The following is a 115,343-nucleotide window of genomic DNA, read 5'->3' as shown; positions in this document are numbered from 1 at the left end:
GAGGTTTCGAAAACATGCTGGTTCGCAAAAATGAAATGAAACAAAGCCTCTATATGTATAAAGGCAGACATACGAAAAAAATTATTTGTGACCGTTTTGGGCTTACTTATCACGATATCAATCTTTTAATTTTCTAATGAAAAAACTGAAATTCTACTTAATTGGTCTCATTCCGGGGCTTGCCATTGTATTTTTTGTCTTAAATAAAAAAGGTGCAAGCTGCAGCGGTTATCTTCCAAACAGCCGTGTTATTGCAGAAACACTTTCTAAGGATTTTAAGTATTCTGAAACTTTCAAAGCAGAAATGAATACATTGAAAATAGATGAAAAATTTTTGAAAGACAGTATTATTACCAACGGAAAAGTAGATTTTGACAGGAGTCATGCACAAAAGAAACCTTGTCCTGACTACCTTTTAGTATATCCAAAAGAAAATCCGACGTACGAAATTACATTTGATAAATGTGAGGAAACTGCAACTTTAAATACCTTAAAAAAGCTTAAATAAGCATCTCATGGAAGGCAATTACTACATGATTCATGACTATCTGATATTCATTGGAGTATTTGCTATTTTCTTTTTCCTGACAGTAGGTATATATTTATTCAGCCAAAATCAAAAGTTTAAGATAAAAAATGCTAAGCTTTCTGAAGCCAACAAAATTATCGAACAGAGATTAAATGAAGTTCAGTTAGAACATATTGGAACCAAGCTGAATCCGCATTTATTTAAAAATATTTTAAACTCTGTTCAGTCGCACGCTTATCAGACCTATATGTCTTTGGATAAACTGGCAAATGTTCTGGATTATATTTTATATGAAAGCAACAATAAATTTGTAAGCCCGAAAGAAGAATTAAATTTTGCCTTGAGCCTAATTGAAATTAATAAAATTAAGATAAATCCACTTTTTGATTTTAGAATTAAATCAAAAATCAATAAATCTGATGCAGTTTATGAGGAAAAAGTTTTTGCACCGTTAATTTCTGTTGACTTGATTGAAAACGCTTTTAAACACACAGATTTTTTGGCACAAGATTCTTTTATTTCAATCCAAATGGAGCTTGAAAACGGAGTATTCACCATGAAAGTAAGCAATAAATCATCCCTGAAAAACATTCTTGAAAAAGAGAAAAGTGGATTTGGAAGCCAATCACTTGACCAAAGGCTGAAAATGATTTATAACAATTATTACTCTCTTCAAAAAAGCTCAAAAAATGGTATCTTCACGGCGGAATTAAAAATCAATTTAGGAGAATTCTATGATAAAATGCGTTATTCTTGATGACGAATTATTAGCAATCAGCTATTTAAAGCTTCTATGCGAACAAATTGACAACGTGGAAGTTGTAAAAGCATTCAACGACCCTAAAATATTTTTAAGTGAAATCGAGGCTATTGATTGTAATCTCTGTATTTTGGATATAGAAATGCCAGGAATGAACGGGCTGCAAGTTGCAGAGCTAATTTCAGGATCAAAAAAAATCATTTTTACTACCGCTTACAAAGAATATGCAGCCGAAGCTTTTGATTTGAATGTTATTGATTACGTAAGAAAACCTATCAAAAAAGAAAGACTAATCCAGGCTTTTGAAAAAGCAAAAGAATTGGTACAATCTCCCCAGAAAAAAGAATTTATCGAATGGAATACAAACATTGGTAAAACGGTTATTTTTACAGAACAAATTGCTTATATCAAAACTTCGGAAATCGACAGCCGTGACAAAGATATTATATTAAATGACGGAACGACCATCGTCTTAAAAAACCTCAGCTTCAAATCCCTTCTGGAAATGCTTCCTGCAAAAGATTTTGCACAGGTCAATAAAAAAGAAATTATCGCTTTATCTTCCATTAAAGTTTTCTCAACCAATGAAATTATTTCAACCATTTCAATAGATGGCGAGAATTTTTTAAAACTACAAATCGGAGAAGCATATAAACATTCATTAATGGAAATGTTTGGAAAATAGATTCTTCAAAAATTTTCTATTTCACTACAGAATATCGCCGTTTCATTACAACTCCCCGGTTAAAATATTTAGTCTACGTAATTTCGCGCTTGATTAAATGATTTATAATGAAAAAACTTCTGTATGCCGCTGGAATCCTCATATCCGGCCTTTGCTTTTCTCAGGAAACAGATTCCAAAATCACAGCATCTTTTTTTGACGGAATCGCAGTGGCTGGCTATGTGGATCATGGAGCTTTTATCAATTTTACAGGACCAAATGTAAGTTTAAGACATAAAGATTTTAAATTTATTTTAGGTATGCTTCCTTCCCTCAGGATAAAGGAAGATAAGTCGGAAGGAACTAAAAACAGTGCTGTCACACCAAACCTTGGAGCAGGCTTTACAGTAGTTTATAAAAAGATTGCATTGCAGGTCCCTATGTATTATAATCCTAAAACTTCATCCCAGGATGGAAAATGGAAAACGGGAATAGGTTTAGGATATTCATTCAAATAGATTTTTCATTACATTATTTATGACATTTATTACATTTAAAAAAGAATATTGGTTATTATAATTATATTCTCATCAACTTTGCATTAAAATATTGGAATTATGAATTTGGGGAAATACAGAAATATTATTTTTTACACCGTTACCATAGCTTTTTTTTCGTGTCTGATGTATTTTTTCATCATAGAAGGGCAAACATTGGAGGTAAAGGAAAATATTATTGTAAAAACAAATAATGGTTCGACATGGGAAAATTTTCTTGAGTCGTTTAAAACAAATCTGCATCATCCATTAGCATTATTACTCGCACAAATCGTAACTATCATTTTGGTAGCAAGATTTTTCGGATGGATTTGTATGAAAATAAAACAGCCAACGGTAATCGGAGAAATGATTGCAGGTATCGTTTTGGGGCCATCACTTTTGGGAATGTACTTTCCGGATTTTTCCGGATTCCTGTTTCCTAAGGAATCGTTGGGTAACTTACAATTTTTGAGCCAGATAGGTCTTATCTTATTCATGTACATTGTAGGTATGGAGCTGGATTTAAGTGTTTTAAGAAAAAAAGCTCATGATGCAGTGGTAATCAGCCACGCAAGTATTATTATCCCTTTTGCTCTGGGAATCGGGCTTTCATATTATATTTACCAGGAATTTTCACCTGATGGAATTCAGTTTACTTCCTTCGCATTATTTATTGCTATCTCAATGAGTATCACAGCATTCCCGGTGTTGGCAAGAATTGTTCAGGAGAGAAATCTTCAGAAAACTAAACTTGGAACAATTGTGATTACTTGTGCAGCAGCAGATGACATTACAGCCTGGTGTATCTTAGCAGCCGTAATTGCTATTGTAAAAGCGGGTTCTTTTGCAAGTTCTATTTACGTGATTATCATGGCGATAGCTTACGTATTTTTAATGATTAAAATAGTAAGGCCATTTTTAAAAAGAATCGGAGATTTACAGGCCGGAAAAAATACAATCAATAAACCGATGGTTGCTATTTTCTTCTTAACATTAATTCTTTCAGCTTATGCAACGGAAGTTATCGGTATTCACGCTTTATTCGGAGCATTCATGGCAGGAGCTATCATGCCGGAAAATGCAAAATTCCGTACCCTTTTCATTGATAAGGTAGAAGATGTCGCTTTGGTCCTTTTACTGCCATTATTCTTTGTATTTACAGGACTTCGTACACAAATCGGGCTATTAAATGACGGACATTTGTGGATGACCGCCGGATTCATCATTTTAACAGCTGTTTTAGGTAAGTTTGCAGGAAGTGCATTAGCGGCTAAATTTTTAGGAATAAACTGGAAAGACAGTTTAACAATTGGAGCTTTAATGAATACGAGAGGCCTGATGGAACTTATCGTTTTAAATATTGGATATGATTTAGGAGTCTTGGGTCCGGAAATCTTCGCTATGCTCGTAATTATGGCACTTTTCACCACTTTCATGACAGGACCGGCTTTAGATTTCATCAATTATATTTTTAAATCTAAAAAAAGCGATCTCGAACAGCCTCATGAGGATAATGATTCTAAATACAGGGTTTTACTTTCATTTGATAATCCTGAATCAGGAAGCACGTTGCTGAGACTTGCCCATGATTTCACCAATAAAATGAACGGAAATAAAAGCATTACAGCAATGAACATTGCTCCTGTTGATGAAATGCACGCGTATGAAATTAATGAGTATGAAAACGAACAGTTTAAAAACGTCATAGAAACTTCACATGATTTAAAATTGGAAGTGACAACTCTTTTCAAAGCATCAACAGATATTGAAAACGATCTGACAAGCATCTCAAATAAAGGCAATTACGATTTACTTCTAATTATGCTTGGAAAATCTATGTATGAAGGAAGTTTATTGGGAAGATTACTCGGATTTACTACAAAAATTATTAATCCTGAAAAACTTTTAAATACAGTAAAAGGCAAAAGCTATATTTTCAACAACTCCCCTTTTGACGATTTTACATTGCAGATTTTAGACAAGACGCATATTCCGGTCGGAGTACTGGTGGAAAAAGAATTTAAATCTGCCGATAAAGTTTTTGTTCCAATTTTTAATTTAGGTGATTTTTATTTATTGGAATATGCTAAAAGATTAATAAATAACAACAATTCTCAAATCATTATTCTTGATGTTGCAGGACAAATCAGAAATAATATCGAGGTGAAAGAATTGATCAGAAGCATCGAACAGGTTGCACCCAATCATATCACTTTATATAACGAGAAAAAGATTGAAAAGGAATTCCTGCAATCACAAGACTTAATGTTAATCAGCAGCAAAAGCTGGAAAGGATTGATTGATACAAAAAGTCTTTGGTTATCGGATATTCCGTCAACTTTAATCATCAGTAATCCATAAATTTATTTGTAGAATGTGAAAAGGTGAATTTTGTTAATACAAGTGAATGATAATTTCTGTAAAGAAATAATTGAATTTCATCAACAAAATTCACCCTTCACTTTTTAACTTTCAATTAAAAAAAATTTCTTACCTTCGCTTTGTGATTACAAATAACAGAACATATTATTACGGAATTTTTTACTCAAATTTGGGATAAGGATTCTTATATATAAATTAAAACCTCGTCCTGGGACGGGGTTTTTTATTTTTAAAAATGAAAAAATGAAAATAAGTATTATTGGAGTAGGGTTAATCGGAGGTTCAATTGCTTTAAAATTAAGAGAAAAAGGAATTGCTGACTTCATCTATGGTATTGATAACAATAATGAACATCTTAATGAAGCTTTGGATTTAAAAATCATCGATGCTAAAGTAGATTTGGAATACGGAATTAAAAATTCTGATTTGGTGATTATTGCTATTCCGGTAGATTCTGCAAGGAAAATTTTACCAAATGTTTTGAATTTAGTTGCTGAAAATCAAACTGTGATGGATGCCGGTTCTACAAAATCCGGAATTGTAGATTCAGTAAAAAACCATCCGAAACGCTCAAGATTTGTTGCTTTCCACCCGATGTGGGGAACGGAAAATAACGGTCCGAAATCTGCTATTTCAGAAAGTTTTTCAGGAAAAGCAGGTGTAATTTGCAATAAAGAAGAATCTGCGGAAGACGCCTTGGAATTAGTTGAAAAAATTGTGAAAAGCCTTGATATGCACCTGATATATATGAATGCGGAAGCTCATGATATTCATACTGCTTATATTTCACATATTTCGCACATTACGTCTTATGCTTTGGCCAATACTGTTTTGGAAAAAGAACGCGAAGAAGAAACCATTTTTCAGTTGGCAAGTTCAGGTTTTTCGAGTACCGTTCGTCTGGCGAAATCCCATCCTGAAATGTGGGTTCCAATCTTTAAACAAAACAAAGAAAACGTCCTTGATGTTCTGAATGAGCATATTACTCAGCTAAGAAAATTCAAATCTGCTTTAGAGAAGGAGAATTTTGAATATTTAGGAGAATTAATTTCCAATGCCAATAAGATTAGAGGAATTCTTGATAAGTAAATACTTTCCTTTGTCCTAACACGAAGAAAAAGTCAAGGTTGGAAGTGTCGGCTAACAATTAAAATTTAACCTGTTAAATCCTCTGTTTGGACACAGGACAAATACTAATTAGAAAACTAGATATTTTTAGGGGATTTAACAGGTTGAATTTTAATTCTTTAATATCTTCGCTTATAGTATTTAGAATTTCATTATCATCCCTACTCCATTTCCGTCATTGACAACGTAATAGTTTGGATTGAATTTTCCAGTATCAGCATTTTGATAATTGTTGATTGAATTTTTCATTTGAGAATGACCTGCAATCTTCATTACAACTCCGGCTCCGGCTGCAACCAAACCAATAATCAAAGGAGTTGATGAACCTTTTTTTGATTCTCCTCCATTATTTATTTCATTGGTCTTGGATAAATTTGATATTCCGCCAATCATAAAAGCAGCACCACCGCCAATTACAAAAACTGTTCCTACATCATTAAGGCTTTTTCCTCTTTTATATTTAACATCATTTTCTTTAAGATGGTTTTTAATATCTTTTATAGAAATAAGTTTATCAGGCTGTTGAGTGTTCAAAACTGAAGCTGAATTCTGAACAACTGTGGCATTTTCATTTTCTTCAATGCTTTTAACTGAATTATCATACAAAAACTCCTCTGCTTCTGTCTGAACATTTTTATATGTTACTTTTCCCTTCTCGTATCTCAGATCTTTATAAACGATTGTGTCGTTATTTTGAGTAACAATAACTCCTTTTGATGAAGTTGCAGGAATTGAAATCTGAGAATATGCAGCTATAGAAACTACTGTCAAAAACAATGTAAGGTTTTTTTTCATGTTTATTAAAAAGTTTGCGGCAAATTATTTATTTTTTATCAATACCACAAAATTATTTTTTTTAACATTCGGGAACGTTTACAGCAATTGCCAATCCCCCTTCAGAAGTTTCCTTGAACCTGTCATTCATAGAAAGGGCTGTTTCCCACATCGTTTGAATAACTTCATCTAAAGTTACCTTTGCTTTTGTAGGGTCACTTTCTAAAGCAATATTTGCAGCCGTGATAGCTTTTATGGCTCCCATCGTATTTCTTTCAATACACGGAATCTGTACTAAACCTTTAATGGGATCACAGGTAAGCCCCAGATGGTGTTCCATCGCTATTTCGGCAGCCATTAAAACCTGCCCAACACTTCCTCCAAGAATTTCCGTAAGACCCGCAGCAGCCATTGCGGATGAAACTCCAACCTCTGCTTGACAGCCTCCCATTGCAGCAGAAATTGTAGCATTTTTCTTAAATAAAGTTCCGATTTCACCTGCAACCAACAGGAATCTCACAATATCATCTTCACTTATAAAAGGGGTAAACGCCTGAGAATACATTAATACTGCCGGAATTACACCACTCGCTCCGTTTGTAGGAGCTGTAATAATTCTCCCGAAACTGGCGTTTTCTTCATTTACAGCTAACGCAAAACAAGCAATCCACTTATTGATATTGGTAAAGTTTTCTTCAGCATCTACAACTTGCTGAAACCATTCATCTTTATTTTTATAAATCTTATCACCCAACAGCTTTCTATTGATTCCCGCTGCTCTACGGGAAACATTCAGACCACCCGGAAGAATCCCTTCCTTATTGACTCCTTTATAAATACATTCTTTGATTTGCTGCCAGATATAAAGCGCTTCCGCTTTAGTTTCCTCTTGGCTTCTCCAGCTTTCTTCATTAATTAAAATTAAATCCGACATTTTGCTGAAACCAAGTTTCTGACAATATTTAGCAATATCTGAAGCTTTGTGACAAGGATACAGCGTACGAACACACTGCTTCTCAATAGAATTTTTTTCCTGGCTTTTGATAAAACCACCTCCTACAGAATAAAAATCCTGAACGAGCTCGGTCCCGTCTTCAAAAATGGCCTTGAAAATCATTCCGTTTGGATGAAAATCAAGAGATTTTTGCCTATTCAGAACCAAATGATAGCCATAAATAAAAGGAATTTCTTTCTCTCCACCCAGATTAAGGATCTGGGTATTTTTTATTTTATCTATTTTCTCATCAATTTTTGATGTATTAATAGTTTTAAAATCTTCGCCATTCAATCCAAGCATCCCGGCAATATCTGTTCCGTGCCCGATCCCCGTTTTGGCTAAAGAACCGAAGAATTCAAGAAAAACTTCCTTAACTTCTTCAATTGATCTTTCTCTTTTTATAATTCTGATAAATGCGGATGCCGCATTCCAAGGTCCCATTGTATGTGAACTGGACGGACCTATTCCTACTTTAATAATCTCAAAAACCGATATTGATTCCATATAAATGATTCACCTTTCCTCAAACACAAAGATACACGATAAATCGGATAAACAAATCCTCATCTCAAAAAGCCGGAGATGAAAAAATCACCTCCGGCTTTGAATTAAAACTATATGAACGAAATATGATAAATTAATAATTGTTACCTAACAAAGACTCTCTTCATGCTGAGAAATATCCAATCCTACTTCTTCAGATTCTTCCGAAACCCTTAATGTAATAATACTGTTTGTGATTTTATATAAAAGCAATGATCCAAAAAAAGCAAAAAGGGAAACCAAAATCAACGCTATCATGTGATGAGCAAAAACTTCAAAACCTCCATGAAGAAGACTTGCATTTTCACCATGTGCAAAAATTGCCGTTAAAATCATTCCCATAATCCCGCCAACACCATGACAGGCGAAAACATCCAAGGTATCATCGATTTTCTTTAAAGCTTTCCAATTCATCATTAAATTAGAAACAATTGCAGAAATAAACCCTATAAAAAGACTCTCCGAAATAGAAACGAAACCACATCCGGGAGTAATTGCCACCAAACCGACAACTGCACCAATACATGCTCCTAATGCCGAAACTTTTCTTCCGTTAATCCTATCAAAAAATATCCAGGTTATCATTGCAGAAGCAGAAGCAATTGTCGTGGTTCCGAAAGCTGTTGCAGCAGTTGCATTTGCACTCAAGGCTGAACCTGCATTAAAACCAAACCACCCAAACCAAAGCATTCCCGTTCCTAAAAGTACAAAAGGAATATTGGAAGGCTCGTGATGCGGATTTTTTCTGTTCCCGACTACCAATGCTCCGGCTAAAGCAGCGAAACCTGCACTCATGTGCACAACGGTACCGCCCGCAAAATCTTTCACTCCGAAATACTTATTTAAAAGCCCGTCCGGATGCCAAACCATGTGACAAAGAGGACTATAAATGAAGATACTGAAAAGCACCATGAATAAAAGATAAGAAATAAAACGCACCCGTTCAGCAAAAGACCCTGTGATCAAAGCGGGAGTAATGACAGCAAATTTCATCTGAAACAATGCAAAAAGTATAAAAGGAATGGTAGAAGCCATCATTTTATGAGGTAAAACCCCTACCCTACTGAAAAAAGGATAGCTTAATGGATTTCCGATAATTCCGTAATGTTCGCCATTCATAGTAATGCCTAGAGAGTCTCCGAATGACAAGGAAAAACCAATAACTACCCACAAAATAGAAATTACTCCCAGCGCAATAAAACTCTGAAGCATGGTGGAAATTATGTTTTTTTTACCCACCATTCCGCCATAGAAAAAAGACAGACCGGGAGTCATTAAAAGCACAAGTCCTGCTGCTGCCAAAATCCAGGCTACATCTGCCCCTACGATTTTATCTTCACTTAAAAATTCTCCGGTATTCGGGAAATCAGCAAGAGGACTCCAGAATAATCCTCCTACCGAAATAAGCGTGATGATTGTAAAAGAAACAATCCATTTTAATCCTACTGTCATGAAATTTAAGTTTAACCCCCTCAAAATTAAACATAAATTTTATAAAATCATATATTTTCATAAAATAACCCCTAATATTTTTATAAAATATTTTCAAAAACTATATTTATTCAAATATATCCCCCAAAATTTTAGATACTTCATTGTATTTTGTAGCAGGAAAAAGATGAGTTCCCCCTTTTACAATAAAATCAGGTTTTGAGTTTTTAATCGGAAAAACAATATCCCGATCACCTAAAACCTGAATAACATTTGGATTTTCATCAAATTTCCATTCAGAGATTTTTTCTATAGACCATTTTAGATAATAAGGATCTTTCACTCTGAAATATTGTAGAACTTTAGGGTTTTGGGTGTCAAACATCTTTCTCACCACTCCATAAACACGGGTAGTTTTATCATTGAAAAAGGTTACCGGTAAAAATTTAGGAATTTTTGTTATTTCTCCTGCTCTTATTAATTTAGATTTTTCCTTATCGGATTTTATACTTCCTAAAATCACAACTTTTTCGGCAGGTTTTATTTTATTGATTTCCTGAACCATTATTCCGCCAAAAGAATACCCTAATAAGCAAAAAGACTCATTACCATTAATTTTTGAAGCCATTCTTGACACATAAGACGAAAATTCTTCATTCTGCTCAGGGATTAACCAGTCTATAAATACAATTTCATATTTTTCAGGGAACTTTAATCTTTCTAACACCTTAAAATCTGCTCCCAACCCGCTTACTATATAGATTTTCATATTACTAAGATAAAAAATTAACGCCGATTTCTTTTTAAACAAATATTATACCTCAATGTTTGAAACAATGCATTGAATTTAAAACAAAAAAAATGAGCAATTTTTAATTGCTCATCTTAATATTTTTAATGAAAATAATTTATTTCTTTTTTACAGGAACTCTGTTTTCGTTATCCAGTTTTTCTGTGGAAATTTTAAACTGAATATCCATTTCATTCTTGATGAAATAATCTTTTAATGAAGACTGATAAAATACTTTGAAATCTCTCCTGTTTAATGAGAATTTAGCAGATTCTATTACTACCGTAAACTGAGTAATATAAACATTTGCAGGGAAAGAAATCGTTTTCCTTACCCCTTTGATTGTCACATCACCATAAACCGTAGAATTATACTCACTGTTTGCCAACGGTAAAATTTTAGTCAGGTGAAATATCGCAATTGGGAATTTTTTTACTTCAAAGAAATTTGTACTCTTAAGATCTTCAGTAAGTTTTACCTGATCTTCGTCTGAAACATCCCCGGCCATTAAACTTCTCATATCTATAATAAATTCACCATCAATCATAACCGTTTTATCAAAATTGAATTTACCACTTTTCAGTTTCACTGTTCCTGAATGGGATGAAGCCTGAGTTTTCACCACTTTATACCCCCACCATCTGATTTCTGATGAAGTAACTTTTACCACCTTATCTCCTTTCTTTTGAGCAAAAACAAATGACATGCATACACACATCATAGCAAACAATAGTAATCTTTTCATTCTTTTTTATTTACAATTCAACAAAAATAAAAAAAAGTGTAGAACTTCTACACTTTTAACAATCTTTTTTTGATTAAATTATTTAGCAGTTACTTTTACAAGCATATCAATATCATCTTTCACAAAAACATCTTGCATGGTAGATTTATAAGCAATATCAAATTTTTGTCTGTCAAAAGAGAATTTGTTTGAAACCAAACTTACCACTCCTTTACTATAAGAAATTTTAGCAGGGAAGGAAATAGGATTTGTTTTTCCTTTTACCGTCAGGTTTCCAGTTACTAAAGAATTATAGATTTTATCATTGTTTTTCTTTACCCCAGTAATTTTGAAAGTTGCAGTCGGGAATTTTTCAACTTCGAAAAAGTCTCCGTTTTTAAGGTGACCGTTTAGTTTACCTTGATATTCCCCAGTAAGATCAGTTGCGTTGATAGAAGTCATATCTAAAACGAAAGTACCACCTATTAATTGATCTCCTTTCATTACTAAATCACCGGATTTCACTTTCACAGTTCCCTCATGAGAGCTCGCCTCAGATTTTGCTACTTTGTATCCCCACCAGTGAACGTCAGATGCAACAACTTTTTTTGACTGACCGAAAGCTAGACCGCTAGCTAAAACTGCTAATAATAATATTTTTTTCATTTGAATAAAGTTATTTACCTTGTTAACGACGCAAATGTAACATACTTATTCGATAGATTTCGTTGATGTACATCAATAAAAGCAATTATTTTTATGAATAATATCATCCAATAAAAAACTCCGAATTTCTTCGGAGCTTATGTTTATTCTTGGTAATAAGCAGTATAAAGAGCTATCCCATTTAATCCTGTGTGATCCGTCTTGATAAGATAAATCGGGATGTTTCTCAACATATCTTCCATCTTATCACTTATCTTGAACTTCTCGTAAAATTTATCCTTATTAATATAATCTCTTATTAACTGGGGAATATCTCCGGCAATAAGCAATCCTCCCGTTGCTTTCAGCTTCAGCGTAAGGTTATTTGCTTCTCTTGCTAAAAATTCCAAGAAAGTATCAATAGCTATTTTACAGATTAAAATATCGTCTTCTACAGCCGCCTTGTATAGCTCCTGAGCAAAATTTCCATTTGAGAAACGCTCAGCCAGCCATTCCGGTTCCGGATGTCTTTTTACATCTCTCAGGAATCTGTAAATATTAAACAAACCTGTTTTGGATAAAACATTCTCCCAACTTACAATCCCGTAGATATTGTTTAAGAACTGGTAAAATTCAACTTCAACGTTTGTTCTTGGTGAAAATTCTGAATGACCTCCTTCCGTAGCGAAGGGTCTTAGGTATTTACCATCAAAGAAATATCCCGCTTCACCAAGACCATTTCCAGGTGCTAATATGGCTACATTTCCTTTTTCAAGGTGGCCGCTCGTGTAGACAGGCTCTAAATCACTATCTTCAATAAGGCCCATCCCGTAAGCAGAAGCCTCAAGGTCATTAAGCATTTCTACTCTTTCAAACCCGAAATCTTTTTTAATCTCTTCTACATCAAGATTCCAGCCAAGTCTTGCGGGAGCACTTCTTCCATCAAGCACAGGTCCTGGAACTGCCACTCCTAAACGCTGTACGTTTTCCAGATTATTTTCCTGAATAAACTTTCTCAAAATATCTGAAAAGGAAGAAAATTCTTTGGTAGGATAAGTGTTCTGGATTTTAACTTCAATCCCACCATTAGTAGAAAAGAAATAACCTAAAGTGGTAATATCTTCACGCAGGTTTGCTCCGACAATAGAAACATTATCATTATTACCGTTCTGTACTCCCGGTAAGTAAAGTGGAAATTTTGGATTCAAATTCATAACCTCAAATTTTATCAAATATAATAATACTTTTTGTAAATTCTTCAGGGAAAGAAAAAACCTTTTCAAAAAAACGAAAAGGTTTGGCTAATAATTGCTTATATTTAAATCTAACTACTTTCCTAAAGGAATATTATACGAAAATCCTACACCGATGTTTCCCACATTGTAGTCTTGACCGGCAAGATCTCCTTTACTTCCTGTAAATACCTTCTGATATTGTACAAAGAAATTCCAATCTTGGTTGTGGTAACCGATTTCCGGCTTAATATAAAAACCTCCGTCCGGTCTGTCAACGGTAGAATTAGAAGCTACTTTGTCATCACCGACAAGAAAACCATATCCTAAATCAGTCCCGAAATAGAAACCCGTTTGTTTCGGATAAATTCTGATTAAAGCACCTACAGGCACTAAACCGACATTATTATTGTTGTATCCGTTGTTGTCTTTACCAAAATACTGTGTATAACCCGTTGCAATACCCAATCCAAATCCAGGTGTGATCAAGTTCTGATAAGCCACGTCTACCCCTACAGCCATAGAAGTATTGTCTGCAGGAACTGCTAAACCAACATTCGCACCTACCTTAATCATATTGTTCATCTGTGCACTTTGAGCGCTTACTGCACCTGCTGTCAAAATTCCAGCCAGCAAGATTGCTTGTTTAAACATTTTCATAACTCTGATAATTAAATTTTACTAAGCTGTAAGATGTAAAAATCATGCCAAGGAAATAACTCTTTTCAACTTTAACACTCCTAAAACTCACAAAATAATGAATATCAACCAATTAAATTTTCTTCAAAACTAAATGCCTGTTTAATTTAAATTTCAAAAAAAACAACCTAAATTCTTACAATGTTTTCGGCTGAAAACGGAACTTATGACTTTATCTACAATAAAAAGAGACTGTTGTAAAATAAACAGTCTCTTTTTTATAATTCTAATTTTAACTACTTTTAATTTGATAAAGGAAGTTGTTTTTTTTCATCTTCCTGTTTGTCAAGTTTTTCTGATATTTTTTTAACGATAAATTCAATCACCAAAGGAGCTACAATGGCAAGTACAGCTTTTAATATTCTTGATTTCATACTATTTATTTTATAATTTGATTAATACAATTTCTAAGCCAGAAATCTTTACGAAAAATTTCAATTTTCATCAGAAATAATCAAATTATCATAGTTACGACTTCCTGATTTAAATTTTTCTTCCATTTTTAAACGTAATTTTCGGGGCTTACGAACAATTAAACAATCACCAAACCCCAATAAAAGACGCTCTAATTCAAAATTTATCTGAACACAAATTTTAAACATTGTCCCTTGCTTCGTCTCACTTACAATTTCCTGACTTTTATGCAAAGGTTTTGTTTTCACATAAGGTGCATTAGAAGAATCAACAAAAAATACAACATTTCTGGGGGCTATCGTTTCTGAAACTGTTACCCCTATAATATCTTTAAAATACTCGTCTCCGTCAAGATTTTTGTCAATATATTCAATCTTCTCTTCAGCTTCAATACTTTCCATTCTATCCAGCGCCAGGTTATACATTTTCCTTTTATAGAGACAGATCAGAAACCAGCGATTATTAAATTCTTTCAGTAATTGCGGATGGACTACATAATTACTTGATTCTCTTGCAGTAAAACTTTTATACAAAATATGTAAAACCTTTTTATGTAAAATTGCATCATAAAGAATATCAATATGCTCCAAACCTTTTAATTGTTCATTTTTATCCAAATGAATGATAGATTTTTGATTTGTTGACTGAATAGAATCTTCCAGTTTCTGAATAACTCCGTTCATTTCTTTAAACATAGAAAAATCCTTAAACTGCTTTAAAATCTGCACTGCATTGTTCATCGCCTTCAAATCACTTTCATTCACCGAAATATTATGAATACTGTAATCAGGATCGCTGTATCGGTAATATTTTCTTTCATAAACTTCAATCGGAGCTTCATACCCAAACTTTTCGCTGCGCATATTCTGCAAGTCTAGCTGTACTGTCCGTTTACTTACAAACGATTCTTTGCCCTCAAATTCAAATAATGCCTCGGAACATTCATTGATCAGATCTTCCAGGGTGTATTTCCTGTATTTGTTTTTAAGACATTTATCTAAGGTTTTGTAACGGATAAGAGCATTTTTATTAGACGACATTGTGTTTTTGTATTTATTCTATATCATTGCAAAGAGCAAAATAACAAAGCATCAGATAAGATTATTTTAATTTAGGTTCGCAATGACAAATTGAAATTAAGTTTAAAAATTATTTTTTCGTCAAAGCTTCACCTTCAAAAGAAATTCCGTCCCATCCAAACTCCATAAAGTTCCTGATATTCTGATGATCAGTTCCGTCAGGATTTTTCAACACGTCTTCTCTATAAAAGTTTCCAAAAAGGCTCAATACCTCATCTTTTGACAAATTATTCAGCTTTCCAAAACTGAAAACTTTACATGAACCGTTATTTTGATCTGCTTCATTTACTGTATTTCCATTAGTAAATTTTGTTGGTGTAAAGTTGTAATTTTCATCAATGTGAGCAATTACATCTTTAAATTGAATCGTATCCGGTGAATTTTTTACTTGTTCTAGCATATTATTTTTTTATTTATTTTTTGTAATTCTGATTCCAGATTTTGCCAACAGTTTTGGCTCCATATTCTTACATATTCAAATCCTGCATTTCGCACAACTTTTTCTTTATGCAAATCTTCCAGATAACCAAGATTACCGGAATATTTTTCTTTACTCATAGCTTCTACGACAATTGATCGTCCATCATTTTTTTCGATAAGAATATCAAATTCATAGCCGCCAAAATGATGATTTTTTAAAATATTTAGATTGGGTAGATTTTGCAGTAATTGATTATAAATTATGTCAATGAAGACATTCGAACTTCTATTTTTTTCAGAGTGATTTGCATACCCGGATTGATCTAAAACATTCAAAATTTCAATCCTTTGACTGTCATTTTTATCACTTACGGCTTTGCAGTAGGCCAGATAAGCATACAAAACCGCTTTTCTGTTATTAGAGCCTTCCTGTTGCAAAGCATCTTTATAGTTTGAAAAAATCTCTTCAGGAATAGAGTTACAAACGTAGATTTTTTCCTTCGCCCTGGTAATAATCACATTCAAAAGCTTATATCCTTTTGTATGATTTATCGGGCCGAAACTTTGGATAAATTTTCCGCCGGACTTCCTTCCGTATGTTGTTGAAATGATAATAATATCCCTTTCATCTCCTTGAATATTTTCAAGGTTTTTAATGAAAAGCCCCGCCGCTTCCAAACCTTGAATTTTATCTTTGAATTTTTCGTTTCCGGGAAGGCTGATTTGTTCGATAATTTTTCTTTTAATATAATTTCGTTGTGAAATATTAAAAGTCGCAATTCCTATAGACGGATAATGTCCATCTTTTAAGGGGTCAATATTTTGTAAAATTTCTAAAACTTTCTCCGCTTCTTCTTTATTGATATGCTCATTAAAACTTCCATCAACCTGAAAAAATTCGATAGGTTTATTTTTAGATTTTGTAGGAAGAGGTTTTAAACGTGAATTATAGAAAGCATGGTTCGAAAAATCAATCAGATAAGGATGTTTTGAACGGTAATGAAAATCCAAATGATTCTTTTCGAATTGACTTTCTGTTGCAAAATCCAATAGAGATTCAATATTAAGCATTGCATTTTTATAGGTAATGGCTTCATTTTCAGATTCCATATCGTCTTCATCTTCAATAATTCCGTCAAAAACTTTACTGAAATAACTTGAAGGCGGCATTTGATGCTCATCTCCCGCAATGATAACATTTTTTCCTTTCAGCATTGCCGGAAGATTATCTTCCAGCTTCAACTGGCTGGCTTCATCAAAAACCACATTATCAAAGTAGAAATTTTTGCCCTGAAAAAGATTGCTGCATGCATCAGGTGTTGTAAGAATGATCGGGAAAAAACTGGTGAATAAATCTATATCCTTCTGAACAATCCGTCTTAAAGTCAGCCTTTTATGATTCACACTGCTTCTTTTATTATAAAGATTGGCAACGGTAATATCTTTATTTGTTTGCTCAAATTGTTTTACTGAATCCTGCTGAGAGCTGTCCCAAAAATATTGAATAAAATTCTTTTGAGATGATTCGTACTGTTTTATCTGCTTAATGATTTCCTCGTAATTTTTTTCGTTAAAATTCAGCCCCGGATCAGAATAACGATTTAGCAATAGCGGAAAATATGCAGAATAAAAAGTAGCTTCCCAGTTTTTAACCGACAGAAGCTTTTCCACCAATTTTTTCTGAAAAACACTTAATGGCTGATAAAAAGAGAACCAATTATATTCAGCCAACAAAGGATTTTCAGGATTATTTCTATAAGTACGGTATTGATGTAAAATTGAAATTAAATACTGATCAAAATTCTGGTACGTATTCCCAAAATTAAGATCTTTGAGCCACTCATCGTTTGAAATACTTTTCTTTAACTGCTGAATACGTTGAACAATAGTCTCTGTTTCTTTTCCCGAAACAACAGGATCGAATACATTCAGGAAATCAATCATATTAAACTGCTCCTCCAGCTTAGAAGAAAATTCGGATTGAGTGTTTTGTATTTTCCTGCGGTAATTCAGAATTTCATTTTTATTATTCCAAAGATTATCAGAAAGCCCTATTGAAGGAAAAAAATTAGTAAGACTTATCTGTTTTATAGATGAACTTATCTCCAACAATCTTTTTTGATTGTTTATTTTCTTTTTCTTTGAAGATGAAAATATTGCAGTCAATTTATAAAAAAAGCTGTTGGTAATTTCAGGATGAAATTCATCAGAATTTTGGTTTAACACAGAAGTTATCACTTCTGTTTCATCAATTAGCGAAGATAATTTTTGAATATTTTGACTAAATTTTTGTTTTATTTTTTCTTCATAAACAGGTTTAAAATCAATAATTAGGGTTTGAATTCCATCCCACATTTTCTCATAATTCTGAAAAGAAAAGTCTAAATCCTGCAGACTATTATGAAAATTTTCACGGATTAGGGTTTTAGGGTTGATAAATGATGTATTTTGAAAAGGCTGATATTCCTGATATAAATCCTTCCCTTTTTCCAAAACTTTTCCAATTTCCTTATACTCATTTTCTGAAAAAGAAAACTGAATGTCCTGAATATTAATATTATCTTTTAAATTATTAAATACTAACAGCTTACCCACAATTTCCGTCCAGCTTTTTCCAGGAATTAATTGTGAATTTAAAATTTCGTGAACATTATTAATATTCGATTTGTGTTGTAAAATTTCCGATAACTGATTTTGCAGCGACTGAACAGAATAAGGCTGAACCTGCTTTTTGAAGTCTGCCTGATCAATTGTATTCCTCACAGAATCCACCACCAGTTTTCTATCGGAAGCACTGTCTTTAATCATGATGCAATAGCGTTCCAGCCCTAATTTATGAAGAGCATTGTAAAGAACTTCCAATGCAGTTTGTTTTTCGCAAACTACGATGGTTTTTTGTTTATTTTCTAACGCGTTGACCAAAACAGCAGTTAACGTTTGACTTTTTCCGGTCCCGGGAGGCCCTTGAATCAGAATTTTGGTTTGTGATTTTAATGATTCCAAAATTCCCTGTTGGGAAGGATCTGTTTCAATTGACGTTATAGATTGAAAATCTTCTTTAATATAGCTTTTTTCAAGAGGCTTAAATTCTCTTTTCAATGATTCATAATCGTTGATGATGTTTTGTTTCTGAACTTCAAAAATTGAGAAAACTCCGGATTTAATGATTATTGCATCTCCTTTATGGTGAAGCTGATCTTCATAGAATGCTTTAGATTTTATCAAAGGGATTTCCTCATAATTATTAAGGATAAAATCCAGGTTTTGCGAAATTTTAAGTTGATCCAATAAAGTTTGACAAATCTGCAAAAGTTCCGGTTTATCTATTTTACCATCTGCAAGCATTTCTTCAGAAATCTGTTCCAAAGTAATTCCCGAATCACTTTGCAAATGATTGATAAGAACTTCATTCACATAAACAGGATCATCTTCTGTCCTGCTGATTTCCCAGGTATTCAGTTCGTTTACGGATTTTATGCTGACAGACCAGATCAGAATTGGTGAGGCAGAAATCTGACCATCCATATCTTTTCTGATAAGAATAGGAAAACCGAATCCTAAAGAATTGATGCCTTTTTCAGATTGTATCACTTCATTTTGAAAGATCAAATTTTCCAGACTTGTGGAAAGTTTTTCCAGTCCAATTTCCCTCGTTTTATCTTTAGTAATAGCTATATCAACTGTATTTTCCCCAGATTCTTGCACGTCCTCGAGCAAATAAATAGTGTCTTTTACCGGTTTTTCAGAAATTCTGTCTAAGATTTTATCGTGAATGGAAAATTTAAAATTAACATTCTTCTGAGTCAAAAGGTTGACAATAAAATGCTCCGGAAGACTTTTATTAATCTCAGAAAGTCTGGCAAGATCGAATTTATATCTTGAGCTTCCGGGAATAGCATTTAAATGAACACCTCTCCTGTTACCTGTTTTCAGTTTGTTCTGAAATGCCTGAAATATTTCCGGATTTAAATTTTCCATCATGCCTAAAAAATAATTTTGAATAAAAATATAAAATTTTTATACAACGCAAAAACATTGCACACTTTAGTTATTATTTTGCATCAACAAAATGAGAGAACACATGAAATTTAATGGAAACAATTTAATAGAACTAGGATACAGACCATCAAAATGGTTCAAAGATGCTATCTCCTATATCAATGAAAATAATTTGGATGAAAATCAAATCAAAGAATATTTGGAACAATTCACGCAGCCGGATTTGATTCCGCTTCATGAAAACCCAAAAGATTTTATCATTAACATCAGAGTTGAACACGAAAGTGAGAATGATAACGTAGAAAAAGTAATCAATACAATGAAAGTTTTAATGAAAACTCCAACTTTGATTAATGGTGCGATTATGCCGGATGCCTGTCCGACAGGTCCGGAAGGGCAAATTCCCGTTGGCGGAGTTGTTGTGGCAAAAAATGCAATCCATCCAGGATTTCATAGCGCAGATATTTGCTGTTCGGTAATGTTGACAGACTTGGGAAAAGCTGATCCTAAAGAGGTTTTGGATACGGCTCATTCAGTGACACATTTCGGATATGGAGGGAGACCAAGAGGTGAGCAAATGAAAATGTCTCAGGAATTAATGGATTCTTTCAGAAAAAATAAGTTTTTGAATGATGAAAAATTGATCAGTATTGCCCGTTCACATATGGGGACCCAAGGCGATGGAAACCATTTTTTATTTGTAGGGATTTCAAAAAATACAGGAAATACCATGTTGGTGACTCATCACGGTTCAAGAGCTCCGGGAGCAGCCTTGTATGATAAAGGAATGAAAGTAGCCAATAAATACAGAATGGAAATTTCCCCTGAAACGTTGAGGGAAAATGCATGGATTCCTTATGAAACAGAAGAAGGAAAATCTTATTGGGAAGCTTTACAATTGATAAGAACATGGACAAAAGAAAATCATACTTCCATTCATGATGCGACTTTAAATAAGTTAGGAATCGAAAAAGAAGACAGATATTGGAACGAACATAATTTCGTTTTCAAAGACGGAGATTTATTTTATCATGCAAAGGGAGCAACCCCTTTAGATGATAAATTTATGCCTGATATCACGGGACCACGATTGATTCCGTTGAATATGGCAGAGCCCGTTTTGATTGTTCAGGGAAAAACGAATGAGAGAAATCTAGGTTTTGCGCCACATGGAGCAGGAAGAAATTTCAGCAGAAGTCAGCATAAAAAATCTTTGGCTCATAAAACAATTGAGGAAGTTTTTGAAGAAGAAACAAAAGGATTAGATATCCGCTTCTTCTCGAATGATATTGATATTTCTGAACTTCCGACAGCCTATAAAAGTGCTAAAAACGTGAGAGCGCAAATTGAAGAATATGGGCTTTGCGAGGTTTTGGATGAAGTGATGCCTTATGGATGTATTATGGCAGGCGATGTTCAGAAGAATGCGCCCTGGAAGAAAAAGAAGAAGTTTAGAAAAGCTTAATTATTGATCAACCGCAAAGGCGTAAAGCTTTTTCAGAAACTTCAAACTATAAGACTCAAGGGTTTTAACTTTGATTTTCTTGCGCCTTAAAACAGTTTATAATTTAAAAAAATTGTGCCTTTGCGTTTAACCAAAATAAAAAAACAATGACACCAAAAATATTAGAAAAACTAAAAGAAATCGAGGAAAGACGGGGTGTAGAAATACTTCTTGCCGTAGAATCAGGAAGCCGGGCTTGGGGGTTTGCTTCACCCGACAGCGATTACGACATACGTTTTATATACCGACACGAAAAAGACTGGTATCTTTCGCCGTGGGACAAGGATGAAACGATAGAATTTATGACCGAAGATGACTTGGACGGTTCCGGATGGGATTTGAGGAAAACTTTTCATTTACTTTTGAAGTCGAATGCTGCTTTATTGAGCTGGTTCTACTCTCCTATCGTTTATGTAAAAAATGAAAAATTTTATGAATTGTTCAAATCTTTGGCTGACGAATGCTTTTCTCCGATAGCGGTTTCTTACCATTATCTGAGCATGAGCAAAAAATATTTGGAAGCCTGCAGAGCTGACGAAGTAAAATTGAAATCTTATTTCTACTGCCTTCGAACAACTTTGACAGGAAAATGGATATTGGAAAAAGGAGCTGTTCCGCCAGTTTTATTTAGTGAATTGCTGGTTTTAGTGGATGATTTTACGAAAACTAAAATAGTAAATTTAATAGCTTTAAAAGCCACAAAAGGTGAATCTTACTATCATCCGAATGACTGGGAACTGTTTGGATTTTTGGAGAACATGATATTGGATAACGAGGAAAAAGCGAAGAGCTTGAAAGGAGGAAATTCAGATAAGAATGAGATGGAGAGGGTTTTTAGGGAGATATTAAATTATTAAATATAAATTTGAAAATATTATTCTTTATTATTTTTTTTCCATTCCGTTTTATATTCTGTAAAAATTTCAATCAATTTATCATCTGTAACTTTTAATTTGAAATATGACAAATTTATAGATTCAGCATTTGATTTGGTAGATAAAATCAGTTTAGATGTAAATACTGTACCATTTTCTGAAGATTCGTAAGAGTCATGAGATATAGACATTTTCATTGATTTTTCCCACGAATGAAACTTTCCTTTAAATTTAATTCCTTTGTCGTCAAAAACAATAGGTATATAAAGAGTATTGATTAAAGGAATAAAAAATAAAGTTTGTATAAAAAATCCTAAAAATGGAATTATTATTAAATCTTTATCATTTTTGACAAAACATATATAAGCAAAAATGAAATAAATTATATAAAATATTGAGTGAAAAACTGTATAAATAATTATAGAATCTTTCTCCATGCGGATAACTGTTTTCCCCATTTGTGTTTTGAATTAATTAATGTCAACCTTAAATCAACAAATAACCATAAGTATCTTATTACCAAATATAAAAAAATATTCTGACAATTGAATTTATTTAATTTTGGTAATAAGCGTAATGATTTATAAAAAATAAAATGAAAAATATAATCGCCCTGTCTCCCATGTACACGGAAGACAGCAACAATCTGAAAAAAGCATCAATCAATTCACCTTACGAATTGAATCGTTTCAATGCAAAATGGAATGTTCCTGAAGAATTTCGGGATGATGTAATTGCAGTTTATGGCGAAGATATTTATGCAGAAATCGTAGCTGACCAATGCAATCTTATATTGACAAAACCTGATGATAATTGGCTTTCAAAAATTTCGGAAGAATTTACAAAACGAAAAATTGCTTATGGTCAATTGAAAGAATTCGTTGATAAAGAAAATATTTTCATTAAATGTTCGGATTTTAAAAGTTTTAAAGCCGGAGTTTTCGATAAAGTAACGAATATCAAAGGCTTTGATACTTTGGATTTAGACATTACAGTTTTTACGTCAGAAGTTGTGGAATGGGAACTTGAGACGAGATGTTTTGTATTGAATAATGAAATAAAAACTCATTCTTCTTATTGGCGGAACAATACATTCGACACTAATTTGCTTTCTGAAATTGAGCAAAAAGATTTATTAGAATTTTTTAATAATTTTATTCAAAAATACTCGGAAACGCTTCCAAAAGCCATTGTTCTCGATTTTGGAATTATCAAAGGAAAAGGCTGGGCTTTGATTGAGGCAAATCCGGCCTGGTGTTCAGGGTTATATGCTTGTGATGGGGAAAAAGCTTTGGAGGTTATTGTGAAAAGTTGTATTAAAAACTAAATTATCTAAATTCTTTTTACAAGCAGCTTTTTTTAATTCGCACATCAGAATCAGTATAGATTTATTGAAAGATGTTGGCAGTATAAGTAAAGTTAGAATGAGTAAGCCACCAAATAAGTCAGAATTCCGAGTGGAAACCTATGAAGACGCACTTGAAATTATCGAACGATTAAAAAAATGCAAAAACGGTGATATTATTTATACTTAAATTATGACAATTAAAAATATAAAAGACAGAAACCTCATCCTCTTCGAAGCTATTTCCGGAAGCCGGGCTTTTGGGCTCGCTACAGAAAATTCCGACACAGATATTCGTGGAGTTTATTATTTACCTAAAGAAGATTTTTTTGGCTTAAACTATCTTCCGCAAATTTCTAATGAGACAAATGATATTACATATTACGAAATCGGGAGATTTGTAGAATTATTACAGAAAAATAACCCAAATATTCTGGAAATTCTGGCAAGCCCCGAAGAATGTGTTCAGCATAAAAATAGGCTAATGGATATATTAAAACCCGACGACTTTCTTTCCAAATTATGTAAAGATACCTTTGCAGGGTACGCTATTTCACAGATTAAAAAAGCAAGAGGACTCAATAAAAAAATCCTGAATCCGATTGATAAAGAAAGAAAATCTATCCTTGACTTCTGTTATATTTTAAAAAATCAAAGTTCGGTTCCATTAAAGAAATGGCTTTCAGAAAACGAAAAAGTTCAGGAAAAATGCGGATTGGTAAATATGAATAATACAAAGGGGATATTTGCTCTTTTTTACAATGAAACAGGAGATTTACACTATAAAGGAATTATTCAGAATGAAGATGCTAATCAGGTTTCTGTTTCGTCTGTTCCCAAAGAAGAAAAATCTATTGCGTTTTTGTTTTGCAATCTTGATGCTTATTCTGCTTACTGCAAAGATTACAGAGAATATTGGAAATGGGGTTCTGAGCGAAATGAAGACCGTTACAATGTCAATCAAACTCACGGACAAAACTATGACAGCAAAAACATGATGCATACCATTCGTCTGCTGCAGTCTTGCGAGCAGATTTTTAAAACAAATTCATTGCAGATTTGTGTAGAAAACAGAGACGAATTACTGGATATCAAAACAGGAAACTGATCTTATGAGAATGTTATGAAAAAAGCAGAAGACTTAATACAATCTATCGAGTACTATTATTCTGTTTCTACTCTTCCTGATTATCCTGATGTAGAAAAAACTACGAAAATTTTAATAGAAATACGAGAAAATCTTTATATGAATTAAACTAATAAAATTTTACCCGGAATAAAAAACAAAAGAGCTTCAAATGAAGCTCTTTTTTATCTAAATATTGATATATTATTTGACAACTTTGATATCTATCGCAGAAAAACCTTTTGGAGATCTTTCTTTTTCGAATGATACTTTGTTTCCTTTTTTTACAAGTTCTGTGCAGTTATTACTGTGGAAGAAAATATTCTCCTTAGACTTATCTTCAGTAATAAATCCATATCCTTTTTCGCTAAAGAATGTTACAATTCCTGTTTTTCTTACTTCCTCCTCTTCAATAGGAGCAGCACCCAACTGAATGTTGTTGATATCGATTTCAGCTTTCATATCACTATCAGGTGGTGTGGATGTCAATTGACCGTTTGCGTCTACATACATAAACATCTCGTCAAGACTTTTTCCTTTATTATTGCTCGTTTTACGTTCTTCACGTTTTTGAGCTTTTTCTTTTGCCTTTTGAACTTTTTTCTTGAAATTTTCTTTTTTAGAGAAAGAATCCGCCATATATTTTTATAAAATTTAATTGTTATTCTGAATGACACAACTTTCCGTTTTTCCCGGAAAGAAATAAAAAGTTATTTAATCCTTCTCGAAGTTACTCATAAAAATGATACAAAAACGAAAATTGTATTAAAAATTTGTCAGCTGTAAAGCAAAAACTGATAGAGAAAAATAGAAATTCTAAACTGTTACAGAGAAAGCAAAGGCAGAGACCTTTTTATTATTATTCCACAAATATACGAAAAATATTCGAATTTTACATTTTAAATAATTGAATCCCAATTGCTTTTTTAATTAAAAAAATAGATGATTCCTATGAATACATAAAACCAAGAGATATAGATAACAGCTATAAATAGGTTTTGGAACTCAAGCCTTCAACTATTTTAATCATATTGTACTCCGTAAAACTACTTCCGTATATTATTTTTCCCATAAAGCAGAAATACTGATAATTAATTTTAGTGTTTTATACGCTATAAATTTCCATTATTCTAAGGTTACTTTGCAGTGTTCATCAACAGAAGCTTCAATACCTAATGAACTATGGCGGATTCCGAAAAGCCTGATATTAAAAAGAGTAGGAAACAAAAAAACTAATACTATGTCACAAGTACAAGCAGCAATGCAAACTCTAACTCAACAATGGTATAATGCTTTAATTACAGGATTATCTTTAAGTCCTGATAATTTCCAGCTTTACCAGGGAACACAACCTGTAGGATCAACTTCAGATTGGCTTTGGAAAATTTTGGATGCAATTCCTCCAAAATCTGTAAACAACAGCTATGATCCTAGCCAGTCTAATAATTTTTCACAGGATTACCAGGCAGTAATAGCCAATTTAAAACCACTCTCTGACAATAGTTTCCAAAACTGTATGGGAGATTATTATACAAATTGGTTAAATTACATTCAATCAAGCAAATGTCCACCTAATATTTTCGATAGCCCGGACGCTATGCAAAGTGCATTCAAAAAATGGGCAATGATTTATGCTCCTTCTCAAATGGGTTGCAGCGCATCACTCATTCAGTCATTTTACAATGATATTGTAACCATTGCCAATACAATGTTTGCTTCCGCCCAGGTGGCAGGAAAAGGATATGCTTACAATACCACTATTGCAGATCTGAATAATGCTATTCAGTCTGCACCGGCAAAAAGTTTCACGATGGATAGCAAAACGCAATCTTCTGATGTATCTCATACCTGGGCAAATGGAAGTGCTTCTGTTTTCTTTGATTTATTTGATTTTGGAGGTGGTGCGAGCTATGACAATCTCACAGAAGAAGCAACTTCAGCAGGCATAAATATTAGTGCAAGTTTCAAACATGTATTAACATTGCCAGGGGCTCCTTTAGCAAAAACATCTACAGATCCTATTCTTAGTCAGTATACGCCTTGGTATAACAGTGCTGCATTATCACGTGCTTTCGGTACGCAAGACAATACCGTATGGAAAAACGGATTGCCATCTTGGGATACTACTTTTGGACCAAACGGTAATATGCAGCGTGCAGCCACTTCTTTAATCATTGTAGACGGAATTGATATCACAATGACTTCTGCTACAAGTTACTCTTCTAGTGATCAACAAGTTATTACAGCAAGAGCAAGTACAGGTTTTTGGCCATTCTTCAGTGCAAATGGATCTGGCGGTTCTGAAACTACAGTCACTTTTTCAGACAGTGGTCAAATGACCGTGAGAATTACTTCTCCTGCAGGAAATCCTCAATTATTAGGTTTGTTGGTATCAAATATGAAAGATCTTTTAGGATAAGATTTAGACACGCTTACATATTAAACCTCACTGAAATTCTGTGGGGTTTATTTATTTTTCTTTAAAATATAATAAATAGCCCTGTCCTTCTCATCATTTGTCGTGTAGGCAAATTGAAAATAATATCCATTGGCAGACATAAAATTAAGTGCATCCATCATGGAATTAAACTTCATATTCCTTCCTCTTTCATCTTTAATGCTTGTTCCGTTTTTGAATGAAATAGATTTTGTCTCCTGTCCGAAATCAATTTCTACATTTACTTTTGTGCTTAGCGATCTTCCTGTTCCGATAATCTGTACGTAGTCAACATCAATATCCTTGATAGGAACATCATTTACAGTTTGAGCAAATACAAAAGATGCAAAAGTAATAAGTGAAAATGTAAACAATTTCTTCATTCAATTTTTGTTTTAAAGATAAATAAAATTTTGAATTAGCATGAAATAAAAAAATCCCTCAAATTGAGGGATTTTTTTATCTAAGCTTCCGTTAGGGATTTTTAGTTTTCCTTCGGAGCCTGATCAGCCGGCCTTTTTTCGCCTTCCGGTCTATCTTGTCTTGGTTTAGATTCTGGTCTTGGAGGTCTTGGTAAAAGAACTTTACGAGAAAGTTTCATTTTCTTACGATCATCGTAACCCATGAATTTCACTTCTACCTCATCTCCTTCTGCGTAAGGAACTTTGTCTAAACGTGCCCATTCGATTTCAGAAATGTGAAGAAGCCCTTCCGTACCTTTAGCAATCGCTACGAAAGCACCAAAATCCATTACTTTCACTACTCTGCCTTTGTAAACTTCACCTACAACAGGTACGAAAGTAATTTCGTTGATCTTAGCAACAGCAGCGTTTATTTTCTCTCTGTCTGTTCCTGCAATCTCTATACGTCCGATTTCTCCAACTTCTTCGATTGCGATAACTGTATCTGTATCTTTTTGTAACTGCTGAATGATTTTTCCACCAGGTCCGATTACAGCACCGATGAAGTCTTTAGCAATCTCCATTACCACCATTTTCGGAGCGTGAGGTTTCACATCTGGTCTTGGTGCAGCAATAGTTTCTGTGATTTTATTAAGAATGTGTAACCTTCCGTCTTTAGCCTGCATCAAAGCTTTTTCCATGATATCCATAGAAAGTCCCTGAATTTTGATATCCATCTGACAAGCAGTGATACCGTCTGCAGTTCCTGTTACTTTAAAGTCCATATCACCAAGATGATCTTCATCTCCTAAGATATCAGAAAGTACTGTAAATTTACCTGATTTAGCATCAGTAATCAATCCCATTGCAATACCTGAAACCGGTTTTGTAATTTGTACTCCGGCATCCATTAATGCTAATGTTCCTGCACAAACTGTCGCCATTGAAGACGAACCGTTTGATTCCAAAATATCCGAAACAATTCTGATTGTATATGGATTTTCTTCCGGAATTACCGCCTGTAAAGCTCTTTGAGCCAAATTTCCGTGTCCCACTTCTCTTCTTGAGGTACCTCTTAAAGGTCTCGCTTCACCGGTTGAGAACGGAGGGAAGTTATAATGTAGGAAGAATTTTTCGTCATGTTGAGAAATAACGCTGTCTACCATGTTCGCATCCTTTACAGAGCCTAAAGTTACAGCCGTTAAAGACTGGGTCTCACCTCTTGTAAATACTGCAGAACCATGAGCTCCGGGAAGATAATCAATCTCTGACCAGATAGGACGGATCGTTTGAGGATCACGCCCATCAAGACGAATATTGTCTTCTAAAATCATCTGACGCATTGCTTCTTTCTCTACATCATGATAATATACTTTTACGAAAGGAGTTACTCTTTCTAACTCTTCTGCATTATCAACATATTGAGCAAGGAATTCTTCAAGAACAGCCTTGAATTTTTCTCCTCTTTCTTCTTTTCCTGAAGGTTGCTTTGCAACTTCATATACTTTATCGTAAGTTTCTTTCCAAACTTTTTCACGAATTGCTTCGTCGTGAATTTCGTGAGAATATTCTCTTTTAGGAAAAGCCTTACCCACCTTTTCAGCCAATCTTTCCTGAGCCTCAATCTGTTTTTTAATCTCTGCATGGCCGAAATTAATAGCTTCCAGCATTTCCTGCTCAGAAATCTCTTTCATCTCTCCTTCTACCATTACGATTGAATCTTTGGTAGCTCCAACCATAATATCCAATTCTGAATCTTTTAATGCTTCATAGCTTGGATTAATCGCAAGTTGTCCGTCAAATCTTACAACTCTTACTTCAGACATAGGTCCGTTGAAAGGAATATCTGTAATAGCAATTGCAGCAGAAGCCGCTAAACCAGCTAAATCATCAGGAATAGTTTTTCCGTCATAAGAAATTAAGGAAATCATTACCTGTACTTCAGCATGGAAATCCTCAGGGAAAAGCGGACGTAAAACTCTGTCTACCAAACGCATTGTTAAAATTTCCTGATCTGAAGGCCTTGCTTCTCTACGGAAAAAGTTTCCGGGAATTCTACCACCTGCATAGAATTTCTCTCTGTAATCTACTGTTAATGGTAAAAAATCTACACCAGGGTTAGCTTCTTTATTAGCTACAACTGTTGCTAAAAGCATTGTTCCGCCCATTTTTACTACCACAGATCCATCAGCCTGCTTTGCCAATTTTCCTGTTTCAATTGTGATTTCTCTGCCGTCTGCAAGAGTAATCGTTTCTGTAAACGCTTGAGGTATACTCATAAATTTTCGTCTCTTGTACTCCGTATTGAGTACGAATTAATATTTAAACTCTTTAAATTTCGTTCGCAAAGGTAATATATTATAATGATTTTTTAAATTTTTAGCACCAAAATATCAAGATTAGTCTCTAAATTTTATTAAAAATTATACTTTTTACAATTACTCATATTTTTTATTTTCTCATTTTGAGAAAAACAAACTATAGACAATTTAATTATTAAATTATATCTATAATTCAAATATTGAATATAATTTAGATAAATTAAAATAAAAAAAATTACGATATTAAAAAAACACTCAAATAAAATTTAACATTAAAAACGCTGCTAAGTTTGCATAAAAAGACGAGGTTCCACTATATTTGCCTGATTTCTTTTAAAGACCCTGTTTTTTATTGAAACTTTCAGATCAAAAAATTTTAAAGAGAAATTTTCATTGTGATAATTTGAATTAAAAAAGAGGCTTCACTCTTTTGCTAAATATATGTGTATATGACTAATAATGAAGTAAAATCGCAAGGCAGGAACTATACTGTTCCGCTTATTACCATTACTCTTTTATTTTTTATGTGGGGATTCATCACCTGTATGAACGATATTTTGATTCCTTACCTAAAACAGCTTTTTAAACTGACTTTCTTCGAATCGATGTTGGTACAGTTTTGTTTCTTTGGAGCTTATTTCATCGGTTCCCTAATTTATTTTTTGATTTCGATTTCCAAAGGTGATCCCATCAACAAAGTCGGATATAAAAAAGGAATTTTATTTGGGATTGGTCTTGCAGCTTTAGGCTGTATTTTATTTTATCCTGCTGCAACTTTCTCTTATTACCCATTATTTTTGGGAGCTTTATTCATTTTAGGCTTAGGGTTTACCGTTTTACAAATTACTGCAAATGCGTATGTTTCATTGCTGGGTTCAGAAGAATCAGCATCAAGCCGATTGAATATGACACAGGCATTCAATGCTTTCGGGACTACAATTGCACCGGTTTTGGGAGGACATTTGATATTTGAGTTTTTCTCCGCACCTGACGGTTCCTTTAGTGCGGTAGCCACCAGGATCCCTTATTTAATTTTTGCAGGAATCCTTCTGATGGTCGGGTTATTGATTTCCAGAGTAAAACTTCCTTCTTTTCAAATGAATGATGAAGAAGAAGTTGTGAAAGGTTGGGGAGCTTTAAAATACAACCACCTAAAATTCGGAGTTTTCTCGATGTTTTGCTATGTTGGAGGTGAAGTTGCAGTCGGAAGTTTCATTATCAGTTTTCTTGAACAGCCACAAATTATGGGTTTTGACGAAATTATCAGTAAAAATTACCTTTCATTATATTGGGGAGGTGCGATGATTGGGCGTTTCTTAGGAGCAATTTCATTAAATCAATCTATCAGTCAGGCTAAAAAGGCAGTTTTCATGTTAGGTGCTGCAAGTTTAGTTTTCTTGGTCATTTTCAGCATTGTAAATCTTAATTTTGCTCAAATCAGCTTCTTTTTAGTATTTATTTTATTAAATTTTATAGCATTTTTCATTGGAAAGGCGGCTCCGGCAAGAACACTTTCAATTTTCGCTGCAGTAAATGTTATTTTATTAATTTCAACAATGGTAAATCACGGCGAGATGGCCATGTACAGTGTTTTAGGAATAGGAATTTTCAACTCAATTATGTTCTCAAACATATATACGCTGGCAATTTCAGGATTAGGAAAATATACGAGCCAGGGCTCTTCTTTAGTTGTAATGGCAATCTTGGGAGGGGCAATTGTGCCGATTTTCCAGGGTTATCTGGCAGATCAAATCGGGGTTCAGCATTCGTTTATCATCCCTGTTTTCTGCTATTTAGTTATTTTGATTTTTGGAGCATATTGCACAAAATATCTTAATCATGTACAAAGTGCAGAAGCTAAGTCCGGACATTAATCTTGAATTAAATATAAATCAATGAGACGCTTTAAAAGCGTCTCATTTTTGTTTAAAGTATTCGATTATAGTTTTTCGTCTGCAATAGAAACGAATCATGCCTTAAATAATTAAGAAAGTACATATGAAAACCCAGTTAAAATTTGAATATATTGCCTTTCTGATTTTAGGAATTCTGGCTTTTGGAAACACCGGATATTCCTGGTGGTGGTTTGCAGGGTTATTCTTCGTGCCGGATATATCTATGTTGGGATATATTTTCAACAATAAAACCGGAGCTTTTTGTTACAATCTTCTACATCATTTCGGAATTGCTATCCTACTTTATATAATCGGAATTTCACTTTCACTCCCTTATTTAAATATAATCGGGACAATACTTTTTGCCCACTCCGCCTTTGACAGGATTTTAGGATACGGCTTAAAATATCCTGACAGTTTCCAGAATACGCATTTAGGAAAAATCGGGAAAAATAAAAACTAAGAACTTACTAAAACAAAAAGCAACCTCTTTCGAGATTGCTTTTATTTTGAAAATCTTTATAGATTATTTTCTTAAACCTAATTCAGCAATGATTGCTCTATATCTCGCGATATCTTTGTTTTTAAGGTAATCTAGTAAACTTTTTCTCTTACCTACTAGCTTTACCAACGATCTTTCTGTATTAAAATCGTGACGATTAGCTTTTAAGTGCTGAGATAAGTGGTTGATTCTGAAAGTAAAAAGTGCAATTTGTCCTTCAGCACTTCCTGTGTCTTGTGCAGATTTTCCGTGTTTTGAGAAAATTTCCTGCTTTTTTTCTGTTGTTAAGTACATTCCAATATTGTTTAATGATTATTATGTAACGGGTGCAAAATTACGACTATTTTTTGATTCCACAAACATTATTGATTTCATAAATCAAATTTAATAGAAAAAAATGTTAAAAATTTCTTAAAAAAATTATGCTATACCATTAAAAGGCAGTAATTTTGCATACGAATTACTGATGAAAAAAATTATCACTTTTGTTACGTTTGCCACTTTTTTATTTGTTGGAATAACTTCTGTAAAAGCTCAGAAAAGCACCGGCGACAAAATAAAAAAAATCCTATACTTCAATCCGGAAGTAGAGCCTGACATCGATGAAATAAAAGAACCGACCAACACCGCATTTTTCAGCGCAGTTTCTGATAACCTGAGCGAAAGAAAAAATAAAATGCTAAAAACTGAAACTCAGATTTCGTTTGACAGTATTGATAAAAAAACGATTACGGATTATTGTATTAACAACGATGCAGATTTTGCCGTGGTTCCTAAAGTAAAATATTTTAAAGTAGGACTGGGTAAATATGTTTTTTCTAATCAAGTTGTTGTAAGCATGAAACTTTTTGATGCTGAAGGCAACCTTTTAACAGAAACAGACTATGACACTTATCGTAAAAATATGCGTCTGCTAGGTTCCACCGTAAATTCTGTAAAAATCGGCACTAATGGTGCTATTAAAGATATCCTCAAAAAATTAAGAAAAATTAAACCCTCCACAGAGGAAGGATTTTAATTTACGATTCCATATAATAAATTCTTTTTATTCAAATTTCACCTTCAAAATTATTCATCGAAGGTTATAATCCAATCTTAAATTTCACATTCACCTGAATTTCATTAATTTAAATTCACTTAATATTGAATAATTTAAAATTTTTCGTTAATTTAGTCTTAACATTAAACTAAACAATATGAAAAATCTAAGAAAACTTACCCGAAAAGAACAGCAACAAATCAATGGAGGCACAATTTCTAAAAGATGCCAAACAAATAATGACTGTCTTGGGTTGTGGTGTTGTGATATGAGGTGTGTAAACATTGCCTGCGTACAATTTTAACGTAAAGACTAAATCCTATGAAAAAATCAAATCTAAAAAAACTAAGCAGGGAACAACAAAAACAAATTAACGGAAGCGGTAAAATCGTAAAATGTACTGCAGATTCACAATGCGGACCTTTTCAGTGTTGCAGTTTTGGAGTATGTATTTACTCAGATATCCCGATCTGTACTCTCCTCGAATAAATTTAGATGGAACTTTATTTTAAATTTAATTTTTTTCGAAAGCATCTGTATTATTACAGGTGCTTTTTCATGAATTTACATCTTTATGCTTTAATTAAATCTTAATTTTATGTCATTATTACTTAGTTTTAAAAATTTGGGCTATTTTTGCATATCCAAAAAATTGACGTTTTGAATTCTAAAGACGAACTTATATTCAACCCTGCTGATATTGCCGAAACTCTTAGCGAACTTCACGCTGATGAGAGGCTTTTGGCATTTCTGAAAGTTCCGAAAGAATATAAAGCAGAAGTTTTCTCTCATTTAGATCCGGATTTTCAGGAAGAAACTATCAGAAGTATTGGAAGCGATGAAGTTTCCGAGATTTTGAATGCCATGACACCGGATGACAGAACTTCCCTGTTTGAGGATTTTCCGGATGAGCTTATTAAATATTCTATCAATCATCTTAATCCGCAGGAAAGAAGAATTGCTCTGAAGCTTTTGGGTTACAATTCAGATTCTATTGCGCGTTTGATGACACCTTATTACATTCAAATCCGTAAGGAATGGACAGTAAAAAGATGCCTTCAGCAGATTAAAAAAGTCGGAAAAAGAGTGGAAACGATGAACCATCTTTACGTGGTAGATGAAAGAAACAGATTGATTGACGATATTGCGCTGGGAAGCTTATTGTTAGCTGAAGAAGATACATTAATATCAGAAATAACTGATAATCACTTCGTTGCAATTACAACAACAACTTCTAAAGAAGATGCCGTTACTTATTTCGAAAAATACGACAGAACCGCCCTTCCTATCATTACGGAAGCCGGTGTTTTGGTAGGAATTGTAACTATTGACGATATCCTAGACCAAATCGAACAACAAAACACGGAAGATATTCAGAAATTCGGTGGTTTGGAAGCGTTAGATCTGCCTTATACTCAGACTTCATTGATTGAGATGGTCAAAAAAAGAGGAACCTGGCTGGTTATCCTATTCTTTTCTGAAATGCTGACTGCTTCCGCGATGGGTTATTTTGAGGATGAAATTCAAAAAGCAGTTGTTCTTGCCTTATTTGTTCCGTTAATCATTTCCAGCGGGGGAAATTCAGGTTCACAGGCAGCAACGCTTATTATTAGAGCAATGGCACTTCAGGAGATTGGCTTGAAAGACTGGTGGTATGTCATGAAAAAAGAAATCTTCACAGGATTACTTCTCGGAGGAATTTTGGGAATCATCGGTTTTTTGAGAATTATGATTTGGCATGAAACAGGATTCTTTAATTATGGGGTTTATTGGCCGTTTGTAGGATTAAGTGTTGGAGTTTCTTTAGTAATGATAGTACTTTGGGGGACACTTTCCGGCTCGATGGTTCCGTTTATATTGAAGAAATTAAATCTTGACCCTGCAACTTCTTCTGCTCCATTCGTTGCAACATTGGTAGATGTTACAGGGCTTATCATTTATTTTTCCGTTGCCGGGCTTTTCCTAACAGGAAAGCTTTTGTAATCCCTTTGTATTATGACTGATTTGAATTTGCCCCATGATAAAAATATTTTGTGGAAGAGAATATTAATCGCTTTTTTTGGTTTAGCATTTATTATTTTACTGATTGTAAAACATGATTTGGTCATTGATGATTCATTTATAACATTTCAATATTCCAAAAATTTTGCAGAACATTTTAAACCTTGGTATAATCTCGATCCTGAATATCAGGGAAATGGCCAGACAAGTTTATTATGGATGTGGATTTTAGCTTTTTTTGCTTTTATACACATAAAACCGGAAGATTCATTTATCATTATTAACTCGTTATTAGGACTTTTCCTAATTTATAAACTTGTCAGTAATTTTGATTTTAAAGGAAATATCTTTTCAAAGATCTTTAATATTTCATTTGGCATTTTCTTTACATTCTGGCTTTATTTAAATTCTACTCATGGGCTTGAATCAGTTTTAGCGCTTGTTATCTTATATCAGTTCTTAACCAATTTTGATTCTGACAAAAACTATTACAGCATGCTTTTACCTTTGGTAAGACCTGAATTTGCGTTATTTCAAGTTTTTTATATTTTAAATTCAAAATTATTCAGTAGAGACTTCTTTAAAAAACTGGCAATTTCATCTCTCGGAATTATAGTTTTTGCCGGATTCTATTTAGCTTTTTTTGATTTTTATATTCCTTTACCCTTTTTATTAAAATCTCGTCTAAGCAATTATTCTTTTGCTGTCACAAAGGTTTTCATCGGATATTTAGTTTTATTTTCACCTGTCCTTATTCAATTTTTTGAGGAAAAAAAATATCTTAAACTTCTACCTTTAATCATTCTGCTTTATTATTATACTTTTCATGTAAACAGCTATTCTTCAGGAATTTATATCAGATATTTATTCCCGTTGATTGTTTATTTTTTATTCTTCAATTCGATTACATTTCAAAAGAGATGGACAGTAATAAAGAAAATACTTCTTATTGCTTCAGCCTTGAGAATGTTTGATTTAAGCACAAACTTTTATCAAAACATGAAACTGGATGTAAGAATGATAAAAGACGGATTTGACACAAGCTATAAAGAGTGGATGAAACACCTTACAAAATCTGATAAAGTCTCCATCATGGATGCCGGTTATATTGCTTATTATTCACCATCAATGACTTATGACGGGTATGGCTTAAACGATGCCAAATTTTTACTTGCTGTAAAAAACAGAGACCGTATTTCCTATAAAAGTTATTTCGACAAGAAAAATATCAATCAGATAGCTCTGGCTTCGACATCTCCGAAAAAATTCGTGGCGAGGAGTTCCGCCGAAGAATTTATTTATAAAACATTAACTTTAGAAAAACGCGAGATTTTGTATATTTATCCCATGGACCCCGGATATTATCTTTTTGTATATAAAACCCGCTAATGAAAGTTGTTTCCCTGGTTCCTTCCATCACAGAAGCTTTATTTGATTTGGGATTAACAGAAAATGAAGTCATTGGAAGGACAAAATTCTGCATTCACCCAAGAGAAAAGGTAAAAAATGTTGCCATAATTGGTGGCACAAAAAACATTAATATTGAAAAAATTAAAGCATTAAAACCAGATTTGATCCTTTCCAATAAAGAAGAAAACATCAAAGAGCAGGTGGAAGCCTTAATGAGTGATTATAAAGTAATGGTCACCAATGTAGAGAATATTGAAGATAATTATTATTTACTTAAAAACTTAGGAAAGCTTTTTAACCAGGAGGAAAGAGCACAATTATTCAATCTTAAAATATATGATATTTTAGATCAGGTAAAAATTAATTCTGAAATAAAAACTGCCTACCTCATCTGGAAAAACCCGTATATGACGGTAGGTTCAGACACTTTTATTCATAAAATTTTAACGGAAATTGGTTTTGAAAATATATTTAAAGATAAAACCCGTTATCCTGAAATTCAAACTGGAGATTTAGCCAAAGCTGATGTGATCATGCTTTCTTCTGAACCTTTTCCTTTTAAGGAAAAGCATATCGACGAATTGAAAGAATTTTATCCTGACAAAAAAATTATGATTGTGGATGGAGAAGCATTTTCATGGTACGGAACACATCTTGCAAAATGCGAAAATTATTTTAAAGAATTTTTATCTGAAATACATTCTTATAAATAAAAAACTCCGAAAAAATCTCGGAGTTTTTTATTTATAATTACAAAAGCCCAAAAAATTTGAAAAAGTTATTCAATCTTCAAGAACAGTCTATAATTACTTTCTAAATTTTTGGAGTTAGAAATTACAAAATCTTGGAAACTTCATTACAAAGCCATTCCAATAATTCCCTGTCTTCATCCGTAAAAGGATCAACTGTATGAGAATCGATATCAATCTGGCCGATATTTTGTCCATCTTTGAAAATAGGAACTACAATTTCAGCTTTTGTATCAATTGAACAGCTTAGATAATTGCTTTCTTCATTTACATCCGGAACTACAAAAGTTTCATTAGAAACTGCAACCTGACCACAAATCCCTTTTCCGTAGGGAATAATTGTATGATCCGTAGGAGCTCCAACGTAAGGACCTAATTTTAATTCATCTTTGTCTCCATTTTTAAAATAGAAGCCCGTCCAGTTGAAATAAGAAATTTCCTGATCCAATAAATGGCAAACTTTCTCAAGTTTTTCCTCCGTATTATGTTTAGGACTTTCAAGAATTGATGAAAGTCTTTTCTTTAATTCTGACATTTTTTTATTGTTTTTAAGAGAATTGTTTTAAAGAAAGTTCTTCTTTATATCCGAACATTCCGCGCTCTTTTATCATTTCTGCAACACCTTCCGGAACCTGGCTTTCCCATCCTTTGATATTGCATGCAATTTTTTTCAATATATCTCTTGAATAAATTTCCAAAAACTCGGGATTGTAGCTGGTAATATCTACAATACGATTGTTGTGTTTGAAATATTTATATAATTCCTTTAGATTTTCTTCAACTTTTAAAGTATCAGAATTCAATAATTCATGGGTTTCAGGATCTTTGTAAGGATAAAGATAAACCCTCATCCCATTTCTGAAGAATTTACCGAAAGCTTCCAGAATTCCGCCTGATAAGTTTTGGTAATATTTTTCATCAAATACCATCAAAAGATTATTTACTCCCATCGCAACGCCAATATTCCCATTAGTGTATGAAGCAAAATAATCTATCAAACGGTAATATTCCGAGAAATTTGAAATAATAACCGTGTATCCTAATTTTCCAAGAACATCTACCCTGTCAAGAAAATCTCTTTCATCAATATCACCATCTGCCCGCAGATTTGAGATTGTAATTTCAATCAAGATTTCAGTCTCTTCATGAGTACAAAGAGCATCTTTCAGGAACATATCCATACCATTTTTAAGCATATCAATATTCACTTTTGTTACAGGTCTGAAACTTCCCCTTACTGCAAAAATGTTTTTCTTATAAAGACTATCCGCAGGAAGCATATTATTTCCTTCGGAATTGAAAATAACAGCGTCAGTCATTCCGTTCTTTACCAATTGCAAAGACATCAATCTGTTATCAACATATGCAAAAGCCGGCCCGCTAAAATCGATCATATCAATTTCAAGGTTATCCGTTGCAACATCATCATAAAGAGATTCAATTAATCTTCTGGGATTATCGTAGTAAGTAAAAGCTCCAAAAATAAGGTTTACACCCAGGTTTCCTAAAGTTTCCTGTTGTAAAGTAGCATCATTTTCCTTGAATTTTACGTGAATTACAACTTCGTTGTAATCTTCATTTTCTTTTACCTGAAAGCGAATTCCCACCCATCCGTGACCTCTTACCGTTTTATCAAAATTAATCGTGGTAACTGTATTGGCGTAAGAAAAAAACTTTCTGTTAGGGTTATTCTCTCTTGAAATTCTTTCTTCGATTAATGCAACCTCATAACGAAGCATTTTACGAAGTCTGTTTTGGGTAACATACCTGTTCTTTACTTCTTTTCCATAAATGGCATCACTAAAATCTTTATCATAAGCAGACATTGCCTTAGCGATTGTACCCGAAGCCCCTCCTGCTCTAAAAAAATGTCGAACAGTCTCCTGCCCTGCTCCAATTTCCGCGAAAGTACCATAAATAGTAGGATCTAGATTAATTGTTAATGCTTTTTGTTTAGGAGTTAGTTTCTGATACATTAGGACATTAAATTTTTCGTAAATTTACCAAAATTAAACCAACCTCAAAAGAAAATGAAGTTGAAATTTTTAGGAACCGGAACTTCCCAAGGTGTACCCGTTATTGGCTGTACTTGTGAAGTGTGTACATCTGATAATCCCAAAGACAATCGTTTCCGCTCTTCAGTGATGGTGACGACGGATGAAAACAAAAAAATACTTATAGACTGTGGTCCAGACTTCAGGCAGCAAATGCTTATAAATCACGAAAGTAATGTAGATATCGCACTACTTACCCACGAACATAATGACCATGTAATTGGCCTTGATGACATGCGCCCGTTAATTTTCAAAAGCGGGAAAGATATGCCTATTTATTGCTATCAGAGAGTGGGGCATGAAATTAAAAACCGCTTTGCTTACGCATTTACAGATGTAAGATATCCCGGAGCACCTGCTTTTGATTTACATGAAATTGAAAATAAACCATTCACCATTTTAGATACTGAAATCACCCCGGTTGAAGTAATTCATTATAAAATTACGGTTTTTGGATATAAGTTTAAAAACCTGGCTTATATTACTGATGCCAGTTTTATTTCTGACACGGAAAAAGAAAAATTAAGAAATTTAGATGTTTTAATTTTAAACTGTATCAGAAAATTTGACCCTCATCCTGCACACTTTATCCTTCCGGATGTAATTCAATTGTTTGAAGAATTAAAACCCAAAAAATTATTTTTAACCCATATCAGCCATCATTTGGGGCTGCATGATATTGAAGATAAAGAACTTCCGCCCGGAATGCACCTTGCCTACGACGGTTTGGAAATAATTTTTTAAAAAAAATTCTTCAAAAAGCTTTTGAACATTTAAAAAAGTTACTATATTTGCACACCAATTTAAAACAAGCACAAGCCCAGTTGGCGGAATTGGTAGACGCGCTAGACTCAAACTCTAGTATCGAAAGATGTGCCGGTTCGATTCCGGCACTGGGTACTAAAAATCCTTGAAAATCAATTGATTTTCAAGGATTTTTTTATTATTATATTGTTTTTTTTATGTTAAAAATCTATTAGTCCATCAGCAAGGCATTTCCACTGGATTTTAGCAATTCCCAGCATTCCTCCAACGGCAGTGAAAATATTTCTTATAATATCCAAAAAATTAGCATTAAAGTTTGGTGTTTCATTCCTCCCGTAAATTGCCATTCTTATAAAATTCGCTTCTCTTAAAATCATAAAAGTAGATGATGCCTGTTTGGAATAAAAATGAGCAATATGCCTGTTTTTTTTATTTCCGGGTTCTTCCGAAGGATTACATATAAAAAATATTTTCTCCCAATCATCTCCCTTTTCATTAAAAAAACTATTGATTTTTACCCAATCATATCCTTTTGCTTCAGTTTCTCCGGGTCCGGGAATATCAATTCTTATAAAATCTCCAGTTTGTGGCTCTCGCTCAAGATAATTTCCGTAGTGATCGTACAATTTAAAATCGGCAGATTGCTCACCACAATAGTCTTTCCAGCTGTTTGTAGAAAGAAATCTCTTCTTTAAAACATCAAAATGTTCTGATGCAACCAATGAATTTTCAAACACTCTCTCACTTTCGGTATCATGAAAACCTCCTGTTTTTTGTGACGGAATACCGGTAACTTTTTTAGCTTTCATTTTCTGATTTTAGATAGTAAAGGTAAATTATAAATTTCAAAACGAAAGGTTTATGAGTGAAGTCATAAGATTCAATTAAAATGATTTAATATTGTTCATCAAATCCTTTTTATTTTCATTAAAACCTTTCTTCCAGAATTTTGAATCTATAGTTAAAAATATGTTCCAACTTCTTTTTCACAAAAAGACTGTGAGCGATTTCACCTAAAAATCCAAACGGCAATTCATAATCAACAGTATCTTTCATTAAAACTCCGTTTTCATTTTCGATAAATTCATGATGATGCTGCCACAATTGGTAAGGACCTTTTTGCTGAAAATCTATAAAGCTCTTTTGAAAATCTACATGAATAATTTGTGTCTGCCACTTCATTTTGACCCCAAACAAAGGTGAAACATAATAATCAATAAGCATGCCTTCATAAATAGTATCATCTTCAAGTTTTGTTAAAACAACAAAATCCATATCTTCCGGAGTAATTTCAGAGAGATTATCTGCTGAAGAAAAAAATTTCCATGCCGTTTCTATATCACAATTTAATTGCTGTTCACGAAAGAGCTTATGCTTCATGTTTTTGATTTTTCTAAATATTAATCTTAAATATTTGAGGCAAATAATTAAGATTTAAAATGTCCTGCTTGTTCAAAATATAAAACTCAGCCGCCTTATTTTCAACCGAAAGATTAAACAATCTGTAAATGAATGTATTTTCGTTGTTAAAAAGAAAATTCTTTTCATTAATACTAATATAAAAAGCGGTATCAAAATCGGCCGTTGTTGTTTTTACTTCTATATATTTTACATTCCCATCTGCATCAAATGAATGAATATCATATCCCATACCATCGCCAACCTCTTTGGCTATATTTTTTATTCTATCAAGCTTATCCTGATTATAAGAATGAGACTTTTCATGCTTGAGTACAATTTCTTCACCAATATCACCAATCAGTTTTTGTAAATTATAATTTCCTTCAAAATCAAAATTTTTAACAATACTGCCAGCACCTGCATTTGTGGATAGAGAAGGTCTTTGAATACTTTCCGGCTTATCAACTTCTAAAAGTCGGGTTTCATCACTATTCCGAACCGCATTAATTTGTTTAATTATACCAATAGCAGCTTCAAACCCCTTTTTAAATGCGCAGTTACAACATTTATGCCTTCCCGTGCCTCCTTGATTACCCCCTGTTGCCTCCAGATATTCTGTGGGGACACCTACTCCAGACGGACATGATTCAATATGGGAATCTACAGTATGTAAGAATTCGGCATAATTACCGTATTTTCCTAAAATTCCAATATTAAAACCCAGCTGATAAGCACAGTTTGGACACCTATGTCTGCCTGTTCCGCCTTGATTATGATGTAGGCCTGCTAAAATAGCAGTGCTGATAATAGAGCCATGGCTACAACTTTCTGTTTGCATACTTTCCCTATTTATTTGTAATGTAAAAATATTCCATAATCAGAAGGTGTCCAAAATGCAGCTTTCTGCCCTGCAGATTTCAGAGCATCATTTGCCCAAGTATTGCAGGTATTTAAGAAGCTGTATTTACCTTTTGCGTCGTAAAAAGCATCATTATTGCCATATACCGCGCTGGTAGGGATCAAAATAAAATCCCCGTTTTCATCTTTATCAAATTTTTCATCAACAAACTGCACAAGTTTTTGATACTGATTTCTGCTAATCATAATTTTTTTGCAATCAGCTCCTTCTTTCATTACTTTATAATAACTACAGTGCATGGCAGATTCACTTAACCAAAACGTAGCTTTGAAAGCGGTTGAAAATTTCAGATCCGCCCAAGTTGGGGTGTCAAGATAAAAACCTTTATCACCCCAACCAATTCCTATATAATTATAATCTGTTTTTTTTGAAAGTGTATTTGCAAAAGGGATCTTCGCACTCCAATCCTGTACATCATTTTTCACAGGCATCACAATATCCGTATGAACACCGTTTGTATAAATATAAATCGGGATTTCTTTCTTTTGTCCGTCATCTTTCGCAGAAACCTCAATAAAAGGCAATGCATATCCTAAAGCAACATACAAAAGGATAACTCCCAGAATAACACCTATTGCTTTTAATAAGAGGATGATCATTTTTTTCACGGTTATGTTTAATTTAGATTAATAAAATTTAATTGATATTTTTTCGTAAAAGTATCTGTTTTTATCGAAAAATTAACTATATTTAGTTACGAAATACTCACAAATATGCGTAAAAACATCAAATCTCAAAAAAGATTTAAAGTAAGAGTAAAAGTAGCTCCAAAAAGAGTACAAAAAAGACGTTGATTTTCGGCGAGAAATTTTTCTCCTGAAGGTCAATTTTTCTTTTTAGGAAAGGCTTTTACAGGTATTTTACTTAAACAAATTTTCACCTCCTTAAAACAAAAATTTAAGGAATGGCCGATTAACCGCTTTAGTTTTGGAATATAAAAATTTCCAACCGGGGATTTGTCTCCAAAAATCTGACTTATTTTTTACCCGCAGACTTATCTAAAAACTCAATATTTCGCTTCAGGCCTGCAAATTTGGTTCTTTTCACAGGTGATTTTCTAAAGATTTCGGAAAATAATTCCTGAGTAAGTTCTTTCCACTCTCCTTTTTTGAAATTTTTCAATGCTTCATTAGGCCTGAATCTGCTTTGTTTATTAGGTACAGAAAAGCGGTTCCATGGGCAAACGTCCTGACAAACGTCGCAGCCAAACATCCAGTCATCCATCTTATCCTGAAAATAATCAGGAATTTCATTTTTCAATTCAATTGTTGCATAAGAGATGCATTTACTTCCGTCTATAATTTTCTCTGAAATAATAGCATTGGTAGGACAGGCATCGATACATTTTCTGCAGGTTCCGCAATGGTCAGTCGTTTCATGGTCAGGAACCAACTCTAAATCACAGATAATTTCAGCCAAAAAATAAAATGACCCATTTTGTTTTGTAATCAAATTTGCATTTTTACCTACCCAGCCAATTCCTGATTTTCTAGCCCAGCTTCTTTCCAAAACCGGTGCGGAATCTACAAATACACGAAAGCCAAATTCTCCGATTTCCTGTTGTAATTCCAATATCATCTCCCTGAGAATCTCTTTAATTACTTCATGATAATCTTCTGCATAAGCATATTTTGAGATTTTAAAATTCTCCAAAGTCGAAATTTTTTCTTCCGGAAAATAATTATAAGAAAGTGAAATGACAGATTTTGAACCCTCAACCAGTAACCGGGGATCTAATCTTTTATCAAAATAATTTTCCATGTACTTCATTTCTCCATGAAAATTATTCTTGAGCCATTTTTCAAGATTCGGAGCGTCTTCTTCCAAAAAATCTGCTTTCGAAATACCACAATCCTGAAACCCAAAACTTTTTGCTTTGGTTTTAATAAGCTGTGAATATTTTTCGGCACTTGAATTCATACATTTCGCATTGCAAAACTAAGATTATTTTATAAATTTGTTTAGACTTTGGATTTATTGAGCAAAGGTATGTATCTTTCTAAAAAATCCATTTTATATTTTTAACTCTAAATCATAACAATTATGTCTTTATCAGAAGTAATAAAATCAGGAAATTATGAATTAATCGACGTTCGCGAACCTATGGAATTGGAAATGGACGGAAATATAGAAGGTGCTAAAAATATTCCGCTAGGTGAAGTAGAAGACAGAAAAGACGAAATTTTGTCTATCGAAAAACCCGTAATTTTATTCTGCAGAAGTGGAAACAGAAGTGGGAAAGCTTTAGAATACCTTAATTCACAAGGTTTGGAAGATGGCTACAACGGTGGTGGCTGGTCCGAATTGAAAGCAAATCTAGAAGCAAATCAAGGAACTTTTTAAAGTTCCTTTTTTTATCTAAAATATGTAATGATGAATTTGAAAGAAAGATTTCAACAAAACTGTTTACAATATATTCAAGATCAAAATCTTATTAAAAGTTTATGGCTTGAAATTGAAAACAAATACTCAGAAAAAAGCAGGCATTACCATAGTCTTGATCATCTTGAAAATATGTTTTCAGAACTTGATGAGGTAAAAGATCAAATTTTAAATTTTACAAATATTTCATTTTCTGTTTTTTATCATGATATAATTTATAATGCTTCTTCAAAATCTAATGAAGAAAAAAGTGCCCATTTTGTAAAAGAAATACTCCAAAAATTAAATTTCAATAGATCGGATATTGAAGAAATTTATACTCAAATTCTAGCAACAAAAACTCATCAGAAATCAGAAAACAATGATATCAATTATCTTTTAGATGCTGATTTATCTATTTTAGGAAAAGATAATCAAACGTACTTAGATTACACTAAAAAAATACGAAAGGAATATTCCATTTATCCTGATTTTCTTTACAAACCGGGGAGACGAAAAGTTCTCCAACATTTTCTAGAACTTGAAAGCATTTTTAAGACGGATTCTTTTAAAGAAAAATACGAAAAGCAGGCGAAGGAAAATATTAAATCAGAAATGTTACTGCTTTTATAAGAATAATTATAATTTCATATTTTCATCTAAAAATTTCTCTAATTCTTCAGGGGATATATCTTTTTTAATAATCCTGCCTTCCTTATCTAAAAGAAAGGTTGTCGGAAATTTATTAATATTATATTTTTGGGCTTCAACACTATTTTCATCTAAGAGATTCAACCACGGTAAGTCTTTTTCATTTATTACTTTCTTCCAATCATCAATATAATTGGTTCTGTCGGTAGATATTCCAATAATCTCAAAGTCATTATTTTTATATTTTTTGTATATAGATTTATACTTTGGCATTTCCTCAAGACAAGCTTTGCAATGAGAGAACCAAAAATCAATTAGTGTAAATTTTTTAGAAACCGTAATGTTTGTGTTGTTTATTTTAAATTTGAAAAGGTTTCCCTCGATATTTTCTTGTAATATTGTAAATTGATTATATAATATCTTTCCCGGAAAAGATTGTTTTATTTCTTTAGACAAATTATTAAAAATCAGCTCATATTTCTTATCATATCCATCCTTTTCTATGCGGTCAACAATTTCCCAAAATAATATTATTGAATTAGGATTTAATTTTGAGTAATTATATAATAAATCTTGTTCTTTTAGCTTTAGAATTTCATATTTACCTTTTAAGCTGTCTTTAATTTTTTCAAAACTATTATTTTTGTATGAAGCATATTTTACACTATCCAATTGTTTTTTTTGCATGATAGTGTTCTTCATATACTTTTCGTAAGAAAAAATTTGTTTCTTCAATTCTGTATTTTCATTATCATCAATAATTTTTCCATTTTCAGAATCAAAAATTATATTTTTAGATTTATTATCAAAATAAAAAGATTCTGTATACCTATAGATCTGTTTTCTTTGTAATTCTAAAATAAATTTATACGGCCTTGGGAAATTATCTGCTTGTTTTGACATACTGAACTCAAATTTACCATTGTTTAAAAACGCTGAATCCTCTTCTGTATTTTTATTATAGTACTTTTTATCAAATTTAGGAGAAAGGAAAAGTATTTTTTTATCGTATGCATTTTTTCTATCCAGAGTGGCAATTTTTATATTTTTATTTTGACAGAAAATAGAATTGCAAGAAATTGATAAAAGGATAAAAAATTTTATTGTAATGTGAAATTTGTTTCTCATAATAATATAAAGAATAATGTGAATATTTCAAAATTCACACATAAAATGATAATTTTAATCTATTTCTATCGGATTATTTGTTCTCCTTAGACGTTTTGCTAGCTCTTCATTAATGTTTTTATTTTTATTTAATTCATTAAAGTCAAAATGCCCCACATAACCATCTTTTAATTGAACTCCTAGTGTTCCAGCTTTTGGATTAGCATGAATGCTTTCTACATCTTCTGCTGAATTAAAAATTGAATTCTTCAATAATTTTTTATATTCATTAGCCTTTACTTGTTTAGTAACTTTAGGTAAAAGTTGAAATATTAAGTTTATCTTTTTTATTTGTACTAATTCAAACATATGATTATTCTCTGTATCCTTTAATCTAACAATAAGCCCAGGAAGCCCTAAGAATTTATATGGTCCGTCACTGATTGGATAATCTTTACTAAACCAAGCCTCCCAATTTCTGCCTTTATAATTTGTTGTTGCTTTTTGACAATTATTATTATTGATTTTCAAAAATTCATCTTCAATTTTCCATCTGGGAAATTCATTTTCAGATATTATTAGATTTACGCTTTTAAACTTATCATACAGATCAACTGTTTTTTTTTGATAATCTTTTTCAATGATATAATTTAAATTCCTATCATATTTTTTATATCTAATAAGAGCATTAAAATTTTTATCTACACTATAGGCCGAATCTCTTTCATATTTAGTAGCATTATAAAAATAAGATTTTTTACCATCTACGTCAAGATTCATATAATCTGTAATTAATGAATCTTTTATAATAAAATCAGGTTTCATTTTGTATTCATAAACAAAACGATAATTTTGCGCTGAAACAAAATTCATTATTAATAAAAAGAATATTCTAAACATCTGAAAATTTTAATCCTTACTGTTACTTACTAATAACAGTAAGGAATGTTAATTATTATATTTCAACATTTATTTTGGTTGACTGTCAAGACTTTTCGTACAAGCATAATAACAACCATCATAAGTCATATAACCCAAAAATGTTGATCCTTGTTCAGTTGTGCAATAACAAGGTTGTGCCTCACTAACAGGTACTTCCATGTACTTAGCTCCGCCTTCAATCTTTTTCAATTGATTTCTCGAAAGTTTTTTTAATTTTTTCATAAATAATTTTTTTTCTGTTTTTTGTCACTATTGACATTTCAAAACTAAAAATTTATACCTCACCTAAGTAAGAAATAACTTGCAATTTTTTGGTAATTTTTGTGCAGGTTTTGCGCAAAATTTGTACAAAATTTGCATACATTTGTAAAAACAGATGCACAATGATTCAAGAAAAATTAAGAAATGTAAGAAAACAAAAGGGCATATCTCAGGAAAAAATGGCAAAAATACTATCTACTGACACTTCCAATTACTCACGTAAAGAGCGTGGGGAAACGAGAATACATGATGAAGAATGGGAGAAACTGGCAAAAGCCTTAAATGTTCCCGTTGAAGAATTAAAAGAAGAAAACGGCTTAGGAATAGTGCATAATGACAATTCCACTTTTAATGATAATTCTGGAAATTATTATCATCAATACTTTAATATTCCAAATTCTATTATTGAAAATTTACAAGATTACATTCACCTATTAAAAGAAGAAAACAAAACATTAAAGTCAGAAATTCAGGAATTGAAATCAAAAAAGTAAAAAATTTAAAACTTCTATAACAATCAAGTGTGCCACAGCTTATTTTTCTGCCATAGAAATATATTCAATTATTTTCTAATTGCCGTTTAATAAATTCAACTGATTTATCTAAAACAATGTCAGGAATTTCTTTATGCGGAGTATGCCCAACATTCGGGATAATAAATTTTTCTGCACAGCCACTTACCTGACTGATTGTTTTTTCCACTTGATCTAAAGTTCCATACTCATCAGATTCTCCCTGAATAAATAATAACGGTGAAGTAATATTCTTTAACAAATATTCAATGTTCCAGGTTTTGAATCTTTCGCTTAACCAAATTTCTGTCCAGGCTTTTACAATCATTTTAACTTTATCACCGTGATACTTTTTCAAACGCTCAGGTAAATCTGTAGCTTGATAAGCTTCAAAAGCATCTTTTACGCCATTAACTGTAATATTTTCCACGAAAATATGTCCTGCTTCACAAATCAAAGCTTTTACCTTTTCGGGATATTTCGAAGCGATAATCAAAGCGATAGTTCCTCCATCAGAGTGACCAAATAAAATTGTTTCATTAATATTTAATTTCGTCAGCAAATCATTTAGTACATCCCCTTCCTGCTCCATATAATCATTCTCCCTTTCATGTGTAGGCATTGGATGAGATTTTCCATATCCTAAACGGTCGTATACCAAAAAGTTACATTCCGTCACTTCTGCTAATTTTAAAGGAAAGTCTCTCCAAAGCTGAACAGAACCTAAAGAATCGTGTAAAAAAACGATTGTTGGTTTATTTTTAAACGAATTGCTGTGTTCTATATAAAGTTTTTTACCATTTACATCTATTATCCTTCCCTCCATTACTCTAAACTTTAATTATAAAACAGGATTATTAGCTTCGTTAAATTCTTTCAATAAATTTTTAAAAACAGTTTCTACGGGAAGAACTTCATCAATCAAAGCAGAAACCTGACCGATTTCCAGTTCACCGTCTTCCATATCTCCTTCAAACATTCCGCGTTTGGCTCTTGCACGGCCTAAAGATGCTACCAAAGCCTCTTTATTTCGTCCAACATTATAAATATCTTCCAGCTCATTAAAGAACTTATTTTTAACCATTCTTACAGGCGCCAGCTCTTTCAATGTGAGATGAGTGTCGCCTTCCTGAAGCTCTGTGATCTTATTTTTCCAATTTTCATGGGCACTTGCTTCAACAGTTGCTGCGAAACGGGAGCCAATCTGAACTCCGTCGGCTCCTAAAATCATCGCGGCTTTTATTTGTGAGCCTAAAGCAATTCCACCAGCTGCAATTAATGGTTTTGAAATATGCTTTTTTACATTCGGAATCAGACAAAAAGTTGTTGTTTCATCTCTTCCGTTATGACCTCCGGCTTCAAAACCTTCAGCTACAACAGCATCTACACCTGCATCTTCACATTTCACTGCAAATTTTGTAGAGGAAACCACGTGAGCAACTTTTAAACCCTCTTTTTGTAAAGTTTCTGTATATGTTTTCGGATTTCCGGCTGATGTGAAAACAATTTTCACTCCTTCTTCCAAAATGATTTGAATAACTTCATCAAGGTTGGGATATAACATGGGTACATTCACTCCAAAAGGTTTATCCGTAGCGTGTTTACACTTTTGAATATTTTCCCTTAAAACGTCAGGATACATACTTCCTGCGCCGATTAAACCCAATCCTCCACAATTGGAAACCGCTGAAGCCAATCTCCAGCCGGAATGCCAAATCATCCCCGCCTGAATGATTGGATACTGAATATTAAAAAGTTGTGTAATTTTATTTTGATTGTGTTGCATCTCATGAAGTTTTTTAGCCGAATTGAAATCTATAAAGTTGCTCATGTCGTAAAAATACTAAAAACAGGTGTTTTGGAGAAGTATCTTTATGTCAAATTTCATGAATGTTTTCAACAAAAATCATTATTTATATTTAAAATTATTCAAAGCAGAATCAATAATAGGACTTACTTTTAAAAAGTTTTCAGACAATTTAATGATATCACTTTTTATGGTTTCTTTATTTAAATTAATCCAGCCTTCCATTAATGTTAATGGCCCAAGAGCAGTGTCTATATTTTCCCACTCTGTTTGAAAATTTGAAAATTTACTTCTAAATAGATCTGCAAAGTTTCTGCTTTGTATTTTATAACCTTTTAATTCTCTTAGCTTTAATGCATGAATATTGTAATACACACGGTTTTCAGTGATTGTTTTTTTATTAATCCAAATGGAGAAAAAAATTCTGCTTTTTGCATTCAATGGAGATTCTGGTTCACTCGTCCAGTTCGGATTATAAATTTTAAGTGCAATAGAATTCAATACAAATTCTACCGAAATTTCCAATCCCTGATTATGAAAATTCTGTTTCGGAATTTCTTTTAATGCTTCATTAAATTCTTTATTGTAAAAACTTAAATCCATTTTTTTGAATATGATTGAATATACAAAATGAATCTACATAAAAATAAAAAAACCTCCAGAAAATCTGAAGGCTCTTATTTATTTTTTGATTGAATCTTTCTTCCAGCTTCCTTTGAGCTGACAATCATCATAACGTCCGTCAATTGAAATAAAAGTAGTCGGTAATTTTGAGTTTACAAATTTTTCAACCATTTCGCCTTTCTTTTTATTGAGCGCCATTTGTTTGATTCTGTCATAATCAGTTTCAAGTTTAATCTGGTGTGCAGGAATCACATCTTCAATTTTAATGATTTTCACCACTTTTCTCTGCCTGTCATCTACATCGTCAAAAGCTGTTGTAATATCATTTTTATTTAAACCTGCCAATTCGTAGCTGATAGTTCCCGGAACACTTTCTCTTTCAATTTTGTTTGAACCGTCAGAACCAGGAATTACACCTCCATTGAATTTTGTTCTTTTATCATCTGAAAACTTAAATGCAGCATCTTTAAATGTCATTTTGCCATCAATGATAAGCCCTCTGATGCTGTCAAGTTTTGCTTTAGCGGTCTTAATCTCATCATCCGTAGGTGTTGCTTTCAACAGAATATGTCTTGCATCATATTGCTTACCCGATTTCTTAACCAGCTGGATAAGGTGATATCCGAATTCGGATTCTACAGGTTCAGACAATTCTCCTTCCTGAAGGTTCAGTGCAGTCGCTTCAAACGACTTTACCATCTGCCCTTTATTGATGTTTTTATATAAACCACCATTTGCTGTAGATCCCTCATCTTCAGAATAAATTCTTGCCTGGCTTTCAAAAGTTTCTCCCCCCTGAATATCTGCTTTAATTTTTTTTAGCCTATTGATAAGGTCCTGCTTGTGAGCTTCTGTAAGCTTAGGAGTCATCTCAATTTGTGCCAGAGAAATTTCATCCTTTATTTCAGGAAGCTGGCTTTTATACTGGTTATAAAAATCGGTAACCTCGTTTGGCGTAACGTCAGCTTTTTCAGTAACTCTCTGATACTTAGCCTGTCCGTAATACGTATCTGTATCGATTTTCTCGATAGCATTTTTCATTTCGTAACCATTTCTGAACTTATACGCTGTCAACATTGTTTTTTCATCAGGAAACTGAGAAAGCAACTGCTGATATTTGGCATTAGCCTGATCTTTAATGGCTGCAGAACGGTTTTCAATCAGTGTATCTTTTTTAGCTTCGTAAACAAGAAGTTTATTGTTAAGAAGATTTTCCAGAAAATCACACTTACTGACATTATTGGCAGCGCCCTGCTGTTTTGCATAATTCATCTGTTCATTTACATCAGACTCCAAAACAATTTCATCACCAATTACAGCAGCGATACCATCCACTAATTCTCCTTGTTTTAGCTGAGCCTTCATCATGTTTGAAGAGAAAATCATCATGAAAACTCCAAAAAGAAAAGTGATTTTTAGTTTATTTATCATTATACTATTTTAAACAAGTTGCAAATTTAGAATTCTTAACGAATTACACTAAATTTTTTATTATAAATATTTCTTAAAAAGACTTATTTATTGTAGTTCGACATCAAATGTCGTTAATTCTTTGAATTGTCTCAATCTCTGGAACATATCGGATTCGGTTACTTCCTGAATTCTTTCAGTACCAAATTTTTCAACAGTGAAAGATGCCATTGCAGAACCCACAATTAATGCCGATTTCATTGTTTCAAAGTCAATTTTACCTTTTTTAGCAAGATAGGCCGCAAAACCACCTGCAAAGGTATCACCTGCTCCGGTAGGGTCAAAGACCTCTTCCAAAGGAAGCGCAGGAATCGCAAATACTTTATTATCATGGAAAAGTAAAGCTCCGTGCTCACCTTTCTTAATGATAACATATTCCGGGCCCATTGTATGAATTTTTTTAGCTGCTTTTACCAAAGAATATTCTCCGGAAAGTTGTCTTGCTTCTTCGTCGTTGATAGTAATCACATCGGTTTTGGCGATCATATCCATCAGAATATCCCAGGCAGAATCCATCCAGAAATTCATTGTATCGAGAATAACCAGTTTAGGACGTTCGTTCATTTTTTCAAGAACAGACAGCTGTACACCAGGATGAAGGTTTCCCAACAATAAAATCTCCGCATCCTGCATAGAATCAGGAATTTTAGGATCGAAGTTTTCCAGGACGTTAACTTCTGTAGCCAAAGTATCTCTTGTATTTAAATCATTGTGATATTTCCCAGACCAGAAGAAAGTTTTTCCTTCTTTTACGATTTCGATTCCTTCGATATTTACATCCCTGTCTGTAAACATATCAAGATGTTCTTGCGGAAAATCTCCTCCTACTACAGAAACGATTCCAGATTTTACGCCCAAAACGGATGAAGTAATACCAATATAAGTAGCAGCACCTCCCAAGATTTTATCTGTTTTACCAAATGGCGTTTCGATTGCATCAAATGCAACACTTCCTACAACTAAAAGTTTCATATTTTTTTCAAAGTATATTAAAAGTAAATTAATTTTTCCATTCAAAAGTGTCTAGCAGATGCTTCATATCTTTTTTGATATAATCCACTGCCGGTGCCAAAGAATCAGGCTTTGGTCTTGAATTAAAGTATAAATATGCAGTCACAAAATGTTTTGTACTGTCTGTAATGTAAAATTGAAGGTTTGAAGCGCTCTGCCCTTTTAATTCATAAAAGTTTCCGTAAACCTTCTTTTCAGGATATTCGAAAGATTTTGTATCAATTGAGCTTGCTTTAATAGTGTGCTCATAAACCATTTTTTCGGCTTCTTTGATATGATCCGCAAAGTCATTCTGTATCGGATAATAGGTCACGAAGATCTTCGCTTTCATTTTAGGATAGTTCAGATAATACCAGCAAGGCTTTTTAGCATCTGTGATTTTAGCCATATCAGAAAATTCAAAAGTATAAGCACAATTGTTCTCAAACTTCTGATATTTAGGAGCCGGATATTCCAGACGAAGTTCTCCGTAAGGCTTGGGAACAGGATCTTTTCCACAAGACAACAAAAGTAACGACACGAAAATAAAAATGACTTTTTTAATCATTTTGCAAAAGTACAAATTAGATTTCAGATTTCAGAAGACAAATTTCAGCAATTCAATGAGTTTTGAACTCGAATCTTATTTAAAAAAATTTAGCCCTTGAAGTTTTATTTTCACATATAGCTGTCGTTTGAACGGAACAAGCTGTGATGACAGAACCTCAACTTAATTTTTAGAGATTGCTTCGTAGCTCTGTTTCCCGCAATGACATCACAGCATCCTGTAAGCCGTATTATAATTTTGGATATAATTCTCCAAAGGTTTTGGGAAAGATCTTCCATGAGAATCTTCAAAATCAGTAATAATAAAATGATTATCAGCAACAAATCCAGTCCAAACCTCTTCCGAATCTACCTCAACATTAAAAACTTCTATGCTTAAATTTTTATGCGTCAGTTTATGATTCATTGTTTTTACACTTTTAATAAAAGGAATTAATTCATCCGAAATCTCAGGCGGGAATTCAAATAATTTTTTCCAGATAAAATCATCTTTTCTTTGCTGAATTAAAAAACGCCCGTTTCTGTGAACAAAGTAATATTTTAAATGCAAATCCTCTGACTTTACTTTTTTAGTCTTAACAGGAAATTCAGATACTTTTCCTAATGAAAAAGCTAAACAATCATCATTGACAGGACATTTTTCACAAAGAGGATTCTTCGGCCTGCAGATTTCGGAGCCCAAATCCATCATCGCCTGATTAAAATCGCCCACATTTTCAGGTAAAATCAAATGTGCCAATTCTGAGAAATAATTGAAAGCTTTTGAATGTGAGATATCAAAATCATCGGCGAAAAGCCGGCTCAAAACACGATAAAAATTACCGTCAACAGCCGGGATTTTTCCGTTAAAACAAATACTGGAAACTGCAGCTGCCGTATATTTTCCGACTCCTTTTAATTTTAAAATTTCATCATATTCATGCGGAAAAGTTCCTCGATAATCATTCATGATTTGCTGAGCAGCTTTATGAATATTTATTGCCCTTGAATAATACCCCAACCCTTTCCAATACAGCAAAACTTCGTTTTCCTCAGCTTCGGCCAACGTTTTTACATCCGGAAATCTTCTAATGAAATTATTATAATGATTCAGTCCCTGATTGATTCTAGTCTGCTGAAAAACAATTTCACAAATCCATATTTTATAAGGATCTTTTGTTTGTCTGAAAGGTAAATCACGTGCGTTTTTGTTGTACCAAAGCAGGAGTTTATTTCCTACATGTTGAAAACTTGAATCTATTTTAATCTTTTCCAAAAGTTTATATCTTCTTCATTTATTTAGTAATTGCAAAGATAAACTATTTACTTTCTTTTTTTACAGGATAAACAGGCGCTGCACTTACCCATTGATATTTTATTTTCTTCTCTTCTGCAATAAAACGGAAACCTTTTAGCTTTTCAAGGAAAATATAGGATGAATCTTGTTTTAATTTTAATTTCTGAGTTGAAAGTATCTCAATCGGAAAGGCAACAACCGAATCACGAGTTGTTTTTCTGACGCTTCCTGAAGTAATTTTATATATAAAAAATGATTTTCCCCGACCTGAAGAGCTGTCAATCAGCTTTATATCTGAGCTTGAAAGCACCATATCACTCTTATCATAAGCTTCAGCTTCACTCATCACATAAGCTGTATTTTCCTGTCTTTCGTCTTTGAAAAGATCGACATTGTATTCATCAGGCCGTTGGTATTTTTTTTCACAACTGCATAAAAAAGCAACAAAAAATACAGTCAGAAAATATTTAAGCCTAATTTTCACATTCATTTTCATAAGATTTGGTAGAAAAAAACCGATGTAAAAATGCATCGGTTTTATAGTTAAAATTACTGGTTTATTATTCCTGAGTATATTGAGCATCCCATTCATTACCATCATCTCCTTTATGCCCGTCCAGTTTGATAACAAAACTTTTTGTAGGGAAATAAGGCGTCAAACGAATATCAAGCCATACTCTGTCCTTATTTACTTTATCCTGTTCGAAACGAACAATTTTGAATTTTTCAATCAATTTATCAGGACCTTTGATATCATCCAGAAAAGTGACGATTTGTCTTCTCAAATCATCTTCATTTCTTGCATTCCAGTTTTCGAAAGCTCTTCTGTTTAGGAAATCAAGTAAAACTTTAGTCACGTAGTCAAATACACGGACAACCGAATACGTCTGAAGTCCTATATTGTCTCCCGTAAACAGTGTTTTTGCGGAGAAAGCCATGATTTTTCCGTACTCATTTACCATAGGAACCAACCCCATTTTTTCCAACTGAGAAATTTCGCTCTTCTTCAATTCGAATTTTACGGCATCTACTTCATTAATATTCCCATGTTTTTTACCTGCGGCAACCTGGGACATCAACGTTTTATGAATTTTCCCGGCTAATGAAGTAGAGGGCGGAAGTTCTACGTTTTCTTCTTCACCTACTTCTTCAGCTTTTCCACGCCCCACAAGCCAGTTACACGTCATAATCACGTTACTTCTGTGAAGCTCGCCACCTGTAAGGTTTGCTGAATGGAATAAATCTACAACATCATCCGGCTTATCAAGATTGGCAAAATCCGTAACCATCATTACTTTATTTTCGTTACAGATTTTAGCCCATTTTTCAATCACTTTATTAGAGCCTAAATATCCCGGAATGGCAAGAATCGAATAATTATCCCTAAGATCTAATCTGTCATAATAATTTTTGAATTCTTCTGCAATTGCATCAATAAAAATTGGGTTATCTAGGTCCGAGACCTGATCAAGACTTGCATTCACAATACTTACATTGTCAACTTTGTCAAGCTCGGTGTTTTTATAGAACTGAGCTACCGTTCTGTAGTTGGTCTCTAATTGACGAACTGCATCCAGCGTATTTTTTAAATTTGTTTTTAAGCTTTGATCTGCCTGCTGTGCTTTCGTTTTGCAGGTTTCTGCCATTTTATCAGCAGTATCATTCTGCCCTAAAAGATCCACCCAAAGATTAATCTTTTGAAGCAGCTCTTTTCTTTCATCTGCTTTATTTGCATCATTAAGGAAAATTTCTTTCCTTGCTTTTCTTGTCGGGTTCATATTGGCAATGCCATCCACTACGGATTCTACAAAACCAAAACCTCCTATTTTATTAAGTTCGGCAAGCGGATTACCCTTCGGCTGTCCTGCATGTTGCTGCTGCCCTTGTTGTTGGCTTTCAGCTGCCTGTAATTTGCTATCCATGATTTAATGTAAAGTCTTTTAGATTATTTTTCAAGTTCTTGTGCCACTTCTTTCAATACTTCAACGAAAGCAGCTCTTGTCTGCTCGTTTTCCAGCATATTACGCAGAATTTTATTTGTTTTTAGCTGGCGGACAATCTTATTGTATTGATCTTGTTCCATGCTAAGTTTTTGTAAATAATTTGAATTCTGAGTAAGATTTTTAGGAGTGAAGTCCGCAAGATTTTGAAAACGGAATTCCTCTTCTACCACACTACCGTCTTCTGTCTCGTGCTGTACAGCCACAGAAGGTTGGAAATGTCTGAAGACGTCGTCCACATTCTTTAATCCTGTTACAATTTCAGGTACATAAGATTCGTCTGTTGTAAGCTGGCTTACAATCAGTGACTTATTTTCCTGTATGTCCTGAATAGCTTCATTAGCGTCTACTTTTACCTCGTTACCGCCAACGCCATAATTAAACATTGCCATATTATTATTATTTTGAAATTTGCTGTTTTGGTGTGAATTGGTTTTGTCTGAATCAAATAACTGACCAATCCAATGTTTAAATTTAAAAAAAAACTGTAACATACAAAATTTTGTTAAGATTTTTCTTGAAATATTTAATTTGTTCACTAAAATATCAACCAAAAATCAACATTTAATGATGTCACTAAACTAGGAAAAATAAATAAAAAAACGCATCATTTCTGATGCGTTTTTCTTTTCTAACAATTTTTGGCTGTTATTACCAAATTTTTATCCTGTCCTGAGGAGCTTTATACATTTTGTCTCCAGGCTTGATATCGAATGCTTTGATGAATGAGTCCTGGTTTACTAAAGGACCAAATGCTCTGAAAATTCCCGGAGAATGCGGGTCTGTTTTCACCTGATTGGTCATATACTGTTCCGTAGATTTGGTTCTCCAGACTGTTGCCCAACTCATGAAGAATCTCTGATCTTGTGTAAACCCACTGATTAATCCCGGATTTCCTTTATCTTTAAGATACATTTGCAGCGCATCGTAAGCAACAGCTACTCCGCCAAGATCACCAATATTTTCACCGCTTGTAAATTTACCGTTTACAAAGCTTCCTTTTACAGGTTCGTAAGCGCTGTACTGGGCTGCCAGCTGCCCCACTTTAGCATCGAAGTTTTTACGATCAGCATCTGTCCACCAGTTATTTAAGTTACCATCACCATCAAATCTTGAACCGCTATCATCGAATCCGTGAGAAATTTCGTGACCAATAACGGCTCCAATCCCACCAAAGTTAACTGCAGCATCAGCTTTTGGGTTGTAAAAAGGAGGCTGAAGAATGGCAGCAGGGAAAACAATTTCGTTGTTTGAACCGCTATAATAAGCATTTACCGTCTGCGGGGTCATTCCCCATTCAGTTTTGTCCACCGGTTTTCCTACTTTGTCTAAATTTTTCTGATATTGCCAAGCTGAGACATTCTGAAGATTTGAATATAAAGTTGCTCCTGCTTTTGGAGATTCTACTTTCAACTGAGTATAATCCTTCCACTTGTCCGGATAAGCGATTTTCACTGTGAATTTTGATAATTTTTCCTGAGCTTTTACTTTTGTTTCAGGAGACATCCAGTCTATATCATTGATATGAGTTTTGAATGATTTTAAAATATAATCAATATAAGTCTCCATCTGGGCTTTTGCTTCCGGAGTGAAGTATTTTTCAACATATAATTTACCAAAAGCTTCACCAAGAACACTGTTTACAAGAGAAAGGCCTCTTTTGTTCATCGGTCGCTGTTCTTTTTGTCCTTGAAGATATTTAGAATAAAAATCAAACCTGATTTGCTCTAAATTTTCATCTAAATTGCTTGCATTACTGTTAATTAAATGATATTTCAAATAATCTTTTAGCAATGGAAGGTTTTTCTGAGTCAGGAACTGATCCATATTCTGGTAATATTTTAATTCACCTACGATAACTTTATCAGTTTTTACCCCTGCATCACTCAAATATTTTGCAAGGTTGATATTTTTAACCAAACCAGATAATTCAGATACATTTTTAGGATTGTATCTCAAATTTGCATCTCTGTTTTGCTCAAGAGTCAATAGATAATTCGCTAATTGCTTTTCAAAATCAACAACATTTTTTGCAGCTGCATCAGAATTTTTATACCCCAAAACTCCGAATAATTTCCCAACATAAGATTGGTATTCAGCTAAAGTTTTGGTATTTGCTTCATTTACTTTTTGATAATAATCTCTTCCTAAACCAAGATCAGGACCACCAAGATATACGGCATTCATCGTAGAATTTTTCATATCTGCGCCTACTCTCCATCCGTAGAAAGAGTTGTCGCCCAATTTTGTGGCTTCTAAAAGATACTTTTGAAGATCTGCAAGGTTTTTGATAGCATCAATTTTTGCTAAATCTCCTTTGATTGGCGTTAGGCCTTCTGCATTTCTTTTTGATATATCCATGAAAGATGCATACAGATTCTGAATTTTCTGTCCTTCAGAACCTTCAGAATAACTTTCAGATAAAATTTTGTTTAAAATATCCAAAGAAGCATCATCTACATTTTCTCTTAATGCATTAAAAGATCCCCAGCTCGCTTTATCGGAAGGAATTTGAGTGGTTTTTACCCAGTTTCCGTTTACGTAGCTAAAAAAATCATCTTGCGGACGAACACTTTTATCCATATAAGATAAGTTGATCCCCTCCTCTTTTACTTCCTCTTTTTTCGGTTCTACAATTTCAACTCCTTTCATTGTCTCAGGCTTTTGAGTATCCGCAGTTTTTGTTGTTCCACACGAATTTAAAAATACCAATCCGGAAAGGGCAAGTATTCCAATATTTAGCTTTTTCATTAAAGATTGTTTTAGATTTTACACAAACTTACCAAATATACAAAATTATGTTAAATAAGTTATGTTAATTGAATAGAGTTTAAGAGAACAATAATATTTCCTCATCAGTATGGCTAAGTTATTATTCTTATATTCATACTCATTTAATCTTTCGTATAAAATAATCTCTTTTTTCATTTATTTACATTTTAAAAATTCACTTATATAAAAAATTACAACTTGTAAGATCTTATTTTTTAGCCATATAACAAATATGCTTTTACATTAATAAACTTTTGACATACAGCAAATCATTCATAAATACATTTGAAGTAATCGTAAATATTATAAAAAAACCGCTCATTTCTGAACGGTTTTACTATTTTTTGTAGTTATTACCAGATTTTGATCCTGTCCTGAGGAGCTTTATAAAGTTTATCCCCTTCTTTTACATCAAATGCTTTGTAGAATGCATCAACATTGATAATCGGACCGAAACTTCTGAAATATCCAGGAGAGTGCGGGTCTGTTTTCACTTGGTTTACCATGTATTTTTCACTTGATAATGTTCTCCAAACTGTTGCCCAGCTTAAAAAGAATCTTTGGTCTTGTGTAAATCCACTGATTGTACCAGGATTTCCTTTATCTTTTAAATACATTTGAAGTGCATCGTAAGCAATATTTACACCACCTAAGTCAGCGATATTTTCACCGTTTGTGAAAGTTCCGTTTACAAATGTTCCTTTTACAGGCTCATATTTATCGTATTGAGCAGCAAGAGCTTTTGTAGCTTTTTCAAAGTTTGCTTTATCTTCCGGAGTCCACCAGTCCACTAAGTTTCCGTCTGCATCAAACTGTGCTCCCGAATCATCAAATCCGTGGCTCATTTCGTGACCGATAACCGCACCGATTCCACCAAAATTCACGGCAGCATCTGCTTGCGGATTAAAGAAAGGCGGCTGAAGAATTGCTGCAGGAAATACGATTTCATTGTTTACCGGGTTATAATAAGCATTTACTGTCTGCGGAGTCATTCCCCATTCAGATTTATCAACCGGTTTTCCTATTTTAGCCAAATCTTTATTATATTGCCATTCTGTAATGCTTTGAAGGTTTGAATATAAATTTCCACCTTTAGCTTCAGAAGTAATATTCAGCTTAGAATAATCTTTCCATTTATCCGGATAAGCAACTTTTACAGTAAATTTGTTTAATTTCTGCATTGCTTTATCCTTTGTTGTAGCAGACATCCAAGACAAACCATTGATGTGAACTGCGAAACTTTTCTTTAAATAATCAATTAACTCAACCATTTGGGCTTTAGCCTCTGCCGGGAAATATTTTTCAACATATAATTTTCCGAAAGCTTCCCCCAGCGTTCCGTTGATAAGCTCATAACCTCTCTTGTTAAGTGCTCTTTGCTCTTGTTGACCTCTAAGATATTTACCGTAGAAAGCAAATTTCATATCACCCAATTTTTCGCTTAGGTAAGAAGCGCTTCCGTGAATCATATGGAATTTCAAATAATCCTTGATTACAGGAAGGTTTTGAGTATTAATAAATGTATCTAAATTTTTAAAATATCCAATTTCCCCGATAATTACCTTATCTGTATTTACTCCAGCTTTTTTAAGGTAAGCAGGAAGATCTACATTTTTCACTAAGGCAGAAAGCTCAGCCATTGTTTTTGGGTTGTACTGAAGCGTATTATCACGGCTCTGCTCATTTGTCAAATAGGTCTGAGCAATACTTTTTTCGTAGTCTACAATTCCTTTTGCAGCTGCATCAGCATTTTTGTACCCCAATTCTTTCAGCATTGAAGCTACATATTTTGTATACTCAGCAATAGCTTCCGTATTTTTTTCGTTTACTTTTTGATAATAATCTCTTCCTAAACCCAGAGATGCATCACCTAAATAAACAGCATTCATTTTAGAATCTTTCAAATCTGCATCAACACCCCATCCGTAAAAATTATTTTCTCCTTCTTTCGTTACAGAAGTTAAATAATTCTGAAGATCTGCAAGGTTTTTGATAGCATCAATTTTGTTAATATTTTCCTGAATTGGCTTAATTCCATCTGCATTTCTTTTCTGCATATTCATATAGGTAGCATACAGGTCCTGGATTTTTTTACCCTCTGTCCCATCAGCAAATTTGTCTTTCAAAAGAGAGTTCAGAATCGTCATAGAATTATTGTCTGTATCATCAGCCAATTTATTGAAACTTCCCCAAGTAGGTTTGTCAGAAGGGATTTTGGCAGTCTTCATCCAAGTTCCACTCACATAGTTATAAAAATCATCTTGCGGACGTACAGATTTGTCCATCAAGCTAAGGTCAAGGCCTTTATCCGTTCCGGCTACAACCGTTTTAGCAGCATTAGCCTGTGCGTTCACCATATTTTGGGAACACATTCCTGCTAATAAAAATAAGGAAAGCGTTAATTTTTTCATTATAATAACAATTTATACAATATGTATGTTCTTTTAATTATTTGTTACTTTTTACTGAAACAAATTTACATAAATATTACATTGTAGCTATCTCTTTTATATTTCCGGTTCTTTTTAAGAATCCCCAAAAAGACGTTTTCACTTTTAATACTAAATAAAGTTTACGTTTAATTATTTATAAGAATCCCTACTAAGTCCTGAATAATCTTCTGTGAAACAAAATTCATAAAATCAAGCCTGTCTAAATGTGGCATGTATAATTTTGAAGTTATTACTTTTTCATCCACTCTTATGGTATAAAAAACAGTACCTACTTCTTTGCCGTCCTCCCCTTTCCCTGGGCCGGCAACTCCCGTTGTTGACATAGAAATACGGGTATCAAATAATTTCTGACAACCTTCTGCCATTTCAGAGGCAACCTGCTCACTTACAACAGTAAACTTATCAACGGTTTCTTTTTTAACTTTTAAAATTTCTATTTTCTTTTCTGTTGCATACGCTACTATCCCTCCTAAAAAGTATTTTGAGCTTCCGGAATTTGAGGTTATCATTTTCGCCAATTCACCACCGGTACAGCTTTCTGCGGTGGAAATTGTTAATTTTCTTTCCGTTAAGATTTCAGCAAGAATTTTTTCGATTTTATCTTCCGAAGTTGCAATCACATTGTCTTTAATTAAAGGAAGCAATTTTTGAATTTCCTCTTCTAATTGCTGCTGTAAAAATGCTTCATTATCACCATTGGCTGTCAATCTCAGCTTTACCCGTGTTCCGACAGGAAGATAGGATAATGCTATGTTTTGAGGTAAAGCAAGCTCCCAATCTTCAATCGTATCTGCCAAAATACTTTCAGGAATGCCAACAACGGAAACTATTCTCGTAGAAATATAATGCAAATTAAATTTTTCCTGTAAATAAGGAACAATCTGGTCTTTTATCAATGGTTTTACTTCGTAAGGAACACCCGGAAGACTGAATAACAACTTCCCTTCCTGCTCCATCATCATACAGGGTGCAGTTCCGTAATGATTTTGAAAAACTTTAGATTTTGTAGGAACGAAAGCCTGTTCACGATTTCTTTCAAGAATTTCCAGACGCCCGCGTTTTTCCATATATGTTTTCAGATGATTAAAAGTAACCTCATCCAAAGCAATTTTATCGTTAAAAAATTCGGCAATCGCTTTCTTAGTCTTGTCATCTCTTGTTGGTCCTAATCCGCCTGTTGTAATAATTAAATCTCCAATTTCAAAAGCAGATTGCAGGGCAATTTTGATGGTTTCAATTTCATCTGAAATGGTTAAGATTTGAGAAACTCTTATTCCTATATTTTTAAGTTCAGTAGCAATGAAGTTAGAATTGGTATCAACCGTATTTCCAGAAAGGATTTCGTCACCAATAGTAATCAGAACAGCATTTTCCATATTTTGTTTTCGAAAAAAATCTTATACAAATGACGTAAAATTCTCCCTGACGGACAATATAAATTGATTTTTTCTATTTTTGATGAGAATTGTTTAAAACTATAATTAAAAAATATGGCAAAATATGATGATGCATCTTGGCATTGTGGAGGAGATTTTCCGGAAGGGCTTCCTGAGAAAAATGGGGTAACACACACAGGTATGTTTCTGAACTGGTGTATTCAAAATGATTTGATTTCAGATGAATTGAAAGAAGATGAAGAAGAAATACAAAAATTAATGCGGAGAGAAATCACCGGAGCAGAATTTATTATGGATTCAATGGACGGAAAATTTTCTGAATACGATTTGAATGACTTGGGAAATGCTTTTGCGCAGGATTATTATAAAGACGATACCGATTTTGGAAACAGATTCAGTTCATTTGCCGATGATTATGTGAATATTTTTGATGCTAAAGCTGAAGAAAACGATTACGAATATGAAACTTTTTACCACATCGAAGATACGTATGAGAATTATGACCTGATGAAGCTTGTGATAGACCATCGTTTTCAGGAATGGAAAGAATATAAGAGCTTGGGCTAAAATTCCCCTTTCTCATAAGATAAAAAATCAAGACTTGGAAATTTCCGCTAAAAATAAAAACTTAATTCTAAAATTCCAAAACTTGCGTGAATTCAATTTTTGATTTCAGTTAAATATTATATTACGCTTCAGGCAGTAGAAATTTTTTAACAGATTAAGTTTTTATTCTTAACGTTCAGAACTGGTTTTTAAAGCAACATTATGTGCCTCCTCAGCTTTCTTACCCTAAAGTTATTGATTATGCTTCACCCAGATAAGTTCGTCCGTATTATAACCAATTTTTTTCGCCTTTTCTAAAAAACGCTGTCTGATGCTTTCAGGTATTTTTGTGGTTCTGGATAAAATCCAAAGGTATTTTAAACTGTTCCCTGCAACCAAGGCATATTGATAGTCATCATCAATATCAATCACATTATAACCGGCCCAAATAGGTTTAAAAAATGAAACTTTTAAACGTGCTTCTGTTTTTTTATCAACAAATTTTGCTTCTCCAATGGACTCTTTCCACTCTTTTTTGACGTAATGATATCCTTTATTATCCACCCGGATTATTCCGTTTGGGCTTTGGGAATAAGTGGCAGTAACGTTATCCATATCTTTCTCAAATTTGTAATCGAAGCGTGCAATTTCATACCACTTTCCAAGATATTTATCCACATTAAAATTCTTTACAGCTGTTGCTCCTTTAGGAATCCCGACCGAACAGGAACTGAAAACAATCAGACCCAAAACGCCCAGCGAAACCGGAATTGCTATTTTTTGAAAAGTCTTCATAATACTATTAAGTTTGTGATTATGATGAAAACTTCAAAAATAATGCCTTAAGGATATTAATTCAGCCTTAAAGACTAAGAAAAAACTTTCAGAAAATTATCTTTAAAGCTCCCTGAAATTTCAATTTCCGTATCATCAGAAAGTGTTGCCGTCCCACTTTTATGATAAGATTTCACAAAAATGGTGTTGATAATATGTGAACGGTGGACTCTTACAAAAGGATTTTCCAATAAATCATCAAAATGTTTTAAAAATCTGCAAACCATTTTTTTAGACCCATCCGTAAGATACACCTGAGTGAAATTTCCATCTGCCTGAAGCCTTACGATATCTTCTGTTTTTACCACGTCAAAACCCTGTAATGTTGGAAGAATAAGCTGTTGCTTTTCAGGTTTTAATTTTAAATTTTCAAGGAGAATTTTATTACGGTTAAGTTCTTCTTTATTTTCGAGACTTTCTGCCACTTTATTTACCGCTACAATAAGCTCCTGAATATCAATAGGTTTTAAAATATAATAACTTGCCGATTTATTCAGAGCCTGTAAGGAATATTGTGAAAAAGCTGTGATAAAAATTGTCTCGTAAGAAAATTCCTTCGTCGCTTCCAAGACATCAAAAGCATTTCCGAAAGGCATTTCTACATCTAAAAATACCAGTTGAGGTCGTTTTTCAGCAATCAAAGGAATAGCTTCTTTTATATTTTCAGCTTCACCCAAAATTTCCACCTGCGGACAGTATTTTGTAAGATAATTTCTCAAAACATCTCTTGCAATGACTTCGTCATCTACGATTACAGCTTTTATTTTCATATTTTTTCAGGTTATAAGGTGATAGATTTAGGTTATAATACTCAGAAAATTCACTTTGTCAGTCATTTATTCACCATTTTATAACTGATTTTAACCAAAACTCCCTGTGCTCCTTTTTTATCGGTGATTTTACATTGGATATCTTGATTGTACAAATCATTCAAGAGTGTTATTCTTTCCAGTGTATTTTTCATTCCGCGGCCTTCCCTGCTTTTTTGGTGAATTGTTTTCTGTTGTCTGCTTTCCTTTATTCCGATTCCGTCGTCTTCAATAATAATTTTTAAATGCTGATTGTTTTTTTCAAAACTTAATTTTAAAAATCCTTTCTCCGTTCTATATCTTAACCCGTGCCAGATTGCATTTTCCAAAAAGGGCTGAACAAGCATTCCGGGAACCTTCAGATTTTGTGTGCTTACATTTTCATCAATTTTAATTTCATAATCAAACTTGTCTGCAAAACGTGTTTTTTCCAGGGCCAGATAATTTTGAAGCAGGTCTAATTCCTGCTGGAACGGAATAAAATCTTCAGTAGAATTTTCCATCACACCACGCATTAATTTTGAAAACCTGGTTAGATACTGATTAGCTTCCAGTTCGTTATTTGTTGCAATAAAATGATTGACACTATTTAAGCTATTAAAAATAAAATGCGGATTCATCTCCCGGCGAAGCGACTGCAAAGCGATTTTCTTATTCTTAATCTGGACTTTTTTTAAGGTTCTGAAGATGAAAACCATTAACCCCATTAGGAGAATCAAAGCACCAATCAGGCTGTAATTAAAAATATTTTTCTTTCGGATGAGCTCGTCTTTCAGTTCTCTTTCTTTTTCCAGCTGACTGATTCTCTGTTCTGTATCCTCCAAAATCTTATTATCAACCAAACTTCTGTCCTTTGAAACCAGATCCGGCAATTTTCCAAGAAAATCTCTGTACAACTGCACAGAAGCTTCTTTATTGTCAGAAATGTTATAAAGGCTATCTAATCTTTTTACACTTTTTTGGGCTTCTAAAGTATGGCCTTTCTGCAAAGCAATTCCATAAGCACTTTTTAATAAACTAATTGCTTCTTCAGTATCATTTTTCTTAATGTAAATATCTGCTAATTCCTGAATCTGATTGACTTTTTCCTGAGAATTATCTTTTACAAAATCTTCCTTTAAAACCTTTTTCTGAGCTTCGATTGCTTTATCAAAGTTTTTGTTTTCAACATAAAAATTTGTAAGCTTTTTATTAATTTCCAACGCATGTTGAGGAGTTTCTTTTTTAGAAAGTTTATAAGCATTATTCAGATTTTCTTCTGCTTTGGGAATATCTTTCTGCTGAATGTTTACATCTGCCATTTGGCTGTAACTCGCTGCCAAATCACCTTTATCATTTTCTTTTTCGGTGATCTGGATATTACTTTGAATCGCTTCCGCTTTCATTTCCGGAGAATTGGCAGAAAGCCTTGTGACATCATTAGAATTTACTGTACGGTTTTCACTGGAGTATCCTACTTTTGCAGCTTTACTGTAATTATGTATTGCAGGGGTTATTTTATTTTGTTTTTCCTGTGATTGAGCCAGTCTTCGCGTAGTTTTTTCAATATTGGGCCTATCATTCAGTTTTTCGTAAATAGTTTTGGCTCTGGTATAATACTCTTCGCTTTTAGGAAAATTTCCGTCGTTGAAAAATGTTTCTCCAATATTGTAATAGGATTCTGCCTGAGCTGATTCGTCTTTAGAATCAACAGCCTTTTTCAGCTTTTTACTTTGTGTCTGAACTTCCTGTGCAACATTAGTTACCTGAGAATATATTGTATTCCCAAAAAGCATCATAAAAAGGATAATAAAAAGCCGAATCATTTTCATAAAACAAAGATATACATATATACAGTTTGCCAAAAACTATTCACCAAGTGAAACCCTCATTTCACCAAGTCTTTAAAATTTCGGTTCTGAATCCTGATAATTTTACATTAGAATTTAAAATTAAAACAAGAAATTATGAAATTGAGACATTTTTTATTAATCGGATTATTTATTCTTGGAAACTTTACAAACGCACAGGAAATCAAGAAAAATGCAATTGAAGTAACGGGAGCAGCCGAAATGGAAGTAGAACCGGATGAAATTATCTTCAACATCGGAATAAAAGCTGACAACAAAAATGATTTGGCGGATAATGAAAAAAAATTATTTGAAGCACTCAAGAATGACGGAGTGAAAAATGAAGATATTAAATTTAAATCCATGTATCAGAATTTATATTCAAAAACGATAAAATTCACAAAAAGTTTTCAGTTTAAAGTCAATGCTAAAACCAACGTGAGTAAGCTTTTTGAAGACTTAAACCAAAAATGGATAACAACCTTAAACATTTCTGAGGTTAAAAACACAAAAATCGCTGATTTTAGAAAAACCGTTAAAATCAATGCATTAAAGGCCGCCAGAGAAAAAGCAGATTATTTATTGGAAAGTATTGGCAAAAAGACAGGAAATCCAATCGAAATCATAGAAATCGAAGATTATATGAGTGATACGATTGTTCCAATGGCCTATAAGTCTGCAAAAATGAGCAATGTACAGCTGGAATCTGCAGATACAGGAGTGGATTATTCTTTTGATAATATAGAAAGTATCAAGCTGAAATACAGCATCAAAACAAAATACGAAATCCTTTAAAATATAAAATCATGACTACTATTAAAATTTTAGCATTAACATTAGGGGTTACAGCTTTTTTACACGCCCAAAACGGATCGCCTGCCCAAAGAAAACCTTTAAGAAGAAATATCGTTCCAAACGAAATTTCTTCATCTGTAAGCAAAGAAAATAAAATTCAGGTGGCTTTGCTTTTAGATACATCAAACAGTATGGACGGCTTGATTGATCAGGCAAAATCCAGACTTTGGAGTATTGTAAACACATTGACAACATTGAAATATAACGGAAAAGCTCCACAAGTAGAAATTGCCCTTTATGAATATGGCAATGACGGAATTAAGGATGAAAATTACATTCGGCAGGTCACCGCACTTACTCAGGATCTGGATTTGGTTTCTGAAAAATTATTTGCCTTAAAAACAAATGGCGGAAGTGAATATTGTGGTGCTGTAATCCGTGATGCCTCTATGAACCTTAATTGGGACAGTAATGAAAAAAGTATGAAATTGATTTATATCGCAGGAAATGAGCCGTTTAATCAAGGGAAAGTAAATTATAAAGACGTCATTTCCAAAGCGAAAAATAAAAATATCTACACCAATACTATTTTTTGTGGTGACAGAAATGAAGGAATACAAAGTTTCTGGCAAAACGGAGCTGTATTGGGAGACGGAAAATATTTCAATATCGACAGCGACAGAAAAGTAATGTATATTGAAACACCTTATGATATTAGAATTTCTGAATGCAACACAAAATTGAATGACACGTATATTTATTATGGAAGCCGGGGTTCGGAATATAAAACGAAACAGGTGATTCAGGATAGGAATGCAGAAGCCCAGTCTGCAGCCAATGCAGTTGAAAGAACCGTTGCAAAGTCTAAAAAAAATGCTTATAAAAATGACCATTGGGATTTGGTTGATAAAGCTGAAAAAGACAAAGATTATATTTCCAATATCAGGCAGGAAGAGCTTCCTTCTGAATTAAAAGGAAAAAGCAGTACGGAAATTCAAAAGGTTGTCATACAAAAATCTGCCGAGCGCGAAAAGATTCAAAAAGAAATTAATGAACTATCAAAAAAGCGCCAGGATTATATTGACACTGAAATGAAAAAGCGTGGAAATTCAGATTCTGATGACCTTGGAAAAGCGATTGAAAAATCGGTTCTTGAATTAGCCAAGAAAAATGGCTACAGTTCGTAATTGTTAGAAAACCGCGCTTCAAATTGAAGCGCGGTTTTTATTTTATCTAATAAATTGTAAATAATGATGAAACTGAAAAGTGTTTTTTTACTTGTAAATAATAAAAAAATTACCTTCCGAATTTAAAATACCTCGATAACGGATGCTTTTTTCCCTGCATAAAAAGAGAAGCCATTTCCATCCCGGTAACTGAAAAAGTTATTCCATTTCCACCAAAACCTAACACAAAATAAGAATTTTTAAATTTTTCATGTTCACTAATGTATGGAAGCCCATCTTTTGTTTCGCCAAAAGTTCCTGCCCAGACAAAATCTGTATAAAAATGATAATCAGGTTTTATTTTCTTTAACCCTTTTAAAATTTCCTTTTCTTTTTTATCAAGAAGCTTATCCCGTTTTTCTGCGTCATAAAAATCTTCGTCTCCTCCTCCAATAAGCATTCTTCCGTCATCTGTTGTACGCATATACATATAAGGCTCATCAGTATTCCAGACTAAAGTACTCGTGATATTTTTAAATTTATCATCATCTATTTCAGAAACCACAGCATAGGTACTTTTTAAATTGACAAAGTTTTCTTTAATTAAATTTTTACTTTCATACCCAATACAGTAAATAATTTTCTTTGCTTTAATTTGAAATCCGGAATCAACTGTAACTATATTAAAACCTTTAAAATATTCAACTTTTATCATTTCGGTCTTGTCGAAAATTTTCAAGCCTTTTTTGGTATTCAATTCAAATAATTCATGAGAAAATTTGAATGCGTCAATACTTGCTCCCTGATTTGAAACAATTCCTCCAAATGTTTTTTCAAGCCCAAAGTTTTCCAGAATTTTATCTGCGTCCAACCATTTTACCTCAAAACCCGCTTTTTTTCTGGCTTCAAATTCCTTTTTCAACCAATCGACATCTTCCTTTTTAGAAGCGAAATACAGGGATTTTTTTCTTTTAAAACCTGCTTTAGATTTTATTTTTTCCGAAAGTCTTTCTAAAATGTCAATAGAATCTGAACACGCTTTATAACTTTCTATAGCGCCCTTTTCACCTATTTTTTCCTTTAACTCAAAAAGAGGAACGTCTATTTCGTACTGCAGCATGGATGTTGTCGCTGAAGTGCTTCCATTACAAATTTCACGCTTATCAATAAGAATTGTTTTGTAACTATCTTCTATCATTTGATGAGCAATCAAACTTCCTGTGATTCCGCCACCGATAATTAAAACATCACATTCTTCATCTGATTTCAAGGATGGATATGATTTGATCAATCCGTTTTTTAAAAGCCAAAACGGTTCGTTAGATTTAAGATCCATATTAATATTTTACACTAAAATAGTAATATTTATGAGTATTTTAACGATTTGTGGTTTAATTATTGTTCTTTGACCTAAAATCAAACCACATTAAAAATAATAGATATGATAACGATTATTCCAGAAGCTCCGGAAAATGTTGCGGCATTTAGTGCAACAGGAGATGTGACGAAAGAAGATTTTGAAAGCTTGGTAGTTCCACATGTAAAAGAAAAAGTAGAACAGTTTGGTGAACTGAATTACTTATTGTATTTGGACACTGATCTGGAGAATTTTACAATGGGAGCCTGGCTTCAGGATGCACTTTTAGGATTAAAAAATTTGACAAATTGGAACAGAGCTGCCATTGTCACAGACAAAGAAGGTGTGCAGAACTTCACTGATATATTCAGTGTTTTAATGCCTGGAGAATTTAAATCTTTTCCAAAAGAAAATTTATACAATGCTCTTTATTGGTGTAAAAATGGTAATGAAGTAGAAGCGTAAGGAGTATTTTTAAACAAAAGGAGAAGCAAATTTGCTTCTCTTTTTTATTTATCACAGGAAACACATTCCACTGCCAGTTTATCTTCATCCTGTGCTTGCGAGCTGTATAAATATTTGTATCGTAAACTGATAATCAGACCTATTAAAGTCATTCCGACTCCCACTAAAGAAGGATATTTGAAGGAATAACCGTGTTCTAAAGGAATTCCTCCCAGAAAAGCGCCCATTGCATTGGCAATATTAAAAGCCGCCTGCATAAATGCTGCTGCCATCATTTCACTTTTTGGTGCTGCTTTCATCATCATTATATTAATCGGCGCTGCAACGGACATGGATAAAGCTCCACAAATAAAGGTTAATGTTAACGCAATATTTTGATATTCGGAAAGGAAAAATACTCCTGCCAAAGAAGCCATCATTAAGAAAAGCAATAAAGAACAGGTTTTTTCGGGACCTAATTTATCCGATAAAATACCTCCTGCCAAATTCCCTACAACCATTCCTGCTCCTGCAAGTATCATTACGTAAGCCATCTGGCTCTCTTTAATTCCGGCAATTACAGTCATCAAAGGCGTAATATAACTAAACCAGGTAAAAAGTCCGCCAAAACCAATTGCTGTAATCAGCAATACTAACCATGACTGCCTTTTTTTCAGGAATTTCAATTCTTCCAAAAAATGACTATCTTGATTCGTTTCCATCGTTGGAAGCCAAAGTTTTAAGAATAATAATGCAACTAAGCCAATTGCTCCAACAATGGCAAAATACCATCTCCAATGGAAGGCATGGCCGATATACGTTACTAAAGGAACCATCGCAAGATTCGCAACCGTAAGACCGGTAAACATTAAAGAAATATAAAGTGCCTCCTTCCCTTTCCCGGCCATTCTTGATGCTACAACAGTACCCACCCCGAAAAATGCTCCGTGAGGCAATCCGGAGAGAAATCTGATAATCAGCATACTTGTATAATCCGGTGCCACTGCGGATAATGCATTGAATAGTGTAAAGATCATCATCAATACGATCAGAACTTTTTTAGGGGGAAACTTCACAGAATATCCAATCAAAATTGGAGCTCCAATTACCACTCCCAAAGCATAAGCGGAAATCAAGTGTCCCGCTTCAGGAATTGTAATCTGTAATGTTTTTGCAATGTCGGGAAGCAATCCCATCACTGTAAATTCCGTAGTTCCGATCCCCAAACCACCGATGGCCAACGGTATTATTCTTTTATCAATCGTCATTTTTTATAACCCTTTTTTATGAATCATTTTTAGGAAGAATCAACCAGAACAATTAATTCCTGTTAGAAAGTGCAAAAATCGGGAGAAATAACCATTTTCGCTTCCGTCTGAATGATAAAAAATTGCTCTGTATTAACATTTTTATTTAATTTTATATTATTAAATAATCAAATCAGAACCCCACAATGAAAATCCAGAAGGAAATCATTGAATTTGAAAAAGAAAAATCATTTAAGCTTTTTTCACCATCCCTTAAAAATTGTTTTTTTTGGCATTACCATCCTGAAATAGAACTAGTTTATGTAGAAGCTTCAAACGGGATACGGCATGTGGGAAAAGATATTTCGGGTTTCACAGACAGTGATTTATTGCTCATTGGCTCCAATGTCCCTCATCTCAATTTTGATTACGGGATTCAGACTGAATGCAAACAACTCGTTCTGCAAATGAGGGAGAATTTTCTACAGGATTTGATTCTCAACATTCCTGAATTTGATCAAATTAAAAAACTTTTAGATCGTTCTTATCTTGGATTGTCATTTTTTGGAGAAACGAAAAAAACTGTTGTTGAAAAGCTTAACATTATCAAGGATAAAAATTCTTTCGAATCTTTGATAGGTTTGATTGAAATTTTACAGATTCTTGCCAACTCTGCTGAAGTAAAAGAATTAAACAATGAAGATACCAGAATAAAATGGTTTTTGAATGATAAAATCAGAATGGGAACGATTTATGATTACATTCATGAAAATTATGATAAAAAAACAAATGTCAATGAAATTGCAAAAACGGTGAGTTTAAGTACCCCCGCTTTTTGTCGTTATTTTAAAAAACAAACCAATATGACCTTCACAGATTTTGTGAATAATTACAGGATTAATCAGGCACAAATCTTTTTGCTGAAAGATTATTCTGTGACGGAAGTTTGTTTTCAGGTGGGTTTTGAAAGTCTCTCCTATTTTAATAAATTGTTTAAACAACACGTGGGGCAAACACCTTCTGAATTTAAGAAGAAACATTTGAGAAAAATAGAAATCAGGTAAAGAAAACTGCAAAAATCAAATGAATTATTCTATACATTTCAAATAGACTGCTTCGTCGCTTCGCTTCCCGCAATGACCTAAAAAAATCGCTCCAAAATTGAAGCGATTTATATTTTTAGTGGATATGTTTTTCTGCATGGTAAGAACTTCTCACAAGAGGCGAACTCTCAACATGCCTGAAACCTAAGCTTCTTGCAAAATCTCCAAATTCATCAAACTCTTCCGGTGTAATAAATTTTTTCACAGGAAGATGTTTTTTTGTCGGCTGTAAATATTGTCCTAAAGTAATTACGTCTACATTTGCATTTCTGATGTCTTCGATCGTTTGGAAAACCTCATCTTTAGTTTCCCCTAAACCCAGCATTACTCCTGTTTTCGTTCTTCTTTGTCCGGCTTCTTTCAGATATCTTAAAACGTCAAGGCTTCTTTCATATTTTGCCTGAATTCTCACTTCCCTTGTCAGGCGTTTTACCGTTTCCATGTTATGAGAAATTACTTCCGGAGCTACATCAACCAATCTGTCAAGATGTTTTGTTAAACCTTGAAAATCAGGAATTAAAGTTTCCATTGTAGTTCCCGGAGAAATTCTTCTTACAGCATTTACAGTTTCACCCCAAAGAATTGAACCCATATCTTTCAAATCATCACGGTCAACAGAAGTCAACACCGCATGCTTGATTTTCATTAATTTGATTGATCGGGCTACTTTTTCAGGCTCATCCCAGTTCACGTCGAGCGGTTTTCCGGTTTTTACTCCACAAAATCCGCAGCTTCTCGTACAGATATTTCCTAAAATCATGAAAGTTGCTGTTCCTTCTCCCCAGCATTCACCCATATTCGGGCAGCTTCCACTCTGGCAAATCGTATTTAATTTATATTTATCAACCAAAGTTCTCAATTCTCTGTAATTCTTTCCGGTAGGCAGTTTTACACGAATCCATTTTGGTTTTTGAACGGTAGTATCTTGAACTAAATTTTCCATTTATTTCTCAAATTGAGGTTCAAAGTTAAGGATTTTTTTATCGAAACAATCAAAGACAGGCATTGATGAAACATATAATTTCGTAATTTTAAAGCTTAATATTTTCTATGAAGACGACATTTTGCTTTCTATCCATCATTTTCAGCACACTTTGTTTTGCCCAAAAAGAATTTCAGCCTAAAGATTCAGAAATCATTGAAACCGTTGATGGTGATTTAGATGGTGATAAAATTCCTGAAAAAGTGATTGTTTACAATACAAAAGATACAACTGATATGGGAAATATACGCGAAATTCAGATTCTGAAAAAAATTAACGGAAAGTGGATAATCCTAGAAAAATCCCGAAATGCCATCCTTGAAAGTAAAGGCGGTGGAATGATGGGTGATCCTTATCAAACCACTGAAATACAAAAAGGGATTTTACTCATTACCCAAGCCGGAGGAAGTAGTTGGAAATGGGGATATACCGATAAATACAGATTTCAAAATGGTCATTTTGAGCTGATTGGCTATGATTCTACTTATGGAAAACCGGAAGAATATTTTACAAATGTAGAGTTTAATCTTTCAACAGGCCAGCTTAATTTTGAAAAAGAAGTTGAAAATGCTCCGGAGTATGGTAAATCTAAAAAGGAAATTTTCATTAAAAAAGGATTGAAAATAAATCTCCAAAACAGAAATCAAGAAAAACAAAGAAAAATTACACTTCCCAAAACGAAGGAAGATGTTTATTTTTAATTATCCTCAAACTCATTATTTTTCAATAATTCCGCTAAAACTTTTTTAGCTCGCATTACTCTTACTTTGGTGTTAGCAACGGAAATTCCCAGCTCTTCGGCTATTTCTTTGATGCTTTTTTCCTCAAAAAATCTTAGTTTGATAATATCCTGATAATTTGCGTCTAAAGATTCGATAGTTTTAATGATTTTCTTTTGTTCTTCGTCAGAAATCATCAACTCTTCAGGTGATTTTGCATATTGGTTTTTAACTTCGTCCAAATTCTCTGTGGGATCCTGATTTTCACGGGCCCTTTTTCTCCAAAAATCAATGATTGTATTTTGAGCAATCGTCAAAATCCATGTTTTAAACTGAAAATGAGGATCGTACATATCCAATTTCGACAAAATTTTTGAAAAAACATTCACCGTAATTTCATCTGCATCATTTTCATCCCTCACTTTTTTCATCACAAAAGAAAAAACATCAATCCAAAAGATATTGATGAGCTTGGTCTGAGCTTTCTGGTCTTTTTCCTTTGCTTTTCCGATGAGCAGGAATAATTGTTCGTCGTTCATGGCTAACAAATATAATTGATTTTATGTGAATTTGCAATAATCGGAGATAGCTAATTAATCTATTTCTTTCTTTCAGCCTTCTTTGCTTTTTGACATCTATTTAAGTTCGAATTTCTTATCTTTGCACCTTAAATTTTAAAGCAGAAAATAATGAACTCTTTTATTGAAGAACTGAAATGGCGCGGGCTTTTTGCCGACATGATGCCCGGAACGGACGAACAGCTGAATAAGGAAATGACAACTGCCTATATCGGGTTCGATCCAACCGCAGATTCTTTACATATCGGAAGTCTTATTCAGATAAAAATTTTGGCTCACTTTCAGCAACATGGCCACAAACCAATCGCTTTAGTAGGAGGAGCCACGGGAATGATCGGTGATCCTTCCGGAAAATCTGCAGAGAGAAATCTGTTAGATGAAGCAACCCTTTTACATTATGTTGATTGTTTGAAAAACCAACTTTCAAGATTTTTGAATTTTGAAGGAAACGAGACTAATAAAGCAGAACTGGTAAACAATTACGACTGGATGAAAAATATTTCATTCCTTGATTTTGCCAAAAACGTTGGGAAAAACATCACCGTAAATTATATGATGGCAAAAGATTCTGTGAAAAAAAGATTTTCGGGAGAATCCGGAGCAGACGGAATGAGTTTTACGGAATTCACTTACCAGTTAATCCAAGGATATGATTTTTTACATTTGTACCAAAACAATAATGTAAAACTTCAAATGGGTGGCTCTGATCAATGGGGAAATATCACTACAGGAACAGAACTTATCCGTAGAAAAGCTCATGGAGAAGCATTTGCATTAACGGTTCCTTTGATTACAAAAGCAGACGGATCAAAATTCGGAAAGTCTGAAAGCGGGGAAAATTACTGGCTTGATAAAAAGAAAACTTCACCTTATAAATTCTACCAATTCTGGCTAAATGCAACAGATGAAGATGCCGAGAGATTCATTAAGTTTTATACATTCTTAGGAAAAGAAGAAATTGAAGCTTTAATTGAAGAACATAAAACAGCTGAACACGAGAGAAAACTTCAAAAGAGATTAGCTGAAGAAGTTACGATTTGGGTTCATGGAAAAGAAGAATACGAAAAGGCTTTAAAAGCTTCCGAAATTCTTTTCGGACGTTCAACTGCGGAAGACTTGGCAGATCTTGATGAGGAAACTTTCCTTGAGGTTTTTGACGGAGTTCCTCAAAAAGAAGTGGCAAAAACCGATGTTTTGGGAATCAATATTGTTGATGTACTTTCTGAGAAAACAGGTTTTTTAAAATCTAAAAGTGAAGCAACAAGAGAACTGAAAGGAAATGCCATCTCTGTAAATAAACAAAAGGTAAACGATGTTTACACAGCTAATGAAAATGATCTTATTGGCGGGAAATTTCTTCTGTTACAAAAAGGCAAGAAGAGTTATTTCCTTGTAAAAGTGATTTAATTTTAATACAATATAAAACAAACGGTCGGCGAGATTTTATCTCGCCAACCGTTTCAATTATTTCGAAAGTTATTAATTTTAGAATGCGTAATTGGCAGAGGCTGACAGGACCTGACCGCTAGAAGTTCCTTCTTTTTTCAGTTCTCCGTCTACCCAGATTTGAACTTTTAAAGTTGATGAAGCATTTGCTCCTGTTGCACTTACCGCTACATTTGCGCTATAAGCTCCTGATTCAGAGGTAACTTCAGGGCTCGTCCACGTTGTTCCGCTAAGACTTGATGCAGATGTAGCATCTCCATCGATTCCGTAAACAGCTACGCTGATATTACTTCCTGCAGACGCTTCTGCTTTGAAGACAACTTTGTGAGCTTTTCCGGCTCCTGGTGTATTGTCGTCGTCATCGTCATTACTGCAAGATGATACAAACCCAATCAGCATTGCCGTCAATAATACTACAAATGTTCCTCTCAACAATTTGTTTAGTGTCATTTTTTTCATAAATTTTTCTTTTGGTTTAAACATTTTACTACTACTTAAATCTATAATTAGTGATTTGGTTTTGCAAAGTTAGGGGCACTTCACATGGCCTACAATCCTCAAAAATCAGTAATTTTTTCTACCTGATTTTAGGTATATTTTATAAAAGAAAATTTTACTATATTGTAAATTATTATGTTAAACAAATGAAATTGATAACAGTGAGGCGATTAATATTGGTATTCTTTATTTTATTTTCTTCCCATTTACAATCACAACAGATAGTTCCCCTCAACGAAAAAAAATATATTGATAGTTTACAGACTATCATCGAAACTAAAAGTGACACTAATTCTAAAGCCACTGCTTATTTTCTTCTTTCCAATCACTATCGAAATATTGATTCTGTCGCAAGTAAAAGATATCTGCTGGCAGGAAAGACCTCAATAAAAAATTCTTCCTTACTTTCTGCAAAATATTTTTATTATGAAGGACAATATTACCTTGAGAGAAATAAAGATAAAGCTGCAACGGCTTATCAAAAAGCTATAAAGGAATTATCAAAATTAAAAACTGAAGAAGCTGACTATTTCCAGGCTTTATCATGGTATAATTACGGAGTGAGTCAAAAAAATAAAGAAGGATATCCTTTTTTGGTTAAAATTATGCTTGAAAAAAGCATTCCCTTGGTTGAAAAATATAAGGAAAGTAAGAATTTAGGCTTTCTTTACTCTCAGCTAGCCATCATACTTACTTACAACGCAGAATTTCAGAAAGCCGAAAATTACAATAATAAAGCGCTTACAATTCTTGAAAAAGTTGCTCCCAGTACTTCGGAATTATTTTTTGCCTATCTCAATATGGCAAGTAATTTTTGTTATCAGGCAAAAGGTGATGAGGCAGGAAAATTTATACAGAAGGCCGAAAAATTAATCCAGCCATTTCCTAGCTCTTCCTTAAATTCTTCGTTCTATTATGGTAAAACATTGCATTTCATTACGAAACAAAGAAATGATGAAGCTTTAATTGCTATCAACAAAGGATTAATTTATGCTAAGAAATTTAATCAGAATCTTTTGGCTCAAATGTTTTTATTCAACAAATATGACATTTTAAAAAAACAGAAAAAATTCGTTGAAGCAAAAAATGTTCTTGAAAATATTCTTACCGAAAAAACATTAATAATTGATGCTAATAATAAAAAGGCAGTTTACAAACAATTGTCCGGCTTAGCAGAAGAAATGGGAAATCCTCAAGAAGCATTAAAGTGGGAAAAAAATTATTCCAGCCTCAACGACAGCTTAAATTCCGAAAATATAAAGCTTGAAATTAATAAACTTGAAACAAAATTCAACACGGCTGAAAAAGAACGAAAAATCGCCCATTTAGATGCTGAAAAAGCTCAAAAAGAACTTGAAATCAATAAAAAGAATCAATATTTATGGATTTTAGGACTCGCATCTGTGTTTTTAATTATGTTAATTATTTCCATTTACCTTTATAATAAAAAACTTGAAAAACAAAGAAAAATCAATATTGAGCAAAAATTAAAAGAAATTCAGCAGAAAGAACAATTAAAAATAACAAAAGCTATTCTTGAAAGTGAAGAGAAAGAAAGAGAACGTATTGCAAAAGACCTCCACGACGGACTTGGCGGTATGTTGACCGGAATAAAAATAAATCTTTCTGTTTGGTCTGTCAACTATCTTCAAGAAAATAATCAGGAAGATTTCAAGAAAATTTTAAACCAGCTCGATGATTCTGTGAATGAGCTGAGACATGTTGCAAGAAATTTAATGCCCGAATCTTTATTAAATTTTGGTTTAGAAACTGCTATTAATGACCTTTGCGAATTTTATACTAGAAATGATTTAGAAATAGATTTTCAACCCATTAACATTAATAAAAACCTGTCTTTATCTGTTCAGATAAATATTTACAGGATTCTTCAGGAGCTACTCGCCAACGCTGTAAAACATGCTCAGGCAGCAAATATTTTACTTCAATGTTCTCAGTCTGATGAAAATTTTATGATTACAATTGAAGATGACGGCAAAGGCTTTGATAAAAATATTGAAAAAACAACAAAAAGTATGGGGCTTCGCAATCTCAGAAACCGTGTTGATTACCTGAACGGAAAAATGGAAATTAATTCTGACAGCGACGGAACTTCAATCAATATAGAATTATACACACATGCCATCTCATAAAATAAATATCTCAATTGTAGACGATCACCCTATCGTCATTGAAGGATTGAAAACGATGCTTGCACATCATCAGATTTTTAATGTCATAGAAGCTTTTACATGCGGATCACAAATCATTAGTTTTATTCAAAAAAATAAAGTTGATATTATTTTATTAGACATTACTTTACCAGATGATAACGGAATAGAACTTTGCAAAAAGATTAAATTGATATCTCCCCATACATCTGTAATAATGTTCAGCAACCGGTCTGAAAGAAGTATTATCATGCGGTGTATTCAAAATGGGGCAAGCGGTTATTTATTAAAAAACACACCCATCGCCGAGCTTATAGAAAGTATTAATAATGTACTTTCAGGAAATATCGTTTTTTGTAGTGAAACAAAACAAATCATCAACAAGCCTTCTCCAAATGAATTAATTATTCCAAGATTAACAAAAAGAGAAAAGCAGATTTTGCAACTGATAGCAAAAGGAAAAACAAGCATAATAATTGCCGAAGAACTTTTTCTAAGCCCGCTTACAGTTGATACTCACCGGAAAAATTTACTTCAGAAATTCCAGGCTAAAAATTCTACGGAGCTTATCACATTAGCAATACAGCAAAACTTGATTGAAGAATAAACAAATAAAAAACCGCCTTTTCGGCGGTTTTTTAATATTATAATATAGAATTTTATAGTTCTAAGAAACTGTGAGTAACACTTGCAACTATGTTCGTACCTTTTCCTACAACCGTGTCAGACTCTGCGATTTCGCCGTCAATCCACATTGTCACAATTAGCTTTGAATCTGTGTAAGGAAGATTTGCACTTGCAGCTACACGTAGTTGAGCCTGGCTTTCATTCACAAAGAACTCATCACTTTTCCAAGCAATTCCCATAGCAGTATAATTTGTTTCAGCTGCAGTACCTACTTGTGTGGCAATAGCGTTAAAACTACCAATAACAGGAGGTGTAGGAGCAGGTGTAGGACCGTTGGTAATTATTTTTGATTCAAATTGTACAAGGTGTTGTGCATCATCATCATCATCATCTTTTTTACAAGACTGAACAGCTGATGTTATCGAAAGTAATACGACAAATAAAAAGGAAAGTCTAAGTAAACTTTTTAAGTTGTAAAATTGCTTCATTTTTTCCAAATAGATTTTTAATGTTTCAAATATAGGTTTTTTATCAATATAAAAATACCTTTTTTGAAAATTTTCCAACAAAAATTTCTAAACAATATCAAATCAACAAAAAGTAAAAACGCCCGTAATCTCCATTTCCAATTCAGATTTTACATTAATTTATTAATTATCTTTGCTCTATGAATTTAGATTACATCGTTCGCGAACCTGAAAATATTATACCAAGCACTCCTATTCTTTTTATGCTCCACGGATACGGAAGTAATGAACAGGATCTTTTCAGTTTTAGAGAAACACTTCCTCAGGACTGGATTATTGTAAGTTTTAGAGCTCCTGGAAACACTCAGTTTGAAGGGTTTTCCTGGTATGAAATTGATTTTAACAACCCTGATAATTTCATAGATGTTTCACAAGCAAAAGAATCTCTGAATGCTGTCTTGGAAAATATTTTAAAAATTGTCAATCATTATGGTCTGACAGAAGGAAAAACACATCTTTGCGGTTTCAGCCAAGGGGGAATCTTATGTTATGCGCTAGCCTTAAAATATCCTGAAATGTTTAACCATGTAGCATGTTTAAGTGCTTATCCTGAAGAAAAAATATTAGATGGTATCATAAAAGATAAAAAGAAACTTGAACATCTTAGATTTTTTGTCTCACATGGGACTGAAGATGCAGTAATCCCATCTGAGTGGGGGCGTAAGGCAGCGGATCTGTTATATGATTTGGGCTGTTATTTCACTTTTAGAGAGTACATGAGCGGTCATGGCGTCAATCAGAAGAATTATATTGATTTGATGGATTTCTTTTCAAAATAATTTAACAATAATCTATTATTTAATACAATTTGCTGAAATTTATATAAACATTCTCAACATTGAGGATGTTTTTTTATTTTTCGTAAAGATAATTTGAGTAAATTCAGTAAATGAAACGCAGATACTTTATCTCATTAATCACATTATTTTTAAGCATTTTTATTGGTGCTCAAAATTCTTTTGAGATAAAAGATACCAAAAAAGCCACAATTCCCTTCAAACTTATTAATAACCTGATTTTTATTCCTGTTAACATTAATGGGGTTGAGCTTACTTTTTTATTGGACACAGGTGTTTCAGAAACATTACTTTTCAGCTTAGAAAACAAGGAAATAAAGCTTGATAATGTTGAAAAGATAAAATTTTCAGGCTTAGGTGGGGATTTAAGTATTGACGGATACAAATCAGACAATAATATTGGGAAAATCGGAAATAACTTCACTAATTATTCAATGACAATATTTATTATTACGGATCAGGAGTTTAATATTTCTTCCCACGTAGGAATCCCTGTAAACGGGGTAATTGGCTATCATTTCTTCAAAAACCATCCTATTGCCATTGATTATGTATCTAAAAGAATTACAGTTTATAATGATTTGGATTTTTTTAAAAAGAAAATTAAAAAATTTGATGAATTCCCCATTACTATTGAAAAAAATAAACCCTATATTGTTGGGGATGTTGAAATGACTAATGAGAAAAAAAGTTCAAAATTGCTGATCGATTTAGGAAACAGTGATCCAATATGGCTTTTCCCTGCTTTAATTAAGGATTTTGTCTACAATCGTCCGAATATTGATGATTTTCTGGGCAGAGGTTTTAATGGTGATATTTTTGGCAAGAGAAGTAGAATTCACAATTTTTATTTAGGCAATTTTAAATTTGAAAAACCACTTACAGCAATGCCTGATGAATTTTCTATTCAGCATGTACATTTAGTTGAAAACAGGAAAGGTTCCGTTGGTGGAGAAATCACACGTCGTTTTACCACTATTTTTGATTATCCGAACCAGAAACTTTATTTAAAAAAGAATAGGAATTTTGACGATCCTTTTCATTTTAATATGAGCGGTCTTGATTTTAAACAAGAAGGTTTAGAATGGACGACAGACAAGGTAAGTGTAGGAACAAAACCTGCCAACGGCATTGAAGCCTATAGCAGTACTCTGCAGTATAAATTTGTCTTAAAACCGATTTTTTCAATTGCCGGGGTAAGAAAAGATTCGCCGGCTTTCGAAGCGGGATTAAAAAAAGATGATAAATTACTAACTATCAATGGGAGTAATACAGCAGACATGACTTTAGAAAAAATCATAGAAATGATGAAATCCTCGGAAGGCAGAACCATAACTATGGTTGTTCAGAGAAAAAATGACAAATTAAAATTCAGTTTTACGTTAGAAGATCCAATCCCTTATCAAGAATAATATGAATACCGAAGAAACGACTTTAGATAAAATAAGAACCCGGCCGAGATTTAAGATGTTTACCCATCTTACCAAAGAAGAATATGCCGAAAATCTAAAAAAATACCTTGCAGAGCATGGAGATGAATTTTCCGGAAATGTAAATAAAGAAGTTGCTACCATCTCTGTAAAAACCGTATATGACAATTATTGGAAACCAAGACTGGCATTAAGAATAGAAATTGAAGATGACCAAACTGCAATACGAGGAGTTTTCGGTCCCAGTTCTGCAGTCTGGACATTTTTTATGTTTTTATATTTCTTTTTTTCAATCCTGTGGATGACTTTTTTTACCATGTATTATGTGGAAAAACAAATCAACAGTCACGAATTTCCCTGGGCAATACACGCTTCTTTTGTAATGCTTTTTTGTATTTTATTAACTTATGTTGCAGCAAGGTTCGGACAGCATAAAGGCAAAGAAGAGATGCTGAAATTGAGGAGATTTGCTGAAGAATCTACTTTACAATTTGAGAAGAAAAATTAATTACGGAGTCTGGGTTTTAGGATTTTCAGGCATTTGTTCCAATACGGCTTTGGCTGCTCTGATAGAATCCACCACTTTGTCTCTGTTTTCTTGCTCTTTCAATATTTTCCCGATATTCGGCTCGATCATTTTTGTCATTTCTTCCACAGAGATATTATTCGCATTAGGATCATCCAATAATTTTCTCCAAGGTTTTTTTCCGCCCCACTTATAATCTCCATAAACCAATACAGCCGTTCCTTTTGCTTTTGTTGTTGCTCCACCAGGATTCAATACCCAAGTGTCCGCATAATCATACAACCATTTCGCATCTTTCAACAATAATCTTAAACATGAATGTGATGCGGGATAACCCGGAAGATCATATTGGTGCCATCCAATTCCATCTAAATTGAAAATATTGAAATTATATGGTAATTTCCATTCACTGCTTACCGTAGAAATTGCTAATTGCTTTTTCCAGTTGGCAAAAGTCAAGCCTGTTTTTGTTTTGGCTGTTTTTTTACCCATACTCGTAGGACCCCATTTCACCAAACTACCATTTGTATATACTCCATACGCCTGAATCGGGTATGAAAATACCACAAACTTTTTCACACCGCTCAACACATCAATCTGCATAGGAAAGGGTGAATATTCCATCAAAGTAGTATCAATTTTTGCAGGAACTACCAGTGTATCGGCATTCCATTTATTTTTAGAATCTAACCTATTCAAAGCTAAAATTGCATAACGCTCTTTTTCAGAATATTTTTTGCTAAATGCAGCATACACAGAATCTCTAAGCTTTTTATCCTTTGGCAGTACGAATGCATTATAAAAACCGGTTTCCTGCATTGCAGGAGGTAAAGATTCTTTCTGTACAACAGAATCTTTTTTAATGGTGTCTTTTTTAGCTTCTTCAGGAGTATCAGAGACAGATGCAGCTGTATCGTTTACCGTATCGCTTATTTTTTCAATCTCTTTTTTACAAGAAACTAAAAATAAAGCAGCTAAAAGTACATATAAGAATGATTTTTTCACAAAAACTTTTTTCATAAATAACTGGTCAATTAGTTTTTCTACTCAGTACAAATATCAGACCTAATTTTTAATAATGAAAATTATCATGTAAAATACCGTAAAAATACGGGAACATTCAGTTTTAATGCAATCTGATTTACAGCAACTTATTATTTTTAGCATATGCCAGAGCTTCTGCAATATTATTAACTCCTATTTTTTCGAATAGTTTTTTTCTGTGAAATTTAACGGTATCGGCAGTTACAAATATTTTATCCGCAATCTCGCTAATTTTTAATCCACCGGCAGAAAGACTTAATATTTCATGTTCTCTCTGAGACAGTTTTTTCTTTGCCTCAACAATCCATTTATTTCTCGGAACGTCATATCTCCAAATATCATCACAATCGTCTTTGCTGATTACTACATTTCCTGAAATTTGTGCGCTTGAAAGTGAAACCATACAGATTGCTTTCCATATTTTTCCATCATCAGTTAAAAAAAATGGTGTCAGTTTATGATTCACGAGAATTTCTTTTTTCTTTTCGGTGATTAAACAGAAATCATAAGAAATTGTATACATTTTCCTCTCCTCTACTTTAAGCTTTTCATAAAAATCAAATCCGGCTTCATTGATTTTAATCAATAGTTCTAAATCTACAGGCTTAACATTTTTAAAATAAAATTCATAACCCAAGTCTTTCACCTTTTCAGAAGTCATTCCACACAAGAATAACGGATTATCAGAAACATATTCGAACGATTTTTCAAAATAGTCAATAATATATAAACTTTGATAAGACATTCTTGAAAAAGCTTTTACAATTTCCAGATAATTTCTGGTTTGTGTAAAATCAATCGATATATTAGATTCTATTTCATTTTTTTCGTTAAAAAACCTATTTACACCTTCCATTTTAATTAAATCTTAGAACCTACCTAAAAGTATAGTTCTCATGGTTATCACACAAATCTACACAAAAGTGTAGTTGCTAACAATAACAGCAATTGTATTTTTGGCAATATTTTAATATTCCTTGAAATTTTAGGTAAAATAAATAAGAGGTTGAATAATGTATTAGTAAACCTCAAAAGGAAGTTCGTTCAAAAAACACAAAACCATGAAGCTTTATAAAAGTCAGATCGCAATACCGTCAATTTTATGGCGGTATTTTTATAATAATAGCCTTAAGCTAAAAAGTAATTTATTGACGTTCCAGATTTTCCAGCCTTTGCAAAATATCTGAAAGAATATTTTTTTGCCCCTGAGAAATGTAACCTATTATTTTATATAATGTCTTAGCTGACTTTTCTTCTCCGGAGATTTCTGAAAAATAGTTTAAATTCCCATCAATATTTACTAAAAGTGTTGATGAGGAATCTTTATTCTCATCAGCTTTATTTAAAAATAAGATATCACCATATTGGTATTTTGAAAGAAGGTTGTTTTTAGGTGTAAATTCATAGACCAAATCTACACTTGCTAATATTTTTTGCAAAACAATTGCATTTGGATCATTAATATTAGTATCGACTATTGTATTCTGCACATTATGATCATTAGCAAACATCAAACGATCAATATCTGAACCACTAGCCAATTGATTAACCTGCAACGTTTCCGTCAATAATTTATCTAAATTAAGATTAAAATAGTTAGCAACCTTTAATAATGTATCAATTTTGGGTTCTGCCCTTCCTTCTTCATAAGAGCTGATAACCCCTCTATTGAGTTCAAAAAGGTCAGCAAAAGCCTTTTGGCTTAATCCTCTCACCTGTCTTATCTTCTTAATATTAGTCCCGAAAAAGCTCATTAGTCTAATCTTTTTTGCAAATATAAGACAATTTGCACAGAAAAATTGCTAAAAATATTTGCAATTTGAAAATATTATTTTATATTTGTGTAAGAAAATTGTGAAACACAAAGTAACCAATCATGAGAAATCAAATATTTAAGACCGTTAAAGAGTGGCTGTTGGACTACGAGTTTACCATCACACTGGATGATGAAACTCAGAGAATTCTCATTATAGAAAAAGAATCACACGGAATAAAGAATATGATTCTTATAATTTCAGATTCGATCCTTATTATGGAGCAATTTCTCTTTGAAATTAAAAATCCAACTGAAAAAATCTATAAAATTCTTCTCCAGAAAAACAGAGACATTGTACATGGTGCGTTTGCTTTGGATAATACCGGGAAACGTGTAATTTTCCGGGATACGCTCCCTACAGACAACATGGCACAGAATGAGGTGATGGCCTCTATTAATTCATTAGGAATTCTTGTTGGAGAATTTACCAATGAAATGATCGAAATGAGTAAATAATTTCACGAAAAAAAATATTAAAATGAACATTTTTAAAAGATTATTAAATATAGGTAAAGCGGAAGTACATTCTGTAATAGAAGACTTCGAAGATCCTATAAAACTGACAGAACAAGGCATCAGAGACATGAAAGAACAGCTTGCAAAGAGTATTGAGGCTCTTGCACAGTTGAAAGCACTTTCTATTCGTAAGAAAAATGAAGCATCTCTGGAGGAAACAACTGCAAAAGATTATTATAAAAAAGCAGTTTTATTAGTTCAAAAAGCTGAAAAAGAAGAAATTGACAGCAATGAAGCAGATCGTTTAGCTAAAGAAGCATTAAAAAAACAATCTGCTTCCAATGAAAATGCCATTTCTCTAAAAACTGAATATGAAAAACTTCAGGGAGAATGTGAAAAAATGCAGGGGAATATTAATCACTTAAAATCCAGTATTTTTAAATGGGAAACTGAATTAAAAACCCTGAAAGCAAGAGTTCAGGTAAGTGAAGCAACAAGGGATATTAATAAGAAAATGACCAATATAGATACCAGCAGCACAGTAAGCATGCTTGAAAAGCTGAAAGACAGGGTAATGCAGCAGGAAGCTGAGGCAGAAGCTTATCTGGATATTTCCAAAGCAGGAAAATCTATTGATGAAGAAATAGATGCCATCGTAAAAAATGATGATACAGAAGCAGGAGATGCTTTACAAAAACTAAAAGAATCATTAAAAAAAGGGTAAAGAATGACCTTTCAGGAATTTTTACATATTGCGTTTTCTCCGGTAAATACGGTTTTGAGCGTGCTTTTAGCACTATCAGTAATTTATTGGATTTTTACCATGCTCACAGGATTGGATATTGATGTTGGGATAGATTCTGATATTGATGCAGATATAGACGTGGACGCTCCGGACGGCCACTTTCATGTATCAGACGATCCTTCGGCCTGGGCGCATTTTTTGAAATTCCTTAATCTGGACATTGTTCCGATGACTTATTTTCTTACGCTCGTACTTTTACTGACATGGCTGGGTTCTATTTATCTTAATGCATTTATTCCATTGCCGATTTGGGCGGGAGCTTTAATGGTATTTCCGTTGCTTTTTGTGAGTTTAATTTTAACGAAAATAATTTTAAAACCACTGAATCCTTTTTTCAGGGAAATCAACCATAAAGGTGAAAAATCCCACGATTTCCTCGGAAGAGAAGGTAAAATGAAATCAAGCATTCACGGTGATAAAATCGGGATGATGGAAGTTTTTATAGGAAGCGACCCAATGATACTGATGGTAAAAAGCAGAGACGGAAAAGAACTGAAACACGGAACTCGTGTAATGGTAGTGGACGAAGAGCCAAACAGAAAATTTTATTTTGTAGAACCGGTGTTTCAACTCTAAAAAACTAACTGATGCTTCTCTTTATTATCATACTTAATTATATTTTATCTCTCATTTAAAACAAAAAAACACATTAATATATAAACTATTAGAATTATGAATATACCTTTAATCGTAGGAATTATTGTTGTAGTAATAGCATCTCTCGGGCTTATTTTCTGGGTGTTGTCTATGTATAAAAAAACCGTTCAGGGAATCGTTATTTTAAGAACGGGATACGGCGGAACAAAAGTATTTTTCAATGCCGGAATTGTAATTCCCATCATACATCGTATGGAATCTATGGATATTTCGGTAAAAAAGCTCGAGATATCACGAGAAGGAAAAGCCGGGCTTATCTGTAAAGATAATATGAGAGCAGATATTCAGGTTGCCTTCTTTATCCGGGTAAACAAATCGGTAGATGACATCGTGAATGTTGGTCAGACAATCGGCTGCCAAAGAGCATCTGATACCAATACTTTAAGAGAACTTTTTGAGGCCAAATTTTCAGAAGCATTAAAAACTGTAGGTAAAAAGTTTGATTTTACTGAACTGTATGAAGCAAGAAGTGAATTTCGCCAGGAAATTTTAGATATTATCGGAACAGACCTGAACGGATATGTTTTGGATGACTGCGCAATTGACTATCTTGAGCAAACTTCAATTGATAAATTAGACAAAGACAATATCTTGGACTCAGAAGGTATTAAAAAAATAACAGAACTTACTGCAACTCAAAATATTAAAGCTAATCAGGTACGCAGAGACGAGGAAAAAACAATCACTAAACAAAATGTTGAAGCTCGTGAAGCCATCCTTGAACTTGAAAAACAATTAGCCGAAAAACAGGAATCTCAAAAAAGAGAAGTTGCCAATATCAAAGCGCGTGAAAATGCTGAAATTTTAAAAGTAGAAGAAGAAGAACGTCTGAAATACGAAACAGTACGAATTGCAACAGAAGAAAAACTCCAGATTGCAGAGGAAAACAAACTTCGCCAGGTTGTAATTGCTGCTAAAAATAAAGAACGTGCAGATCTTGTAGAAACAGAAAGAGTATTGAAAGACAAAGCTCTTGAAGCTACGGAAAGAGAAAGAATTGTTTCCTTAGCTCAAATTGAAAAAGATAAGGCAATAGAATTAGAAAAGAAAAGTATCCAGGATGCAATCCGTGAGAGATTGACAATGGAAAAAACCGTTGTGGAAGAACAACAGGGAATCAAAGATTTAGAAGCTTTCAAAACGGCAGACAGAAACAAGCAGGTGGAAATTACAATGGCGACTCAGGAAGCAGAAAAAAAGTTAATTCAGGAAACAAGAGCTGCAGAATCGCGCAGATTGGCAGCAGAGAAAGATGCTCAGAAATATGTAATTGAAGCTCAGGCAAAAAGAGACGCTGCTGAAAAAGAAGCAGAAGCCCGTAAAATTATCGCTGATGCGAAAGCTAAGGAAGAAGCAACAGTAGGCTTATCTGAAGCTCAGGTAATGCAGGCGAAAGCGGATGTTGCAGAAAGACAAGGTATTGTAGAAGCTATTGTTATTGAGAAAAAGGCAGACGCAATCAAAAAAGAAGGTTTTGCTCAGGCAGAAGTTATTAAAGAAAAAGCATTGGCAGAAGCTGCCGGTATTACAGAGAAAGCAGAAGCAATGAAAAAACTGAACGAAGCCGGAAAAGACCACGAGGAATTCCGTCTTACATTAGCGAAAGAAAAAGAAGTGGAACTGGCTCAGATTTCTATACAGAAGGATATCGCTCAGGCTCAGGCAGGCGTATTGGCAGAAGCGTTCAAATCTGCAAATATTGATATCGTAGGTGGAGACAACACATTCTTTGACAATGTTGTACGTCAGGTTTCTGCAGGTAAAGGCCTTGATAAATTCATCAGCCATAGTGAGAATGCACAGTTGGTAAAAGAAAATTTACTGAGCGGTGACGAAAATATCATCAGCAAAGTAATGGGAATGGTAGATAAATACAACATCTCATCCGAAGATATCAAAAACATGAGTATCGCTTCATTGATTTTCAAACTAAACAGTGTAGCAGACCAAAATGACAAAGGTATCTTAGGAAGAGCTTTAGATATGGCAAAACACTTAGGTGTTGAAAACAAGCCATTGAAATAATCAGGCTTTGAAACCAGAAAACTCAAGATAAACATTAATAAGGCTCCCATTGTTTTCAGCGTACTTTCCGTGGGAACTTTGGGAGTTTTTCAACACAATTTTACTGATTTTAAGAATTAAAATCGGAAGAATTATTAAACCATAATTATGTCAGAAAAACTTAATTCCGGTATATATGAAATTATTCAGAGCCGTCTGAATGAGCAAAAAAATGTTCTTGTAGATAAGCTTCATAAGCTTAATGAAAACCGTAAAAGTATTTTTGGAGGTATTGATTTCTCACTTATTGCCAACGAAAGAATTTCTACAGATCACAGCTGTGTGGCAAAGGATATTTTCTCTTTCAACAGTCTGCTGATTTTCGGTTCTAATGCACATTTGGGTTTACAGACGGAAGTCAATATTACAGATGTCTTTTCGGTTTATAAAATCAATAATAACCGGTTTGAACCCCAGGATGCATCATTGATTAACGATGAAGTTTTCATTGAAGAGTTTAAAAATCTTTATAAATATTACAGAAATACCTTTTTTGCGCGTTTTTATTTCACCGACAACTATCTTTATATGGTTTTCCAGCTTTCCGAAAGTACTTCGGATGTAAAGGCGTTCAAATGGTTAATTAAAGAAAATCAGCTGATTTATGTAGATTCCAGAAGTGCTTCGGAAGTCTCCTACCCTCCTCAGCATGGCTTTACATGGACGAAGGCAACCAGAGATATGCAGAGAAACGGAAAATATCCACATGTTTCCCTGGCCGATAAAGTTTTTGTGGAATCCATCGGCGGAGATATTACCATAAAAATTGAAGATAATACAGAAACTGGTAAAGGTATCTACTCTGAAGATGTTACGCATAAAGATCAAAATCTTGATGATGCAGAAATTCACTTCTGCGATTTAGGGAATCTGGTTTTATTTAAAATCAGACCTTACCAGGAAACGGAACGTTATTTTATTTATAATCATAAAGAAAAAACAGTCTCACGCGTTGATACATTAAAACATGCCGGAGTTTTACTTCCTGAAAGTCAAGGAGTTTTATTCTCAAATGGTTATGCACTGCAGACTGGAGGCTTAAAAGTAATTTCTCAGGATCAAAACCGTCTCCATTACCTTAAAACTATACCGGAACCAAACGGCGAAAATTTTCTCTATATTTTTTATGATGATAAAACCAATAATTATCAGTTAATTTCCTATAACATCATCACGCAAACTATTGAAACACCTATTCGATGCAGCGGTTTTACGATTTTAAACGATGGAAGGTTAATTTACCTTCGGGAAAGTGTGGAAACAACAAAACATCATCTTGCGCAAATCTGGCAGTCGCCTTATTCTAAAGAGCTTAAGGTAAATCCTGAAAAGTCTGATAATTTACTATATAAAATCGGCAATAAAGATATTGTAAGAGTGATGGCAGAAAGCCAGGAACTTATTACTTTATTAAACAAAAAAGACTCATACAGCGGGCTTTATGATGATATTGTAAAACTTTCCACAACGATTTTAGATGCTTATTACTTTTTGGGGGAAGAGGGAGTACAGCATCTTGATCAGCCTTTAAAGGAAATCAGAAAAATTGCACATTCTGCTATCAACGAATATGAAAAAGTAATAGAGCAGAAAAAAAATACTGCCGAAGCCATTGAAAAAATCAAGGAATCTTGTGAAAAAATTCTGGACGATACGAAGAGAATTCATTATTCCGAATTGACGGAATATATTGATATGCTTTCCAAAATTCGAGCGTTGAGAGGTGAAATCACTGGTGCAAGAGAACTGAAATATGCTGATCCCGAGGTTCTTGATTCTTTAGAAAAATCTTTGGCAACCCGTTCAGAAGAACTTTCAAATGCATGTGTAAGTTTTTTACTTCAGGAAAATTCACTTTTACCTTATCAGGAAAGAGCTCAGAATGTTACCGAACAGATTGTGAATCTTCAAAAGGCAATTGATGCCAAAACGATTGATGAGGAAATCAATAATTTATCCGGTCAGTTGGAGCTTTTGGTTGATATTGTTAATAATCTTAAAATTGAAGACACTTCCCAGTCAACACAGATTATTGAAAATATTTCTTTGATTTTCGCACGATTAAATCAGGAAAGACTGGAGCTTTCAAAAAGGAAAAGAGAGATCTCAGGGAAAGAATTATCCGCTGATTTCCAGGCTCAAATGACGTTATTTGACCAATCAGTTATTAATTTCTTAGAGCTTTCCCAGACTCCGGAAAAATGTGACGAATATCTTACCAAACTTTCTATCCAATTGGAAGATATGGAAACCAAATTCGTTGATTTTGAAGAATTTATTCAGAAAATCGGCGAAAAGAGAGAAGAAGTTTACGGTCATTTCCAAAATAAAAGAGTACAGCTAACCGAATCACGAAATAAGCGTACACAGAATTTATTGGGTTCTGCTCAAAGGATTTTAAAATCGGTTCAGACAAAAGCCAGTACTTTTGACAGCGAAAACGAAATCAATGGTTATTTCGCAAGTGATTTGATGATAGAAAAAGTAAGGGACATGGTAAGAAAGCTTATGGAAATGGAAGATTCCGCAAAAGCGGAAGAAATCCAGACCTTACTAAAAACATCGCAGCAGGAAGCCGTAAGAAAACTGAAAGACAAAAAGGAAATCTACACAGACGGAGACAATGTTATCGCTTTGGGTGATTATAAATTTGCGGTGAATCAACAGAAGCTTGATCTTACGATGGTTCTGAAAAATGCGCAGTATTATTATCATTTGACCGGAACAAGTTTTTATGAGCCTTTAAATTTCGAAACACTTTCAGATTATAAAGATGTCTGGAATCAGGAATATATTTCTGAAAGCCAAAAAGTAAAACGTTTTGAATATTTAGCTTGGAATATTTTTTCTTTACATCAAAACATTGCCACCGAAGAGCAAAACCGAGCTATTATTCAACAATTTATGACTGAGCATTTTGGAGAAGGTTTGGTAAAAGGCATTCATGATGAAGATGCATTGATTATTACAACTAAGCTTCAGCAGATGCACAACGAGTTGGGATTAATGCAGTTTACCCCACAAGAACGCTCCGTGGCTCATCTTTTCTGGGATTTTTTGGATAGTGAACGAAAAGAATATTATAGAAAACAGTTTGAAGCCGCTTCTTTAATTTCGCAATCGTTTACCACGAAAAAAGGGTTTAAACATCTTACCCAGGAATTATCTTCGGAAATTAAAACTTTTGCTGAAAACGGGAATTTTTTCTCTGAAATTAATTATCAAAATGCTGCTATTTACCTGAAAAGAGAAAACAAAGAAAATTTTATCATTTCCGAAAAAGCAGGAGCTTTATATCTGTCTTTCATTGAAGATCTTAAGGAAAAAGGGAAAGATTTAGAATTTATGGATCAGCTGGAAGCCTTGTATCAATATCCCTCCGCGTGCTATTCTATCGCTGAAAGTGCGCTTCATGCATTTATTTTCAGTAAAGAATTATCGATTGAAGAAAATACCAGACAAGAGGTTGCTGTGTTTTTGGTCACTCAGAATTTTAATGAAAAAAATATTCAGCATATTTCTTATGAAACCATTCTTAAAGATTTAAAATCGCTAGAAAAAGATACGGAATATACCCTTAATTATTATGAGTTTGCTTCTCGTTTAGGATATTTCAATGAAGTTATTGTTCCGAAGTACAAACAATTGCAAGAGCTGAAATCAAAATGGGTAACTGATAAGAAAAAAGCTTTAAAGACAGACACTTTCCAGTCTCAGGTATTAAGTTCATTTGTAAGAAATAAATTGATTAGTGATGTTTATTTCCCTCTGATTGGCGCCAATCTTGCCAAACAGTTAGGAACTGTAGGAACAGACAAAAGAACCGACAGAATGGGTATGTTACTTCTTATTTCGCCACCAGGTTATGGTAAAACGACCTTAATGGAATATATGGCTGACAGGATGGGTTTAGTATTCATGAAAATCAACGGGCCGTCAATTGGCTATGATATTTTATCAACCGATCCCAGTGAGGCGAAAAATACAGGCGCAAGACAGGAACTTGAAAAACTGAATCTTGCTTTAGAAATGGGTGACAATGTAATGCTTTATCTTGATGACATCCAACACTGCAATCCTGAGTTTTTACAGAAATTTATTTCTCTTGCAGATGGGCAAAGAAAAATCGAAGGAATATATAATGGTGAAAGCAAAACTTATGATTTAAGATCTAAGCGTTTTTGTCTTGTAATGGCAGGAAACCCTTACACAGAGAATGGAGAAAAGTTCAAAATTCCCGATATGCTTGCAAACCGTGCAGATACATATAACTTGGGAGAAATTTCGGGTACAAAAACGGAATTATTTGATTTAAGTTTAATTGAAAATGCATTAACATCCAACGATTATCTCAGCAGATTGACACAGCCGGGAATGGAAAATCTTTACAGATTGTATGATGCTGTCCTGACGGACAATCCAAATATTGATTTACTTGGTAATTTCAGCTCAAACGAAATTGCAGATTTTAAAAAAGTTCTTGAAAACACCATGAAAGTCCGTGATATTGTTTTGAAAGTAAATAAGCAATATATCACTTCTGCAGCAATGTCAGACGAATATCGAAATGAGCCGCCATTTAAGCTTCAGGGATCTTATAGAAACATGAATAAGCTAATCACACAGATTCAGCCTATATTGAAGGATGAAGAGGTTATTCAGCTTATTTTAAATCATTATCAAAACGAATCTCAGACGCTTACTACCGGAGCAGAAGCAAATATGCTAAAACTAAAGGAATTGATGCGAATCATCACTCCTGCTGAGTTGGAACGCTGGGACGAAATTAAAAAGACTTTTATAAAAAATAAAATGATAAAAGGCCTAGGTGAAAATGACCGTATGGCACAGGTTATTTCTCTCCTTACACAGTTCAGCGAAGGATTGGAAGGAATAAAAGATGTCTTGAAAAACAGCCCTAATTAATAATTTAATCTATTTTTAATATAGCCGGTTTGTTTTAAGCCGGTTTTTTTATTTAAAACAGATTTTTCTTTGTTTAAATAATATATCCATAAAAAGAAGAATTAGGTGGAGAAGTATTAATTCCTACTCAGAAAAAAATAACATTGACGATAAGATCAAGCCTGTGGTAAATAGAAATTTTATATTTATCTGTTTATTTGGTAGTGTCTTATTAACTTATTGTTTTTTTCCTTTGAGGATAATTTATAGAATTCATATAATTGAAATCCTTCTGTTAAATGGGTGATTGAATCCAAAATTTAACTTTTTCATATCTTATTTAACTAAACTTAACAAACAATTTGGTTAACAAATGTTAATTTTTTGTGAGTGTTTTTTGAAAATATAATAATTCTTAGTTGGATTTTTATGATTGGAATATTACCATAAAATTGACTTTAATAAAATAGCTAATAAAAAACAACAGCATCAAAATATTGATGCTGTCTAAGTTTTGTAATGTTGTTTAATTAATTTGGTATTAACTAGTATATTATTATCTTATTTTATTATCTTCTCCCCAAAGTTCGGAACAAATTTCTACAACTTTCTTCCTAAACTCGTAGCTTACTTTATCTCCCCAAATCAAATCATATTTTTTACAATCACAAACTTTTTCCTCCTTCTTTTCCGGCGGTTCACCTACAACACTCACACTTCTCTCTGTTTTAGGAATAGGGTCAAAGCCCATTTGTTTTTTATATTTCCCTTTTATGATGACTTCTTCAATTACTCCTCCATCGTATATTCTATCCGTTTTGTGGTCTGTTACTTTTCCATTCTCATAGGTTTGGTGTACGAGATAATCAGGATTTTCTACCTCCACATTTTTACTGGCTTTCTTGCCGTATTTTGCACTCTCCACCAAAACGTAAATTCGTGCAGCTTGTCGTGGCTGCCGTCTATCATTGCATTGGCTATCTTGGAAAATTTGGCGTTCAGCTTAAACTTTTTCTCACTGCTTTTCAATCGGCATTTCAACAACTCCATTGTGCGGCGGAGAAGTTATTAAGCTATATACAAAATAGCTTTCATTTTTTTTGATCAATGTTAATAATGGCGACAAAGAGTTATTTTCGCCAATTACAACTTTTCTTGTATAAAACTCTATTGAATCTTTGCTCGAAGTTGCAAGTATTCCTCCTATAAATTCTTGATAATTATCATCTTTTACATATCTTTTTCCTTTTGAATCTGCAAGCCAACTTTTGAAAATGCAACTATCTGGTTTTATTAAAGTCAGTTCAGAAAATGAAGTTGATTCTCTTCCCCAAGCATCTGTTAAATCTTCTTGTTTCAAAACATATTTTCCTTTCCATTTTTCAAATAAAGAATTAGAAATGAATTCATCATTTTTCTTTTTTTAATAAATATTTATCATTTGGTGGATTTAAAAGATAAATAGTATTTCCTGCTAAATAATAATCATTATTTTCGTTAATAATCATGTATTCTAATGTTGAATCTAATTTTGATTTTATAATTAATTTGTTTTTTGAATCTGATTCTATATACAAATTTTTAATTTCCTCAATCTCATTATTAATTTTTTGGATAATAAAAATATTCTCTTTACTTAATATTTTTACTGTGTAGTTGAATTTAAAATCTTCTTCAATTCTTGATATTTCAAAACTAGCTGTATAATTGCCCTTCCATTGGGAAAAATCATCTTTATTCGATTTTGGTATATTGACTATTTTTGTTTTATTCGGTTGTATACCATAATGATAATACTCTTCAATTCCAACATTTTCTTCTGACAAAAATTCAATTGGTAATGGACAATCGATAATTTTTGTATTGAGAGATAATGGTTGCAATTTTAAATTATTATTTAATTCTAAATTTTTATCAATCTTAAAATAAGATATTGGTTTTTCAAAAACTCCTAAAGCAATTCCATTTTTGTTATTTTCAAATTTTACATTTAAAGAATAAACTCTATTTTTAGGAATTTTCAGCGTATCTCTTAAAATGTCTTTGTTGTCGAAAATAAGAATATAATGTGTTTTTATTTTTGATGTATTTTGTATAACAATATTTTTTACATAATAATTATCAAATGAGGTTCCTACATAATCCGGCTCAAAATAGATGCAATTTTTTACATTAAATAATTGATCCAGATTTTTGGACTTATAAAAGTTATTTCCGACACTTTCTTTATCAATAACAAGTTTTGAATTGATAATATTTTGTGATTGATATTTACATGCATTGAATAGTAATAATATTATTTGAAATAATATTATTTTTTTTGTGGTTATTATCATATTATTTATTTTTATAAATGTGAATTTTTTTTGCTTCTTCGTCTTGGTCTTTGGTATCATAAGAATTAAGTTTAACAAATCTTGCAGGATTTGTTCTTACGCTTTCGCCGTGACCATAAGCATCCAAAACTGTGGCTATTTCTAAATGCAAATGTGGTGCTCTTCCACCACTTGCGATTGAACCCGACACTCCTGCAAATCCTAAAGCAGTTCCTGCATCCACTTCCTTTTTATTTTTTGCATCCTCTTCTGTAACTATTGTGCTATCTAAGTGCATATATATGAAATAGACACTATCAGTTTTGTGCCTTTTTTATATAGAGGGTAATCATCCCTTTTTCCAACTCCTGTTGGTGCAAAAACAGCCAAATAAATATCTTCGGGAGTTTTTATTTTGTTCTTTTGAGGTTCAAAATATTGTTTGACTTTATCAGACTGGGCTATTTCGCTTTAACCAACTTAACATCTGTATTATAATTCCAATTTTTATCCGCAACAATAGAACTTTTTAAATAATACTCATTATTTTTATACTCTATTATTCCTAAAGCACCTATATTTGAGTGGTCTGATAAACCATCTCCATCAATGGTTTTTATATATTTCAAAATTAACCTATTGTTCTTCTCTTCTATTTCACACAAGTCGGTAAAATAGGTTTTATATCCCATCCCTGAAAAAGTACATTTTTTATCATTAATTTCTATATCATAATCTATTGACATTTCAGAAAAATCATCCAATTTTCCATAATCTATTTTTAAGTTGTATGTACCGTTCCATATATTAATATTTGCGTTATTAGCAGTGAATTTCCATTGTTTTAATTCTTTACCATCATAAACTAATTTAATTTTATTATTATCTTTTCCAATATATAATTTTCTAATATTCAAACCATTTCTGATATTGACAGTATCTAAAATTTTATATTTTTCCACATCGTTATTAGATAATAATTTTTCTAATGAAAAGACATATTTTTGAGTATTAATATTTTTATAAATACTGTAAAAAAGGCTGTCTATCTGCGTTTTTTCAGTTTTGATAAAATCATAATTATTTAGTTCATCACCTGAAAAAAAAATTTTTCCTATATATATATCTCCAGATATATTTATCTTGTTTTCTGATGTTGAACTATTTTCTGTTTTCTTTATATTATTATTTTTTGATTGTCCATCACAAGAACATAATATAATCATACAGAATATTACTATTATTTTTTTTATTGTTATTCCCAATTTTTTTGTGATATTTTGATATTTTTTTGTGTTACTCGTTTTTTTCTAATTCTTGCCAATCTTGATTGATAAAGCGTTTACTTTTTATGTAATATTTTTCATTCTCGGATTTTATATAAAAATCGTCTACATCATCTTGGTCGCATTTTCCACGAGCGTGCAAAATATTATTTTCTTTGGTTAATTTATATTCTCCTTCACAGCCATAATCTTCCGAATGGTCTGCCCCGATACTTAATATTGCTTTTTTTGATGATTCAAATGATAAAAAATAGTCTAATAAAATTTCTTCACCATTATAATTACTGATTGCTTTAGATGATATTTTATAGGAACCTTTCAATTTTTCTAAAGAGGAATTAGAAACAGGGGGTTTATTACTATTATTTTTATTTTCTGTAGTTGTAATAAAGTATTTTGAAAAATTCGTGACAAAGAATTTATTATCATAGTAAGGAGGTAGCATTTCTGCTTTAATAGTCTTTAAAAGTTTCCAATTTTGGCTTTTTTCATTATAGAGATAAATGTTTATATAACTATTATCTATAAAATAAGTGCTTTCTACGCTACAAGCATTATTTGAACTTAAGAATTTTTTTTCTATATGTATGGAAAAAATATTGTATTTATCATAGTTGTTTTTAATTTTATTTCTAATATAAATGTTGTCTCTTTCTATATTAAAATTATTAAAATCATAATTTTTAAAGAAAATATTTTCCCAAAATTGTCTAAGTGAGTCTGTTTTGGGGATAAAATGAATTGAAAAATAACCTTCTTTTTTACAGTTCAAATAAGATTTTATTGGATGATTAGAAATATTTGATTCATCAATTACCATATAGTATTTATTATCGGTATCATATTTTTTGTCAAAAAAATTAATCTGTTCTTTTTCTACTTTATTATTCTGAGCATCTCCTTTGCAAGATGTTAATAATAGTAAAATCAAAAATAATAGTGTTTTATTTGAATGTGATAACGTTCGGAAACAAATTTTACTTAATCTCATTTTCATTATTCATTAGAAGCCATTGATTATTAGTTCTTTCTCCTCCAACTCCTTTTATTAGATATTTGTCTTTTTCCATTTTGATGCTGAATTTGGGTTCTATAGATATACAATTCATATCATCTCCGACATAGAATAATTTTAAAATATTATTCTGTATGTTTCCAACATATTCTCCTTCACAATTTATCGTTTCATGATATGTATTTTTTGTTAATTTCACATTGTCTGCCGAGCCATTAAAATAATAAGATATACTTCCCATTCCTGTAGTTGTTGCCTCTGTTTCGGTATATGCAAAAAATTTTCGCTGAAATTCTTTAGGAATAATACTTTTTTTGTGACATTGAATAATTTTTATATAATACTGAAACACCCTTTCAGGGATTTTTTTTGTTTCAGCTTCTCCAATTTTAATCCATGTGCCATTCTCGTATAAATAAAAAAATGTCCTTGCATTGTCTTTAATATCAAATTCCTCATCTTGTCCTCCTAAAAATTCAATATACTTTGCGGGAATAAAATCTGCAATAATATAATAATCATCATCTTTTATTGCTTGTTTTATAAGCAATGAATTTTGAGCATCGCTACCATCAATATTATATTTTGAAAAAAAGCCTGTTGGATTATCAATATTCCATAAATACTGAGTGTCGTAATTTTTTCCAATATAATTGACACTAAATGAACCTATTGATTTGTCAAAATAACCATAAGACGGGTATAAATCTCCATTCAAATCATCAGGTACGGAAAATCCATTTTGCTGATATTTTTTGTCTGAAAAGTCAATAGGAATTTCTAACACCTTTTTATTATTTAGAGATGTTGATTTTTTGTTTTCAATCTGAATTTCTTCTTTTTTTTGTCCGTTACAACTGTTTAAAACCAATAGTAGTATACATATAATTATCTGTTTCATTTTATTGGTTTTCCTTTTGTTGTTTCGTCAAATTTTGTTTTCTATAGTCTTCTTTGATTGAAAGTTGAAAATAGAGTTTTTTCATTTTCAACCGTTTTTTTTCAACTCCTGCCAATCCTGATTAATAAATCTTTTGCTTCTTATATAATATTTTCCATTCTCAAATTTTACATAAAAATCATCTACATCATCTTGGTCGCATTTTCCACGAGCGTGCAGGATATTATTTTCTTTGGTTAATTTGTATTCTCCTTCACATCCATAATCTTCCGAATAATCTGCTCCAATACTTAATATTGCTTTTTTTGATGATTCAAATGATAAAAAATAGTCTAATAAAATTTCTTCACCATTATAATTACTGATTGCTTTAGATGATATTTTATAGGAACCTTTCAATTTTTCTAAAGAGGAATTAGAAACAGATACTTTATTATTTTCTGTGATAAAGTAGTTCAGAAATTCTTTTTCAATATTGATAGGAAATATGTTTAATGGCTCTTTTCCTTTTTGATAAAGGAGCAAAGTCCACGGTTTGTATTTTGATAAAGGAAACATTCTTTTTCCTATCTTTACAAAATTATTCTTCCCAAGATTAATGGTATCTATATTATTTTTGATAATAAACTCTCCAGCCTCTGCAACATAAAAATGGGCGTCATCTGCCATAGTATAAAAATCATCTACATTTTTGTATAATTTTTTTAAGCTATCTATTTGGGATAATGTAGGATTAATAAAAATTACCTGGCTTTTATCTTCGAGCTTTATTGTATCTGCTTTAGTTGTATTGTCTGTTATATTATTGACGGAAAGATTAGACTCTTTTTTACAACTTATAAAAACAATAAAGCAAAATATAATTATTGCAAAATATTTCATATTATTATTTTTGTTTTATTTGAATGTGATAGCAGTTATTTTCTTTTAACATATCATCTAATTCTGACCTTTTTTTCATCTCATTCCAAAATGTAGTTTTATTAGCTAAAGCACCGTATGCAACATCAAAAGTATTTAGAAATTCGGGGTTTGCTAAGTGCTTGGAAACCGTAGACGGACCTAATTCATTTATTTTTTGCTCCATTAGCTTTATTATTATTCAATTTAGTAAATCCTGAACCCCTTGTAAACTCTCCCATTCCTTCTAAAGCATCTTGTGTAAATTATATCAAACCAACCGCTCTTGATGAGTTTTCTTTTTCTTTTTGAAAATCTTTAGTTGTCAAAGTATTAGGGGCTTCATTGGCGGTTTTATAGCCTTCTCTGTGATGAGCTTTAAAACTACCCCAAGTTTCCACTTTCATGACTGCCATTAAGCCATTTGCTATTTTTATTTTATTATCTTCTCCCCAAAGTTCGGAACAAATTTCTACAACTTTCTTTCTAAACACACAGCTTACTTTATCTCCCCAAATCAAATCATATTTTTTACATTCACAAACTTTTTCCTCCTTCTTTTCTCTTTTTTAGATATGTATATATCTTCATAATACTCATCTATATTTAGTGGTGTTTCCACGCTAAGAATGATGTTTTTACTATTATATAAAACTTGGGAATAAATTTCTTCATTAATCAATTTATCTTTAATTGGTTGAAAAAAATTTATTTTCTCTGATGAATGACTATTTCTAATTATATCCAAATCATAATTATCCGTGATTTTAATAAGGATGGTGTCATTATTAAATTTCCTTTGAGTTATTTCTTTAGATGTATTTATGAAATTATTTTTATGTTCTTTTTTACAACATAAAAACAATAAAAGCAATATTAAAAAAGGCAATGCTTTTTTTAATATTATAGTTTCTCATATTCATTTTTCATTTTTGTGTGATACTTATTTATTGCATAATCAGGTCCATTATATAATTCAGCTATCTTATTCCAATTTTTTTCTTTCATAGCTTTTATCATTGCTGCTCCTGTAACATCTTTTAAATAAACTTTAAAATAAGCAAAATGCTGAACTTCACACATATTCATTGCTTCTTCCATTTCGTTAGGAGAACCATATAAATATCAACACTTCTGAATACGCACGTGTTCTTAATTTTTATTCAATTCTCGCTGTTCTGATGAAACTTCCCAACTCCCATTAGGTTTAAGACTATATGTATTAAGGTTATAATGACAACATCCTATGACACTTTGAGTTGTAATTCTCTTATTTACAATATTTATATCTTCTGCTAACATTCCGTGTTGTAATGGAAATGAATCTGTAAAAGAAAATATTCCATTTTTACCTTGAAAATAATATTCATACAACTCTCCTCCATTGCCTCCATTATCCCAAATAATTGCAAAGTCCTCTAATCCATCAAAATTAAAATCTTTAATAATAAATTTGTCACATGGTAAATCACGATATGTTGCCCACGAATTTGGCTCAAAATAAATCTCTTGTGACTTTTTGTTTTTCTTATCCGCTATTATAATCCATGCTGAAATTGGATATTTTTGTTTCTTGTCATCCACATATTCTTCTGTTTCTAAGGTAAATTTGTATCTCCCAGTAGCATCATTAAAAGCACAAGATTTATTTTTTGGTTGACAAGGTTTGTTATCAATGGTCTTTATTTTTTTTTCAGATATGAATATATCTGTATTATAGTCATTTAATTTAATTGAAATAATTCCTTTTTCCTCATTTATCCAACTTAAAATGTAATATGAAGATTCTTGCTTATCTACATATAAATAAGTTTGATTTCCCTTATTTTTAATGTGGTCAATAGTGAAATTGGAATCTTCAATAGGAGTGTGATTATATATTTTATTTTTACCTATCTCAATAAATTTATCAATATCTGTGCAATAATAAAATTTATTATTCTCTTTGCTTATAGGTAACCATTTTCCATAATATGAATTGTAATTAGCAACTTTTAGATTATTACTATTGATTATATTATTATCTTCCTTTTTCTGACAAGATATTAATATAGAAAAAAATAGCCATAAATATGATGTTATATTTAACTTCTTCATTGTTTTTAGTTTTTTCTTACTTGAGTTACTGTATAAAAATGCCCATTATAAACTGTTTTTCCTTTTAAGGAGTAATCTGTTTTATCAAAATATAATCTATTGTTATCATTTGCTCCTTTTTCTTTATGGCTTGTACCAACATCATAAAAAAGATAATAACATTTATTACCATCACATTTACGACCTATTATTACAACAAAGTGATCTGTAGAATGATCTGCATTGTTATTAATTTTATAGCCTATTCCATGATCAACACCAACTTGAACCGGATGACCTTTTTCTAACTCACTATCCAAATAAATAATGGCTTCTTTTGAAACCGGAGTGTTGATTATTAATTTAGTATGTTTATCGTCTTCAATGGCTGTTTGGTATACTCTTAATAAAGATGTGGCTTTAAGTCCACTATTTATTAATATATCATCACATGTTTTTTTACAAGCAACCAGTTGCTTATCACGTCCTCCCCATTTTGGGTCAAACTGTGTTTGCCATGTTATTTTATCTCTCAAATCAATTTCTGATTTTCCACATGATGAATTTGTTGAATTGTCGATTGAAATAGCTTTTCCACAACAATCATATCCAAATTCCTTTAAAAATCCTTTTTTCAAATGTAATGGACTTTTACCTGCTAATTCTTCTTGATAAAATTGCTCATATAATTCTAAGACTTTTTCCATCGTTTCAATTGGCTGTCCGTATCTGCCGGGAGGTAAACTTGCCCATTCATAACTTCCATATTTTTCTGTTGCTCCTTTTATATCCCCTTTTATTATTAAATCAAGCATACCTTCCCTTTTATGTTTAAACAAAACTACACAAAATTTATCTTGACCTTCTGGAGAAAAATCTTTAACATTATAAGTTTTTCTTTTATTAATCATATCATTATCACTCCATGTATATCCCATAACTTGATATGCACCGGCTGCAGAACTATAAACTTTTTCTCCATTTTTCTTTGTATACCAAAGAATTTTTATTTGAGGATGTGTGCTCGTATTTTTATTATGAGGGGATTTTGTAAAATTACCGCCTCCAAATAATTTAGTATACCCCGCTTCAAAATCATGAGAAATATAAACAATCTCATTCTTTTTGGTTTCTTTATTATATTTTGATGATTTAATTAATTCTCCCGTCCCTTCTCCTACACGTAACATTCTCATATAAGCTCTCACCCTTGCTTCACATTCACAAACTTTTTCCTCCTTCTTTTCCGGCGGTTCACCTACAACACTCACACTTCTCTCTGTTTTAGGAATAGGGTCAAAGCCCATTTGTTTTTTATATTTCCCTTTTATGATCACTTCTTCAATTACTCCTCCATCATATATTCTATCCGTTTTGTGGTCTGTTACTTTTCCATTCTCATAGGTTTGGTGTACGAGATAATCAGGATTTTCTACCTCCACATTTTTACTGGCTTTCTTGCCGTATTTTGCACTCTCCACCAAAACGTAATATTCGTGCAGCTTGTCGTGGCTGCCGTCCATCATTGCATTGGCAATCTTTGAAAACTCGGCACTCAGCTTGAACTCGTGCCACAAAAAACCGTTGCCGTTGGTGGATTTTGTTACTTCCGCCACTTTGTTTTTTTCGTTCTTCGGGCTGTGTCCGTCGCCCTCTGCATCGTCCTCGTAAAGTGTAAGTTTTAAAAGTTCTCCCGGCATATTCTGCGTGTAAACTTTTACTTTTATGGTCTGGTTGTATTTTAGGATCATATCTTCCTTTATCGGCGTATCGTCCACCATAAAAAGCTCTACTCTGTGGATTTTCTTTTCCGTTCCGGGAATAACTTTTATTTTCAGTCCGGGAGGAGCTGTTTTTTCGGGTTCATAAATATAGGCTTCCACCAAAAGTTCTTTTCCTACGAGAGATTGATTTGTAATGGTGTATGAAACTTCATCTCCTTTTTTCTGTGTGGCAGAAGGACTTGGTTTTAGTTCTCTCCAGGTTCCTTTTTCTTTTACATAGATTTTCCACAAAGCGTTTTTCACCTTGTCGTGGTCTTCCATCCGGTGTATTCTGCTGACTTTATAATACACCTTTTCACCGAGCTTTATTTCGGTTTTTCCCGTGATCTGGGAAATTCCTCTTTTTTGTGTTTCCATCTTTGTGTTTTTGTGTTTTATTCGAAATCAAAGGAACTTTCTTCCTCTTCCAATTCATCAATAAAATTGCTGAAATCAAAGAAAGGATTGATTTCATTCATTATGAAAGGATCAGCATTTTTGAGATTTTGTTTGCTGATTTCTACGGTTTGCCCATGATTCATTACAGTGATCTTTCCGCCGATGGCACACTGCAGTTCGGAAATTTCCGTAAGGCAACTTTTACCCATCACTTTTACTTTGTCGTAAGCTTTTGTCCATTTTCCAAGAGGAGAGAAACTGCAAGGCTGCCCGTTTTTTACGGAACAGCTTCCGAATGGAACGGCAAGAGGATTGAATTGTAAATCGTCTTCGGTTACAGCCAGACAATCGGCTTTTCCGTCTGCATCATTCCAATAGTGTTTTTGGTGGGTTGTTACTTTGAAGTTCGGAAATCTTGTTCCTTTGTCGCAGATTGCTTTGCCTTTTTGGATGACAAAATGTTTTCCATTGTGTTCTGAATTTGACATCATTTATAGTTTTGTGTTTTCTTAAAATTTCTGTATATCTTAATTTTTAACAAAACCAAATATGGAAAATATACTCATTCAAATATAAAAAAAATTTTAAATAACAAAATGAATAATGAATTACTTACCAATCCCCACGCTACTGGAAAAGCACATTTGTAAGCCTAAAGCCAACGCTGGCTTGCAAAAGAGCTTCTCCTTCCAAACTATTTTTTTTAATCTCCCACCCTTTCGGGAATACTACATTTTTCCAATGCTAAGTAATATAACGCAATCACATTATGGAAAGACGATGTTGGTTTGCTAGTAACGAAGCAGAAGACAATGGTTTTGCCTTAGCAGTTTGACCATAATTTCGATTATGTTATTCGCTTGGAAAAGGCAATGGTCAAAATATTATTTTACATCATTACTGAATTTTGTTGCCATAAATTCTTCTACTTCTTCTTCAAAATATTGTTTAACGAACTTACCGTTTTCATCTTCACCAAATTCCTGTTTGATAACTCTGGCTTTGCCTGTATTTCTAGTTTGTTTATAATTTTGAATTGTTTTCGGTGTATGATAATTGACGTAAAATTTCACTGTGTTTACAATTTTCCTTAAATCAAGATTCAGGATTTTATTATTGACTTCTTCATAAGCTACAAATCCGACAATTCTATTTTCTTTAAGATGAACCAAATCATCACGCAACTTTTTAATATTGATAATTACTTTGGCTTTCCTTGGATGATCTTCAATAAAATTGTTGGAAGTAACAGCAGGAACTAATGAAAGCCTGCGTTGAATAGTATTTTTATCAATCTTTTTCCTTCAAATTCCACTTTTGCAAAATCGGGTAAACATTGATTCATAAAAGATTCTAAAGCTAAAAATGAAAAATGACACCTAACGAGCCTACTTTGAAATATAACTAAAAGCAGTGGCACTATTCCATCTAAATTCACTTTGTCTTCCTGTAAAGCTATCCAACAGAAACATTCCAGCTTCATCAATTTGCGGCAGAACATCATACTGCAAAATACCATTATTAGTTATCTTCATATAATGATTAAGAGGGTCTTTTAATGCTTTTTAACATCTTTTTCCGATGTAGCTTTATATACTCTTCCTTTAATGCTTTACGAACTGATTTTAATTCTTCTTTAGGCTGCTGTGTAAGGTTTGAGTAAGTATTTTTTGTTCCCATAATTGGCCCCCTTATATTTTTGATTTGAAACACAACAAAAACAAAAAATCCTCCAAATCATAAGATTTAAAGGATTTTGTAATAATTTGCATTTTTGCTTGCGATCCGGACGGGACTCGAACCCGCGACCTCCGCCGTGACAGGGCGGCATTCTAACCAGCTGAACTACCGGATCAATTTTTTTAAAGTAAATTGATAAACTTTCTGCGATCCGGACGGGACTCGAACCCGCGACCTCCGCCGTGACAGGGCGGCATTCTAACCAGCTGAACTACCGGATCAATTTTTTTTTAAAAGAAATTGAAAAAACTTCTGCGATCCGGACGGGACTCGAACCCGCGACCTCCGCCGTGACAGGGCGGCATTCTAACCAGCTGAACTACCGGATCTAATTTTGTTTTAAAAGTAAATTGATAAACTTTCTGCGATCCGGACGGGACTCGAACCCGCGACCTCCGCCGTGACAGGGCGGCATTCTAACCAGCTGAACTACCGGATCTAATTTGTTTTGTATAAAGAACGTCGTTTCTTTTTTGTGATTGCAAAAGTACAACTTTTTTCGAGACGTGCAAATTATTTTGTAAAAAAAAGCCCTCCAAAAAGCGGAAGGCATTCATTATCAAAATTATTATTTTTATAAGTGTGCGCTTAATTTTTCAGCGATCACTTCTTTTGGAGCTACTCCAACAATTTTATCAACAACTTCTCCATTCTTGAAAATCAAAACTGTAGGAATATTTCTGATACCATACTGCATAGAAATTTCCTGATTGTTGTCTACATCTACTTTTCCTACTACAGCTTTTCCTTCAAAATCTGTTGCCACATCTTCGATGATTGGTCCCAGCGTTCTGCAAGGTCCACACCATACTGCCCAAAAATCTACTAATACCGGCTTATCTGATTTTAAAACCGTTTCCTGAAATGAGCTATCTGTAATTTCTAAAGCCATTTTGTTTCTTTTATTTAAATTAATATTATATTTTTATTCTTAATCCTTAATTGAATGTTCAAAATTACACTTTTTGAGCAATAGAGTTATCTATGCTCAACATTTGTATTTTCTATAACGAAATCTTTAGAAATTTCTTTCAGGGCATTAACGAAAACATCAATTTCAGCCCTGGTGGTCAAATGGCTAAATGAGATACGTAATGGTGTACAATGGTCCATTTCATCTTCGGATAAAACCATCATCATAACCATCGAAGGTTTAGATGCCCCCGAAGAACACGCACTTCCTTGAGAAATTGCAATACCTTTCATGTCTAGCTGAAGACCAATCAAAGGATTTTTATAAGGCAATAGAGCGCTTAAAACCGTGTAAAGACTATTTCCCCTCTCTGCGCTTCTTCCATTGAACTTAATCCCCGGAATCTCTGCTAAAAGCCTTTCTGCCGTATAATCTTTAATTTCCTGCATGTGGTTTGTATAGGCTTCCATATTATTAAGAGAAATTTCTAATGCTTTTCCTAAGCCTACAATTCCCGCAACGTTTTCAGTCCCTGCTCTTAAACTTCTTTCCTGAGGTCCTCCCGTGATAATTCCTTTCAAGCCGCTGGATTTTCTAATAAAAGCAAAACCAACACCTTTTGGCCCGTGGAATTTATGGGCGCTGCAAGATGCAAAATCAACCTGAATATCAGAGAAATCCAAGTTCATATGAGCCATTGTCTGCACCGTATCAGAATGGAAAAGAGCATTGTTGGCTTTACATAATTCTGCAATTTTTTTAATGTCTGCAATATTTCCAATCTCATTATTGGCGTGCATTAAGCTTACCAACGTCTTTTTATCTGAAGCCTTTAAAAGTTCTTCTAATTTATCAAGATCAATATCTCCTTTTTCGTTCGGACGGATATAGTTTACTTCTACTCCTTTCCTGGTTTTCATATCCAAAATGCTTTCAGAAACACATTTGTGTTCCATAGGAGAACTGATGATTCTTTCTACTCCAAGATGTTCAACGCTGGATTTGATAATCATGTTGTTTGACTCTGTACCGCAAGACGTAAAAATAATTTCTGCAGGAGTCACATGAAGATAATCGGCAACCTGCCTTCTTACGTTTTCGATAAGAATCTTTGCTTCCTGCCCAAAACTGTGCGTGGAAGAAGGGTTCCCGAAGCTCATCTTCATGGTACCAACCATTGCATCGATAACTTCTTCAGAAAGAGGCGTAGTTGCAGCGTTATCTAAATATATTTTATTCATTTTTAGTTTGAAGATTTTAATTCTACAGAGGTGAAATTGTAATTTGAGGGAACTGTAAAAATTATATAAGGGTTTGAAATCATCTGTATTTCCATCCCGCCATGTTCCACATAAGGAACCTCAACATACAAAACATTATCTTTTACAGAAATGCTCTTAATTTCAGTAATTTTGTGATCACCAGACCTGAACATTCCCAAATTGTATAAAACAACTTTTTTATCCTTTGGAAATTTAGGAGTTTCTGTAGCCGGGGCTTCAGCTCCAAACTCTACAAGGGAGTTTCCTTTCAACGCTTTCTGGAAATCCTGCTCATTTTTAATGATGGTAAAACCAGCCTGATCTGCTCCACCTTGTGATTCAGTAGCAATTATTTCTGTTTTTGTCTGCATTTCAGATGATTTTTGAGATGGCGCGCTTGTGCAACTCATAATAATGGCAGAGCACAATATAAGCAGTCTTTTCATTTTACATTTTTACTATTCCAAAATTAATGAAAAAATTGATAATGACCTTCATTTGCCCAACCAAGCATATCTTTATCTCCGGAAGTATCTCCGAAAGCAATGATTTTATCATACTTAGAGCCGTTTATTTCTGCTTTTATACGAAGTAATTTTTCCTTACCATTGCAATTTTTTCCAATAAAATTTCCTGTAAAAATACCATTTTTAAACTCTGCTTTCGTAGAAACCAACTGCATTTTCAATGCATCGGCAAAAGGTTTAGCCCAAATATCCAGTGAGGCCGTTACAAGCAGGCTTTGTGTATTATTTCTATCAATATTATTAATAAAATCTAATGCGTTCTCTCTTACAATCTGAGGATAATGTTCTTCAAAAAACTGTTGAGATTTTTTTTCGATTTTTTCTTGTGTCTGTCCTTTTAAAATAGAGCCAATAAAACTTTTCTTTACCTTTTCGGTTTCAGCAAGCTTTAATTTCAGTAATATGAAAAGCGGAACATGTTTTAAAAACTGTATGTGAAACTTCGTGGAATCATAAAACTTCAGATACATAAACATTGTATCTTTATAAGTAATAGTGCCATCAAAATCGAAACAATACAATTTTTTCATTAGTATACTAAAGCTTTAATTTTTTAAATATAAATTCAGGAATATTCCTTATAATCATCATTATAACAGCCCAAACCGGCAAAACATATGCTACGTTCTTTTGTTTTTTGTATGCTTTGAAAATACACGCTGCTGCCTGCTTTGGTGAAGCTGTCAATTTCGGATTCAAAGGCAGCCCTTCCGTCATTTTGGTTGCCATAAATCCCGGTTTTATGGTAAGAACATGAACTTTTTTGTCGAAAAGGTAATTTCTTAAACCACTCAAGTAAGCCGTAAAAGCTGCTTTTGCACTACCGTAAATAAAATTACTCTGCCTTCCTCTGTCTCCTGCTACCGATGACAACCCGATAATTGTCCCCGATCTTCTGCTTTCAAATTTTTGGGCAAAATAATTCATCACAGGAACCAGTTTTGAATAATTAATATCAATTATCTTTTCTGTATTTTTATTGTCATACAAGCCTTCTTCTGTCCCATCACCCAAATATCCTGTTGCACAAAATAACAGATTTGAATTGATATTTTCAAAATTATTGTAATCAATTTCTTTCATCAAATCGAGCTCAATAACCTGAGACTGCTGAAGAAATTTCACATCAATATGTCTTGCAAACCTTTCAGCAGTCTCTTTATTAGAGGTAAAAAGATAGATTCTTTCAAATTTTTCTCCTTCCTGCAAAGCTTTTTCTACAAAAGCCTGTGCCACTTCAGATGTACTTCCTAAAACGATCATTTCCTCTAGTTATTATTTATGATTCTTTTGTGCTGCATAGACACAAATTTCGGATTTTGAATATTCTTAAGATAATTCGTCAAAGAAGATTTACTCATGCTGTCTTTCGTGAGGTAAATTCTGCCACCAAATTCCTGGACAATATTATCTAATTTCTCAACCAGTTTTTTCAGTTTTGAATTTACTTTAAAATCAAGTGCCAAAGTATATCCTTCAATCGGAAACGAGTTATAAGCTTCCGGATTATTTTTTCCAAATAATTTTAAAACCGCCAAGAAAGAGCCATTTCCACTGTTTGCAATGGTTTCAAGAATTTTTTTCATTCCTTCCTTTCCTGTTTCTTTGGGGATTACCATCTGATATTGAATAAATCCTGATTTTCCATAGATTTTGTTCCATTCATTGATAACATCCAAAGGATAGAAAAAAGTTTCGTAATCGATAAAATTTTTGACTTCTTTTTTAGACTGTTTTTTATAATACAAAAAATTAAAAATCTTAACAGTAAGCGAATTTAAAACAAATCCCGGAAAGTAAAAAGGAATTGTAGGCTGTGGTTTTTTCTTTAATCTTAAAGGTTTTTGTGCCAATGTTTGAGGTAATTCATGTTGGAAGGCATGTTCTCCCCTCATCAGAATACTTCGCCCGATATCTTTCCCCTTTTGAAGACAGTCAATCCATGCAACAGTATAAGTCCAGCTTTCACTTTCGTCAAATAATCTGAAAATCTCATCAAGATTTTCAGCTTTAATGCTCTCCTGACGAATATATGCAGATTCTATATTTTTAAGCTTAAATTTTGCTGAAAGAATGATTCCCGTAAGCCCCATCCCCCCGATACTGGCCCAAAACCTATCTGAGTTTTCCTCTCTTGAGCAGGTAATAATCTCACCGTTTTCGATCATTAATTTAAAATCAATCACGTATTCAGAAAAACAGCCTTCAGCATGATGGTTTTTACCATGGACATCTGAAGCAATTGCTCCCCCAACCGAAATATACTTCGTACCCGGGGTCACATATAAAAAATATCCCTGAGGAACTGAAACCTCCAAAACATCTGAAAGCAGAACACCTGATTCACATTCAATAACTCCGTTTAACCGATCAAAACTGATGAATTTATTTAATCTCTTAGTTGAAAATATATGTTCGCCCAATGAGGCATCTCCGTAACATCTGCCATTTCCCCTTGCGATAACTTCATTATGATTTAAAACAAATTCTTTTATTTTTTTGAAACTGTCTTCAGACTTCATTTCTTTTTCCACTATGGGAAAATTGCCCCAGTTTGTAACTTTTTGTATAAAATTCGGCTTCATTTTTTAAAATAGATTTGGATTAAAAATGCAGCAACCCATAAAAGTAAGGTAATCTGGATATACCTGTCTCTGTAAACAATTTTGGTTGGCGATTCTGTTCTGTTGTACACTAAAGTCTGCTGTAAATATCTTAAAAAAGCAAATACCACAAAAATAACGGTATAGAAAACCCTTTCATGAAATCTCGCCTGAACTTCCGGTGATAAGGTAAACATTAAATAACAAACAATTGCCAAAGTCACCGAAATTGACAAAGCAATATCTGCAAACTGAACGTTATACCCATCTAAAGCTTTTCTTGTTTTCCCAGAAACCTGAGCATTAATAAGTTCCCCTCTTCTCTTTCCAATTGCTAAAACCAAAGCCAGAACGAAAGTCAATAAAATTGCCCATTGAGAAATATTGATGCCTGTAATATAACCTCCGGCTAAAACTCTTAGCACAAAACCAATTGCTATTATACAAATATCAATAATCGGAACATGTTTTAGTTTGAAAGTATAGGCTAAATTCATCACAAAATAAGTAGCAATAATGGTTGCAAACTTCCAAAGGTTCTGATTAAAACACATGTGAGCAATAAATACCAAAGCAATATCAATGATAATTATTGATATGAGAACTCCTACCGCCTTTGATTTTGAAATTACCCCGCTTGCAAGTGGCCTTCTTCTCTTTTCCGGATGTTTTCTATCTTCTTCAATGTCGTTATAATCATTTAAAATATAAACAACGCTGGCAGCCAAAGAAAATATAATAAAAGCAAAAATACTTTTACTGAGTAGATCTATGTTTTTGATACTGCCTGAAAAGAATAGAGGAACAAATACAAATAGGTTTTTCACCCATTGCTCTACACGAAGCAGCTTGAAATATTTTTTCATTTATGTGAATTCAAATGCAAAAGTAGTAAATTCAAAATTATTGTATAAAAATACAAAAAAAACCGCCTGGGCGGTTCTTTACGAAAATATTTATATATTAAATTAATTATTGCCCTTGCTGAGCTTCATTAATCATTTTTTCGTTTGCCGTAATGGCAAATTCTACTCTTCTGTTTTTAGCTCTGCCTTCATCAGTATCGTTTGTAGCGATTGGCATACTCTCGCCTTCTCCTTTTGTAATCATTCTGCTAGATGCAATTCCTTTTCCAGACAAATACGCCTTTACAGCGTCTGCTCTTCTCTGAGAAAGCGACAGATTATAAGAGTCTGAGCCTTTACTATCCGTATGACCATAGATATTAATATCCGTATCCGGATTGTCAGCAAGAACTTTAGCCAGTTTATCAAGGTTTGCCTGGGCAGGAGAAGTAAGATTTGAAGAGTCAAAAGCAAAGTTCACAATGCTTTCGTTTAAGGTAATCTTAATACCATCTCCTACTCTTTCTACTTGGGCTCCAGGTAAAGTTTCTTTAATTTCTTTAGCCTGTTTGTCCATTTTGTTACCGATAACGTTACCGGCAACACCGCCGATAATCCCTCCCAGTACTGCTCCTAAAGCAGAATTCTTTCCATTTCCAACGTTATTTCCTAAGATCCCCCCAATAACTGCCCCTGATGCGGCGCCTACTGCTGTACCTCTTTGCTGGTGATTTGAATTTTGAACAGCCTCACAACTCGTAAGTAAAAGTGCTGATGATAAGAATAGTGCTCCGATATATGTTTTAGTAAATTTCATTTTTTTTATCTTTTGTGGTTAATTATTTCATTCCTGTTCTTTCAAAGTTGTAGACAACTCTTACATTTTCTCCGTCAAAAGGAACGTTTTGCTCAAGCGAAAACTGATCCGTAGACTGATTTA

Annotated in this window: 116 protein-coding genes, 5 tRNA genes and 2 pseudogenes (2 of these 123 only partly in view); 42 read left to right on the top strand and 81 right to left on the bottom strand. The window is 33.0% G+C overall.

The features are described 5' to 3' along the window. The 7 genes from ACM39_RS04465 to ACM39_RS04435 all read left to right on the top strand — a co-directional run. On the top strand, positions 1-137 hold the 3' end of the coding sequence (locus ACM39_RS04465; RefSeq protein ID WP_048509814.1) for an alanine dehydrogenase. The gene continues 1,057 nt to the left of window position 1, outside the view; 137 of the gene's 1,194 nt are visible here — the last part of the coding sequence; its start codon lies beyond the left edge, outside the window; the stop codon is at positions 135-137. Continuing rightward, entirely contained in the window at positions 137-508 is a 372-nt protein-coding gene (locus tag ACM39_RS04460; protein ID WP_048509813.1) for a hypothetical protein, read from the top strand. Before ACM39_RS04465 ends, ACM39_RS04460 begins: the two co-directional genes overlap by 1 nt. A gap of 7 nt (positions 509-515) precedes the next feature. After that, positions 516-1,286, top strand: coding sequence for a histidine kinase (locus ACM39_RS04455; protein WP_082140518.1), 771 nt, complete (start codon positions 516-518; stop codon positions 1,284-1,286). Continuing rightward, positions 1,264-1,974 (top strand): LytR/AlgR family response regulator transcription factor, encoded by a 711-nt coding sequence (locus ACM39_RS04450; protein ID WP_048509812.1) that lies wholly within the window; start codon positions 1,264-1,266, stop codon positions 1,972-1,974. Before ACM39_RS04455 ends, ACM39_RS04450 begins: the two co-directional genes overlap by 23 nt. 107 nt (positions 1,975-2,081) lie before the next feature. Then, a complete protein-coding gene (locus ACM39_RS04445; RefSeq protein WP_048509811.1) occupies positions 2,082-2,471 on the top strand; it encodes a hypothetical protein in 390 nt (129 codons plus the stop codon). Between the two features lie 99 nt (positions 2,472-2,570). Then, on the top strand, positions 2,571-4,853 hold the full coding sequence (locus ACM39_RS04440; RefSeq protein ID WP_228377056.1) for a cation:proton antiporter: 2,283 nt from the start codon (positions 2,571-2,573) through the stop codon (positions 4,851-4,853). A 264-nt stretch (positions 4,854-5,117) separates the two neighbouring features. Next, on the top strand, positions 5,118-5,963 hold the full coding sequence (locus ACM39_RS04435) for a prephenate dehydrogenase (protein WP_048509810.1): 846 nt from the start codon (positions 5,118-5,120) through the stop codon (positions 5,961-5,963). A gap of 180 nt (positions 5,964-6,143) precedes the next feature. Here the strand turns inward: ACM39_RS04435 and ACM39_RS04430 are convergent, their stop codons facing one another. From ACM39_RS04430 to ACM39_RS04380, 12 genes are all read right to left on the bottom strand, one after another. Next, positions 6,144-6,797, bottom strand: coding sequence for a hypothetical protein (locus ACM39_RS04430; RefSeq protein WP_048509809.1), 654 nt, complete (start codon positions 6,795-6,797; stop codon positions 6,144-6,146). A 61-nt stretch (positions 6,798-6,858) separates the two neighbouring features. Further along, positions 6,859-8,277 carry an L-serine ammonia-lyase gene (locus tag ACM39_RS04425; protein WP_048509808.1) on the bottom strand — a complete coding sequence of 473 codons (1,419 nt, stop codon included), beginning with the start codon at positions 8,275-8,277 and terminating at the stop codon, positions 6,859-6,861. 147 nt (positions 8,278-8,424) lie between these two features. Next, positions 8,425-9,768: an ammonium transporter gene (locus ACM39_RS04420; RefSeq protein WP_048509807.1), complete on the bottom strand. Its 1,344-nt coding sequence runs from the start codon at positions 9,766-9,768 to the stop codon at positions 8,425-8,427. A 106-nt stretch (positions 9,769-9,874) separates the two neighbouring features. After that, on the bottom strand, positions 9,875-10,516 hold the full coding sequence (locus ACM39_RS04415; protein WP_048509806.1) for a hypothetical protein: 642 nt from the start codon (positions 10,514-10,516) through the stop codon (positions 9,875-9,877). A gap of 139 nt (positions 10,517-10,655) precedes the next feature. Beyond that, entirely contained in the window at positions 10,656-11,282 is a 627-nt protein-coding gene (locus ACM39_RS04410) for a YceI family protein (RefSeq protein WP_048509805.1), read from the bottom strand. Positions 11,283-11,360: 78 nt separating this feature from the next. After that, positions 11,361-11,927 carry a YceI family protein gene (locus ACM39_RS04405; RefSeq protein ID WP_048509804.1) on the bottom strand — a complete coding sequence of 189 codons (567 nt, stop codon included), beginning with the start codon at positions 11,925-11,927 and terminating at the stop codon, positions 11,361-11,363. Positions 11,928-12,070: 143 nt separating this feature from the next. Then, entirely contained in the window at positions 12,071-13,120 is a 1,050-nt protein-coding gene (locus tag ACM39_RS04400) for a glucokinase (RefSeq protein WP_048509803.1), read from the bottom strand. A gap of 114 nt (positions 13,121-13,234) precedes the next feature. Beyond that, entirely contained in the window at positions 13,235-13,798 is a 564-nt protein-coding gene (locus ACM39_RS04395; protein ID WP_048509802.1) for a membrane protein, read from the bottom strand. 281 nt (positions 13,799-14,079) lie between these two features. Beyond that, positions 14,080-14,211: a hypothetical protein gene (locus tag ACM39_RS19530; protein WP_262483786.1), complete on the bottom strand. Its 132-nt coding sequence runs from the start codon at positions 14,209-14,211 to the stop codon at positions 14,080-14,082. A gap of 60 nt (positions 14,212-14,271) precedes the next feature. Then, positions 14,272-15,291, bottom strand: coding sequence for a helix-turn-helix transcriptional regulator (locus ACM39_RS04390; protein WP_048509801.1), 1,020 nt, complete (start codon positions 15,289-15,291; stop codon positions 14,272-14,274). 109 nt (positions 15,292-15,400) lie between these two features. Next, positions 15,401-15,730, bottom strand: a complete 330-nt coding sequence (locus tag ACM39_RS04385; protein WP_048509800.1) for a HopJ type III effector protein — start codon at positions 15,728-15,730, stop codon at positions 15,401-15,403. Next, a complete protein-coding gene (locus tag ACM39_RS04380) occupies positions 15,724-19,728 on the bottom strand; it encodes an AAA domain-containing protein (RefSeq protein WP_048509799.1) in 4,005 nt (1,334 codons plus the stop codon). Before ACM39_RS04380 ends, ACM39_RS04385 begins: the two co-directional genes overlap by 7 nt. A gap of 103 nt (positions 19,729-19,831) precedes the next feature. Here ACM39_RS04380 and ACM39_RS04375 point away from each other — a divergent pair, with 103 nt between their 5' ends. Continuing rightward, positions 19,832-21,214 (top strand): RtcB family protein, encoded by a 1,383-nt coding sequence (locus tag ACM39_RS04375; protein ID WP_048509798.1) that lies wholly within the window; start codon positions 19,832-19,834, stop codon positions 21,212-21,214. Positions 21,215-21,360: 146 nt separating this feature from the next. After that, the gene (locus ACM39_RS04370) at positions 21,361-22,110 is read left to right on the top strand and encodes a DNA polymerase beta superfamily protein (RefSeq protein WP_048509797.1); all 750 of its coding nucleotides are present in this window, start codon (positions 21,361-21,363) and stop codon (positions 22,108-22,110) included. A gap of 17 nt (positions 22,111-22,127) precedes the next feature. Here the strand turns inward: ACM39_RS04370 and ACM39_RS19160 are convergent, their stop codons facing one another. Beyond that, complete coding sequence (locus tag ACM39_RS19160) at positions 22,128-22,325, bottom strand: hypothetical protein (RefSeq protein WP_228377055.1); 198 nt, start codon at positions 22,323-22,325, stop codon at positions 22,128-22,130. A gap of 398 nt (positions 22,326-22,723) precedes the next feature. On the opposite strand from ACM39_RS19160, the gene ACM39_RS04360 reads away from it, so the two are divergent. Together ACM39_RS04360 and ACM39_RS04355 are read left to right on the top strand one after the other, a co-directional pair. Then, on the top strand, positions 22,724-23,455 hold the full coding sequence (locus tag ACM39_RS04360) for an ATP-grasp domain-containing protein (RefSeq protein WP_048509795.1): 732 nt from the start codon (positions 22,724-22,726) through the stop codon (positions 23,453-23,455). A 211-nt stretch (positions 23,456-23,666) separates the two neighbouring features. Then, a pseudogene (locus tag ACM39_RS04355) lies at positions 23,667-24,728 on the top strand (DNA polymerase beta superfamily protein). Between the two features lie 75 nt (positions 24,729-24,803). Here ACM39_RS04355 and ACM39_RS04350 read toward each other — a convergent pair. Then, positions 24,804-25,238 carry a cold shock domain-containing protein gene (locus ACM39_RS04350; RefSeq protein WP_048509794.1) on the bottom strand — a complete coding sequence of 145 codons (435 nt, stop codon included), beginning with the start codon at positions 25,236-25,238 and terminating at the stop codon, positions 24,804-24,806. Positions 25,239-25,839: 601 nt separating this feature from the next. Between ACM39_RS04350 and ACM39_RS04345 the strand changes: the two genes are divergently transcribed. After that, positions 25,840-27,018, top strand: a complete 1,179-nt coding sequence (locus tag ACM39_RS04345) for a hypothetical protein (RefSeq protein WP_131701406.1) — start codon at positions 25,840-25,842, stop codon at positions 27,016-27,018. A gap of 47 nt (positions 27,019-27,065) precedes the next feature. On the opposite strand, the gene ACM39_RS04340 is transcribed toward ACM39_RS04345, so the two are convergent. Together ACM39_RS04340 and ACM39_RS04335 are read right to left on the bottom strand one after the other, a co-directional pair. Continuing rightward, positions 27,066-27,419 carry a hypothetical protein gene (locus ACM39_RS04340; protein WP_048509792.1) on the bottom strand — a complete coding sequence of 118 codons (354 nt, stop codon included), beginning with the start codon at positions 27,417-27,419 and terminating at the stop codon, positions 27,066-27,068. Between the two features lie 101 nt (positions 27,420-27,520). Next, positions 27,521-29,716: a polyribonucleotide nucleotidyltransferase gene (locus tag ACM39_RS04335; protein ID WP_048509791.1), complete on the bottom strand. Its 2,196-nt coding sequence runs from the start codon at positions 29,714-29,716 to the stop codon at positions 27,521-27,523. Between the two features lie 491 nt (positions 29,717-30,207). Here ACM39_RS04335 and ACM39_RS04330 point away from each other — a divergent pair, with 491 nt between their 5' ends. Both ACM39_RS04330 and ACM39_RS04325 read left to right on the top strand, forming a co-directional pair. Continuing rightward, positions 30,208-31,632 carry a sugar MFS transporter gene (locus ACM39_RS04330; RefSeq protein ID WP_048509790.1) on the top strand — a complete coding sequence of 475 codons (1,425 nt, stop codon included), beginning with the start codon at positions 30,208-30,210 and terminating at the stop codon, positions 31,630-31,632. A gap of 124 nt (positions 31,633-31,756) precedes the next feature. Beyond that, the gene (locus ACM39_RS04325) at positions 31,757-32,116 is read left to right on the top strand and encodes a DUF4260 domain-containing protein (protein WP_048509789.1); all 360 of its coding nucleotides are present in this window, start codon (positions 31,757-31,759) and stop codon (positions 32,114-32,116) included. Between the two features lie 63 nt (positions 32,117-32,179). On the opposite strand, the gene rpsO is transcribed toward ACM39_RS04325, so the two are convergent. Beyond that, positions 32,180-32,449, bottom strand: coding sequence for a 30S ribosomal protein S15 (rpsO, locus tag ACM39_RS04320; RefSeq protein WP_048509788.1), 270 nt, complete (start codon positions 32,447-32,449; stop codon positions 32,180-32,182). 172 nt (positions 32,450-32,621) lie between these two features. On the opposite strand from rpsO, the gene ACM39_RS04315 reads away from it, so the two are divergent. The 6 genes from ACM39_RS04315 to ACM39_RS04300 all read left to right on the top strand — a co-directional run bounded on the left by ACM39_RS04315 (position 32,622) and on the right by ACM39_RS04300 (position 37,318). Beyond that, the gene (locus ACM39_RS04315) at positions 32,622-33,173 is read left to right on the top strand and encodes a hypothetical protein (protein WP_048509787.1); all 552 of its coding nucleotides are present in this window, start codon (positions 32,622-32,624) and stop codon (positions 33,171-33,173) included. A gap of 178 nt (positions 33,174-33,351) precedes the next feature. Continuing rightward, positions 33,352-33,498, top strand: coding sequence for a bacteriocin-like protein (locus ACM39_RS19595; RefSeq protein ID WP_410470238.1), 147 nt, complete (start codon positions 33,352-33,354; stop codon positions 33,496-33,498). A gap of 17 nt (positions 33,499-33,515) precedes the next feature. Continuing rightward, complete coding sequence (locus tag ACM39_RS19590; protein ID WP_410470237.1) at positions 33,516-33,683, top strand: bacteriocin-like protein; 168 nt, start codon at positions 33,516-33,518, stop codon at positions 33,681-33,683. A 171-nt stretch (positions 33,684-33,854) separates the two neighbouring features. Continuing rightward, on the top strand, positions 33,855-35,177 hold the full coding sequence (gene mgtE, locus ACM39_RS04310; RefSeq protein WP_048509786.1) for a magnesium transporter: 1,323 nt from the start codon (positions 33,855-33,857) through the stop codon (positions 35,175-35,177). A 12-nt stretch (positions 35,178-35,189) separates the two neighbouring features. Beyond that, positions 35,190-36,584: a hypothetical protein gene (locus tag ACM39_RS04305; protein ID WP_048509785.1), complete on the top strand. Its 1,395-nt coding sequence runs from the start codon at positions 35,190-35,192 to the stop codon at positions 36,582-36,584. Then, complete coding sequence (locus tag ACM39_RS04300) at positions 36,584-37,318, top strand: ABC transporter substrate-binding protein (protein WP_048509784.1); 735 nt, start codon at positions 36,584-36,586, stop codon at positions 37,316-37,318. The genes ACM39_RS04305 and ACM39_RS04300 overlap by 1 nt, the downstream gene beginning before the upstream one ends. Before the next feature lie 121 nt (positions 37,319-37,439). On the opposite strand, the gene ACM39_RS04295 is transcribed toward ACM39_RS04300, so the two are convergent. Both ACM39_RS04295 and ACM39_RS04290 read right to left on the bottom strand, forming a co-directional pair. Next, entirely contained in the window at positions 37,440-37,889 is a 450-nt protein-coding gene (locus tag ACM39_RS04295; protein ID WP_048509783.1) for a GAF domain-containing protein, read from the bottom strand. 13 nt (positions 37,890-37,902) lie between these two features. After that, complete coding sequence (locus ACM39_RS04290) at positions 37,903-39,330, bottom strand: TonB-dependent receptor (protein WP_048509782.1); 1,428 nt, start codon at positions 39,328-39,330, stop codon at positions 37,903-37,905. Positions 39,331-39,384: 54 nt separating this feature from the next. Between ACM39_RS04290 and ACM39_RS04285 the strand changes: the two genes are divergently transcribed. Then, positions 39,385-40,152, top strand: coding sequence for an MBL fold metallo-hydrolase (locus ACM39_RS04285; RefSeq protein ID WP_048509781.1), 768 nt, complete (start codon positions 39,385-39,387; stop codon positions 40,150-40,152). Between the two features lie 74 nt (positions 40,153-40,226). Next, a tRNA-Leu gene (locus ACM39_RS04280) sits at positions 40,227-40,308 on the top strand. Positions 40,309-40,373: 65 nt separating this feature from the next. Here the strand turns inward: ACM39_RS04280 and ACM39_RS04275 are convergent. The 5 genes from ACM39_RS04275 to queG form a co-directional block, all read right to left on the bottom strand. After that, on the bottom strand, positions 40,374-40,982 hold the full coding sequence (locus tag ACM39_RS04275; protein WP_048509780.1) for a hypothetical protein: 609 nt from the start codon (positions 40,980-40,982) through the stop codon (positions 40,374-40,376). 118 nt (positions 40,983-41,100) lie between these two features. Further along, positions 41,101-41,553, bottom strand: coding sequence for an SRPBCC family protein (locus ACM39_RS04270; RefSeq protein WP_048509779.1), 453 nt, complete (start codon positions 41,551-41,553; stop codon positions 41,101-41,103). 13 nt (positions 41,554-41,566) lie between these two features. After that, positions 41,567-42,412 carry a DUF3883 domain-containing protein gene (locus ACM39_RS04265; RefSeq protein WP_048509778.1) on the bottom strand — a complete coding sequence of 282 codons (846 nt, stop codon included), beginning with the start codon at positions 42,410-42,412 and terminating at the stop codon, positions 41,567-41,569. A gap of 11 nt (positions 42,413-42,423) precedes the next feature. Continuing rightward, a complete protein-coding gene (locus ACM39_RS04260) occupies positions 42,424-43,101 on the bottom strand; it encodes a TIGR02117 family protein (protein ID WP_048509777.1) in 678 nt (225 codons plus the stop codon). A gap of 367 nt (positions 43,102-43,468) precedes the next feature. Continuing rightward, positions 43,469-44,413 (bottom strand): tRNA epoxyqueuosine(34) reductase QueG, encoded by a 945-nt coding sequence (queG, locus tag ACM39_RS04255; protein ID WP_048509776.1) that lies wholly within the window; start codon positions 44,411-44,413, stop codon positions 43,469-43,471. A 123-nt stretch (positions 44,414-44,536) separates the two neighbouring features. Between queG and ACM39_RS04250 the strand changes: the two genes are divergently transcribed. Together ACM39_RS04250 and ACM39_RS04245 are read left to right on the top strand one after the other, a co-directional pair. Further along, positions 44,537-44,836, top strand: coding sequence for a rhodanese-like domain-containing protein (locus ACM39_RS04250; protein ID WP_048509775.1), 300 nt, complete (start codon positions 44,537-44,539; stop codon positions 44,834-44,836). Between the two features lie 30 nt (positions 44,837-44,866). Next, positions 44,867-45,487 carry a hypothetical protein gene (locus tag ACM39_RS04245; RefSeq protein WP_048509774.1) on the top strand — a complete coding sequence of 207 codons (621 nt, stop codon included), beginning with the start codon at positions 44,867-44,869 and terminating at the stop codon, positions 45,485-45,487. Between the two features lie 6 nt (positions 45,488-45,493). On the opposite strand, the gene ACM39_RS19155 is transcribed toward ACM39_RS04245, so the two are convergent. The 3 genes from ACM39_RS19155 to ACM39_RS19090 all read right to left on the bottom strand — a co-directional run bounded on the left by ACM39_RS19155 (position 45,494) and on the right by ACM39_RS19090 (position 47,776). Then, positions 45,494-46,240, bottom strand: a complete 747-nt coding sequence (locus ACM39_RS19155) for a TlpA family protein disulfide reductase (protein WP_228377054.1) — start codon at positions 46,238-46,240, stop codon at positions 45,494-45,496. Positions 46,241-46,687: 447 nt separating this feature from the next. Further along, entirely contained in the window at positions 46,688-47,512 is an 825-nt protein-coding gene (locus ACM39_RS04235) for a GLPGLI family protein (protein WP_082140517.1), read from the bottom strand. Positions 47,513-47,581: 69 nt separating this feature from the next. Then, complete coding sequence (locus tag ACM39_RS19090; protein WP_131701405.1) at positions 47,582-47,776, bottom strand: bacteriocin-like protein; 195 nt, start codon at positions 47,774-47,776, stop codon at positions 47,582-47,584. A 161-nt stretch (positions 47,777-47,937) separates the two neighbouring features. Here ACM39_RS19090 and ACM39_RS04230 point away from each other — a divergent pair, with 161 nt between their 5' ends. Beyond that, a complete protein-coding gene (locus ACM39_RS04230) occupies positions 47,938-48,309 on the top strand; it encodes a helix-turn-helix domain-containing protein (protein ID WP_048509771.1) in 372 nt (123 codons plus the stop codon). Between the two features lie 64 nt (positions 48,310-48,373). On the opposite strand, the gene ACM39_RS04225 is transcribed toward ACM39_RS04230, so the two are convergent. The 13 genes from ACM39_RS04225 to ACM39_RS04165 all read right to left on the bottom strand — a co-directional run bounded on the left by ACM39_RS04225 (position 48,374) and on the right by ACM39_RS04165 (position 63,662). After that, entirely contained in the window at positions 48,374-49,153 is a 780-nt protein-coding gene (locus ACM39_RS04225; RefSeq protein WP_048509770.1) for an alpha/beta fold hydrolase, read from the bottom strand. 15 nt (positions 49,154-49,168) lie between these two features. Next, entirely contained in the window at positions 49,169-50,158 is a 990-nt protein-coding gene (locus tag ACM39_RS04220; RefSeq protein WP_228377053.1) for an NAD(P)H-dependent flavin oxidoreductase, read from the bottom strand. A 78-nt stretch (positions 50,159-50,236) separates the two neighbouring features. Further along, on the bottom strand, positions 50,237-50,737 hold the full coding sequence (locus tag ACM39_RS04215; protein WP_048509769.1) for a hypothetical protein: 501 nt from the start codon (positions 50,735-50,737) through the stop codon (positions 50,237-50,239). 78 nt (positions 50,738-50,815) lie between these two features. Then, positions 50,816-52,189: a peptidylprolyl isomerase gene (locus tag ACM39_RS04210; RefSeq protein WP_048509768.1), complete on the bottom strand. Its 1,374-nt coding sequence runs from the start codon at positions 52,187-52,189 to the stop codon at positions 50,816-50,818. A gap of 87 nt (positions 52,190-52,276) precedes the next feature. Then, complete coding sequence (locus tag ACM39_RS04205; protein ID WP_048509943.1) at positions 52,277-53,200, bottom strand: PfkB family carbohydrate kinase; 924 nt, start codon at positions 53,198-53,200, stop codon at positions 52,277-52,279. Positions 53,201-53,228: 28 nt separating this feature from the next. After that, positions 53,229-53,786 carry a gliding motility lipoprotein GldD gene (gldD, locus tag ACM39_RS04200; RefSeq protein ID WP_048509767.1) on the bottom strand — a complete coding sequence of 186 codons (558 nt, stop codon included), beginning with the start codon at positions 53,784-53,786 and terminating at the stop codon, positions 53,229-53,231. A gap of 207 nt (positions 53,787-53,993) precedes the next feature. Further along, positions 53,994-55,040, bottom strand: a complete 1,047-nt coding sequence (gene mutY / locus ACM39_RS04195) for an A/G-specific adenine glycosylase (RefSeq protein WP_048509766.1) — start codon at positions 55,038-55,040, stop codon at positions 53,994-53,996. Between the two features lie 43 nt (positions 55,041-55,083). Next, the gene (locus tag ACM39_RS04190) at positions 55,084-55,551 is read right to left on the bottom strand and encodes a hypothetical protein (RefSeq protein WP_228377052.1); all 468 of its coding nucleotides are present in this window, start codon (positions 55,549-55,551) and stop codon (positions 55,084-55,086) included. Positions 55,552-55,621: 70 nt separating this feature from the next. Beyond that, complete coding sequence (locus tag ACM39_RS04185) at positions 55,622-56,983, bottom strand: DUF5458 family protein (RefSeq protein ID WP_048509765.1); 1,362 nt, start codon at positions 56,981-56,983, stop codon at positions 55,622-55,624. Positions 56,984-57,006: 23 nt separating this feature from the next. Next, a complete protein-coding gene (locus tag ACM39_RS04180; protein ID WP_048509941.1) occupies positions 57,007-57,453 on the bottom strand; it encodes a type VI secretion system contractile sheath small subunit in 447 nt (148 codons plus the stop codon). Between the two features lie 259 nt (positions 57,454-57,712). Next, complete coding sequence (locus ACM39_RS04175) at positions 57,713-59,812, bottom strand: M13 family metallopeptidase (protein WP_048509764.1); 2,100 nt, start codon at positions 59,810-59,812, stop codon at positions 57,713-57,715. Positions 59,813-60,186: 374 nt separating this feature from the next. Next, positions 60,187-62,244 carry a M13 family metallopeptidase gene (locus ACM39_RS04170; RefSeq protein ID WP_048509763.1) on the bottom strand — a complete coding sequence of 686 codons (2,058 nt, stop codon included), beginning with the start codon at positions 62,242-62,244 and terminating at the stop codon, positions 60,187-60,189. Between the two features lie 167 nt (positions 62,245-62,411). Continuing rightward, positions 62,412-63,662 carry a CinA family nicotinamide mononucleotide deamidase-related protein gene (locus ACM39_RS04165; protein ID WP_048509762.1) on the bottom strand — a complete coding sequence of 417 codons (1,251 nt, stop codon included), beginning with the start codon at positions 63,660-63,662 and terminating at the stop codon, positions 62,412-62,414. Positions 63,663-63,776: 114 nt separating this feature from the next. Here ACM39_RS04165 and ACM39_RS04160 point away from each other — a divergent pair, with 114 nt between their 5' ends. Next, entirely contained in the window at positions 63,777-64,250 is a 474-nt protein-coding gene (locus ACM39_RS04160; protein WP_048509761.1) for a hypothetical protein, read from the top strand. A 231-nt stretch (positions 64,251-64,481) separates the two neighbouring features. Here the strand turns inward: ACM39_RS04160 and ACM39_RS04155 are convergent, their stop codons facing one another. The 3 genes from ACM39_RS04155 to ACM39_RS04145 form a co-directional block, all read right to left on the bottom strand. Then, positions 64,482-65,024: a lipocalin family protein gene (locus ACM39_RS04155; RefSeq protein ID WP_048509760.1), complete on the bottom strand. Its 543-nt coding sequence runs from the start codon at positions 65,022-65,024 to the stop codon at positions 64,482-64,484. A 74-nt stretch (positions 65,025-65,098) separates the two neighbouring features. Continuing rightward, complete coding sequence (locus ACM39_RS04150) at positions 65,099-65,833, bottom strand: LytR/AlgR family response regulator transcription factor (RefSeq protein ID WP_048509759.1); 735 nt, start codon at positions 65,831-65,833, stop codon at positions 65,099-65,101. Positions 65,834-65,895: 62 nt separating this feature from the next. Beyond that, the gene (locus ACM39_RS04145; RefSeq protein WP_048509758.1) at positions 65,896-67,683 is read right to left on the bottom strand and encodes a histidine kinase; all 1,788 of its coding nucleotides are present in this window, start codon (positions 67,681-67,683) and stop codon (positions 65,896-65,898) included. 135 nt (positions 67,684-67,818) lie between these two features. Here ACM39_RS04145 and ACM39_RS04140 point away from each other — a divergent pair, with 135 nt between their 5' ends. Together ACM39_RS04140 and ACM39_RS04135 are read left to right on the top strand one after the other, a co-directional pair. Further along, entirely contained in the window at positions 67,819-68,496 is a 678-nt protein-coding gene (locus ACM39_RS04140; protein WP_048509757.1) for an SIMPL domain-containing protein, read from the top strand. A gap of 11 nt (positions 68,497-68,507) precedes the next feature. Further along, positions 68,508-69,683: a VWA domain-containing protein gene (locus ACM39_RS04135; protein ID WP_048509756.1), complete on the top strand. Its 1,176-nt coding sequence runs from the start codon at positions 68,508-68,510 to the stop codon at positions 69,681-69,683. A gap of 109 nt (positions 69,684-69,792) precedes the next feature. Here ACM39_RS04135 and ACM39_RS04130 read toward each other — a convergent pair whose 3' ends face one another. Beyond that, on the bottom strand, positions 69,793-70,998 hold the full coding sequence (locus tag ACM39_RS04130; protein WP_048509755.1) for an NAD(P)/FAD-dependent oxidoreductase: 1,206 nt from the start codon (positions 70,996-70,998) through the stop codon (positions 69,793-69,795). A 105-nt stretch (positions 70,999-71,103) separates the two neighbouring features. Here ACM39_RS04130 and ACM39_RS04125 point away from each other — a divergent pair, with 105 nt between their 5' ends. Then, entirely contained in the window at positions 71,104-71,484 is a 381-nt protein-coding gene (locus tag ACM39_RS04125; RefSeq protein WP_048509754.1) for an STAS/SEC14 domain-containing protein, read from the top strand. Positions 71,485-71,528: 44 nt separating this feature from the next. On the opposite strand, the gene ACM39_RS04120 is transcribed toward ACM39_RS04125, so the two are convergent. Then, on the bottom strand, positions 71,529-72,731 hold the full coding sequence (locus tag ACM39_RS04120; protein ID WP_185097446.1) for an MFS transporter: 1,203 nt from the start codon (positions 72,729-72,731) through the stop codon (positions 71,529-71,531). A gap of 185 nt (positions 72,732-72,916) precedes the next feature. Here ACM39_RS04120 and ACM39_RS04115 point away from each other — a divergent pair, with 185 nt between their 5' ends. Then, positions 72,917-73,774 carry an AraC family transcriptional regulator gene (locus ACM39_RS04115; RefSeq protein ID WP_048509753.1) on the top strand — a complete coding sequence of 286 codons (858 nt, stop codon included), beginning with the start codon at positions 72,917-72,919 and terminating at the stop codon, positions 73,772-73,774. A 115-nt stretch (positions 73,775-73,889) separates the two neighbouring features. Here the strand turns inward: ACM39_RS04115 and lipA are convergent, their stop codons facing one another. Then, complete coding sequence (lipA, locus tag ACM39_RS04110) at positions 73,890-74,756, bottom strand: lipoyl synthase (protein WP_048509752.1); 867 nt, start codon at positions 74,754-74,756, stop codon at positions 73,890-73,892. A gap of 107 nt (positions 74,757-74,863) precedes the next feature. Between lipA and ACM39_RS04105 the strand changes: the two genes are divergently transcribed. Then, positions 74,864-75,496 carry a hypothetical protein gene (locus tag ACM39_RS04105; RefSeq protein WP_048509751.1) on the top strand — a complete coding sequence of 211 codons (633 nt, stop codon included), beginning with the start codon at positions 74,864-74,866 and terminating at the stop codon, positions 75,494-75,496. On the opposite strand, the gene ACM39_RS04100 is transcribed toward ACM39_RS04105, so the two are convergent. Further along, positions 75,493-76,053 carry an RNA polymerase sigma factor gene (locus ACM39_RS04100; protein WP_048509750.1) on the bottom strand — a complete coding sequence of 187 codons (561 nt, stop codon included), beginning with the start codon at positions 76,051-76,053 and terminating at the stop codon, positions 75,493-75,495. The two genes, ACM39_RS04105 and ACM39_RS04100, sit on opposite strands and share 4 nt — an antisense overlap. 150 nt (positions 76,054-76,203) lie before the next feature. Between ACM39_RS04100 and tyrS the strand changes: the two genes are divergently transcribed. After that, positions 76,204-77,499: a tyrosine--tRNA ligase gene (gene tyrS, locus ACM39_RS04095; RefSeq protein ID WP_048509749.1), complete on the top strand. Its 1,296-nt coding sequence runs from the start codon at positions 76,204-76,206 to the stop codon at positions 77,497-77,499. Positions 77,500-77,577: 78 nt separating this feature from the next. On the opposite strand, the gene ACM39_RS04090 is transcribed toward tyrS, so the two are convergent. Then, positions 77,578-77,997: a hypothetical protein gene (locus tag ACM39_RS04090; RefSeq protein ID WP_048509939.1), complete on the bottom strand. Its 420-nt coding sequence runs from the start codon at positions 77,995-77,997 to the stop codon at positions 77,578-77,580. Positions 77,998-78,182: 185 nt separating this feature from the next. Here ACM39_RS04090 and ACM39_RS04085 point away from each other — a divergent pair, with 185 nt between their 5' ends. Beyond that, entirely contained in the window at positions 78,183-80,186 is a 2,004-nt protein-coding gene (locus ACM39_RS04085) for a sensor histidine kinase (RefSeq protein ID WP_048509748.1), read from the top strand. After that, the gene (locus ACM39_RS04080) at positions 80,173-80,811 is read left to right on the top strand and encodes a response regulator (protein WP_048509747.1); all 639 of its coding nucleotides are present in this window, start codon (positions 80,173-80,175) and stop codon (positions 80,809-80,811) included. The genes ACM39_RS04085 and ACM39_RS04080 overlap by 14 nt, the downstream gene beginning before the upstream one ends. 52 nt (positions 80,812-80,863) lie before the next feature. Here the strand turns inward: ACM39_RS04080 and ACM39_RS04075 are convergent, their stop codons facing one another. Then, positions 80,864-81,319 carry a hypothetical protein gene (locus tag ACM39_RS04075; protein WP_048509938.1) on the bottom strand — a complete coding sequence of 152 codons (456 nt, stop codon included), beginning with the start codon at positions 81,317-81,319 and terminating at the stop codon, positions 80,864-80,866. A 179-nt stretch (positions 81,320-81,498) separates the two neighbouring features. On the opposite strand from ACM39_RS04075, the gene ACM39_RS04070 reads away from it, so the two are divergent. The 3 genes from ACM39_RS04070 to ACM39_RS04060 all read left to right on the top strand — a co-directional run bounded on the left by ACM39_RS04070 (position 81,499) and on the right by ACM39_RS04060 (position 84,093). Continuing rightward, a complete protein-coding gene (locus tag ACM39_RS04070) occupies positions 81,499-82,137 on the top strand; it encodes an alpha/beta hydrolase (RefSeq protein WP_048509746.1) in 639 nt (212 codons plus the stop codon). A gap of 110 nt (positions 82,138-82,247) precedes the next feature. Further along, positions 82,248-83,567 (top strand): PDZ domain-containing protein, encoded by a 1,320-nt coding sequence (locus ACM39_RS04065; protein ID WP_048509745.1) that lies wholly within the window; start codon positions 82,248-82,250, stop codon positions 83,565-83,567. A gap of 1 nt (position 83,568) precedes the next feature. After that, complete coding sequence (locus tag ACM39_RS04060) at positions 83,569-84,093, top strand: hypothetical protein (protein WP_048509744.1); 525 nt, start codon at positions 83,569-83,571, stop codon at positions 84,091-84,093. Here ACM39_RS04060 and ACM39_RS04055 read toward each other — a convergent pair whose 3' ends face one another. The 3 genes from ACM39_RS04055 to ACM39_RS18685 form a co-directional block, all read right to left on the bottom strand. Beyond that, positions 84,094-85,116: a L,D-transpeptidase gene (locus ACM39_RS04055; protein ID WP_165585086.1), complete on the bottom strand. Its 1,023-nt coding sequence runs from the start codon at positions 85,114-85,116 to the stop codon at positions 84,094-84,096. Positions 85,117-85,252: 136 nt separating this feature from the next. After that, positions 85,253-86,011, bottom strand: a complete 759-nt coding sequence (locus ACM39_RS04050; RefSeq protein WP_048509742.1) for a response regulator transcription factor — start codon at positions 86,009-86,011, stop codon at positions 85,253-85,255. Positions 86,012-86,300: 289 nt separating this feature from the next. Then, positions 86,301-86,909, bottom strand: coding sequence for a helix-turn-helix domain-containing protein (locus tag ACM39_RS18685; protein WP_053073291.1), 609 nt, complete (start codon positions 86,907-86,909; stop codon positions 86,301-86,303). Between the two features lie 122 nt (positions 86,910-87,031). Here ACM39_RS18685 and ACM39_RS04040 point away from each other — a divergent pair, with 122 nt between their 5' ends. The 5 genes from ACM39_RS04040 to ACM39_RS04020 all read left to right on the top strand — a co-directional run bounded on the left by ACM39_RS04040 (position 87,032) and on the right by ACM39_RS04020 (position 95,879). After that, entirely contained in the window at positions 87,032-87,427 is a 396-nt protein-coding gene (locus ACM39_RS04040; RefSeq protein ID WP_048509741.1) for a YbjN domain-containing protein, read from the top strand. A 22-nt stretch (positions 87,428-87,449) separates the two neighbouring features. Then, a complete protein-coding gene (locus ACM39_RS04035) occupies positions 87,450-88,151 on the top strand; it encodes a PspA/IM30 family protein (protein WP_048509740.1) in 702 nt (233 codons plus the stop codon). Between the two features lie 3 nt (positions 88,152-88,154). Then, the gene (locus ACM39_RS04030) at positions 88,155-88,808 is read left to right on the top strand and encodes a hypothetical protein (protein ID WP_048509739.1); all 654 of its coding nucleotides are present in this window, start codon (positions 88,155-88,157) and stop codon (positions 88,806-88,808) included. Between the two features lie 96 nt (positions 88,809-88,904). Further along, positions 88,905-90,914 (top strand): SPFH domain-containing protein, encoded by a 2,010-nt coding sequence (locus tag ACM39_RS04025; protein WP_048509738.1) that lies wholly within the window; start codon positions 88,905-88,907, stop codon positions 90,912-90,914. A gap of 147 nt (positions 90,915-91,061) precedes the next feature. Further along, positions 91,062-95,879 carry a DNA repair ATPase gene (locus ACM39_RS04020; RefSeq protein ID WP_048509737.1) on the top strand — a complete coding sequence of 1,606 codons (4,818 nt, stop codon included), beginning with the start codon at positions 91,062-91,064 and terminating at the stop codon, positions 95,877-95,879. A gap of 535 nt (positions 95,880-96,414) precedes the next feature. Here ACM39_RS04020 and ACM39_RS04015 read toward each other — a convergent pair. The 29 genes and pseudogenes from ACM39_RS04015 to ACM39_RS03870 all read right to left on the bottom strand — a co-directional run. After that, positions 96,415-96,783 carry a hypothetical protein gene (locus ACM39_RS04015; protein ID WP_131701404.1) on the bottom strand — a complete coding sequence of 123 codons (369 nt, stop codon included), beginning with the start codon at positions 96,781-96,783 and terminating at the stop codon, positions 96,415-96,417. A 90-nt stretch (positions 96,784-96,873) separates the two neighbouring features. Next, positions 96,874-97,218, bottom strand: coding sequence for a hypothetical protein (locus tag ACM39_RS04010; protein WP_048509735.1), 345 nt, complete (start codon positions 97,216-97,218; stop codon positions 96,874-96,876). Between the two features lie 49 nt (positions 97,219-97,267). Then, positions 97,268-98,194, bottom strand: a complete 927-nt coding sequence (locus ACM39_RS04005) for a hypothetical protein (protein ID WP_048509734.1) — start codon at positions 98,192-98,194, stop codon at positions 97,268-97,270. Position 98,195: 1 nt separating this feature from the next. Continuing rightward, entirely contained in the window at positions 98,196-98,471 is a 276-nt protein-coding gene (locus ACM39_RS04000; protein ID WP_048509733.1) for a hypothetical protein, read from the bottom strand. A 163-nt stretch (positions 98,472-98,634) separates the two neighbouring features. Then, positions 98,635-99,438: a DUF5991 domain-containing protein gene (locus ACM39_RS03995; RefSeq protein ID WP_131701403.1), complete on the bottom strand. Its 804-nt coding sequence runs from the start codon at positions 99,436-99,438 to the stop codon at positions 98,635-98,637. 31 nt (positions 99,439-99,469) lie between these two features. Then, positions 99,470-100,390 carry a hypothetical protein gene (locus tag ACM39_RS03990; protein WP_131701402.1) on the bottom strand — a complete coding sequence of 307 codons (921 nt, stop codon included), beginning with the start codon at positions 100,388-100,390 and terminating at the stop codon, positions 99,470-99,472. Positions 100,391-100,436: 46 nt separating this feature from the next. Then, entirely contained in the window at positions 100,437-101,375 is a 939-nt protein-coding gene (locus tag ACM39_RS03985) for a hypothetical protein (protein WP_048509730.1), read from the bottom strand. An 87-nt stretch (positions 101,376-101,462) separates the two neighbouring features. Continuing rightward, on the bottom strand, positions 101,463-102,257 hold the full coding sequence (locus ACM39_RS03980; RefSeq protein WP_048509729.1) for a hypothetical protein: 795 nt from the start codon (positions 102,255-102,257) through the stop codon (positions 101,463-101,465). A gap of 4 nt (positions 102,258-102,261) precedes the next feature. Continuing rightward, positions 102,262-102,462: a hypothetical protein gene (locus ACM39_RS03975; RefSeq protein WP_048509728.1), complete on the bottom strand. Its 201-nt coding sequence runs from the start codon at positions 102,460-102,462 to the stop codon at positions 102,262-102,264. 79 nt (positions 102,463-102,541) lie between these two features. After that, on the bottom strand, positions 102,542-102,796 hold the full coding sequence (locus tag ACM39_RS03970; protein ID WP_048509727.1) for a hypothetical protein: 255 nt from the start codon (positions 102,794-102,796) through the stop codon (positions 102,542-102,544). Beyond that, complete coding sequence (locus tag ACM39_RS03965) at positions 102,793-103,164, bottom strand: hypothetical protein (protein WP_131701401.1); 372 nt, start codon at positions 103,162-103,164, stop codon at positions 102,793-102,795. The genes ACM39_RS03970 and ACM39_RS03965 overlap by 4 nt, the downstream gene beginning before the upstream one ends. A 14-nt stretch (positions 103,165-103,178) precedes the next feature. Further along, positions 103,179-103,382: pseudogene (locus ACM39_RS03960) on the bottom strand (N-acetylmuramidase domain-containing protein); the annotation flags it as partial. A 45-nt stretch (positions 103,383-103,427) separates the two neighbouring features. Further along, the gene (locus tag ACM39_RS03955; RefSeq protein WP_048509724.1) at positions 103,428-104,372 is read right to left on the bottom strand and encodes an XAC2610-related protein; all 945 of its coding nucleotides are present in this window, start codon (positions 104,370-104,372) and stop codon (positions 103,428-103,430) included. A gap of 5 nt (positions 104,373-104,377) precedes the next feature. Beyond that, positions 104,378-106,492 (bottom strand): glycoside hydrolase family 104 protein, encoded by a 2,115-nt coding sequence (locus tag ACM39_RS03950; protein WP_048509723.1) that lies wholly within the window; start codon positions 106,490-106,492, stop codon positions 104,378-104,380. Between the two features lie 17 nt (positions 106,493-106,509). Beyond that, positions 106,510-107,001, bottom strand: coding sequence for a DUF4280 domain-containing protein (locus ACM39_RS03945; protein WP_048509722.1), 492 nt, complete (start codon positions 106,999-107,001; stop codon positions 106,510-106,512). A 396-nt stretch (positions 107,002-107,397) separates the two neighbouring features. Beyond that, entirely contained in the window at positions 107,398-107,697 is a 300-nt protein-coding gene (locus tag ACM39_RS19000; protein WP_048509721.1) for a hypothetical protein, read from the bottom strand. A 597-nt stretch (positions 107,698-108,294) separates the two neighbouring features. Next, positions 108,295-108,368: transfer RNA gene (locus tag ACM39_RS03930), tRNA-Asp, on the bottom strand. 32 nt (positions 108,369-108,400) lie between these two features. Next, a tRNA-Asp gene (locus ACM39_RS03925) sits at positions 108,401-108,474 on the bottom strand. A gap of 34 nt (positions 108,475-108,508) precedes the next feature. Continuing rightward, positions 108,509-108,582: transfer RNA gene (locus ACM39_RS03920), tRNA-Asp, on the bottom strand. Between the two features lie 36 nt (positions 108,583-108,618). Further along, a tRNA-Asp gene (locus ACM39_RS03915) sits at positions 108,619-108,692 on the bottom strand. A 135-nt stretch (positions 108,693-108,827) separates the two neighbouring features. Continuing rightward, positions 108,828-109,145, bottom strand: a complete 318-nt coding sequence (gene trxA / locus ACM39_RS03910) for a thioredoxin (protein WP_048509719.1) — start codon at positions 109,143-109,145, stop codon at positions 108,828-108,830. An 86-nt stretch (positions 109,146-109,231) separates the two neighbouring features. Beyond that, positions 109,232-110,407 (bottom strand): cysteine desulfurase family protein, encoded by a 1,176-nt coding sequence (locus ACM39_RS03905; RefSeq protein ID WP_048509718.1) that lies wholly within the window; start codon positions 110,405-110,407, stop codon positions 109,232-109,234. A gap of 2 nt (positions 110,408-110,409) precedes the next feature. Continuing rightward, entirely contained in the window at positions 110,410-110,874 is a 465-nt protein-coding gene (locus tag ACM39_RS03900; RefSeq protein ID WP_048509717.1) for a hypothetical protein, read from the bottom strand. Positions 110,875-110,897: 23 nt separating this feature from the next. After that, complete coding sequence (locus ACM39_RS03895; protein WP_048509716.1) at positions 110,898-111,485, bottom strand: HAD-IB family hydrolase; 588 nt, start codon at positions 111,483-111,485, stop codon at positions 110,898-110,900. Between the two features lie 7 nt (positions 111,486-111,492). Further along, the gene (locus tag ACM39_RS03890) at positions 111,493-112,218 is read right to left on the bottom strand and encodes an SDR family NAD(P)-dependent oxidoreductase (RefSeq protein WP_048509715.1); all 726 of its coding nucleotides are present in this window, start codon (positions 112,216-112,218) and stop codon (positions 111,493-111,495) included. 5 nt (positions 112,219-112,223) lie between these two features. Further along, positions 112,224-113,540: an FAD-binding oxidoreductase gene (locus tag ACM39_RS03885; RefSeq protein WP_048509714.1), complete on the bottom strand. Its 1,317-nt coding sequence runs from the start codon at positions 113,538-113,540 to the stop codon at positions 112,224-112,226. After that, positions 113,537-114,424, bottom strand: coding sequence for a decaprenyl-phosphate phosphoribosyltransferase (locus tag ACM39_RS03880; protein ID WP_048509713.1), 888 nt, complete (start codon positions 114,422-114,424; stop codon positions 113,537-113,539). Before ACM39_RS03880 ends, ACM39_RS03885 begins: the two co-directional genes overlap by 4 nt. A gap of 106 nt (positions 114,425-114,530) precedes the next feature. After that, a complete protein-coding gene (locus tag ACM39_RS03875; RefSeq protein ID WP_048509712.1) occupies positions 114,531-115,220 on the bottom strand; it encodes an OmpA family protein in 690 nt (229 codons plus the stop codon). Positions 115,221-115,242: 22 nt separating this feature from the next. After that, positions 115,243-115,343 carry the 3' end of a hypothetical protein gene (locus ACM39_RS03870; RefSeq protein WP_048509711.1) on the bottom strand. 394 nt of this gene lie beyond the right edge of the window, so 101 of the gene's 495 nt are visible here — the last part of the coding sequence; its start codon lies off the right edge, out of view — the gene reads right to left on this strand; its stop codon occupies positions 115,243-115,245.

Source organism: Chryseobacterium sp. FH2 (assembly GCF_001045455.1).
Taxonomy (GTDB): domain Bacteria; phylum Bacteroidota; class Bacteroidia; order Flavobacteriales; family Weeksellaceae; genus Chryseobacterium.
The sequence above is the reverse complement of the archived record's forward strand: the minus strand, read 5'-3'. Positions and strand labels throughout refer to the sequence as shown.

Coding starts and splice junctions, on each gene's coding strand:
- ACM39_RS04460 (WP_048509813.1), top strand. CDS start 137: ATGAAAAAACTGAAATTCTACTTAATTGGTCTCATTCCGGGGCTTGCC.
- ACM39_RS04455 (WP_082140518.1), top strand. CDS start 516: ATGGAAGGCAATTACTACATGATTCATGACTATCTGATATTCATTGGA.
- ACM39_RS04450 (WP_048509812.1), top strand. CDS start 1,264: ATGATAAAATGCGTTATTCTTGATGACGAATTATTAGCAATCAGCTAT.
- ACM39_RS04445 (WP_048509811.1), top strand. CDS start 2,082: ATGAAAAAACTTCTGTATGCCGCTGGAATCCTCATATCCGGCCTTTGC.
- ACM39_RS04440 (WP_228377056.1), top strand. CDS start 2,571: ATGAATTTGGGGAAATACAGAAATATTATTTTTTACACCGTTACCATA.
- ACM39_RS04435 (WP_048509810.1), top strand. CDS start 5,118: ATGAAAATAAGTATTATTGGAGTAGGGTTAATCGGAGGTTCAATTGCT.
- ACM39_RS04430 (WP_048509809.1), bottom strand. CDS start 6,797: ATGAAAAAAAACCTTACATTGTTTTTGACAGTAGTTTCTATAGCTGCA.
- ACM39_RS04425 (WP_048509808.1), bottom strand. CDS start 8,277: ATGGAATCAATATCGGTTTTTGAGATTATTAAAGTAGGAATAGGTCCG.
- ACM39_RS04420 (WP_048509807.1), bottom strand. CDS start 9,768: ATGACAGTAGGATTAAAATGGATTGTTTCTTTTACAATCATCACGCTT.
- ACM39_RS04415 (WP_048509806.1), bottom strand. CDS start 10,516: ATGAAAATCTATATAGTAAGCGGGTTGGGAGCAGATTTTAAGGTGTTA.
- ACM39_RS04410 (WP_048509805.1), bottom strand. CDS start 11,282: ATGAAAAGATTACTATTGTTTGCTATGATGTGTGTATGCATGTCATTT.
- ACM39_RS04405 (WP_048509804.1), bottom strand. CDS start 11,927: ATGAAAAAAATATTATTATTAGCAGTTTTAGCTAGCGGTCTAGCTTTC.
- ACM39_RS04400 (WP_048509803.1), bottom strand. CDS start 13,120: ATGAATTTGAATCCAAAATTTCCACTTTACTTACCGGGAGTACAGAAC.
- ACM39_RS04395 (WP_048509802.1), bottom strand. CDS start 13,798: ATGAAAATGTTTAAACAAGCAATCTTGCTGGCTGGAATTTTGACAGCA.
- ACM39_RS19530 (WP_262483786.1), bottom strand. CDS start 14,211: ATGAAATCAAGAATATTAAAAGCTGTACTTGCCATTGTAGCTCCTTTG.
- ACM39_RS04390 (WP_048509801.1), bottom strand. CDS start 15,291: ATGTCGTCTAATAAAAATGCTCTTATCCGTTACAAAACCTTAGATAAA.
- ACM39_RS04385 (WP_048509800.1), bottom strand. CDS start 15,730: ATGCTAGAACAAGTAAAAAATTCACCGGATACGATTCAATTTAAAGAT.
- ACM39_RS04380 (WP_048509799.1), bottom strand. CDS start 19,728: ATGGAAAATTTAAATCCGGAAATATTTCAGGCATTTCAGAACAAACTG.
- ACM39_RS04375 (WP_048509798.1), top strand. CDS start 19,832: ATGAAATTTAATGGAAACAATTTAATAGAACTAGGATACAGACCATCA.
- ACM39_RS04370 (WP_048509797.1), top strand. CDS start 21,361: ATGACACCAAAAATATTAGAAAAACTAAAAGAAATCGAGGAAAGACGG.
- ACM39_RS19160 (WP_228377055.1), bottom strand. CDS start 22,325: ATGAAAATGTCTATATCTCATGACTCTTACGAATCTTCAGAAAATGGT.
- ACM39_RS04360 (WP_048509795.1), top strand. CDS start 22,724: ATGAAAAATATAATCGCCCTGTCTCCCATGTACACGGAAGACAGCAAC.
- ACM39_RS04350 (WP_048509794.1), bottom strand. CDS start 25,238: ATGGCGGATTCTTTCTCTAAAAAAGAAAATTTCAAGAAAAAAGTTCAA.
- ACM39_RS04345 (WP_131701406.1), top strand. CDS start 25,840: ATGTCACAAGTACAAGCAGCAATGCAAACTCTAACTCAACAATGGTAT.
- ACM39_RS04340 (WP_048509792.1), bottom strand. CDS start 27,419: ATGAAGAAATTGTTTACATTTTCACTTATTACTTTTGCATCTTTTGTA.
- ACM39_RS04335 (WP_048509791.1), bottom strand. CDS start 29,716: ATGAGTATACCTCAAGCGTTTACAGAAACGATTACTCTTGCAGACGGC.
- ACM39_RS04330 (WP_048509790.1), top strand. CDS start 30,208: ATGACTAATAATGAAGTAAAATCGCAAGGCAGGAACTATACTGTTCCG.
- ACM39_RS04325 (WP_048509789.1), top strand. CDS start 31,757: ATGAAAACCCAGTTAAAATTTGAATATATTGCCTTTCTGATTTTAGGA.
- rpsO (WP_048509788.1), bottom strand. CDS start 32,449: ATGTACTTAACAACAGAAAAAAAGCAGGAAATTTTCTCAAAACACGGA.
- ACM39_RS04315 (WP_048509787.1), top strand. CDS start 32,622: ATGAAAAAAATTATCACTTTTGTTACGTTTGCCACTTTTTTATTTGTT.
- ACM39_RS19595 (WP_410470238.1), top strand. CDS start 33,352: ATGAAAAATCTAAGAAAACTTACCCGAAAAGAACAGCAACAAATCAAT.
- ACM39_RS19590 (WP_410470237.1), top strand. CDS start 33,516: ATGAAAAAATCAAATCTAAAAAAACTAAGCAGGGAACAACAAAAACAA.
- ACM39_RS04305 (WP_048509785.1), top strand. CDS start 35,190: ATGACTGATTTGAATTTGCCCCATGATAAAAATATTTTGTGGAAGAGA.
- ACM39_RS04300 (WP_048509784.1), top strand. CDS start 36,584: ATGAAAGTTGTTTCCCTGGTTCCTTCCATCACAGAAGCTTTATTTGAT.
- ACM39_RS04295 (WP_048509783.1), bottom strand. CDS start 37,889: ATGTCAGAATTAAAGAAAAGACTTTCATCAATTCTTGAAAGTCCTAAA.
- ACM39_RS04290 (WP_048509782.1), bottom strand. CDS start 39,330: ATGTATCAGAAACTAACTCCTAAACAAAAAGCATTAACAATTAATCTA.
- ACM39_RS04285 (WP_048509781.1), top strand. CDS start 39,385: ATGAAGTTGAAATTTTTAGGAACCGGAACTTCCCAAGGTGTACCCGTT.
- ACM39_RS04275 (WP_048509780.1), bottom strand. CDS start 40,982: ATGAAAGCTAAAAAAGTTACCGGTATTCCGTCACAAAAAACAGGAGGT.
- ACM39_RS04270 (WP_048509779.1), bottom strand. CDS start 41,553: ATGAAGCATAAGCTCTTTCGTGAACAGCAATTAAATTGTGATATAGAA.
- ACM39_RS04265 (WP_048509778.1), bottom strand. CDS start 42,412: ATGCAAACAGAAAGTTGTAGCCATGGCTCTATTATCAGCACTGCTATT.
- queG (WP_048509776.1), bottom strand. CDS start 44,413: ATGAATTCAAGTGCCGAAAAATATTCACAGCTTATTAAAACCAAAGCA.
- ACM39_RS04250 (WP_048509775.1), top strand. CDS start 44,537: ATGTCTTTATCAGAAGTAATAAAATCAGGAAATTATGAATTAATCGAC.
- ACM39_RS04245 (WP_048509774.1), top strand. CDS start 44,867: ATGAATTTGAAAGAAAGATTTCAACAAAACTGTTTACAATATATTCAA.
- ACM39_RS04235 (WP_082140517.1), bottom strand. CDS start 47,512: ATGTTTAGAATATTCTTTTTATTAATAATGAATTTTGTTTCAGCGCAA.
- ACM39_RS19090 (WP_131701405.1), bottom strand. CDS start 47,776: ATGAAAAAATTAAAAAAACTTTCGAGAAATCAATTGAAAAAGATTGAA.
- ACM39_RS04230 (WP_048509771.1), top strand. CDS start 47,938: ATGATTCAAGAAAAATTAAGAAATGTAAGAAAACAAAAGGGCATATCT.
- ACM39_RS04225 (WP_048509770.1), bottom strand. CDS start 49,153: ATGGAGGGAAGGATAATAGATGTAAATGGTAAAAAACTTTATATAGAA.
- ACM39_RS04220 (WP_228377053.1), bottom strand. CDS start 50,158: ATGAGCAACTTTATAGATTTCAATTCGGCTAAAAAACTTCATGAGATG.
- ACM39_RS04215 (WP_048509769.1), bottom strand. CDS start 50,737: ATGGATTTAAGTTTTTACAATAAAGAATTTAATGAAGCATTAAAAGAA.
- ACM39_RS04210 (WP_048509768.1), bottom strand. CDS start 52,189: ATGATAAATAAACTAAAAATCACTTTTCTTTTTGGAGTTTTCATGATG.
- ACM39_RS04205 (WP_048509943.1), bottom strand. CDS start 53,200: ATGAAACTTTTAGTTGTAGGAAGTGTTGCATTTGATGCAATCGAAACG.
- gldD (WP_048509767.1), bottom strand. CDS start 53,786: ATGATTAAAAAAGTCATTTTTATTTTCGTGTCGTTACTTTTGTTGTCT.
- ACM39_RS04190 (WP_228377052.1), bottom strand. CDS start 55,551: ATGAATGTGAAAATTAGGCTTAAATATTTTCTGACTGTATTTTTTGTT.
- ACM39_RS04185 (WP_048509765.1), bottom strand. CDS start 56,983: ATGGATAGCAAATTACAGGCAGCTGAAAGCCAACAACAAGGGCAGCAG.
- ACM39_RS04180 (WP_048509941.1), bottom strand. CDS start 57,453: ATGGCAATGTTTAATTATGGCGTTGGCGGTAACGAGGTAAAAGTAGAC.
- ACM39_RS04175 (WP_048509764.1), bottom strand. CDS start 59,812: ATGAAAAAGCTAAATATTGGAATACTTGCCCTTTCCGGATTGGTATTT.
- ACM39_RS04170 (WP_048509763.1), bottom strand. CDS start 62,244: ATGAAAAAATTAACGCTTTCCTTATTTTTATTAGCAGGAATGTGTTCC.
- ACM39_RS04165 (WP_048509762.1), bottom strand. CDS start 63,662: ATGGAAAATGCTGTTCTGATTACTATTGGTGACGAAATCCTTTCTGGA.
- ACM39_RS04160 (WP_048509761.1), top strand. CDS start 63,777: ATGGCAAAATATGATGATGCATCTTGGCATTGTGGAGGAGATTTTCCG.
- ACM39_RS04155 (WP_048509760.1), bottom strand. CDS start 65,024: ATGAAGACTTTTCAAAAAATAGCAATTCCGGTTTCGCTGGGCGTTTTG.
- ACM39_RS04150 (WP_048509759.1), bottom strand. CDS start 65,833: ATGAAAATAAAAGCTGTAATCGTAGATGACGAAGTCATTGCAAGAGAT.
- ACM39_RS04145 (WP_048509758.1), bottom strand. CDS start 67,683: ATGAAAATGATTCGGCTTTTTATTATCCTTTTTATGATGCTTTTTGGG.
- ACM39_RS04140 (WP_048509757.1), top strand. CDS start 67,819: ATGAAATTGAGACATTTTTTATTAATCGGATTATTTATTCTTGGAAAC.
- ACM39_RS04135 (WP_048509756.1), top strand. CDS start 68,508: ATGACTACTATTAAAATTTTAGCATTAACATTAGGGGTTACAGCTTTT.
- ACM39_RS04130 (WP_048509755.1), bottom strand. CDS start 70,998: ATGGATCTTAAATCTAACGAACCGTTTTGGCTTTTAAAAAACGGATTG.
- ACM39_RS04125 (WP_048509754.1), top strand. CDS start 71,104: ATGATAACGATTATTCCAGAAGCTCCGGAAAATGTTGCGGCATTTAGT.
- ACM39_RS04120 (WP_185097446.1), bottom strand. CDS start 72,731: ATGACGATTGATAAAAGAATAATACCGTTGGCCATCGGTGGTTTGGGG.
- ACM39_RS04115 (WP_048509753.1), top strand. CDS start 72,917: ATGAAAATCCAGAAGGAAATCATTGAATTTGAAAAAGAAAAATCATTT.
- lipA (WP_048509752.1), bottom strand. CDS start 74,756: ATGGAAAATTTAGTTCAAGATACTACCGTTCAAAAACCAAAATGGATT.
- ACM39_RS04105 (WP_048509751.1), top strand. CDS start 74,864: ATGAAGACGACATTTTGCTTTCTATCCATCATTTTCAGCACACTTTGT.
- ACM39_RS04100 (WP_048509750.1), bottom strand. CDS start 76,053: ATGAACGACGAACAATTATTCCTGCTCATCGGAAAAGCAAAGGAAAAA.
- tyrS (WP_048509749.1), top strand. CDS start 76,204: ATGAACTCTTTTATTGAAGAACTGAAATGGCGCGGGCTTTTTGCCGAC.
- ACM39_RS04090 (WP_048509939.1), bottom strand. CDS start 77,997: ATGAAAAAAATGACACTAAACAAATTGTTGAGAGGAACATTTGTAGTA.
- ACM39_RS04085 (WP_048509748.1), top strand. CDS start 78,183: ATGAAATTGATAACAGTGAGGCGATTAATATTGGTATTCTTTATTTTA.
- ACM39_RS04080 (WP_048509747.1), top strand. CDS start 80,173: ATGCCATCTCATAAAATAAATATCTCAATTGTAGACGATCACCCTATC.
- ACM39_RS04075 (WP_048509938.1), bottom strand. CDS start 81,319: ATGAAGCAATTTTACAACTTAAAAAGTTTACTTAGACTTTCCTTTTTA.
- ACM39_RS04070 (WP_048509746.1), top strand. CDS start 81,499: ATGAATTTAGATTACATCGTTCGCGAACCTGAAAATATTATACCAAGC.
- ACM39_RS04065 (WP_048509745.1), top strand. CDS start 82,248: ATGAAACGCAGATACTTTATCTCATTAATCACATTATTTTTAAGCATT.
- ACM39_RS04060 (WP_048509744.1), top strand. CDS start 83,569: ATGAATACCGAAGAAACGACTTTAGATAAAATAAGAACCCGGCCGAGA.
- ACM39_RS04050 (WP_048509742.1), bottom strand. CDS start 86,011: ATGGAAGGTGTAAATAGGTTTTTTAACGAAAAAAATGAAATAGAATCT.
- ACM39_RS18685 (WP_053073291.1), bottom strand. CDS start 86,909: ATGAGCTTTTTCGGGACTAATATTAAGAAGATAAGACAGGTGAGAGGA.
- ACM39_RS04040 (WP_048509741.1), top strand. CDS start 87,032: ATGAGAAATCAAATATTTAAGACCGTTAAAGAGTGGCTGTTGGACTAC.
- ACM39_RS04035 (WP_048509740.1), top strand. CDS start 87,450: ATGAACATTTTTAAAAGATTATTAAATATAGGTAAAGCGGAAGTACAT.
- ACM39_RS04030 (WP_048509739.1), top strand. CDS start 88,155: ATGACCTTTCAGGAATTTTTACATATTGCGTTTTCTCCGGTAAATACG.
- ACM39_RS04025 (WP_048509738.1), top strand. CDS start 88,905: ATGAATATACCTTTAATCGTAGGAATTATTGTTGTAGTAATAGCATCT.
- ACM39_RS04020 (WP_048509737.1), top strand. CDS start 91,062: ATGTCAGAAAAACTTAATTCCGGTATATATGAAATTATTCAGAGCCGT.
- ACM39_RS04005 (WP_048509734.1), bottom strand. CDS start 98,194: ATGATAATAACCACAAAAAAAATAATATTATTTCAAATAATATTATTA.
- ACM39_RS04000 (WP_048509733.1), bottom strand. CDS start 98,471: ATGCACTTAGATAGCACAATAGTTACAGAAGAGGATGCAAAAAATAAA.
- ACM39_RS03985 (WP_048509730.1), bottom strand. CDS start 101,375: ATGAAACAGATAATTATATGTATACTACTATTGGTTTTAAACAGTTGT.
- ACM39_RS03980 (WP_048509729.1), bottom strand. CDS start 102,257: ATGAAATATTTTGCAATAATTATATTTTGCTTTATTGTTTTTATAAGT.
- ACM39_RS03975 (WP_048509728.1), bottom strand. CDS start 102,462: ATGGAGCAAAAAATAAATGAATTAGGTCCGTCTACGGTTTCCAAGCAC.
- ACM39_RS03955 (WP_048509724.1), bottom strand. CDS start 104,372: ATGAAGAAGTTAAATATAACATCATATTTATGGCTATTTTTTTCTATA.
- ACM39_RS03950 (WP_048509723.1), bottom strand. CDS start 106,492: ATGGAAACACAAAAAAGAGGAATTTCCCAGATCACGGGAAAAACCGAA.
- ACM39_RS03945 (WP_048509722.1), bottom strand. CDS start 107,001: ATGTCAAATTCAGAACACAATGGAAAACATTTTGTCATCCAAAAAGGC.
- trxA (WP_048509719.1), bottom strand. CDS start 109,145: ATGGCTTTAGAAATTACAGATAGCTCATTTCAGGAAACGGTTTTAAAA.
- ACM39_RS03905 (WP_048509718.1), bottom strand. CDS start 110,407: ATGAATAAAATATATTTAGATAACGCTGCAACTACGCCTCTTTCTGAA.
- ACM39_RS03900 (WP_048509717.1), bottom strand. CDS start 110,874: ATGAAAAGACTGCTTATATTGTGCTCTGCCATTATTATGAGTTGCACA.
- ACM39_RS03895 (WP_048509716.1), bottom strand. CDS start 111,485: ATGAAAAAATTGTATTGTTTCGATTTTGATGGCACTATTACTTATAAA.
- ACM39_RS03890 (WP_048509715.1), bottom strand. CDS start 112,218: ATGATCGTTTTAGGAAGTACATCTGAAGTGGCACAGGCTTTTGTAGAA.
- ACM39_RS03885 (WP_048509714.1), bottom strand. CDS start 113,540: ATGAAGCCGAATTTTATACAAAAAGTTACAAACTGGGGCAATTTTCCC.
- ACM39_RS03880 (WP_048509713.1), bottom strand. CDS start 114,424: ATGAAAAAATATTTCAAGCTGCTTCGTGTAGAGCAATGGGTGAAAAAC.
- ACM39_RS03875 (WP_048509712.1), bottom strand. CDS start 115,220: ATGAAATTTACTAAAACATATATCGGAGCACTATTCTTATCATCAGCA.